We start from the raw sequence: 115,343 nt of genomic DNA, 5'->3' as shown, positions 1-115,343 counted from the left end.
TTAAATCTATGGTTGCAAAGTTTTGATATAATTTAACCGGATCAGATGAACTTAAAACCGAAACGGCACTGCTTAATTTAATGTTTTTGGTTACCGTGGCTGCAGCGGCCAGTATAATTTCAGGACTAGATACGGCGTAATCAGGGCGATGATGTTCGCCAATACCGTAGAAATCTAAACCAACTTCGTCCATTAGTTTTATTTCTGCTATGATTTCCTGAAGTCTTTGTTGTGCGGGTTGAATTTCTCCTTTTGCATTGATTTGCAAATCGCCAAACATTCCGATGCCTAATTCCATATTGCTAAATATTTTCACCAAAGTTAATGGATAAGGATGAAGTGCTTTTTGATGTATGATAAGAAATTTAAGAATCGGGGAGTTTACCCAGTGTTTTTAGAATTTCTATAAGTTCTTGGTTAGGGTAATCGAAATTTGTGGATTCGATCTTAAATTTTCTGCCATTGGCTAAAATGATCGTGATATAAGAATATCTTCTGCGGCCAAACGATTCATCAGATGCCTTCACAAGGCTAACTTCACTCCATTTAAACGATCCCAGATTTAATAAGGTGATTTCATTTTCGTCCGCAATAATGGCGTATTCATCCTGCCTGGCGATCAGGTTTTTAAAGTAGAAGATAAAGAATACGGTTAATACGGACATCGAAATTATGGCTGATTGAACATAACTCAGATCAAAGATAAATATTGGTGCCACAAAGAACAATGGGAACATGCAGAAGATATAAATCATGATTAATATGTTGCCATTATCTTTAACTTTTATTGATTTAGTCATATCCGGAATAATATCATTGTGGGTTCAGAGAATTCAATCCACTATAAACGCCATCAATTACCTTGCTCATTTTAAAGCTAATTAAGATTTAAAATTGTGATGAATGACCGAAGATAAGATTAACAATTTAGTTTGTAACCGCTTCAGCCAGAGTTTTTTATGCTTATGCATGTTAACTATAGTCAGGAATATAGAAACTGGTAAGCATTGTATTGCTTTCAAATAAGTTCGGAACGAGGATCTTAAGCAGATTTGAGCCATGTAAGGAAAATAAGATCATATCAGCTTATAGGTGAAAAGATTCTGAAACGAGTTCAGAATGACGTATTGGTAGTGAAACTACCAACTTAAAACTACCAATTAAAAACTGATAGCTGCCAACTGAAACTACTCTATCTTCTTGCCTTTCATCGCGGTAGAAATAGCAGCATCCATTACACGCTCGGCAAAAGGACGTGTAAATTCGTTCAGTTCATCTGCTTTTTTAAGGATCGTATCTTTATCCTGACTGGCCAAAGCTGTTTTAAGCGCTTCTATATGTGTTTTAGTTTCTGCTATTTCTGCATCAGTCAAATGCTCAGCATGTTTTTCGATGAAGCGCTCGGCGGTGTATTGCAATTGCTCACCCTCGCTTCTGGCTTCGATCAGCATTCTTTGTTTTACATCACTCTGTGCGTGCTCAATGCTGTCTAAAAGCATTTTCTCAACGGTATCGTCACTTAAGCCATAACTAGGCGTAATTTCGATCTCCTGTTTAACACCAGAACGCAATTCTATCGCCTGAACGGTTAAAATTCCATCGGCATTGAGTAAAAAGTTGATGTCAACCTTTGGTAAACCAGCAGGCATTGCAGGGATTCCTTTTAAATCGAATTCGGCAAGTTTCCTGTTTTCCTTAACTAAATCACGCTCACCCTGGTAAACAGATATTTTCATATTTACCTGGCCATCAACTGAAGTGGTGTACTGCCGTCCGGCTTTGGTTGGCACTTTGCTATTGCGGGCAATAATTACATCCATTAAACCACCCATGGTTTCGATACCTAAAGAAAGCGGGGTTACATCCAACAATAAAATATCGGAGCGGTTTCCGGCCAATACATCAGCCTGGATGGCTGCACCTAAAGCCACTACTTCGTCAGGATTAATATTGTCTTGTGGTTTTTTACCAAAGAAATTCTCTACAGCCTGCTTTACATATGGTGTACGGGTAGACCCCCCCACTAAAATTACCTCATCTATATCATTGGCAGATAAATCTGCATCTTTTAATGCGTTTTTACAGGCAGTAATGGTTTCCTCCACTTTTGCAGCAATTAATTGCTCAAAAGTTTGCTTATCAAGTGTGCACCAGATTTCGCCAATTTTTTCATTGTATAAATTTTGGCTCGATAATGCTTTTTTTGCTGCCTCAGCTTGTAGCCTTAGCGTTTGCATCAATATATTATTTTGGGCCAGGGCAGGTACGTCAAGTTTGTTCTGCGCAATCCAATATTCTAAAATTGCACGGTCAAAATCATCACCGCCTAAGTAGGTATTTCCATTGGTAGCCAACACTTCAAAAATCCCATTTTGAATCTGTAGGATAGAAACATCAAAGGTACCTCCACCTAAATCGTAAACGGCAATGGTTTTCTGTTGCGAAGGATCTAAACCAATTCCATAAGCCAAACTGGCGGCAGTAGGTTCGTTAACAATACGCATCACATCTAAACCTGCAAGCTTTCCGGCATCGCGGGTGGCTTGGCGCTGACTATCATTAAAATAAGCTGGGACGGTAATTACGGCCCTGTTAACTGGTGTTTTTAAGGCATGTTCGGCCCTGGCTTTTAGCTCTTTTAATATTTCTGCAGATAATTCGATCGGCGTGTAAAAACGGTTTCCAGCCTGGATTTTTACCAATGCATCGGTATCATCATCAATAATTTTATAAGAAAAAACAGCAGCATGATCGGCTACATCTTTATACGAACGACCTAATAATCTTTTAACTGAAAATATGGTGTTCGATGGGTCGGTGGTTAAAAACTCTTTAGCCTCATTACCTACAACGGCTTCGTTCTGGCCGTTGAAATAAACTACGGATGGTACCAATACGCCCTTGCCCGAATCGTTAATTACTTGTGGGTTTTTATCCGGATTGATAAACGCCACCAAACTATTGGTGGTACCTAAATCTATTCCTACGATAATTTCTTCCTTTTGAAACGAACCTGTAGCAAGGTTAATTGATATTTTTGCCATAGCGCAAAAATATGCTTTTTAAATAAAGGTTCTGTCATTCATTTGTTAGCAAGAAAATATAAACCTTTAGAAATCATAATTGAAAAAAGAATATCTCTCATTATTAGTAAGAAGATTTGATGTGCTAATATGGTGTGATTTTGTTGTTAAATGCTTAATTTTTTCTTAAATCTATAATTTATGTCTATTTAATAATATATTTTTCTGGATTTTGAGGCATGTTTTAACTTTTGTTCGGTTTTGGGTGTAAAATATCTTCATAATATTTATATTGCTTATATATTTATCTAAATACTTATGAAAAAACATCTATTTTATGTATTAATCGGGCTATTTTTGCTCCCGATAACCTCTTTTGCGCAAAATATTGTTAGGGGTAAAGTTGCAACATTAAAAGGAGAAGGAATTATTGCCGCTTCTGTTAAACAAAAAGGTACAGACAAGGGTACTGTTACCGATCAGAATGGAGATTTCCAGATTTCAGTTTCTGATAAAGCAACACTAATTGTCAGTGCCATTGGATATGAGACCCGGGAAATAGTAACAACTTCCGGACCTTTAACCATAATTTTATCGGAAAGTGAACAAAATTTGGGCGATTTTGTGGTGGTCGGAACCCGTGGTAAAGGCCGTTCTTCTATTCTTACCCCTGTTCCCGTTGATGTGATCAAGATCAACCAGGCGAATATGCCTACTGCCAAAATGGATTTAACTTCAATTTTAAATGCTGCTTCACCGTCTTTTAATTTTAATAAACAAAGTGGATCAGATGGTGCAGATCAAATTGATTTGGCTACGCTCAGGGGCTTGGGACCAGATCAGACTTTGGTTTTAGTTAATGGTAAACGACGTCATCAAACAGCTTTTGTGGCCGTATTCGGAACCAGGGGGCGGGGGAATTCGGGAACAGACTTAAATGCAATTCCAGAATCTTCAATAGATCGTGTAGAGATTTTGCGCGATGGTGCATCGGCTCAATACGGATCGGATGCAATTGCAGGGGTGATTAATTTAATATTGAAAAAGGATGTCGGCGTTTTAAATGTTAATGCTGGTTATTCAGGTTATTATGATCCAAGAAACAATACCTATTATGGTAAAGAATTGGGACAGTACCGCCACGGTGGGGCTATTGACGGGAACGCATTTTCTTTGGGTACAAATTATGGTGTTGCCTTAGGTAAACATGATGGTTTTATTAATTTCTCTGGAAACTTCTTTGCTAATGGTAAAACATTCAGGCAGAATCTAAACACAGATTTAAGTTCGAAAGATGGTTTGCCCATTAATACGGTGAGGAGATCTACCGGCGATGGATCGGTAACCTCTGGCGGTTTAATGTATAATATGGAACTGCCGATTGCCAATACCAAAACAGTGATTTATTCATTTGGTGGAGGTAATATAAAAGCTTCGGATGCGTATGCTTATACCAGAAATTTATCAGAACGGCCTGAGCGATTTCCTGATGGAGTGGCAGGGAATCCGATTTTACAAACCACCGCAGATGGGGAAACCTATTATGATCCGATCATCCAGACTAAAATCCAGGATTTATCTTTTGCAGCAGGCGTAAAAGGTATTTGGGGTAAAGATTGGAACTGGGATTTAAGCAATACACTTGGTCGTAATAATTTTCATTTTTATGGCGACCAAACATTTAACGCTTCTCTCGGTGCCGGTAAAACCCATTTTGATGATGGCGGTTTTTCATTTTTGCAAAATACAGTCAACTTTAATTTGAGTAAGGCCATTCCAACTGTTGCATCGGGATTGAATTTGGCTTTCGGCCTTGAACATAGATATGAAAACTATAAAATTTATGCTGGAGAAAAAGATTCTTATTCAAATTATAATCCAAATAAAGCTACAGGGGCTCAAGGTTTTCCGGGGTATCAGCCAGGCGATGAGGTTAACGCGGGCCGATCTAATGTAGCGGCTTATGTTGATGCAGAATTGGATGCTACAGATAAGTGGCTTATAGGTGTTGCTGTCAGGGCAGAAAATTACAATGATTTTGGCTTTACCAGCAATTACAAATTTGCAACACGCTATAAATTAACAAACAATTTTAATATACGTGGATCGATAAGTACGGGTTTTCGTGCGCCATCGCTACAACAGATTAATTTCAGCAATACGTTTACAAACGTACAGGGAGGCAATGTTTTCGAAGTTAAAATCGCGCCGAACTATAGTCCGATTACAAAAGCAGCCGGAATTCCAGACCTGAAACAGGAAAAATCTGTTAATGCCAGTTTAGGTTTTTCGTGGAAACCAGTTTCTGAAATTACGGTAACCTTAGATGGTTATCGCATTAATATTAAAGATAGGGTAGTATTATCTGGTCAGTTTGATGAAAGTATTCCCGCTTTAAAACCAATTTTGAATCAACTAAATGTTGCGCAGGCACAATTTTTTGCAAATGCAGTTAACACCACGAATTATGGATTGGATTTAGTTGTAGATTACACCAAGCGGTTTGATAACAAAAGCATTAAAGTTTTATTTACAGGAAATTTAAATCATTTAAATATTGATAAAATTAATATTCCAAATGCTTTAAATGGCTCTTATGAAAATCAGCAGGCATTTTTTAGTGACAGAGAGCAAGCGTATATCAAGGCATCTGCTCCTCCGGTAAAACTGGGTCTGAATTTAGATTATGGGTTTGGCAATTGGATGGTTGGAACGCGTTTTCTATATTATGGTAAAATTTCGATTTTAGGTTATGGTTATGCAAACACTTACCCACCACTAGTTGAGCTGGATAATGATCCAGGCAACACGGTTTTGGAACAATTTAATTACTCAGGTAAAATGGTTACCGACATTTACGGCTCTTATAAAATCTCGAAAAAAGTGACGGTGTTTTTTGGTGCAGATAATGTTTTTAATATTCACCCTGATTATGGCTATGTACCAGGTGCAAAGCTTTCTGCCTATGATGGTGAAACAGGTGGTGCATGGGATGCGGTTCAAATGGGTTTTAATGGACGAAGATTGTTCACTAAACTTGCTTTTAATTTCTAAAATATCTTACAAAAGAGGTTTGATTTATTCAATACCTCTTTTGTGTTTTTATTGGCTAAATCTTCGGATCCTGGATTCCAGAATAAAACGCTCAATTCTAAGACTTCTGACTGAATACTAAAGATTACTTTCTATTCTTCTCTTCAATCCAAAGGCTCATGTACTTTGTGCTCTGAGCAGTATGGTGATTTAAAATCTGTCCGAAAAAGTTATTCTGACGATGTTTAATTAAGCCAGACAACAATTCTTTTACCTTTTGCATAAAAGGATCAGCAAAAACAGCGGCGGCATAACGCTCGTTGATGATTTGAACGCCACGTTGCTGTGCCGCCTGCCATTCGGTTTCATGCTGGTATAGTTGAGCAGCCTGCTCGGCAAAAGCATTTAAATCATCTTCAATAATGCCATTCCATTCCAGATTGCCTTTCATGGCTTCGGCACCAATAGTTGTCGTTACAGATGGCGTACCAGTTAACATCGCATCAATTAATTTGCCTTTAACACCTGCGCCAAACTGGATTGGAGCAAGTAAAATTTTATGCTTGGTAATGGTTTCCTGTGCGTTTGCGGCTCTACCTTTAATGAAAAACCGTTCTGCTTTATTTTCGAGCTGCAATACCTTTTGCGAGGGATAGGCTCCATAAATATTCAAGCTGGCTTCTGGCAGTTTTTTGCGGAGCAAAGGCCACACTTTGGTTTTTAGGGTTTGTACAGTATGCCAGTTGGGCTCGTGCAGAAAATTACCAATGAAAACGAAATCGGCCCTTTCTGCAAAAGGAATCCATTTTTGAATGGTATCTGCAGTAATTTTCTGCTCTAAAAAGGGCAGGTAATACAGTAAATTAGGCTCGATTTTGAATTGCCCTTCCAGCAGCTTTACTTCTGCTTCGGAAATAATCAAAGACAGATCGCAACGAAGGATTGCTGCAATTTCGCGCTTGGCGGTATCAGAAAACAGATTTAGTTCCTCCTGCTTTTTAGTGCTTTGCTGGCGGGCCTGCCTTAAAAAATGTAAATCTTCTGTATCTAGAATTCTTAATGCATTTGGGCATTCCTGTTGAACCCGCCAACCATATTGTTCTTCGATCATAAAACGATCAAACAAAACGATATCAGGGTTTAACGTTTTTAAAAGAACATTGAAACTTTCGTCGTTTAACTTAATCTCTTGCTCAAAAACGGATTTATGGTTAAAATCATAACTAAAATCGCTTTTAGATGCTGCCGAAGTAAAAGTGACCTGATAACCTTTAGCCAGAAATAAATCAACTAATTGGACCATTCTTGTGCCTGCTGCCGACGATGTGGGTTCGGGCCAGACTAATCCAATAATTAATAATTTCTTTGGGCTCATGATTTAATTTTCTGCAAAATAAGTGGTTTTTAGCTCACAATTTTAAAACCGTGCCGATTATTTCTAATTTTGCAGCTCAATTACAGGCATCAGATGTTAGGATTAAAATTATTGACAGACCCGCGTTGGGCGAATATTGCGGAATCGAATTTAGAAGAAATTTTATCTGACCATGCCTGGTGCGAACAAAAAGCAGCCAGTAATGCCATTACCTTAATTACGCAAAATTCTGAACACCAGGATCTTGTTGATGAGTTAACGGCAATTGCCATTGAAGAAATGCAGCATTTCCAGATGGTGATTGACATTATTAAAGCGCGTGGCTATACTTTAAGCCGGGAACGTAAAGATGATTATGTAGGGCGGCTGGTAAAATTCAGCAAAAAAGATGGCAGCCGTAACCAGGCTTTTATCGACAGGCTTTTGTTTGCCGCAATGATTGAAGCCCGAAGTTGCGAACGTTTCCGTGTACTATCTTTAAATATCCAAGACAAAGAACTGGCCAAATTTTATCATGAATTAATGGTTTCTGAAGCCGGACACTATACTACGTTTTTAAATTTTGCCCGTAAATACAGTACTGATGTAGACGTAGATAAACGCTGGAAAGAATGGCTGGATTTTGAAGGAGAATTGATTCAAAGTTTTGGCACGAAAGAAGCGATACACGGTTAGATCAGTTTTCAGTTGGCAATTTTCAGTTGATATGCTCAAGAGGATTGACTATTAAATAAACTTCAAAAAAGGAATGCCTTTTAGCTCTTGGTGGCCGGACCTTCGGACCGCTGACTTTCGGATTTATAGATGTTCCACAGCCAGATGACGATATCCTGATAACTATCGATTCCTTTTTTCTGGTTGTTGAGTTTTAAGAAACGATCGAAAGCGGCATCCATGTAACCAAACATATCGCCATTGTATTTTCGCCAGAATTCTTTTTCCGTTTTAAAATCAGCTAAAACCTGTGGTAAAAGCTTGTTGTACAATAATTTATAGTCATCAGGTGATTTCATTCTGATCTCAAATAAGATATACCTGAGCATTTCGTAATTGGCCGAATACTGATAATTTAAATCAGGGCTATTGCTTGCTGTAAGGTAGCCTAGAAGATTAGCTTCATCCTCATAGGCAATACCTAATTGGTGCCCAATTTCATGGCAGCTAACGTAAGGCTTCACAAAGTCTGGCAAGTTCATGTTCATATTGGCTTCGCCAGAAAGTGGGGCATAATAACCCTCTATCCCAATTTTACTGATTATCCATGAATTTAAAACGGCCTTTAAACAAGGATTATCATATCTGAATGCCTTGTTTCTTTTAGCCATGAGTGAATACGCAGCTGCAGATTTAGATTTTAGCTCATTAATGGTGTAAGCAGGCACTTTAACTTGCTTCAATTTTAAGCCGTTGGTTTTATCAACGAAATAATTGCCCAGCACGACGAGTTCTTTAACGTTATACTTTTCGTTGCCAATTCCCAATTCCTCACTTATACTTGGTCGGCTGTAGTTTAAACCCCAAACTATTTTGAAAACGATATAGAGTATTAAAAAGAAGTTTAAAATCTGTAAGGGAACAAAAATTCTATCCTGCTTTTTTAGTGATTTACGCCTTTTGTAAAATCTAACGATTTTATAAAGTATAAAGCCAATCAATAAGGCATAAATGATGTCTCCGATAGCAAAAGGAAATAGAGCAGATATAAATCTTAAGGCTGAAGAGATGTAAGGATAAAAGCCTGTTGAATAATATTTTTGGACAAGGACAGGAAAGAAGCCGAAAACATAAATCAGTGTCGCTAGACCTAGAGGTATAGTTAATTTAACAATTACAGGTTTAGTCATTGCTTACTGAAATAGCCTGGTGAGATAAGTAGATAAAGACTTTTCTAGTTGGTATTATCACGATTAGTCAATTTTAGATTTTCAATATGTTCAAAATGCTTTTCGTTAAGCGTATCGAAATATAAATCGTGAGCAATAGCAGTTGCCGCAATGAATAGGTCAGCTTTATCAATACTTTTACGGTGTCTTTTAAGTTTGTTTTGAATTTCTACAGCCACCATAGCTGCTTCGCTATCGAATGGAAATATAATAAAGTTTGACAGCATGGCTTTCCAGAAATTTTCCTGTTCCCCTTTTGCACCTGTATAAATTTCAAATTCAGTTATGCTGGAGATACACAAGATTATGGAGTCCTGAGATAAAACATATAATCTAGTTTTTGATTTATCCTTTTTTCTGAAATAATCAATCAAAATGGATGTATCAACCATTATTATTTGGTCCGCCATTCATTTAATGATTTTCTTGTTTTTTTGATTTTTTGAATTTGCGCATCAGAAAAGACAGGGCCATTTAAAAGTATATCTGAAAATTTTTTGCCATATTTTGGAGTAGGCTCTTCAACTTTATTCTCAAAAACGATATTTTTATTTTTAGCTCTTTTTTTTAATTGAGTAACCAAGTCAAATACCTCCATCTTCAGGTTTGAAGGAAGGGCTAAAATTTCTGAAAATAACTGTGCATCTGTCATTGCAAATTGTTAATCTAAACAAATATAACAAATCTATCTCGCAAATGTTAAACGTTTTCCGATCTGATCGGTCGTGAATTTGCCATTTTGGTAAGCCAAATTGCCTGATACAAAGGTGTGTGTAATACTTGCCCGGAAAGTATCTCCATCAAAAGGGCTCCAGCCACATTTATAGAAATTGTTAAGCTTTGTTACTTTCCAGGAATCTTTTAAGTCTACCAAAACCAGATCAGCCCAATACCCCTCGCGGATGAAACCACGTTTTTCGATATCAAAACAGATCGCAAGGTTATGTGCCGTTTTTTCGACAATTTTCTCTAAAGAAATTTTTCCTTGTAAATGCATTTCTAATAATGCAGGTAATGCATGCTGAACTAATGGCCCGCCTGATGGGGCTTGTGAATAGGGCTGCTGCTTTTCTGCCAATGTATGTGGGGCGTGATCTGTTGCAATCACATCAATATAATCTTCCAGAACACCCTTTAATACGCCTTTTTGATCATCTTCGGTTTTTACTGCTGGGTTCCATTTGATGAAATTTCCTTTTGAAGCGTAATCTTTATCATTAAACCAAAGATGGTGTATGCAAGCCTCGGCCGTAATTTTTTTATCCTTTAAGGGCGTAATATTATCAAATAAGGCTATTTCTTTTGCCGTAGAAATATGCAGGATATGTAAACGAGTTTGATAAGTTTTTGCCAGTTCGACCGCTAATGAAGAAGATTTATAACAAGCCTCTGCACTACGGATCAAAGGATGCATCTCAATGGTTAAGTCATCACCATATTTTGCCTTAAATTTGGCTAAATTCTCGCGTATGGTTGCTTCATCTTCGCAATGTGTAGCCACTAATATTGGCGCTTTGCTGAAGATGTTTTCTAAAGTTTTTTCATTATCAACCAGCATATTTCCAGTTGATGAACCCATAAAAACCTTTATGCCGCAAACGTTTTTAGGATCGGTTTTTAAAACTTCTTCGATATTATCATTGCTTGCACCCATGTAAAATGAATAATTTGCTAATGAAGTTTGGGCAGCAATTTCATATTTATCAGCCAATAAATCCTGTGTTAAGGTGTTAGGTACGGTATTGGGCATTTCCATAAAAGAGGTAATGCCTCCTGCTACAGCGGCCATACTTTCGGTAAAAATATCAGCCTTGTGGGTTAAGCCCGGTTCGCGGAAATGGACCTGATCGTCAATCATCCCTGGTAAAAGGTATTGCCCTTCAGCATTAATTTCCTGTACATCAGGTGCTGATAGATTTTGACCGATTTTAGTGATCAATCCATCTTTTATCAATACATCAGCAACAATTTTTTGTCCTTCGTTTACAATTGTCGCGGCTTTTATCAGGTAAGAATTCATGGTTTCAAAGGTAAAAATAGATTTGAGAAGTTAGATATGAGATTTGAGAATTTCAGTGGTCTATTTCGGCGGATGAAAGGTACAGAACTGAATTTAACGTACTGTTTTAGGTTAAATAAACCTGATAGCAGTGGGCACGTAGTGTAACGGAGTAAAACGGATAGCAGGGCTGCTGCGATCGAAAAACTATTGAAATTGCTTTACTCCTGATGTTGAAAAAAAGGAGTTTGGATTCCACATCGGACTGAAAGCTTCTGCCTTATACCTTCAAACCCTCAACCTTAATCACTATCTTTGTGCGCTATGGCAAAATCGTTCGAAGAATTTAAGTTAAACAGGCAAATTTTAAATGCAGTTGCCGATGCAGGTTACACCGTGGCCACGCCTATACAGGAAAAAGCAATTGCGCCAGTATTATCCGGACAGGATATTTTTGGTATTGCAGAAACGGGAACCGGAAAAACCGCAGCCTTTGTTTTACCGATTTTAATGCAGTTGAAATATGCTCAGGGCGAAAATCCTAGGGCACTGATTTTATCTCCAACACGTGAATTGGCCATGCAGATTGAAGAGCAGGTAAAATTATTTTCTACTTACACCGATTTACGTTCTTTAGTGATTTTCGGCGGAATTGGTCCGAAAACACAGAAAGAGCAAATTGCAAAAGGTGTTGATATTTTGATTGCTACGCCAGGAAGATTCTTGGATTTATATTTAGCTGGCGATATTAATACCCAGAGCTTAAAGTTTTTGGTATTAGATGAAGCAGATAAAATGATGGACATGGGTTTTATAGGCTCAATCCACAGGATTTTGGAAATCGTTCCGCGTAAACGCCAGAATTTATTGTTCTCTGCCACCATGAGCGACTTAGTCCAGAAAATTGCAGGCGATTTCTTGAATAATCCGCTTGTAATTGAGGCATCTGCACAGGCAACCCCTGCTGCAAATGTAACGCAGGCTTTATATTATGTTCCTAATTTTAAAACGAAAATTAATTTACTGCAGCATTTGCTGAAGAATGATGAGGCTTTTAACCGCCTGATTATTTTCTGTAAAACCAAAACGGTTGCAGATAACATTTACAGTTTTATTGAACGTAGATACGGTGCCGAAAATGTTCGTGTAATACATGCCAATAAAGGGCAAAACACCAGGATTAACTCTATAAATAGTTTCAAAGAAGGTAATGTCAGGGTTTTAGTAGCTACAGATGTGGCCAGTAGGGGGATCGATGTGAGTGATGTAAGTCATGTGATCAATTTCGATGTACCCATCATTATCGAAGATTATGTACACCGTATTGGCCGTACAGGCAGGGCTTTTGCCAAAGGTGATGCGATTACCTTTGCAACTGATGCCGAAAAATATTATATCCGCAAGATCGAAAAATTAATTCGCCAATATATTCCGGTAGCTGAGATTCCAGAAGGCGTTTTTATTGATGAAACTCCTTACGAAGAGCGTCAGCATATTGCGAAAGAAATCGATATGCAGAAACGTAAGGAAGATCCTGATTTTAAGGGCGCTTTCCACGAGAAAAAGCATGCTGCAGCGATAGAGAAAAAGGTGAGAGAGAAAGCTAAAGCAAAGGCTGGCAAACAGGTAAAGAGTTTTAAAAAGGGCAAAAAATTCGATAAGAAAAAGTAATGAAGCTCAGGATTACGCCTTTAAATATTGTAAGCGCAGCAGGACTTGGCCTGGTGGTTGTAAATCTTGTTTCGGAGAAAAGTACAGCGCCACGACATGTAAATATGGATGGTTTCTATCTCCTTATATTGGGCTGTTTAATTGTGGTAACATTTATCACAGATATGATTTTCCGCTTTACTTTAAAGGATATTAAAAGAATTTGGATTGTTGAATTGGTTTTTATCGTTATTGCCGCCGTGTTAATGTTAATCTTGCAAAAGGTAGCGTAATTAAACCGTAAAAATATCTCGACAATGTTAATCAGTGTAATCTACTCATCTGTGGAATCAAATTAATTAATCATCTTTGCATCCGTAAAAATTAGTCGGTCTAAATCGGAGGAATCTGTTAAATCGGTGAAATCAATATTAATATGAAAAAAGCAGAAATAAAAATAACCGTTGAGTTAGATGAAGGCAATAACCCGGATAACATACTTTGGGAAAGCACAGATTCTGGTAACGCTGATAAAGTACCTGCGAAGGCGATGTTTTTGTCAGTTTGGGACCACAATTATAAGAATACCTTAAAGATAGATCTTTGGACAAAAGATATGCCTGTTGATGAGATGAAACGTTTTTTTTACGAAACTTTACAAACCATGGCCGATAGCTTTTTAAAAGCCACAAATGAAACTTTAATTGTTGAAGATTTACGCGATTACTGTGCCCACTTTGCAGATAAGATGGGGATTATTGAAGGGCAGTAGTTTTAGTCTTTAGTCTTTAGTCTTTAGTCTTTAGTCTTTAGTCTTTAGCCTTTAGCCTTTAGTCTTTAGTCTTTAGTCTTTAGTCTTTAGTCTTTAGTCTTTAAAAAATACCAGGTAAGTTAGCGATTAAACCATTAACTTCCATTACAAACAATTACCAATCAATGGAATCGTTAAAATCAGTGAAATCATTTTAAACTATGTTAGTATTAAACAAATTCAGGGCGTGGTTGGGCATTTTGTTATGTGTTATTGCAGGTTTTTGCCCAATGTTGAAAGTACCAATCAAGGGTAACTGGAACTTGTATCAATCTGATGCGCGTTTATTTTTAATCACATATGCCATTATCGCTATTTCTGTATTGTTCCTGTTCATCAGAAAGGTGGGAGCATTCAGGTTTATGAGTTTCATCATGGCTATCTGGTATATTTTAGCTGTTATTGCTGTTTATTTTACGGCAAATAATTATACTAAATATGGCTTCGCCAATAAACTGATCGGCAAAGTTGTTCATTTCCAATGGGGCTGGATTGTATTTTTGGTGGGTGTTATATTTATGCTTTTCAGCGTTAAACGTGGCGAAAAAATAACAGCTTAAGCTTTTTCATGCCACTGCGAGGTTAATTTAGCCACATCGTATCCTTTAGCTTTGCATCTGGCTACAATTTCATCATGGGTTTTCTTCGGCATTGTCTGGTTGCGGCTCATGATGAATAAAGATTTATGATCGGGATGGCCTACAACGACATAAGAATAATCATCTGCCAGTTCGATAATCCAGTAATCTACCTTTATCGGCCAGATAAATTGTGCCTGTAACTCTCCTTTATCGCCATCTTCTGACGGGAACATTTTCGAACTTCTGGAGTAAACCTGATCATCCCCGGGTTTTTTATAAGTGGTGATAACATTGTAATAGCCATCCTTATTCAAAGTATATTTGGTAGTGGTTTCGCGGCTCCCTTTATCAAAAATGGTTGGGATAGAATATAGTGAATACCAGGTTCCGGCATATTTTTTTAAATCCAATTTGGCTACCGGAACATTTTTTTCCACAGGCAAATAGGTGAAAAGAACAAAAAGGAGGGAGCAGATCGTTTTCATCATATCATAGGTTTGATATGATTTACGAAACTGACCTAATCTTGGTTTTGAGGATCTTAATCTGCTATAAAATAATCATCAGCACCTTCATCCAGCGGAATATAAATTCTTTCCCATTCATTGCCGTCTACAATTTCCCAGGTATGGCCCGCTCCGGCAGTATCATTTGCGATGAGTACAATCCCAGGCTCGATGATAAAAGTTTCGCCATTGCTTACGGTAAAACGAAGTTTACCTTTTAGTGCAATCACATATTGGCGGCGTGGGGCAGGGTGTGGGATGTTCTCTAAAGTTGATACATCAGTTTGAGCGAAAAAATAATTGGCATTGATATGTTGACGAATAGGAATTTTGCCAATTTCGAAAGCGCATTTATCTTCTTCGATGTTAATTAAACGAATTGCTTTCAGGTAATTATTAGGTGTTCCGGCTTTACTTGTATTCATCTTCAAAAAAAATATGGTTTTAAAATTTTAATTCAGTTTGTCCTTTTTGGGAAACTTCCCTTTCATGTTGCAACAGCCATTGTTTACGCCACAAACCACCTGCATAACCAACAAGTTTACCATTGCTGCCAATTACCCTATGGCATGGCACTACAATAGCCACATTGTTTTTTCCGTTTGCGGCGGCAATAGCCCTTATCGCTAATGGATTGTGCTCTGAAAATTTAGCGTAAGTGGTGGTTTCTCCAAACGGTATGTTCAATAAATTCTGCCAAACCTCCTGCTGAAATGTTGTACCGTTTTGTTTTATTGGAAAACTGAAATGCTGTAATTTGCCATTAAAATAATCATCTATTTGTTGGGTAACTTTTAGCGTGAGGGGATTTGCATTGAGTCCTGTAATAGCTGTTTCGGCAAAAGTTACGGCATGTACAAATTCATCATCGGCAAGGATGGTAATCTGGCCAATAGGCGATGCAATAACTGATGCGTATTTCATATTTCCTTTTTTATGCCACAAATTGCACTGATTTCATTCAATTTACTTGTCTTTGTTTCTGTGCCTCTGTGGTTAAATTAAGCTTGTTATATTTGTTTTTGCCACAGCTTGCACCGATTAACACGGCTTTATTCAATTTACTTCTCCGTGTTTCTGTATCTCCGTGGCTAAATTAAGCCTGTGGGTATTTGTTTTTGCCACAGCTTGCACCGATTAACACGGCTTTATTCAATTTACTTCTCCTTGTTTCTGTGTCTCTGTGGCTAAAATCTCCAGCCTGATCGCTAAACAAAATTACAACAATACAACAATTTAAGCGCGCAATATTTATCAATAAAAGTATCTTTGCGGTTATGCAATTGGCCAAAGAGGTTAAATATTTAATTCACAAGGAAGTATTGTTAGAGTGGCGTTCCAAATATACTATTAACGGTGTATTACTCTATGTAGTTTCTACCATTTTTACCTGTTACCTCTCGTTTGTTAGCCTGGGCGATAAATTGACATGGAATGCGTTGTTTTGGATCATCATGCTTTTTGCCTCCATTAATGGCGTATCAAAAAGTTTTCTGCAGGAAACCAAAGGTCAGCAATTGTACAGTTATGTTTTGGCAAGTCCGGCCGCGGTTTTAATTTCTAAAACAGTATATAATATACTGCTTATGTTGGTATTGACCACAATTGCTTTAGGTTTTTATACACTGGTTTTTGATTCTTTTACGCCACCCGATTTATGGCTGTATTATGTCGCTGTAGTACTGGGCAGTATCAGTTTCTCTACTGTGTTTACCATGGTTTCGGCTATTGCAAGTAAGGCAGGTAATGGTGGAATGTTAATGGCGATCTTAAGCTTTCCGATCATTATTCCGGTATTGATTTTATTAATTAAACTTGCTAAAAATGCAGTTGATGGCTTGCCATGGGAAAATAGCTACGATGAAATTGCAATGTTACTGGTGGTGAATGTACTCATGGTGGCCACGTCTTTATTGTTATTTCCTTACCTTTGGAGAGACTAAATATGGAAGATGGAAAACGGATAATAGAATCTACATTCAATGCTCAATTATTCAATAATTAAATATAAATATGCATAAAACCTGGTGGAAAATTTTAGGTTCAGTATTGGTAATTTATACCGCAATAGCAGGTTTATTGCTGGGCGTACCCCGTTTACCGATATTAAATGAAACAATTAGAAATCTTTATTTCCACGTTCCCATGTGGTTTGCGATGATTGTATTGTTTTCGATCTCTGTTTTTTACAGTGTAAGGTCATTGAGCACCAAAAGTGAAATTGATGATATGAAGGCTGTAGAAAGTGTAAATGCTGGTATTGTTTTTGGCCTTTTAGGTTTAGTAACTGGTGCCATCTGGGCAAAATTTACCTGGGGACAGTTTTGGAGTTTCGATCCTAAACAAAATTTTGCCGCCATTTCAATCTTGCTCTATTTTGCTTACTTAATTCTCAGGAATGCAATTGATGAAGAACAAAAAAGAGCGAAGATTTCGGCTATTTACAATATTTTTGCCTTCCCAATGATGGTGGTATTACTTTTTGTTTTGCCGCGCTTAAAAGATTCATTACACCCAGGCAATGGTGGTAATCCTGGTTTTAACAGTTACGATTTAGATAGCCGCATGCGTATGGTATTTTATCCTGCATGTTTAGGCTGGATTTTAGTTGGCTACTGGGTATATACCATTCGTTTCAGAATACGTACTATTGAGAATAAACAACAACAAAACTAAAATGAAGAAGATATTTTTCTCCCTGATATTAATGATGGCTACGCTACAGTTATTTGCACAGGATAATGGCGTAGAAATGGCCGATAACCTTCGTAGCAATGGAAAAATTTACGTTGTGGTCATCTGCATCGTAATTATTCTGGTAGGTTTACTGGCTTACCTTTTCTCCATAGATAAAAGATTGAAGAAAATCGAAAAAGAAAACCGCATCGATAGGTAAATAAAAGATCGTAATTGCGATAGTCCTGATTAATTTTTAAAGGAGATCAAAATGATATTGATCTCCTTTTTTATGTCTTATTTCTGATGCAAAATTTATGATATTCGTAATTATTGTAGTGTTTTTGTTCGTCGATTAATCAGTATCGTAATAAAATGGCTTTGTGGATATTTTTTTTATAATTTTTTTTTCATCATAATAAGCAATCATAAAACCTACAAAAATAGTCGTTTTATCAGGTTGAAGAGTCAACATATCCCTGTTTAAACCTGTTTAAATATTGTTTTTGAACAGTTTTGTATAAACGGTATAAAACCTGTTCCAAAGCCTGAATAGGGTGGTGTTAGCTGTACACTAAGTATTTTTGCATTTGGATATGTGCAGTTTTTTTAGGCAATTTTGCACTGAAAACTTATTCAATATAAAAAATAAATAATGGCTAATCTAGCAGACGAGAACAAGTTCTTTGCAGATGTTTGTAAAAACTTTGACAGTGCGGCTCAATTCACCAATCATCCAGAAGGTTTATTGAACCAGATTAAAACATGTAATAGTGTATATCGTTTCCAGTTCCCAATCCGCCGTGGAAATGGTTTTGAAGTAATTGATGCCTGGCGCGTGGAGCATTCTCACCACATGAGCCCTACAAAAGGTGGTATCCGTTACAGTGAAATGGTAAACGAAGATGAGGTTATGGCGCTTGCTGCCCTAATGACTTACAAATGTGCCATTGTTAATGTTCCGTTTGGTGGTGCAAAAGGTGGTATTAAAATCAACACTAAACAATATAGTGTTGCAGAGTTAGAAACCATTACCCGTCGTTATACTACAGAATTAATTAAGAAAAACTTTATTGGCCCTGGTATTGATGTTCCTGCCCCTGATTATGGATCTGGCGAACGCGAAATGAGCTGGATAGCCGATACTTATATGACCATGAACCCAGGTCAGCTTGATGCATTGGGTTGTGTTACCGGTAAGCCAATTGCTTTACACGGTATCCGTGGTCGTAAAGAGGCTACAGGCCGTGGGGTAGCTTATGCTGTACGTGAGTGCGTTGAAGTTGCAGAAGATATGGCTAAAATTGGCTTTAAAGCTGGTTTGGGCGATAAAAGAGTAATTGTTCAAGGTTTAGGTAATGTGGGTTATCACTCTGCTAAATTCCTGGCCGAATTTGGTGCAACTATTGTTGGTCTTTGTGAGTTTGAAGGTGCTATTTACAACCCTAACGGACTAAATGTTGATGAGGTTTTTGCACACCGTAAAAACACGGGTTCAATTTTAGATTTTCCTGGGGCTACCAGCTTTAAAAATTCAATGGAAGGTTTAGAGCAAGATTGCGATATCATTGTTCCCGCAGCTTTAGAAAACCAGTTTACAGAGCTTAATATCCGCAATATTAAAGCAAAAATTATTGCTGAAGGTGCCAACGGACCAACTACGCCAGAAGCTGAAGCCATTTTTACAGAAATGGGTGGTATCATTATTCCTGATATGTATTGTAATGCTGGTGGTGTTACGGTTTCTTATTTCGAATGGTTGAAAAACCTTTCGCACGTGGCTTTTGGTCGTATGGAGAACCGTTATGCAGCTAACTCAAATGCTAATCTGATCAACACTTTAGAAAACCTAACCGGTAAAACGATTCTTCCGGAGCACCGTTTAATGATTGTTAAAGGCGCATCTGAAATGGAACTGGTTAACTCTGGATTAGAAGATACCATGATCCATTCTTACCACGAAATCCGCGAAACTTTAATGACTAAACCGGGTACACAAACGTTAAGAACTGCTGCTTTTGTAAATTCAATCGATAAAATTGCGGTTTCTTACATGAACTTAGGCGTTTGGCCGTAATAAGGCCTGGGGTAGGAAGGCAGAAGGTTTAAGGCTTTCCCTCAACGGTAAATAAAAAAAAACCTTACAGATTTTAGAACTGTAAGGTTTTTTTGTTGACTAATTTCGTTACCGCGAAACCATCTTAATCTTGCAAATGTTAGCTTATGAGGGGCGTCATTCCCAACTTGATTGGGAATCGTAATGCAAGCGCTTTAAGATTCCAGCCTGCGCGGGAACGACGACCACTCTATTGAAATCTGTCAATCGTAGCCTATCGAACGACTTGTATGATTTATAAGAATAACATAAAAGATCACAATACTCTGCGTAAATCACCTTGAATCTGCAGGAAATACTTACTTGTTTGCCGGAATATCAACATTGAAATTAAAATTTAATGAATTATTGAATCCATTTTTAAACACTTTTAAAAGTTGGATCAAGGCGTTACTATCCTCATTTAAAAATAAAAGTTCCGATTCTAGTTTGATTTTGTCTTTTTCTATACTTTTTGCTTTGATCTCCAGCTGACTAAAAGTACCCAGTTTATCTGCAATTAAGGGTATGGATGTTTGATTGATCAATTTTTTAAAATCAACTTTAAAATAAAAGAAGTCGTCAGATGATGCCCTTTTCAAATCGGGTTTAGCGCTTTGAACTGTACTTAATTGAACATTACCATTACTGCCTTTAAAATAAAATTGGTATAAAGGAATCATTGCGCTGCTAATCTTTCCGGTAGATTGATCTAATGCACCTAGCGATTTAAGATAAGTACTCACTTCTTTATCGTCGGCATTTAGATTTATAGTAATTGAGGGAATCTTCCGGTTTTGAAGTATTTTTTTCTCCACCTGCTCAAAGTCATCATTGTATTCATAGCCAACAATGGTATCTACCTGCGTAATGGTGTTTGTCCATTCAAAATCCACGTAATCTTTGTAAAATCTGAAAAAACTATCTTTTGAAAGTAGAGAAAGACTTACAGCTGCATTTTTTTTAGACAAAGTAGGTTTAAACTTCCCGTTTAACCACATACTCACCGTACTTTCTGGATTTAAAATCCGGTGTTTAGGTTGATCAGTGGGTTCGAACCACTTGTTTACCAATTCACTATGCAAAGCAATTTTTCCATCGTTAAAATTAATCTTGCTTAAATTTTCTGCATTTTGAAAAGACAAGTGATCGGAAAGCCCTGCCATTTGCTCAAACTTGCTATCGCTAATTTTAACCATGTTTTTCTGAGCCAATATTTCTTCCAGCACCTTTTTTACCGGTTCCTTTTTAGGTGTAAATGCTAGCGCTACAGTTGTTTTATTCAACAACAGGCAAACTGTTGAGTCGGCTGATTGGAAGAAATTACTGTCTTTTTTTATTAGGGAGAGTTTTTTCAGTACAAAGCGGTTAAAGGCCAAACTATCTGCTATTTCGAAACGCGTAAAAAAAGTATTTTGAATCGTTCCTTTTAAAGCGTAGATATAAATGTTGGCAGGAATTTTTAAGCCTGTATTTAAATCATTAACCTTTTCCTTAATTCCTTTCCTGTCTGCTCCATCATATTGACCGGGGTGTTTAAGGTAACTAACCGCAATGGTTTTATATAACTCATCCACGTTTATTTTTAATAAAGTTTGAGTATTTGAAGGAATTAATATTTTATTGGCCTGGATTTGCCTGTATTTAAAAAAGCCAAAATAAAAAAGAAGCAGCAATACAAGTATCGCTGCTGTTATTTTTAAAAATTTCACCATAATAAGGTTAATCGGTTAATGGTTTAAATCGGTTAACTGTAAATTGGTTTATTCGTTCACCCGTCATTAGTATACTGGTAATTGAAACATTCAAACTTTGCAACATTTCAACCTTAGAGCGTTCAACCTTTAAAGCCTCTACCTAACTACTTCGCCGCATTTTCAATTAACGAGAACAAATATTTCAATGCATTTTCATGTCCGTTCGGAATTTCTGCGCTGATATCTGCTGAAACCAATCTGCCCTTAACCGGGTTAGATTTCATATATACATTACCCATTTTTTCTAAAGTGCTGTTGAATTTTTTAGCCGTTTCCTCGCCACCAATTTCAGAAGCGGGTACTTTGCCTACCAGGTTTTGGGCATTAAATAAAAAGCTGAAATTGTTTTGGCTCAATAGCTGCTTATGAATTTTACTTAATTTATTGCTGCTGTACTGATTGTTTTGAATGCCCTGCATTTCTGTTAACGAATTCCCAAAAAACACAATGCCATCTTTAATCTGGAAATAAATATCAATAGGGCTCTTCTTTTCCATTATTTTGTAAATGTTACCCTCTGCACTTACCAGTTTTTTGTTTACACCATATTTAATCAGTTTATTGATCAATCTGGTATCTTCAGAAGAAAACATGAAAAGGAAATCAGGTAAAGTTTCATTTTTTGTTTTTGTTACTTCTTTCTGATTGTAATCGTCGTCGTACTCATAAGAAGTGTACGTAACTTCTTTTGTATTTAACCCATTAATTACAAATAAGGCGTCTCCCTTAATTACTTTGCTAACTGCTTCTTCATCTAACAAAAGAGAAATCAGATCAGCGCCAAGGTTCATTTCTTCATCCATTTTAGCCCCCATAAAAGACCCATAAGTTTGTTTTAATAATTTAGGGAATTCTTCCAGATAAGCTTTGGTGTCGATAGAATAGCTCATAAAGCCAAGTGCTTTTTCGCTGTTCACATATTTCAAAAACTTTTTGTTTAACTTTCTGTTCAGGATTTTTTTATAGGAATCTGCTTGTTCCTGCGATAATTCCATTCCTGTTGAGATGCGGAAACTTTTGTCGTCCATAAAAAGTTTGGCGTTTAAGCTGCCATAACCTTTCATTAAGCCTGCTTTACCATAGGTGCCAAATTCTGGCGCAATTGAATTGTAAACATCCTGCAGACTCGATACCCAAAGCTCTGCAATGGCTTTGTTATCCAAACTTGAGGTATAAGATTTATTTGTCTCAATAGATTGGTAAGTGCCGTTGAAAATATGATCGGACTGAGCAGTCATCCAGGTAAAAGCTAGTCTTTTTTTCTTGGCGTCCTGTTCTGCACGTTCCTGCTGATAGGTATCGTATTGTTCGTCGATAATGCTGTCGGGGGGAGTCATATCACCCGTGGTATCGGTTACGGATGTCGTGGAATAATCAAAATCTGGATTGGTTTTAGCTGTATTTTTAGCTTTCTTGGTATTTTTCTTTTTGCCTGATTTTTTTCTGCTAACCGGCTTTTTGGTGTTTTTTTTAACTGCAGGTTTTTTCTGCACTTTTACTTTTTCAACAATTGGTGGTGCATCAACTGCCTCCACCATAGGCGCTTCTGTTGTTGCATAGGCAGAATCAACAGCTACACTATCCGTAGCCATGGCATCGTCACGCATAAACCTGATATCTTTAATTCCATAACGGGCAGATTTGGCAGAATCGGCAAAAAATGAACTTTTAATGCTTCCTGTTACAAAATAAAGCATGTTGTTGTTCCATTTGATGATACTTGTGCTATCAGGCAAAACCATTGTACGGATATCGCCCTGTTGGGTAAATTTTTTCTCTTTGTTTTCAATCAGGCTTTCAAATTTATTGGCGTCTTTTATCGGAATCAGAAAACAGTTGTACGTAATACTATCGCTCAACTGGTTAAAGTAATACATATTTTTCTCCAGGTTAATGCCGAAATCTTCGATACTGGTGAAATTTTTATCCAGAGATTTAGAGGTTTCCGTCAATAATTTCTTGCCTACAAAAGATTCGTTGAAATCTTTTACGAACATGAGTTTAAAAACATTATCGCCTTTTATGGTAGCGACTGTGAAAGCATTTGAAGGGATTTTCTTGACCAAATCCTGCGCCTTGATCAAATTGAAAGATAAAAATAGGGAAAGGGCAATTAGAATTTTTTTCATTTAGATAGATTTTTTAGAGATGAGCCCTGGGGGTTTGTCCGTGCGACAAAAGACCAGGATAATTTTATTTAGATAGTTGGATAGTATTAGATACGTTAATTTTGGCGTTGATTAAATCCGTGATGCTGCTTTTTAGCATTACTGCTTTTTTAGATTTTGATACATTTGATGCCGGATTGCTACTACTTGTTACAACAGATTCGAAACGGTAAATGCTGGTATAGGTTGCACCGTTAAAAACCGCTTTGTCTTTGGCTTTTAATTTATTGAATTCTGTTTTGGCAGTGCCTATTGCCTGATATTTCCGGCTAAAGGTTTTTGTGGCCTTATTATAGGTATAAGATGAAGTATTGGTCGCCTTTATTTTTTGCCGGGCAAGAATATTTTTGGTGATGTTATTGATATTTGAAACATCTTTAAAGGAAAAGCTAATGGTTGCAATGTAGTTATTGAAATCGCTTGTGCTTTTTACATTGGAAATACCTTCTGATTTTTTTAAATAAGACACAGCTTCGTTTAATTCTTGCTGTATTTTCTGTTTACTAGGTACTTTATAGCCTTGTACACTATCTAACAGCATTACAGAAGCTACTTTGGTTTTACTTTGACTTAGGTTTATAGTTAAAGTAACATCGCCTGTACCATCATTTTTCATTGAAATTTCTTCAATTACCTCAAAGCAGGAGCTTAAAACGGGTATTAAAAAGATAAATAGCAAAAGCTTATAAAACTGTTTCAAGTTCATGTTAATCCGGTTAATGTTTTACTGTAGACTGTAAAAGGAATGATTATCTGAAAGGCCAAACTTAATAATTTCAATATAAACTTTTAAATGATTTAAAAGTTTCATTAGATTAATTATAAATATGGGCTTTAGAAAAAATATTTCCCATCAAAAATCAGGTGATTGTCAATATAAAGACAAGAAAAATGTAAAAGAATGCTGGCTAAGCCTATTTTTCTATCTTTGTTGCCAGCTTTTACAACAAGTATAACCATGAAGAAAAGTGCAATCATTGGATTAATTACCATCGCAATTTCTGTAGGAATTTTATTTAGCTTAAACGCAAATACAGATACCTATTCTAATTTTAAACAGGCCACCCTTTCTGAGAAAGAGGAGCATGTTATGGGCTATTGGGTAAAATCAATGGGTACTTATTATGATGCGGAAAAAGATGCGAACCATTTTTCATTTCACATGAAAGATGAAAAAGGAGAAGTGAGAGAGGTCATTTATGCAGGTACTAAACCACAGGATTTCGAAAAATCAGAAAAATTAGTGCTTATTGGTAAAATGGATAAGGACAAATTCTACGCATCGAAAATTTTGATGAAATGCCCTTCTAAGTATAATGATAATCTGGTAGAGATTAATAAAGATGGCAAAGTAGACACCGTAGGTAAGTACGGCGAGAAAAAATATAACTAATTTTAATGGATATTCAATTTGTAGGCGAACACCTGTTGCCAGGTAAAATCGGACAGTTTTTTATTGTACTGGCTTTTAGTGCATCATTACTATCTACGATATCGTATTTTTTTGCCAGTCGCGATAAAAATTTAGAAGATAAATCTTGGCGTAACTTAGGCCGTATTGGCTACCTGGTTAATTTTGCCAGTATTATCGGTATTGGCGTCATTTTGTTCTACCTGGTATTGGGCCATTATTTTGAATATTATTATGTCCAGTCCCATTCTTCAAAGCAACTTCCCGTTTACTATATTATATCTTCCTTCTGGGAAGGACAGGAAGGTAGTTTTTGGCTTTGGGCTTTCTGGCAATCCTTTTTAGGTACCTTATTAATCTGGAAAGCTAAAACCTGGGAAAACCCTGTTATGACAGTTGTCGCTTTCTCTCAGGTATTTTTAACCTCCATGCTTTTGGGTGTAGAAATATTTGGCGAGCGTATCGGAAGTTCTCCATTTATCCTGTTAAGAGATGCAATGGATTTAAAAGCACAGGCACCAGTTGTTTTTGCAAATCCAGAAAATTACAAAAATTACCTAAAGTTCATAACCGATGGAAAAGGATTAAATCCATTGTTGCAAAACTATTGGATGGTAATTCACCCACCAACCTTATTTCTAGGTTTTGCCAGTATGATTGTGCCTTTTGCCTATGGAATTGCGGCTTTGTGGCAAAAAAGATATAAAGAATGGATTAAACCAGCTATGCCATGGACGCTTTTTGCAGTGATGGTTTTGGGTACGGGTATTATTATGGGTTCTTTCTGGGCTTACGAAGCGCTAAACTTTGGCGGTTTCTGGGCATGGGATCCTGTAGAAAATGCTTCTTTAATTCCATGGTTAACCTTAATTGGTGCCGTACACGTTATGATTGCTTATAAAAATACTGGTCATGCTTATTTTACTGCAATTGCCCTCGTATTTCTAAGCTTTTTATTGGTGCTTTATGCATCATTCTTAACCCGTAGTGGTATTCTGGGCGATACATCTGTACACTCATTCACCGATATGGGCATGTTTGGACATTTGATTTTATACAATGTGGTATTCGCGGTTTTGGCTGTTGCTTTGATTATCAAGCGGTGGAAAGAATTACCGATTACAACCAAAGATGAAGAAACCTATTCGCGCGAATTCTGGATGTTTATTGGCGCCTTAGTGGTAACCATTGCTTGTATCCAGGTGATCTTCTCCACTTCGGTCCCTGTATTTAACAAAGCCTTTGGAACTAACTTTTCTCCTCCAATTGATGCGGTAAAATACTATAATCAATGGCAGGCACCTTTCGCCGTATTAATCACCCTGATCTCGGGTTTCTCTCAATATTTAAAATACAAAAGAACAGATTCACGCAAATTTTATAGCAGCCTGATATCTGTAATTATCTTTTCAACCGTATTAACAGCAGGTGTGGTATATGTTACTCATATTTATACCAATACCATGTACATCCTGATTACTTTTAGTTGTTTGTTTGCAGTGCTTTCAAATGCTAGCGTATTGTACCAGGCTTTCGGTGGCAAGGTAAAACTGGCCGGATCGGCGATTGCACACATCGGTTTTGCTTTCCTGGTTTTGGGGGCGCTAATTTCTGCCGCTACTAACAAACCTTTATCTATTAATGCGAATAATTTTATTCCGGTAAAGGATTTTGAGAAAACAGAGAAACCTGGCGAAAACATTATGTTGTATAAGAATGAGCCTAAACAAATGGGCAAGTACACGGTAACTTATGTGAGCGATACCACTCAGGCCCCGAATACTTTTTATACGCTTAATTTTAAGGTTGTAGATAAAGACGGTATGGTTAAAGAAGATTTCAATTTGCACCCTCATACTCAGGATAATGAAAAAATGGGTTTAATTGCTTCTCCTGATACTAAACATTACCTTACTTACGATGTGTACACGCACATTACCAGTGCAGCAGTTAAACAAACTGCTCATGACGATCATGAAGGACATTCTGATGATGAAAATTATAAAGCACCGCGCATTGTTAAGGTTTCAGTAGGCGATACCATTCATACTTCGAGTGGTGTGGTTACAGTTAAAGATTTAGATAGAAAACCTACCGCCAAAGATTTAGCCTTGGCTCAAGGAGATTATGCTGTGGGGTTGCCACTAGAGGTAAATGCTGCTGGAAAAGTTTATAATACAGAGCCTATTTTCTTAATTAAAGGAAACAATACTTTCGATTTTGCTCGTAAAATAGATGAACTGGATCTAAAATTCCGTTTTTCAAGAGTATTACCAGAGGAGAAAAAAGTAGAACTTCAGATTTTTGAAAAACCTCAACAAGCTAAAGATTGGGTTGTTTTTAAAGCAATTGAATTTCCTTTCATCAATTTATACTGGGCTGGTACCATCGTAATGGTTGTGGGTTTCTTACTTTCAATTTTTAGAAGGAGAAAAGAGGCCAAAGGCGCATAAATCATGAAAATTGTTTTATTAGGTTCTGGAAATGTTGCCACACATTTAGCAAAAGCTTTAAAAAGCAAGGGCGAAGAGATCGTGCAGGTGTACAGTCAAAACCTGGATAATGCAACCTTATTGGCACAATCGATTGCAACTGAAGCCATCGGAGATTTAAATGAAATTAAGCAAAATGCTGATTTATATATTATCTCGGTAAAAGATGATGCGATTGAAAGCGTTGCCAAATCATTAAAACATGTAACCGGCCTGGTGGTACATACCTCTGGCACTACCGATATTAATATTTTATCATCACAAGTTAAGAAGGCTGGTGTTTTTTATCCTTTGCAAACTTTCTCAAAAGATAAAGAAGTTTCATTTGAAAACATTCCGCTGTGTATCGAAGCAAATGATGAAAATCAATTAACGATTTTAAAAAATCTCGCTGCTAAAATGAGCAGAGAGGTGCATGAGCTAAATGGCGAGAAGCGGAAAGTGCTACACCTTGCTGCAGTATTTGCCTGTAATTTTCCGAATCACCTGTACGCTTTGGCCAATAAAATTTTAAATCAGAATGGTTTGGATTTCGACATTATGAGGCCTTTAATTGCAGAGACAGCCGATAAGGTAATGAGTAACCTGCCCGAAAATGTGCAAACCGGTCCAGCAATAAGGGCTGATGAAAATACTTTAAATAAGCACTTGAGCATGTTAATCGATATGCCCGAATTGCAGAACATTTATCAAACACTGAGCAATAGCATAAAATTAACGCTGAAATAGCATAATTACGGCTTTTGCTTATTACTTTTGCAAAATAATTATGAGCATTTTTAAACTGAAAATAAATTTTGAAGAAGCAGATCACGAATCTATTGAATTGCCAATAGCAGCTGGTGAATCTGTTTTAGATGTTTGCCTGGATAATGGAATCGAATTACAACACAACTGTGGAGGTGTTTGTGGTTGCAGTACCTGCCATGTGTATGTAACCAAGGGAATGGATAATATCGAAGAGATTTCTGATAAAGAAGAAGATTTTATCGATAGGGCTGTTCGTCCGAAAATTACTTCGCGTTTAGGTTGCCAGTGTGTGGTAATCAACGGCGATATCGAAGTGACCATTCCAGATCAGTCTGGTTTTATGGGGCACTAGTAAGTCCGGAGTCTAGAGTCCTTAGTCGGGAGTCTGAACTTTACAGCATTAAACATTTCAACTTTACAACAACAAACGAACAAAACATGAATAACGATAAATTTGCTTTACCTTTTTACTGGAACGATTATGAAGATATCGCCATGTCTTTATATGAGAAATTTGGCGATGATTTTACAGAAGCCAAAATCTACCGCGTTCGCTTTACCGAACTTTTAGATTGGGTTTTATCATTGCCTAACTTTAAAGGAACCCGCGAAGAAAGTACCGAAGGCCATTTGGAGCAAATTCAATCTGCCTGGGTTTACGAATGGAGAGATAATCAGTAACTAGTCTTGAGTTCGGAGTCCTCAGTCCTGAGTCGGCACCGAGCGCTTAACCCTAATCGCCAAACGCGCCAATGTTTCTTCAGAAATTAAAAGAGATTACCACTTTCATTTTTGATGTAGATGGTGTGCTTACCGATGGATCTGTTCAGGTTACTGATAATGGCCAGTCGTTGCGCACTTTTAACATTAAAGATGGTTATGCCATGCAATTAGCTGTTAAAAAAGGCTATAACATCTGTATTATATCTGGTGGAGATGGTATTGCGATGGGCAAGCGTTTCTTTAATCTGGGTATAACCGATGTTTTCCTTGGAACAGGGGATAAGGTTGCCATTTTTAATCAATATCTTCGAGATAAGAATATCACTGCAGGAGAAGTGCTTTATATGGGCGACGATATCCCTGATTTAAAAGTAATGAAACTCGTAGGGCTTCCAACATGCCCAGCCGATGCTGTAGAAGAAATAAAAGCGATATCTACATTCATTTCTCCATATAACGGCGGCAAAACCGCTGTGCGTGATATTATCGAAAAAGTAATGAAAGTACAGGGTAGGTGGTTCGATGAAAATCCGAATGCTTCCGATTCGGGGAAATAGGTTATTGGTCACTTGTCATTAGTTCATTGGTAATTGCGAGTAGAGCATTGTTATTACTCCTTCCGCGCTTGTACATCCTGAGCGTAGTAGAAGGATCTCTCTACAAGTATTTTCAAGAAATAACTTAATAATAGATTTCTCCGTTCTGTTTCACTTCAGTCGAAATGACGATACCAAGAAACAGAATGACGTTCTCGTTATAAATCTTCAGTTCAAAAATTTGCAATACATCAGATAATATGCGAGATTTACATCTATAAATTAATCAATCGATTGATTAATTTATAGATGTAAAAACATAATTTTTAATCGTATGAGTACATACCTTGTACCTGTCGATTTTTCTAAAACAGCTGATCATGCTGCGAAATATGCGGCCAGGTTGAGTTTCGCTATGACGAACTCAAAAATTATACTGCTTAATGCTTATTACGTTTCCGAATACGAGAGCATTCTTCCTACCCCTGATATGATCATTACTACTGATGAAAATATCGCCGACGAAATTACCAAAAGGCTCGAAGCACTCGAAAAACTGAAGTCAAAAATGTTGGAAATCAATCCCATGGCCGAAATAGAGGTTGCTTTAAGTAGGGAAACCTTATTGAGATCAATAATCGATCGGGTGAATAGGGAAGAGATTGAAGTTATTATTATCGGTAGTAATGGTAAGAAAGCCAAAGACGAAAGTGATATTGGTTCTAATGCGATTAAAATTTCTAAATCAAGCCCGGTTCCTGTTTTGGTTGTACCACCTAAAGCTGACTATCAATCGATCCGTAAAGCTATTTTAGCATGCGATTTTAAAAAGGTAAAAGAGGTAGTACCTATGCAGGCGCTAAAAAATATCTTAAACAAACATGCCTTAACACTTTTGGTGCTCAATATCAATTCTGGTCATGCTGTTAGCCTACAGGAGGAACAGATTTTACACGAAATGCTCAAAGATTTTTCACCTTCATACCACTACGCTGATCATCCCGATACCATTAAAGGAATCGTAAAATTTGCTAAAAATGAAGAAGCCCAGTTAATTATCGCACTTCCAAAGAAATATAGTTTTTTTGAAGGCTTATTGCACGAAAGTGTATCCCAAAAGTTAACCATTAAATCGCATGTTCCGGTGTTATTGTTGAAAGATTGATCTATTTTATTCTGCAACAGCTAAGTTACATGGCGCCGTTAAACTTTCATTTTTTTTTGCACTCCAATAAGCTCAATTTGGACCAAAAACAACAAAAGAAAAACATGAAAAAGTTAATGATGATTTGCGGATTAATGCTGGGAATAGCTGGTTTCGCTAATGCACAACAAGGCGGCGGACCGGGCAGAATGATGATGAAACCTGATGAAAGAGTAAAACTGTTGGACGAAAAATTAAAGTTATCTGATGATCAGAAAACAAAACTGACCACCGTTTTTACCGAACAAGCCGAAACCATGAAAAAAATGCGTGAAGAGATGCAAGGTGGTGGCGATAGAGATGCGATGAGAGAGAAAATACAAAAAATGCGTGCTGATAATGATGCAAAAGTAACTGCAATATTAACAGACGATCAGAAAAAAGCTTACGAAACCTGGCAAAAAGAGCAACGTGCGGAGATGGAAAAACGTAGACAAGGTGGTGGAAATAACTAATCCTGGAAAAATAAAAAATAAGAAAGCGGCTTTATGTCGCTTTTCTTATTTTAGCAAAAAAATAAAATATGCCTGCCAATTTTCCTCCCATTATTTTAGCCTCTAAATCACCCCGTCGACAAGAACTTTTAAACCTTATGGGTTTAGCTTTTAAAGTCGAACTGAAGGATGTTGATGAAAGTTATCCATCAGATTTAAGTCCTGCAGAAATAGCCGTTTACATTTCAGAAAAAAAGGCCAGGGCCTTTACCGCTGATGGTGAAATAGTGATTACTGCAGATACCATTGTAGCATTAAACGGTGAAATTTTAGGTAAACCAACGGATAGGGAACACGCACAGGAAATGTTGAAAAAGCTATCTGGCAGTAAACACGAGGTTTTTACAGGGGTAACGCTTGCTAAGGAAGGTAAAATGCATTCATTCTATGACCGTACCGTTGTTTATTGTAGAGCTGTTACAGTAGAGGAGATTGATTTCTATATCGATAATTATAAACCTTTTGACAAGGCCGGAAGCTATGGTGTACAAGATTGGTGGGGTATAGTTGTGGTAGAGCGCATAGAAGGCTCTTATACAAACGTTATGGGCTTACCAACGGAAAAGCTTTATAATGAGTTATTAACGTTTATTTAAAACATCTTGTGGAATCCAGCTGAAAGTTTCATCATCTATGAAAATTAGCCTGATGAAAAACAAAATTAACGAAGTGACCATTGCTGAGCCTTGTTCACAGAACTGGGATGAAATGGAAAAAGGCGAAGGCTTTAATTTCTGTACAGCTTGCAGTAAAAATGTAATCGATTTTTCGGGTTATACGAATGCCGAAATTATTAATTTGCTGGCAAATGCAGGTTCTGTTGTATGCGGCCGTTTGGGTCAAAGCCAATTGAACCAACTCAACTATCATCTTACTGTTGTTCCAACAAAAAACAGAAACTGGATGAAGTATCTGGGTGTTTTGGCCATTGGTGCATGTATTTTAAGTCATAGCGCGCAGGCAGCAACGAAAATAAAACCTGTTGAACTTTTTGAAACAACTAAAAATACCCAGAAAGAAAAAGCCGACGAACCTGTAATTTTGAGAAAAGTCTACGGCTTTATGTTTTCGAGCCATAACAAAGTTCCGATGGTGGGTTTAAAACTTAGGTTAAAAGGCACTAACCTTACTGCAGTAACCGATAAAAACGGACGTTATGAATTTAAAATAGATGACAATTTATACTGGAAATATAATGAATTAATTGCTGAAGCTAGTGAATACGTTGTGGCATTTAATTTAGATTATAAAGTTGTTCAGCAAAAGGATTATTATGCATACAAAGCAGAATCTGTCGTCTTAGGAAAGATTGCTGTTTCCTATCATTAGCCTGAATTCATTTTTAATAAAATAGGATTAAAAAGTAATAAATATAAATTGCGCTCTATTTTTAATGATTGATAAGTATGTTATAGATCATTTTTTTATATCAGACTGGCCAGAACACCCATTTTTAAATCATAGGTAGAGAGCATTAGCCGGTTTATTTTTACTCTTCCTAATACGTAGTTTGTAATTAAGGCGGCCATTACAATCATATCAACGCGCAGGGGAATAATGCCTGGCATTTCTACGCGTTGCTGGTGTGTAGAGTTGATCAGTTTCAGTGCAATGTCGATATAATCATCATAGTTAAACTGGTAAGTTTTTAGTTGCTCAATGATTATATTTTGGTGATGCTTTCCGGTAACCAATTCGGCAAATGTTTCGAATGCACCGGCCGAGCCAATTAAGATTTGTGGTTTATATTTTTCGCAGGTTTCGAAAAGATCCGTCAATTGTTCCTGGATATGAAAAAGAATGTTCTGTTTGTCTGCATCAGAAAGCGGGTCTGATTTAAAGAATTGTTGCATTAACCTCGCCGCACCTATGTTATAACTCTTCTTCCAGATCAAATTTTGGGTGTCGCATAACATAAACTCTATACTACCGCCACCAATATCCATAATTAACGATTGTTCCTGTATAGCACCGCTCAGTTTTACGCCTTGATAAATTAATTCGGCTTCTTCGTCACCGCTAATCGTTTCGATGCTTATTCCGGTTCTTTCTTTTGCTACATTTACGAAATCTTTCCCATTTTCTGCACTCCTAACGGCTGAAGTTGCCGTTGCCCTAACCACATCTACCAGATGTTCAGCAATAGTTCGGCTAAAATCCTGAAGACAATTAATCCCTCTTTCAAACGCTGCCGGAATGATAACGTTATCGTTAATCCTCCCTTCTCCCAATTTAACGGGCACATTGGTTTTATATAAAATTTCTGGCTGGTTTCCTGCTATTTCAGCAATAAGTAAGTGGAAGGTATTGGTTCCAAGATCGATAACGGCAACACGCATATTTTTTTGTTTTATATTTTTTTGAAAAGCAGAAACAGTATTTATTTGGGAGTTGCAGTCCTGCTATCCATTAAATTTCGTTAATGTTAGTGCTAAATTAATTTAGTGCAACGAAATATCATTGCTATCAGGTTTATTTTTTTACGTTTGTAGGTTTTGGCAAGGTAGCGAAGGGTATAAAAATTTGGACTATTGTCAGGTTTCAAAAAAAATACCGTGGTGTAAGATGTTGCCATCTTACACTCATAAAACAAAATAACAATATTCACCCAAATTATTAGTATGATCGAAGGAGTCAGATGGTAACATTTAACTTTACAAATGAACCTATTTCACCAATTCCTGCAATTGTTTTGCATTGTGTAATGCGCCAACGCCCCATGTATTATTAAAGTACACAAAAACCTCTTTCTCCTTATCTCCAATCTGGTTTTTAAAATCATTTATCACTTTAATATCGTATTCAGATTTGTACAAAACAGGTTTTCCATGAAAACGGTAATAAATAGTTTCTGTATTCCGAATTGCATCATCAGGTAGAGCAGAAGGATAACTTTGTCCACTAAACGTAATGTTGTTTTTAGCTAACTTTTTATAAATCTCTTCATCAAACCAACTGATGTGGCGAAATTCTGCTACATTTTTAAAATCTGGGTTTAAATTTTCGATCAATAGATTTAACCGTTCTTTACTGTAATCAAACTTTGGTGGAAACTGAAAAAGTACACAACCTAACTTTTCCTTTAGTCCGATTTGAATAGCCTGGTAAAAAGCATCTATAAGTTGCTCACATCCGTGGAGCTGTTTGTAATGCGTAATTAGCCGTGGAGCCTTAATGGTAAATAAGAAATCATCCGTACTTTCATCATACCACTTATCGAACGATTTTTGAGTTGGCATTTTGTAGAATGTGGAATTAATTTCTATGGTGTTAAAATGTTCGCAATAATACTTAAACCAGCTTTTTTGCGCCAAACCTTTCGGATAAAAGACCTCTTTCCATTCCCGGTAATAAAAACCTGAACAACCAATTCTCCATTTCATATATAGGAAACAGGCATTAGGTAGAAAGGTTTATGAGCCGTTAGATATAGCTATAAAAATGATAAGAGAAATACCAATATAAGCGGATAGCTTTAAATAAATGGTGTCTTTTTTACTTATAAAGCCTAAAGTAAGATTAACCAGAAAATGAAGTTGTCAATTTAGTATCTTTTTTCCTATCCTTTCGTCATGCTGAACTTGTTTCAGCATCTTTCTTGCTTGACTAGACCCTGAAATAAATTCAGGGTGACGAACTTAAGTGAATACATTACTGAAAAAACTTCTGTAAAGGCGTTTTATTAATCGAATCAGGGTTTACAATTTTTGGTAACCGTAATTCTAATTAGTTTGTGTAATTGGTAAACATCTAAAAAGATGTCAATGTCATAAAATTCTTAACTGGTTACAGCTTTTTGGTTTAAAAATTGCTCTGATCGGAGATCAGATTTATGAAAACAATTATACTATGAAAACTATCTTAAAATTAACAGCACTTGCGCTTACACTATCTTTTACGGCCTGTAAAAACGATAAGAAAAAAGACGATAATGCTAAAACTGCTTATGCCGAAGCAGATGAAAAAGATGTAAATACCATTATTGAATATAATAATGTGATGGTCAGTTTTACAGATAAAAACAACGATTACATCAAACGTATTGAGGATAACATGATTAAAATTGAAAAAGGACTGCAAAATCCAAATGACCGCTTTGCCTTCATTGGTTTAATCCAACCATTTTCGATACCTACATTTAATAGAAGCGGGCTAAAGCCTGATACCCCACCTAACGCTTTAAACAATGATGATCAGAAATTTTTTAAGGAAAATGTGACCGCAATGACTGGTTTATTGGATAAAATCAAAGAAACGTATAAATCTTTAGATGAATATATCAAAGCAGAAGACTGGAAGGATGATAAGGGAACTAAAGGAAAAGCCTTGGTAGATTCTATTTATAGCATGGGTAAAAAATACTATAACCATGATGAATTGGTTTTGGCCAAATTAAACCTGATTGGAGATGATGCAGAACGTGTAATTTTGAAGACACATCCTTTAAAGGAATACATATTTGCGCTAAAAGATGACCGTAGTGCAACCGCTGCATTTACCAAATTAATGGCAAGTAATAAAAATTATAAATCTATAGAAGCTAAAGCTGCTTATCAGGCCCTTGAGGATCAGCATCATAAACATGAAGCTATGGCTGCACCAGATGCAACCAAATATCCTGGCAAAGACAGCTATTTTAAAAATTTTAACGATAGGTTAAATGACTATTTAATTGCTGCAAGAAAAATGATGCGCGATGCTTCTGCATCTGGTAAATTAACCGATTATAATATTGAAGAACTGGTTCGCCACCAAGACAGCATGCGTTCTGCCTACAACAATTTTGTAGATTAGTATTATAAACAAAAAAGCCGATGCTAAAAACATCGGCTTTTCAATTATATAAAATTACTTACTCGAAGTACTCTTTCATTCTTTCGAAAAAGCTCTTATCATTTTTACCTGGTTGAGGTTTAAAGTTTGGCGATTCGCGTAATTTCTCTAAAACATTTCGTTCTTCGCTACTTAAAGCTTTTGGTGTCCAGATATTGATGTGGATGATTTCATCACCTCTATGGTAAGAATTCACCTCTGGTAAACCTTTGCCTTTTAAACGCAATAATTTTCCACTTTGCGTACCTGGCTCAATTTTAATTTTAGCTTTGCCATCAATTGTTGGTACTTCGATGCTCATACCTAAAGCAGCATCAACAAAACTTAAATGCAAATCGTAAACTACGTTATTGCCTTCGCGTTTTAAGGTTTCGTGTGGAGTCTCTTCAATTAAAATAATTAAATCACCCGGAATGCCACCATTCGGTGCTGCATTTCCTTTGCCGCTCATGCTTAATTGCATGCCTTCACTTACACCTGCAGGGATATTGATGGTGATGGTTTCTTCGCCGCGTACAACACCATCGCCATGGCATACATTACATTTTGCAGTAATTTGCTGACCGCTTCCGTTACAGGTAGGGCAGGTAGATGCAGTTTGCATCTGGCCTAAAATGGTATTGGTTACCCGGCGTACCTGGCCGCTACCACCGCAGGTACCACAGGTACTTACTGATGATTTATCTTTTGCTCCAGAACCATCGCAGGTTTTACAAACAATTAGTTTATTAACCTTGATTTTCTTTTCAGCACCATGTGCAATTTCTTCAAGGGTTAATTTAACTTTTATACGGAGGTTGGTGCCTTTAGCTACACGACGGCCACCACGTTGCTGGCCACCACCACCGCCGCCAAAAAAGCTTTCGAATGGGTTGTGCCCGCCAAAAATATCTCCAAAATTACTGAAGATATCGTCCATGTTCATATTGCCACCACCATAGCCACCAGAAGCGCTACTACCTACACCGGCATGGCCGAACTGATCGTAACGCTGTTTCTTTTCGGGGCTGCTTAAAACTTCGTAAGCTTCTGCCGCTTCTTTAAATTTATCTTCAGCCGCTTTATCTCCCGGATTTTTATCGGGGTGATATTTGATCGCCATCTTACGGTAAGCTTTCTTGATCTCGTCAGCACCTGCGCTTTTGGTTACGCCCAATACGTCGTAATAATCTCTTTTACTCATCTTTTTTTATAAAATGATTGAATGATTGAGTGATGGAATGAAAGAATATCAATTCAATCATTCAAAATTCAATCATTCAATAATAATTTTTACGCTCCAACAACCACTTTAGCGAAGCGGATCACATTCTCATTTAAGGTATAACCTTTTTCAACCTCGTCTATAACCTTACCCTTTAAATCTTCGGTAGGGGCCGGAATATTGGTAATAGCCTCATGGAAATCCGTGTTAAAAGGCTGGTTGATGCTTTCTACATCTTTTAAACCTTTTTGTGCTAAAGTATTTTTCAATTTACTGCTTACCAATAAAATACCTTCTTTAACCGGTGCCACTTCAGTAGCGCTTTCCATGGCTTTTAACGCACGGTCAAAATCATCTAAAACAGGTAAAAGCGAAACAATCACATCTTTACCGGCAGTTTGTAATAACTCTACACGCTCTTTTTGCGTACGGCGTTTGTAATTGTCGAATTCTGCATATAATCGCAGGTATTTATCGTTAAGCTGTTGAACCTCTGCCTGCAATTTCTCTTCGGCAGTTAATTCCGGTGCTTGCTCAGTCTCATTTGCAGTGGCATCAGCATTTTCTACGTTTTCAGTAGTGTTTTCTGATGTGTTTTCAGGATTCATTATATTTTCTTCTTTATCGTGATTTTTCTTCTTATTAAACATAATATAAGGCTGAATTTTTTTGTGTTAATCTCAACTATTTTGCCATAAACGTAAATCAGCCAAGCTGTCAGATTTATGAATGATTATCTGAACAGATTGGCTGATTAGCTGACGGATGTCAGAATTTTTATGCTATTTGTGCATCTTCGTGAACGATGCCATTTTCACATTTGATAATGCGCGATGGAAAAGTACGGATGATCTGGTAATCATGTGTGGCCATTAAAACTGCCGTTCCAGCCTGACTGATCTGCTTCAGTAGGGTTACAATTTCTTCAGAAGTTTCGGGATCTAAGTTACCCGTTGGCTCATCTGCGAGGATAATTTCAGGATCGTTAAGCAAAGCCCTTGCAATTACAATACGCTGCTGCTCACCACCCGAAATTTCGTGCGGCATTTTTTTGATCTTGGAGCGCAAACCCACTTTATCTAAAACGTCTTTAATACGTTCGTTAATCAGCTTTTCGTCTTTCCAGCCCGTTGCTTTAAGCACAAACTCAAGATTTTTTTCTATCGTCCTATCGGTAAGCAATTGAAAATCCTGGAAAACCACCCCTAATTTACGGCGCAAAAACGGCACCTGACTTTCTTTTAGGTTTTTAAGGTCGAAGCCGGCAATATTGCCATCGCCATTGCCAATGTGTAAGTCGCCATATAATATTTTAAGCAAGCTACTCTTACCTGAACCAGTTTGGCCGATCAAGAATACAAATTCGTCTTTTTCGATGTGTAAATTTACATTGGAGAGGACTAAATGTTTCTGTTGAAAAACATCAACATTGCTTAAATGAATTACTGAATTGCCTGCCATATTATATTTCTAATTTTGCAATCTGCCCGAAAGGCAAATCTTTAACCATTTCCATAATGTATTCTTGCTTGTCGCCAAGTCCGAGTTTTTCCAGCGATTTATCGGGTCTATCTACCCTAAAATAAGCTAAAAGTGTAAACTTGTCATCTCTTAACTGTACGTAATCTGGAATTTTGGCTATGCCTTTAACTTTTACGATATACATTGTGTCCAAAAATAGCTATTTAAGCTGAAAGACCAAAGGAGAAAGCTGAAAGACTAAAGTGGAGGAATTTAATTCAGGCTGTTCAAGAAATCAATTGTGTTTACATTATCAGCATAATCCCAAAGTTTTGGATGCTGGCTTTGGCCAAAACTAAATGTGCTTAAAGGTAAAGGAGCTTTGGTAATGATACATTGGATATTCTCCGATTTATCCGCTAACTGATCTTCTACTTCCTGAAGATCATTGTATTCCTCATAAAAGAGGACAGCCAGTGGCGATGTAAAGCTTTCATCTTCTTTTAATAATAAAAAGCCGTTATCGAAATGTTTGGCAGCATTAACCAGGTAAATAGATTTGTTATAATCGTAGTTGTTATTGTATTTAAAATGGTTGATAATGGGTTGGAAACTTTCAATTCCTTCGTAGAAATTAGCAATATCATATCCTTTTGGAAAATATATTTTTGAAACATTTCTACAGCCTAAGCCAAAATAATCAAAAATATCGTTGCCCAGGCTTTGGATATCCTCAAAACTTTCGGAACCATCTAGGACTGCTACACTATTCCTGTTTTTGCGGATTATGTTAGGCACTTTACTGAAGTAGTAATCGAAATACCTGGATGAATTATTACTTCCTGTGGCGATTACAGCATCGAAGTCTTTTAAACGTTCTACATATTCAATTTTATCTGCAAAAGCTGGTTCAATATTCATCAATTCAGCAAGAACAGTTTTAATCAATTTGTCATCAGATGAAGAAAGCTTGATTAAGGCTATGTTTCCTGTTGCTAAAACGCATAAAACATCGTGTAAGCCTACCAAAGGAATATTTCCTGCGAGGATTAAACCAACTTTTTTAGGCGATGTACTAAGTTTTACCGATTGAAACCAAAGGGCCAAATCAGTTTGATTTAACATCTCGGCAAATGATAAGATAGATTTTTTAATATTTTCCTGAGTAAACCATGCATTGGCACTTTCTGCACTATAAAGTGTATTTCCCAGTATGTCAGTAGGGTTTATAAGCTTTCTGCCGAGTTCACTAAATGCGATTATTGCTTTTTCCTGAGTTAATGCTGACATATTTAGAATTATTATTAATGGATTATATCTTATATTTGCAGCGCAAAGGTAAACTAAGCAAAAGAATTAGACGAAAACATGGCAATTAAAATAACAGATGAGTGTATAAATTGTGGGGCATGTGAACCAGAATGTCCAAATAACGCAATTTACGATGCCGGAACTGCATGGCGTTTTTCTGATGGTACGAATTTAGAAGGTATCATTGATTTTGGTAATCAACAGATAGAAGCTGATTCCGCTCAGGAAGCCGTTTCAGATGAGGTATATTATATTGTATCCGATAAGTGTACAGAGTGTAAAGGCTTTCATGATGAGCCTCAGTGTGCTGCAGTTTGCCCGGTTGATTGTTGTGTAGATGACGAAGATATCCGTGAAACAGAAGAAGAATTATTGGCTAAGAAAGCTTGGTTACACCAGGAAGGATAGACTTGATCAGATATAAAAAGGAAAGTCTCGCGTTAAGTGAGACTTTTTTTGTTTAGGCGATTTCGGTTTGTGCGACAGACTCCACTGTTGTGGTCTTTATCTCGACCGGAGCAACGAGCAGTGGAGAGATCTTTGGACTAAGCTATTGAAAACATGTTTAAAAGATTTCTCCATTGCGGTCAAAATGACGATACTCAGATATCATTCAGCTTCTTCAACATCTGTCCATTTATATTGATTTTTATTTAATAAATTATCCCTAAAGGATGACGGCCGTGGTGAGTAATTATTCGTAGGATCTATGCCTGTTAGCAGTTTTTTCGTAATAAACAGTCACGAATTTTCTATAAATCATGCTAACTAATGAACAAATGACAAATGAACTAGTGAACCAACTAATCAACATCACATTTATTTGGGATAATCAAAACCGGACAAGCTGATTTTCTAGCCACATGTTCAGCAACGCTTCCCATTAAAAAATGGTACAAGCCCGTACGTCCATAAGTGCCTATAACAATTAGATCAGATCCCCATTCGTCTGATTGCTGGATAATACCATGTGCTGCGGTATCAACAACGCTCAAGTAAGTGGTGGATACGCCTTTTCCGTATTTAGTTTCTATTTCTTTTAGTAAAATGTGGCTGTTTTCTTCACTGTTATCATAAGTTTCTAAGAAAACCGGGGCCAGCGTTAAGTCAGGATTTACATTAGCAGGAATAGGTTCGATAATGTTAACCAAGGCAACTTCTGCCCCAAATTTTTCCGCCATATCGTAACCGGCTCTTGCCGCTTTTTCCGAGCAGGTGCTATTATCAACGGCAATTAATATTTTTTTAAAATTCATGGCAGGTTTATTTAAGAATGAACATCATAAAAATAACAAATTTGTGTTCAAAATGTTAGGCAATGGATGTATTTTATTAGTTTTACAATGGTTTAACGAGCAAGTTTAAATGGAAAATCAATACGGTATTTGTAGAGTCGCGGTAGCCCCGTTAAGAGCAGATGCATCAGATAAAGCAGAAATTGTTTCACAACTATTGTTTGGCGATCATGTTGAAGTTATTCAGAAAGAAGAACGTTGGTGGCTGATTCAGAATGGTTATGATGGTTATGAAGGCTGGATGGATTTTAGGCAGCTGGCGCCCATTAGCCAGGGTCAGTTTATCGAAATGCACGATTGCCATTTGCTGGCGCCTTTAAGTTTCAATAATGTGGTAACCGCTAATGATGGCAGTTTGTATCATTTAAGTCCGGCAAGTAATCTTCCCTTTTTAAAAGATGGGTATTGTTATGCCGGAGAAGAAAAGTTTAAACTGAATTTCGAAGCATACGATAATCATGCTGTGAATTTTATAGATGAAGTTACCGAAACAGCAAAATTTTTTCAAAATATTCCATATTTATGGGGTGGAAGGCATTTATTTGGTTTAGATTGCTCAGGCTTTACGCAAACGGTATTTAAAATGTTGGGCATCAAATTAAACCGTGATGCTGTTCAGCAGGCTGAACAAGGTGAACTCGTTGGTTTTCTGGCTGAATGCAGAGCTGGTGATGTAGCTTTTTTTGATAATGATGAAGGCAGAATTACCCATGTTGGCATAATGTTGAGCCCAAATGAAATCATCCATTCCTCCGCAAAAGTAAAAATCGATCCGATTGATGATCAAGGGATTTTTAATAAAGAACTGGGGAAATATTCACATAAATTGAGAATTATTAAGCGATTTGTTTGATAATTGTCTGAAATGGATCTTAATCAAAAAAGATGAGGTTTTGCTTTAATTGCGCTGAAATCGTCATGCTGAACTTGTTTCAGCATCTCTAATTAAAGACCTTGAAATGAATTACCTTCGGTGAGCTCGCTAAGGCTCGGTTCAGGGTGACGCCTGATACTAATTAAACTAAATTATTCCATCTCCCAAACCATTACCTGCCGGTCATCACCTGTAGAGATCAAATATTTACCATCACGGCTCCAGATAATTTTATTAATGGAATGGGTGTGGCCGATTCCGGCTTTCTCCAGATTTAGTATTTTATATAGTTTAAAATTTTCTGCATCCCAAAGTTTAATACTTTTATCCTGACTGCTGGTGGCAAAGTAGGGCAGGGTGGGGTGGAATGCAATATCATAAATGGTAAACATATGGGCCGGAACAGTTTGTAGCAACTCATAATCTGGCAGGCTCCAGATTTTCAACTGTGCGTCACGACTTCCAGATATTAAATACCTCTTTTCAGGGTGGTAAGCGAGGGATGTAACCGGATGTTTATGTCCTTCCAGGTTTTGTTTCAGGCTATAATCGCTTAGGTTGTAAATTTTAATCAGGTGGTCTTTACAACCAAAGGCAATCTCCGTTTCATCAGGAGAAAGGGCAATGGTACGAACGGTATCATAAGCTGCTTGAAAGCGGTAAATCTCTTTAAAATCACTTAACGACCAAACCGCAACTGATCCATCTTCGCCTGTGGTGATCAGCTCGTTTTTAGTTTGGACGGTTTTAATGTTGAAAATCGGCTTTAAGTGTGCGTTGGTACGTGTAATTACTTCCTGTTTCTTTAAATCATACACACTAAAAGCACCACTTCTTTCGCCCACAAACAATTGCTCATTGTAGTAATGCAGGCAATAAACAGAGCTTTGCACAGGCATTTTAACCTTCACAAAAGCCATGTTAAGTAGCGACCACTCTACCACACCCTTATCATTTCCAGCGCTAAAAAATATGCCGTCTTCATCAGCGTTGGCTAAAGCGTAAACAGGGTTTTGATGTCCGGGTAAGGTTTGTAGGTGTTTAATCATGTGGGGAAGGTTGGAAGGAGGGAAGCTTGGAGGCTTGAAGGATATTTAAACCCTCTACCTTTCGGCCTTTTACCTCATTTGTATCTTTTTTCTAAATCAGAATTAGGTCAATTTGCAAAAATCTTTGGGAAATTTATTTCTTCACCAAATTCATTAAATTTTATTTCGTTTAGTCGGTTAAAAATTCTTTCTGAATCTGAAATGGAAATTTCAATGGCTGTACTAAACACTTCAACTGGTAATTTCTCTTCGGTATAATTAATAAAAATCAAACTTATAGTTTCACTTGTTCTACCCTTAGCCTGATTAATGGAATAATATTTTGATGTTTTAAGTTTAGTTTTCCAAAAGCCATAATTATGTTGATATGAAATATGACTTGTACTAATGACATAAAACTCTTCTCCAAAAGTATTCCAGAGTAAATACCTACCTAAAGTGAAAAAATATGCAATTGGTAATAAAAACGGAAACACATTAGGTTTTTCATCTTGCAAGCTAATGGCAAACCAGAATAAGCCAAAGATCGCAACAGTATTAAAAACGAACAAAAATATCTTTAAGTAATAATTTGTAGGGATTATACTCCTTACAAATATATTTAGATCATCGAAATTAATATTTGTTTTCAATATAGATTTTATTTATCTGTTTCTTTTAGTTACAATATTAACTCAATTAATAGTTACTACTGAAAAATTTCAAATAGAAAGTCACCAATTTTAGTCCTGAACAAATATAATATAGAAATTATTACTGCGGTTAATAGATAAGATTTTGCGCTTGGAAAGTTTAACTTCTTTAAATTTATTAATGCGAAAATCGCGCAGATTAGAATAGTTAAGATTAATGCTACCCATTCTCCTATAAACATATTGAATGGTAAACTAGTAATTCTATCAGATTCTGTACTTTCTCCTAAAGCCATCCAAAATACAATTGGAATAATTAACACATAAATTAAAGCACAAATAAAAAAAGCTCCGATAAAGACCAATAAAAAATGCCAGATCAAAATTTTCGACTTTATAATCGCGTTAATTTTATCTAACATTCTTTAACTATTTGTGTCTTATTTTTAAAATTAAAGCGGAAGCTTTGGAATTTATAACCTTAAACCCTCAACCTTCCAGCCTTCTACCTCATTTGTGTCTTTTCTCTAAATTTTTCGCTATATCCTGGATAGATAGACCTTTTTCTTTCAATAAAAATAAAAGGTGGAAAATGAGATCCGAAGCTTCTCCGATAAGTTCTTCCTCCGATTCTGCCAATGCAGCAATTACAGTTTCTACACCTTCTTCGCCAACTTTTTGTGCAATTTTATTTAAACCTTTGTTGCGCATTTTGTTGATATAAGAACCCTCAACCGGATTTTCATATCGATCATTAATGATATTTTCGAGCTCGAAAATGAAATTCTGGTTGAAATCTGTTTTGAAACAGCTGCGACTACCGGTATGGCAGGTTGGACCAACGGCATCCGCTTTGATCAGAATGGTGTCGTTATCACAGTCTACAAAAATTTCTTTAACAAACAAAAAATTGTTGCTGGTTTCCCCTTTGGTCCAAAGGCGGCTTTTGGAGCGTGAAAAGAACGTAACTTTACCTTCAGCCTGGGTTTTTTCCAAAGCCTCAGCATTCATATAACCCAGCATCAAAACTTCTAATGTTTTATGATCCTGAATAATTACAGGGAGTAAGCCTGCGGTTTTATCCCAGTCTAGGGAATTCGTATCGATTGTCATTTTATTTTTTATTTTGGAAAAGCAGACTCATGACTATGGACTGCTGACTCCAGACTTATTATATTCTTACCGGAATCTGATTCCTTTTTAATTCCAGTTTTAAATCGGGAATGAGTATTTCGCCATAATGAAATACTGAAGCTGCCAGTGCGGCATCAACATTGGCTTTTTGAAAAACCTCAGTAAAATGCTCCATGCTGCCTGCTCCACCAGATGCGATAATCGGAATATTGATCATTTGGTTTATCTTACCTAGTAATCCACAATCAAAACCCGCTTTGGTGCCATCATGGTCCATAGAGGTTAACAAAATCTCTCCTGCACCTAAATCTTCTGCCTGTTTAATCCAGTTTTCGGTTTCCAGCTCGGTAATTAGCCTTCCTCCATTTAAATGAACCATGTTTTTGCCGTGTACATGTTTGGTATCGACTGCTAAAACCACAAATTGTACCCCGAAAGTTTTAGCAAGGTCTTCAATCAGCTTAGGGTTACGAACAGCTGCAGAATTGATACTGATTTTATCGGCACCTGCATTTAGAAGGGCCTCAGCATCGGCAATTTCTGTTATTCCTCCGCCAATGGTAAAAGGGATATTCAATTGGCGGGCAACTGATTTAACCATTTCAATCATCGTTTTACGACGCTCGTGCGTTGCTGTGATATCCAGAAAAACCAATTCGTCGGCACCTTGTTGTGCATATTGGGCAGCCAGTTCAACCGGGTCGCCTGCATCGCGTAAATCAACAAAGTTTACACCTTTTACCGTGCGACCATCTTTAACGTCTAAACAAGGGATTATTCTTTTTGAAAGCATATTTTGTTTGGTTGTCATGCTGAGGAACGAAGCATCCTTTTCATCGGGTGCAGATCCTTCATTCTTCAGGATGACATAAATATTTATGGAATTAAATCGAACTCAAAGCCTTCAAATTCCACTCTTTAATTTCTTCGATGGTAATCCGGTCTTCGTAAATCGCTTTTCCTACCACCACACTTCTGATTGGATATTTAGCCAGTTCGTAAATATCTTCCATTGAACTTACACCACCGGAAGCAATTAGTTTGATCATTGGTGAGTGTTCCAGTAGTTTTTGGTATAATTCAATCGCTGCGCCGCCTAATTTTCCATCCTTGCTGATATCGGTGCATAAGAAACGGAAAAATCCCAATGAAAGGCATTTGTCCACGTAATCCATCAGTTTAATCGGTGAACTTTCCATCCAGCCTGAGTACTTAATTACTTCATCCAAAACGTCGATGGCAATAACAATGCGGTTAGCATAATCTTCTTTTTTAGCAAAAGTCTCGCTTAATTGAGGTAAAAAATCAGGATTGGTAATCGCCTGTGTACCTACAATTACGCGTTGGATACCGGCATCAAGCAAATTGTTAACCTGCTCAATGGTTCTGATCCCACCGCCATACTGCACCTTCATGTCCGTTTTTTTAATGATCTCGAAGAGTGCTTTTTGGTTGCTAAAATCACCTTTAGCTCCATTTAAGTCGATAATATGGATAAAATCTGTACCATTTGAACGGTATTTTTCTATCATTTCGGGAATGGAAACATCATATTCCGTTTTCTGGTTGTAATCGCCTTCACGAAGACGGACAACTTTTCCATCCAAAATATCAATAGCAGGTATTATGTACATTTTATAAGCTTAAGTTTGAAAAATTTTTTAATACTAGTTCGCCGGCTTTTCCCGATTTTTCAGGATGAAATTGAACGCCGTAAAAATTATCTTTTTGTACCGCTGCCGAGAACTTTAAACCATAATCAGCAGATGCAATATCAAAAGTAGGGTTATATTCAATAAAGTACGAATGCACGAAGTAAAATTGTGTATTATCTTCAACACCTTCAAACAATGAATTGTTTTTTGGCATTATAGCATTCCAGCCCATGTGTGGTATTTTGATATTCAGTGACTTATCGAATTTTTTGGTTTTCACCGGAACGATATTCAACAGTGTGGCATCTCCCTCTTCAGAATGTTCAGTAATGAGCTGCATGCCCACACAGATACCTAGCACGGGTTTAGTTAATTTTTTTATCGCTTTAACAAGGCCTGTTCCCTTGAGTTTTTCCATGGCAGCACCCGCATGGCCAACACCCGGGATTATGATGTGACTATATTTTTCGAGGTCATTTTCTGTATTTACCATGCCATAGGTTACGTTTAAGCGGTCTAATGCTGCGGTAAGAGAGAAAATATTGCCTGCTCCGTAGTTTACTATTCCTATCATAGTATTGAGTATTTAGTATCGAGTATCAAGCCTTGATGTTTGTTTTCTTAAAATTTGAAAATGAAAGTCAGTTTTTCATGGGTGCTGTAGTCCCGCTATTGCTTATAGTCCTCTCCCGATGAAGAATCGGGATGCGGGCTATTCCGCTCTATCGGGTTTATTTAACAGCGGATAGGCGTCAAAACCTTCCGCCATAAACCTTTCAGCCTTCCACCTTTCTTACAACATTCCCTTTGTGCTCGGCAATACCATTTTCTCCGCATCACGTTTTATGGCCATTTTAATGGCTTTAGCAAATGCTTTAAAAATAGCTTCGATTTTGTGGTGCTCGTTATCGCCTTCAGCTTTAATGTTCAGGTTGCATTTTGCAGCATCGCTAAACGATTTAAAGAAATGGTAAAACATCTCTGTTGGCATATCGCCAACTTTTTCGCGTTTAAACTCAGCATCCCAAACAATCCAGTTTCTTCCTCCAAAATCAATGGCAACCTGTGCCAGGCAATCGTCCATTGGTAAGCAAAAACCATACCTTTCAATGCCTAATTTATTGCCTAATCCTTTAGCAAAGGCTTCTCCCAGTGCAATACCGGTATCTTCTATCGTGTGGTGCTCATCAATATGTAAATCACCTTTTGCAATCACCTCCAGATCGACACTTCCGTGTCTGGCGATCTGATCAAGCATGTGATCGAAAAAGTTTAAACCGGTTTCGATTTTTGCCTTACCTGTTCCATCCAGGTCAAGGTTAATGGTGATGTCGGTTTCATTGGTCTTGCGTTCATGATGAATTTTCCTGCTTCCTGCTTTAAGCAAGTTATAGATATCTTCCCATTTCTTGGTTTCCAGAATAATCACATCCAATAATGTTTCATGCTTATCTAGTGCTTCTGTTGAACCTAATGTATCATTCTGACGAAGAAAGATTGCTTTTGCGCCTAAATTTTTGGCCAATACCACATCATTCAGACGATCGCCGATGACAAAAGAGTTTTTCAGGTCATACTCTTCGCTAAAATATTTGGTTAATAAAGCGGTGCCTGGTTTACGCGTTGGGGCATTATCTTTGGCAAATGTTCTGTCGATCACGATCTCGCTAAAGTTTACACCTTCACCTGCAAAAGTATCCAGCATGAAATTATGGATGGGCCAGAAATTTTCTTCCGGATTTGAAAGTGTTCCCAATCCATCCTGATTGGTAACCATTACGAGTTCGTAATCCATTTCAGCTGCAATTTTCGATAAATAATATAACGAACGCGGATAAAATTTAAGCTTTGCAAAACTATCTACCTGTTCATCATCAGGCTCAATATTTAAAGTGCCATCCCGATCTATAAATAATACTTTTTTCATCTTAAAATTTCTCTAGAACATTTAACAGCTTATCGTTTTCTTCTTTTGTGCCTACGGTAATGCGTAAACAACCTTCGCACAAAGTTACTTTAGAACGGTCTCGTACAATGATGCCTTGCTCTACTAAAGTATCATAAATTTTTGGCGCATCTGTAACTTCTGTTAGAATAAAATTTGCATCAGAAGGATATACTTTTTTTACAATATTTATTTCATTTAGTGCCTTACTTAAACGGTCTCTTTCTGCAACAGATTCTTTGATCCAATCGTTCACCTGAGCAATGTTTTTTAGCGCTTCAAATGCTAAATCCTGAGTGGCCTGATTGATGTTATAAGGTGGCTTAATTTTGTTCAAAATATCGATCACTTTTGTTGAAGAAAAAGCCATGCCTAAACGTAAAGCGGCGAGTCCCCAGGCTTTCGAAAAAGTTTGCAAAACTACGAGGTTTGCGTACTCGGTTAGCTCCTGGATAAAGGTCTTCTGACGGGCGTAATTAATGTAAGCTTCATCGACTACAACGATGCCATTAAAGTTGGCTAAAATGGTTTCAATATCTTCCCTTTTTATTGAATTTCCGGTTGGATTATTTGGTGAGCAAATGAAGATTAATTTGGTGTTTTTGTCAATCGTTTCTGCGATCTTTTCCATGTCTAACTGGAAGTTGGGAAGCAGGCTCACTTTGCGTATTTCTACATCATTTATATTGGCCGAAACTTCATACATTCCATAGGTTGGCGGCAGTACAATTACATTGTCTTTTCCAGGGTTACAGAAAGCACGGAATAACAAATCTATTGCTTCATCACTACCATTTCCTAAAAAAGTATTCTCAATTGGTACACCTTTTATTTTACTGATGGCATCTTTCAAGTCCAGCTGTAAAGGATCTGGATAGCGGTTATAATTGGCAGGCAAAGGTGAGCCATAACTGTTCTCGTTAGCATCCAAAAAAACAGATGCCTGGCCTTTAAATTCGTCCCTTGCGGTAGAGTAGGGGCGAAGGTTTTTTATATTTTCTCTTACTAAATCGTTAATGTCCATTGTTGTGTTTTATTCGTCACCCTGAATTTATTTCAGGGTCTTTTACTGTTATAGATGCCTAAATAAATTCAGCATGACGTACAGCAAAGATGTTTATCTAATTAAATTTTTAAGTCTTATGCTTACTGCATTTTTATGCGCTTCTAAACCTTCGGCTGCTGCAAGTATTTCAACTGTGGCGCCAATATTATTCAAGCCTTCCTGAGATAAATGCTGAAAAGTGATTTTTTTCAAAAAAGCATCAGTTGATACCCCTGAATAAGCCTTTGCAAAGCCACTTGTTGGTAAGGTATGATTGGTTCCAGAGGCATAATCGCCTACACTTTCTGGTGTGAGGTTACCTAAAAATACCGATCCTGCATTGATAATCAATGGAATAATGCTTTCGAAGGTTTCGGTAGCCAATATTAAATGCTCTGGTGCATACTCATTTGAAAATTGCATGGCCTCTTCCAGATTTTTAGCCACTACAGCATATGAATTGGCTATGGCTTTAGCTGCAATGTCTTTTCTAGGAAGAATAGCAAGTTGATTATCAATTTCTTTTAGGGTTTCAGTTATGATCTGATTAGAGGTGGAAACTAAAATAGCCTGACTATCAGTTCCATGTTCTGCCTGCGCAAGTAGGTCGGCAGCAATAAATGACGGATTGGCAGTCTCATCTGCGATAACCAATACCTCTGATGGTCCGGCAGGCATATCTATTGCCACTTTATTTTGAACCATGGTTTTAGCTGTGGTTACATAACGGTTGCCAGGGCCAAAAATCTTATATACCTGTGGTACGCTTTCCGTTCCGAAAGCCATGGCAGCTACAGCCTGTGCGCCCCCAATCAGGAATACTTTTTCTATACCCAATAGCACTGCGCAATAAGCCAGGTAACAATTGGTTTTGCCATCACTTTGCGGAGGTGAGCATACTACAATCTCTGTACAGCCTGCAATACGTGCTGGTGTTGCCAGCATTAGAAAGGTACTTGGTAATACTGCGGTTCCTCCCGGGATATAAAGTCCAACCTTTTCAATTGCCCTGCTTTCGCGCCAGCAAACTACACCTGGCATCGTCTCTATTTTATCTTCTTTCTTTAGCTGCGACAGGTGAAAATTTTTGATGTTTTCGTACGCCGTATCAATTGCTTTTTTTGCTTCAGCCGGGATAGTTGCCGCAATAGCTTTTAACTCTTCGCCATCTAAAAAAAGTTTTTCCAGTTCAACTTTATCAAAGGTTTTGGCGAAATCAAAAAGGGCTTTGTCGCCATCCGTTTTTACCGATTTCACAATATCAGCAACACGACTTTCAACCAATTTATCGTCTTCAATCTGTCTCGAACAAAGTTCTTCAATTTTTGATTTAGATAAATCTGTATAATTGTAGATTTTCAATGTTTTATATTTTTAAATTAACTAATAGTTAATATGAGATTTTACGAATTTACTTGATTATTTTCTCAATTGGCATTACTAAAATACCTTCGGCACCAGCAACTTTCAAACTGTTTATTTTGTCCCAGAAATCTTCTTCAGCAATTACAGAATGGACGGCTACCCAATTCGGTTCGAAGAGTGGAACTACCGTAGGACTTTTAACGCCAGGCAATAAATCAACTACTTTTTGGAGGTTATCTTTCGATACATTCAGTACCACATATTTGTTCGATTTTGCACTAAGTACAGAGCGGATGCGCTGCAGTAATTCTGCTACTTCCGGGTTGTTGGCTATTGATTTATTTCCGATTAAAACCGCTTCCGATTGCATGACATCAGCGAAAGGTTTTAGTCCGTTGCTCTTTAATGTTCCACCTGTTGAAACGATATCAAAAATAGCATCACTTAATCCTAAACCCGGTCCAATTTCTACCGATCCTGAAATGGTTCTGATATCAGATTTTATACCTTTTTCCTGTAAGAATTTTTCGAGGATTACCGGATAAGAAGTTGCAATTGCTTTGCCGTTTAACTCTTCCAGTTCTTGGATGTTACTGGTGGCTTGAACAGCAATTTTTAAGGTGCATTTTCCAAAGCCCAATTTTTGTAGATAATCTACTTCGGCTTTGGTTTCTACAATTACATTTTCACCAACTATACCCAGGTCGGCGATGCCATCCTGTACATATTCGGGGATGTCATCGTCCCTCAGGAAAAGAATTTCTAAAGGAAAATTGGTAACGGTTGAGATCAGGGAACTTTTATAGTTTTCGAAAGATAAACCACAGTTTTTAAGTATTTCTACAGATTTTTCATTTAACCTACCCGACTTCTGGATAGCGATTTTAAGTGTTTTCAAAGTATTGAATATAGAGTGAACAAGAAATTATTTTACGGAAAAAAGTTTTGAAGTACAAAACAAACATATCATATCGCCTATCGGCGATGGTGTAAATGTAAGTGATGGTTCAAAGTTAAATTCATAAATTATTTCTGCCAGTATCAATACTTTAGCTGATAAGCGCTGGCAAATATAGTGTTTGATTTGGGAAAACAAAAAATAATGGCACTTAATTTGCCATTATGGTGTTTTTATTATCATTAACTATTATTTTATATTAATATTCTACGCTTTTGAAAAAGTTTCGCTTTCTTATCCTGCCCTTTATTTTATTCGTTTCTGCCTGTGGGTGGTTTAAAAGCCCACCCGAGATTGGAAAAGTGCTTTCTGAACATTTCAAGAATAAGATCTATAAAGATTTTGATACTGTAGCCTATGATAGTGTTTTTGTGAAAACAATGGACAGTCTTTCGGTTAAATTTGTTAATCCTAAAACCATAAAAGCATTTTATGCAAGTAATAATGCCCAACCTAAATTGGTTACCCAATTCTACATTAATGGCCAGTTAGATACGCTAGTGAGTTATTTAGATCAAAGCCAGGTGCACGGCTTTAATCCAAAGATTTTTAAGGGGGATGAGATTAAAAGCTTGTTGGCATTGTTAACAGCCAATAAGTTTAAGAAAGTAGGGGAAAGTTATCCTATAATCGCCAAATTAGAGTTGTTATCAGCAAATGCTTACCTGAATTACAATAATTATCTCAAATATGGGGTGGTAAATCCCAAGGCAATTTTTTCACGTTATTACATTAAAGTTAAACGTCCGGATAGTTTAGGCATGATTAATCTTTTAAATGGTAAAAGCCTTTCAGATACCTTAAGATCCGTTCAGCCAAAGTCTGCTCAATACAAAGCTTTGCAAGCGGCCTATTTGCATGCAAATTCGGAAAGTGAAAAGCGGATTTTATCATTAAACATGGAGCGTTTCCGTTGGAAAATGCCAGAGACAGGAGACAATTATGTGCAGGTAAATATTCCAGATTTTAGGTTAACCTGGTTCGATAAAAAAGATACCGTAATTGCGATGAAAGTTTGTGTAGGTGGTAAGCGCGAAAATGGATACGATGAGAAGCTTAAAACCTTCTCAAAATCGGGTAATTTAGATGACAAACCGAAGAATCACGAGACGCCATTATTGTTCAGTAAAATCAACTCAATTCAAGCCAATCCGGTATGGAATATTCCGGTAAGTATTGCCCAAAGTGAGATCTATTGGATGGCCAGAAAAGATCCCTTTTATTTGTCGAATAGTAACATTAAAGTATACTATAAAGATAAGCTGATTGGTGAACCTGATACCATCAATTGGAGCAGGTATTCTCGTGATAAATTACCCTTCAGATTTAAGCAGGGATCTGGTGGCGGAAATGCTTTGGGAAAGTTTAAATTTATCTTCGATAATAGCTCAAGTATTTACCTGCACGATACCAATAATAAGAACGGATTTAACTTAACAAACAGAGCCATCAGCCATGGCTGTGTGCGCATCGAAAAACCACTAGAATTTGCTGCACTTTTGGTGAAAGATTCTTACACGTATGATAAACTTAGGGCAGAGGTAGATCTGCCACCAATAGATAGCACACATATAAAATGGTATAAAAAACGCATGGCGCAAAAGGCAGATACGACCAAATCTTTTCAATTAAAACCGACCTGGTTCGGACCAAAGAAACCTGTTCCATTGATCATTACCTATATTACGGCCTGGTCTCAAAATGATAAGATCGAGTACCGGCCTGATATCTATGGAATGGATGAAAAACTTTGGGCTGCAATGAAGAAGTTTAGATAAGAAATAAAATTGTAACATTCGGTCTTTTATCATAAAAGCATTAATTTTGTGTTGTTTTTACACAAATTAAGGAATGATCGATCAAAACATTAAAATTGCCGTTGATGCCATTGTTTTTGGCTACGAAAAAGGAACACTCTATGTATTGGCCGTTCAGCAGCGCTTTGGTAAACTGGCCGATCGTTGGGTGTTGCCCGGTGGTTTTATTTTGGATGATGAACCATTAATAACCGCAGTAGAACGTGAGCTTAAGGAAGAGGCTGGGATAACTGTAAATTACCTCGAACAATTGGGAACTTTTGGTGATGATGTTAAACGCGACGAACGATTCAGGGTAATCTCTGTCGCTTATTTTGCTCTGGTAAATCCCAAAAATTTTGTGTTAAAGGCTGATACCGATGCAAAAGATGCCAAATGGTTTCCAGTAGCGCAGGTGCCGGCGTTGGGTTACGACCATAATGAAATGGTTAAACTTGCTCATCAACGTTTAAAAAGTAAACTTACCTATCAGCCTATTGGTTTCGATCTCTTGGACCATGAATTTCTCTTTTCAGATCTAGAAAATTTATACTGTTCTATTTTAGAACGGGATATTGACAGGAGAAATTTTAGAAAAAAAATATTAAGTTTTGGAATTGTTAAAGAAACGGATAAAGTGGTTAAAATAGGCGCTAGCGGACGGCCAGGGAAGCTTTTCGTATTCGATAAGCCAAAATATCACCAACTTTTAAAGGAAAATTTCCAGTTTGATATTAGGTTTGCGTAAAATAAACACAAATTATTTTTTGCATTTCAAAAATGATTTTTATATTTGTGTAAATAATACGCAAATATATGTTAAATCTTAATCCAAGTTTCACTCCGCTAGGCGAAAATAACTTAATCGAATACAAATCTTTCTTATTTGCAGGTGGCGAACCACACATTAAAATTTCAAATAATTTTGATGTCAGCCTTCCGGTTACCATTACACATCGAATAAACTCTTTTAATGATTTAGGCCTGATCTGCATTACCGTTGATGCTTTGAAAAGAATGGGCGTGAAGGAAATCAATCTTTTTATTCCGTATTTCCCAGCAGCCAGGCAAGATAGGGTAATGGTTCAGGGCGAGCCATTATCGGTAAAAGTATATGCAGATATGATTAATGCCATGACTTTGGCAAGTGTTGCCATTTTCGATCCGCATAGCGAAGTAACCCCGGCATTGCTGAATAACTGTGTTACCATTTCTAACCATGAATTTATAAAACAGGTTATCGCAAAAATTGGAAACGATGTAAAACTCATTTCTCCCGATGGAGGCGCTTTAAAGAAAATTTATAAAGTTTCCGAATTTTTAGGTGGAGCCGAAGTAGTAGAATGCTCTAAAAGCCGTGATGTAAAAACAGGAAAACTATCCGGATTTAAAGTGTATAGTGAAGATCTGGCTGGTGCCGATTGTTTAATTGTTGATGATATCTGTGATGGTGGGGGAACATTTATCGGTTTGGCCGAAGCATTAAAGGCCAAAAATGCGGGGAAATTATATCTGGCGATCAGTCATGGCATATTCAGCAAAGGCTTTGAAGTGTTTGATCAATATTTTGAGCAGATTTTTACAACCGATTCGATCAAAGAAATTTATCATGCTGGTGTAACGCAGATAAAATTAGTGGATATTTTATAGGATAATATGAGAACGATACTTCCGCCAGAGATTATTTTGCCATCTGATGTGTCGGTATTTCTTGCCGGAACCATCGATATGGGCCACTCTGTTGATTGGCAACAAACATTTATTCATCAGGCAAATAAGGAAAAAAAATTGGATGATGTAGTCGTTTTCAATCCGCGAAGAAAATCCTGGGATTATAACTGGACGCAGTCGATCGAAAATGTATGGTTCAGCGAGCAGGTGAACTGGGAACTGGATGCGATGGAAAGTGCCGATGTGATTTTATTGTTCCTTGAAGCAAATTCTAAGTCGCCAATTTCGATGATGGAATTGGGTTTATTCGCCGATTCAGGCAAGTTGATGGTTTGCTGTGAGGAAGGGTTTTGGCGGAAGGGCAATATCGATATCGTTTGTAAAAGAAAAGGAATCGATCAGTACCGCACATTCGATGAACTTAGTGCTGCCGTAATAGCAAAGCTTAAAGATTTGGTAGAAAGTAAATAAACGCGAAAAACATGAAAAACAGGATTATCCATAGCGCGATGTTCGGGCTGGTAGTTGGCGATGCTTTGGGTGTGCCGGTAGAATTTAAAAGCAGGGATTATTTAAGAAAGTTTCCGGTAAAGGATATGCTGGCCTATGGTGTTCATCATCAACCGTTAGGTACCTGGAGTGATGATAGTTCGCTAACGCTTTGTTTGGCCGAAAGTCTTTGCAATGGCTACGATTTAAATGATATCGCACAAAAATTTCTTCAATGGTTTAACGCTCAGGTCTGGACGCCTCACGGAAAAGTTTTCGATATCGGAATTGCTACAAGTGAGGCTATTAAGATGATAAAACATGGAGCAGACCCCGTTTTATGTGGCGGGGCATCAGAAATGGATAACGGAAATGGGTCTTTAATGAGGATTTTGCCTCTGTTGTTTTATTTACAGGATGAAAAGGATCTTAAAGTTATTTACCAACGGGTGAATGAGGTTTCATCGATTACACATGCACATTTCCGTTCTGTTTTTGCTTGTTTTATTTACATTGTTTATGGTTTGGAACTGTTAAAAGGGAACGATAAAAGAGAAGCTTATTTTAACGCACAGTTTAAACTTAAAAACTTTATTGCAAATAATGATTTCGAACAAAAGGAAATTGACTTGTTTAAAAGGGTTTTACTAAATGATATCTCAACAGTGCCGGAAAGCGAGATTTATTCTTCAGGTTATGTGCTGCATAGCCTGGAAGCCAGCTTGTGGTGTACCCTCAATACCGAATCATATGAGGATGCGGTTCTGAAAGCGGTTAACCTAGGTGACGATACAGACACAACTGGTGCAATTACCGGTGGTTTGGCCGGTTTAATCTATGGTTTTGAATCTATTCCTGAAAATTGGGTCAATTCAATTGTAAAGAAAATAGAAATTGATAATCTCTGTGAAGAAATGAATTCCGGATTGATGGATTAAGGGATGAAATAGCAAAGAAAGATGTTTAAAAATCTATGGTGGTCACCTTGAACCCAGCCTTAGCGAGCTCAACGAAGGTAATTTATTCAGGGTTTTACAGAAAAGATGCTGAAATGAATTCAGCATGACGTTTGTATTGAAACAATCTATAAATAAAAATTCAAAAAATGATTTTAGAACTAATCAAAGCCGATATAACAACAATTAAAGCCGATGCTATCGTCAACGCGGCGAATACTTCATTACTGGGTGGCGGCGGAGTAGATGGCGCCATCCACAGAAAAGGTGGCAAGGCAATTTTAGATGCTTGTGTAGCCATCAGGAATAAACAGGGACAATGCAAAACCGGAAATGCAGTAATTACAACGGCAGGCAGTTTACCTGCAAAATATGTAATCCATACCGTTGGGCCGGTTTGGAACGGTGAAAGTGAGAAAAATAACGCTTTGCTTGCAGATTGTTATCGCAATAGCTTAATCTTAGCAATAGAAAACAATGTTAAAACTATTGCTTTTCCCAATATCAGTACTGGGATTTATCATTTCCCGAAAGATAAAGCAGCAGAAATTGCCATTAAAACGGTAGATCATTTCGCCGATAAAGAAAAGATAGAAAAAGTAATCTTCGTTTGTTTCGACGATGAGAATTACGAGTTATACCTGCAAAAATTAGGTAAATAATAAGTTTAGCATTTAAATTATGGACATTAAAATAGCAAAAGGCATCAGCAAATTGCTCAGCTATATTTTGAGGCATTCGCCAGAAACCATAAAGCTTAAGCTTGATGAAAATGGTTGGGCGGATGTGAACGAGCTGATTGCCAAATTCGATCTTTATGAGCTAGAACTAGATTTTGAACTGCTTGAATACGTGGTTGAAAATAACGATAAAAAGAGATTTGCATTTAATGCAGATAAAACCAAAATAAGGGCAAATCAAGGACATTCCATTTCAATTGAACTAAACCTTGATGAGGCGGAACCGCCAGCATACCTGTATCATGGTACAGTTGAAAAATTCCTGCCCGACATTAAATTGCAGGGATTGCAAAAAATGAGCCGGCAGCATGTGCATTTAAGTGCCGATAAAGAAACGGCCAACAAAGTAGGTGGTAGGAGAGGTAAACCGGTTATCCTTACCGTTAATAGCGGGGAGATGCATAGGGCAGGCTATAAATTTTATTTATCAGCCAACAATGTATGGCTTGCAGCTGTTGTGCCTGCTGAGTTTATAACATTTTAACATGAGCAGAACATTGGTAATAGGTGATATTCATGGCGGATTAAAAGGCCTGATCCAGTTATTCGAACGTGCAGACATTTCAGCTGAAGATAAGCTCATCTTTCTTGGCGATTATGTAGATGGTTGGAGTGAATCGGCACAGGTAATTGATTACCTCATGCGCCTGGATGAAAGTCACCAGTGCATCTTTATTAAAGGCAATCATGATGCCTGGTGCATAGATTGGCTCGAAAAAGCCATTGTAAATGACGTTTGGTTTGTACATGGAGGTAAATCAACAATGGAGAGTTATCAAAGTTTATCTGATGAAGCAAAGAAAGAACACTTAAATTTCTTTAAACGAATGAAAGATTATGATGTGGACGGGCAGAACAATCTTTTTATCCACGCTGGTTTTTCTTCCATGCACGGTCCGGAAAAAGAGCGTTATTCAAGCAATTATTCGTGGGACCGCACGCTTTGGGAAATGGCGCTCACCATGGATAACCGGATTAAAAAAGATTCGGCCATTTATCCGAAACGTTTATTGTTGTACCATGAAATCTATATTGGGCATACGCCAACGCTCTACTATAATGTTAATGTACCAATGCAGGGCTGCAATGTCTGGAATATCGATACCGGTGCTGCATTTACAGGAAAATTAAGCTGTTTGGATATTGAAACCAAACAATTTTGGCAGAGTGATACGTTACAAAGCCTGTATCCAAACGAAAAGGGAAGAAATAAATAATATTTAAATACATCAAACCATGAATCCATTATTATTAACAGACGGTTATAAAGTTGACCACCGCAGACAGTATCCTGAAAATACCACTCTGGTTTATTCGAATTGGACGCCAAGAAAAAGCAGGCTCGAAAATGTAAATCATGTGGTTCTTTTTGGGCTACAGTACTTTATCAAAAAATATATCATCGACGATTTTAACCAGAATTTCTTTAAACAGCCAAAAGAGGAGATTTTAAGGAAATATGCCCGCAGGATCAATAATTACCTTGGCGAAAACCTGGTAGGCACACAGCACATTGCCGATTTACATGATCTGGGTTATATCCCCATGGTTTTCAAATCACTTCCCGAAGGAGCCGAAGTGCCTTTGCGTGTGCCGATGTTCACCATGTACAATACCAAACCGGAGTTTTTCTGGCTGACCAATTATTTCGAAACGTTGCTTTCTGCAGTGGTTTGGTTGCCATGTAATTCGGCTACTATTGCAAAACAGTACCGTACCATTTTGGATAAATATGCCGCAGAAACCTCATCGGTACCAGAATTTGTAGATTGGCAAGGTCACGATTTCTCCATGCGCGGTATGGGTGGGATAGAAGCTGCAGTAACTTCAGCAGCTGGACATTTATTGAGTTTCACTGGAACTGATACCATCCCGGCTATTGATTTTCTGGAAGAATATTATAACACAGATTCCGACAAAGAACTGATTGGTGGCTCGGTTGCCGCTACAGAACATTCGGTAATGTGCATGGGAACCAACACAGGAGAGCTCGAAACTTTTAAAAGATTGATTTTAGAAGTTTATCCAAAAGGGATTGTATCCATTGTTTCTGATACCTGGGATTTATGGAAAGTGTTAACTGAATATCTGCCTGTTTTGAAAAATGATATTATAGCCCGACCTGGTAAGGTGGTCATCAGGCCTGATTCCGGTGATCCTGTTGATATTATCTGCGGAAATCCGAACGGTAAAAATGAAAACGAACAAAAAGGCGTAATCGAACTGCTTTGGGATGTTTTTGGTGGAAAAACCAATGATAAAGGCTTTAAAGAACTCGTTCCTCAAATTGGGGCCATTTATGGCGACAGCATTACCACCGAGCGGGCTACACAAATCTGTGAGCGTTTAAAAGCAAAAGGTTTCGCTTCGACCAATGTAGTGTTCGGTATCGGATCTTTCACCTATCAATATAATACACGTGATACCTTCGGTTTTGCAATGAAAGCTACTTATGGAGAAGTGGATGGTGTTGGTCGTGAAATATTTAAGGATCCCATTACCGATGATGGTACCAAAAAATCGGCTAAAGGTTTATTGCAGATTTTTAAAAATGCCCAGGGAGAATATGAACTGAAAGATCAATGCACCTGGCAAGAAGAAGCACAAGGTGAACTAAAAGAAGTTTTCAGAGACGGCAAACTGTTAATTGATTATTCTCTTGCCGAAATTAGAGAAAGACTAAAGAATAGTTAACTTCGCCAAGTTTTTGAGACTGTATCATTATATCAAACTGTCATCCTGAGCCTGTCGAAGGACAATAATAAACGCATTTCGACAGGCTCAAAGTGACATTAGTTTTTAAGTACACCTCATCCAACGAAAGACATCAAAAAATGCAGGAAACACCTAATTTTAACCATCAGGCCGATATCGTAAATGGTGCTATCAGATTTATGAACGCATGGTTTAAACAATCGAAGGCAATTACAAGTGAACTGAATGATTTTTTTATATTGCCAGGCAATAAAATTATTGGCAAAGATGTTATCATTGGGCGATTGAAAGGCATTTTCGGTCAATCAGATGAGTATGTAGGCGGGCGTTATGATATCATAGATGTTAATTTTGAATTATTAGACGATGGTAAAGGAATGGGCTTTATAGAAGGTGTTGCTGGGTACCGGGATGTGATTCAAAAACAATCTAAAATTGTAAGCGGACCTTTTAAACTGTACTTTGCACTACACAATGGTAGCTGGAAAATTGTGAATATCGAGTTTCCGGGGTTTAGTTATTGATTTAATCTTATTTAAGACCAGTTAAATTTCGCTTTTCATCGTTAAGTGTCATTCTGAACGCAGTAAAGAATCTTAGACATGAAATTCAGTCGGGCATTTTCCTACCAGTTGGTGTCATCATCGACCAAACTAATCTCTTGGTATTCAAATCGATTAGGATAAAATGTAATAATATAAAATCGTATATTTGTACCAATATGGTACGCTAAAAATAGAATTATGTTAGTAGTAAGCAGCAGAGAATTTAGGGAAAAACAGGCTGAATATATGGATATGGCCGATAGTGGAGAACAGATTATTGTTCAAAGAGGCAAAAATAAAGCGTATTCAATAACACCAATCACCAATGATGATATCTACTTTTCAAAGGTGATGGTCGAAAAGATTGAAAAATCACTTTTGCAGGCAAAAAATGGAGAAGTTACTAAGGTTACAGGAAAAGATGCATTAGTAGAATTTCTTAAAGATTTATAATGTATAGTCTAGAGTTCACTTCCCAGGCAATAGAGGATCTTAAGTGGCTAAAGAAAACAGACACAATTGCTTATAAAAAGGTTCAAAAATTATTATTGGAACTTATCGAGCATCCAACCATAGGAACCGGGAAGCCAGAACTAAAGAAATATAATTTATCTGGCTTATATTCTAGAAGGATATCGCAAAAGCACAGATTAGTTTATCAAATAAATGGCGAAACGATAAGTGTATTGGTTTTGTCGGCTGCTGGCCATTATGGTGATAAATAAATCTGCCAATTTTCTATTGGCTAGCGTCGCCATCTACCAAAACTTTAAATAACATTGATAATAATAAATAAGGAATATTATCCCCAATTCCATAATTTTTCTATCTTTGGTTTTTAATGAATTTCCTTTATCCGGGCTTTCTTTTTGCACTAATATCGGTTGCCATCCCGGTTATCATTCATTTATTCAATTTCAGAAAATTTAAAAAGGTTTATTTCTCTAATGTTCAGCTTTTAAAGGAAGTAGAACAGCAAAATTCATCAAAAGAAAAAATTAAAAATCTGCTCATTCTCTTGTCGCGGATTTTGGCGATCATCTTTTTGGTGCTGGCATTTGCCCAACCTTATATCCCTGAACACAATCAAAAAACTACGGCTTTAAACAACATAGTAAGTATTTATATTGATAATTCTTACAGTATGGAGGCCGTTAATAAAGATGGCAGTTTGCTGGACGAGGCGAAACGTAGGGGAAAGGAACTGGTTAAAGGTTTCGGGATGAACGACCGTTTTCAGCTGTTAACCAACGATTTCGAAGGTAAACACCAACGTTTATTAAGTGAAGAGGCATTTTTAAAAGCACTGGATGATGTAAAAATTTCAGCAGCAAACCGAAATCTCCAGCAAATTTTAAACAGACAGGGAAATGTTTTATCTGGGGCAGAAAATAAATACAGCTTTCTCATCTCTGATTTTCAAAAAAATATTTCCTCCACAAAAAAACTCGAAACCAAAGCCGATATTCAATATTCATTTTTGAAATTGAATGCTAATACCTTACCCAATGTTGCGGTAGATAGCGTTTGGACACTTTCACCAAATCATCAGCCCGGTGCAAATGAACGTTTAGTGGTGCAGGTAAAAAATTATTCAGAAGAAGAAGCAAAAAATATTCCCATAAAACTAAGCATCAACAACCAGCAAAAAGGATTGGGTTCCGTAACCATTCCTGCAGGTAAAATCGTTAAAGATACCCTGAATTTCTCAGGACTTAATGTCGGATCGCAAAAAGGTATGGTGAGCATTAAAGATTTTCCCATAACCTTTGATGATTCCCTTTCGTTCAGTTTTAAAGTAGATAAAAGTTTCCCGGTTTTAAGTATTAATGGGCCGAATGCTGGTCATTACATTAAAGCCTTATTCGCGGCCGACGCATACTATCAATTAGCTGAAAATGCCGAAAGCAACGTAAACTATAATAATTTTACCAATTATGGCTTAATTGTATTGAACGGATTGAAAAGTCCTTCAAGCGGATTGGCACAACAGCTAAAAACCTATCTAAACGCAGGTGGAACGGTAGTGCTTTTTCCCGATTTAGATGCTGATATCCAGACTTATAATTCATTTTTGAGCGGATTGTCGCTTCCTGCTATCCAAGGTTTAAATACTACACCAAGCAAGGTTGACCAGATTGATCTGCAGAATCCGATTTTTAAAACTGTTTTTGAAGAAATCCCTAAAAATCTGGATTTGCCAACTGTTTCCCGTTATTATTCTTTTGTGGAGAAAAATATGTCCAACAAAGAAGATATCATGATGTTGCCGGGTAGAAAAGCTTTTTTTTCTAAATATGGGGTAGGTAACGGTCAGGTTTATTTATCAGCCACCGGCTTGAATGTTAATGATGGAAATCTGGCACGTCATCCGGTTTTCGTACCGTTAGTTTATCGCTTGGCCCTAAGTGGAGGAAACGAAGTACCGCTATATTATCATATTGGCAATGACAATACACTGGCCAGTAAAAAAATCGCTATCGGTAAAAACCAGAGTTTAAAAATTACAGCTGACCATTTTGAAGCGATCCCTGAAATAAGGCAGGCAGATGGAAAAACATTAATTTATATTGCCGATCAGATTAAAAATGCAGGTTTTTATAACCTAAAACTTGCAGATTCGCTGCTTGCGGTTTATAGCTTTAACGCTGGACGTGCCGAATCTGATCTACACTATTTAAGTAAAACAGAACTGGAGCAATTAGCCGATAAAAGTAACCTGAAAATATTCGATACCGATAAAGATGCCGTTAAATTAATTGCCGGTGGCAATAAAATCGGACAAACTTTATGGAAACTTTGTCTAATTTTGTCGCTGATTTTTATTGCAGCAGAAATTTTGCTCATCCGATTTTTTAACAACACAAAAAGAACAATATGAATCTCCTGGTTAAAAATGTAACCATTGCCGATCCGCAAAGTAAATTCAACAGTCAACAATGCGATGTCAGAGTAGAAAATGGTAAAATTATGAACATAGGTAAATTAACTGCCGATAAAAATGAAACCATTTTTGATGCTCATGGTGCTTTCTTAACACCGGGGTTTTTTGATTTAAACTGTGTAGCAGGCGATCCGGGCTTCGAAACGAAGGAAGATATTGAAACGTTAACTCAAACTGCAAAAGCTGGCGGTTTTACAGGATTGGCCTTATTACCGCAAACCAGTCCGGTTGTACAGTCAAAATCTCAGGTAGAGTATATTATTAACAGGGCTAAGAATAATCTGGTTGAAGTTTTGCCTGTTGGGGCCATTAGCCAGAACCGCGAGGCAAAAGAATTGGCTGAACTTTTCGATATGCAACAGGCAGGTGCTGTAGCTTTCTCTGATGGTGATAAAGCCCTACAGGATGATGGTTTTATGAGCCGGGCCTTGCAATATGCCAAAGGTTTTAATGCACTCTTAATGGTTTATCCCGAAAATAAATCAATTGCAGGTAAATCGCAGATTAATGAAAGTAAAAACTCAGTGCTTCTGGGAATGAAAGGTTTGCCGGCGCTGGCCGAAGAAATGCACATCGCCCGCGATATTTTCCTGGCTTCATATAACGAAACCAAGATCCACATCAGCAATATTTCAACTGCAGGTGCTGTCGCTTTAATCCGTAAGGCAAAGAAAGATGGTGTTCAGGTTTCATGCGATGTAACGGCTCATCACCTCGTGTTTACAGAAGAACTTTTAAGCGATTTTGATAGCAATTATAAGGTTAAGCCACCATTACGTGGAAAATCAGATGTAAAAGCATTAATTGCTGGTTTAAAAGACGGAACCATTGATGCGATTACTTCTCAGCACCGGCCTGAGGAAATCGAATTTAAAAATGTAGAGTTCGAAATTGCCCATTATGGTATTATTGCTTTACAAACGGTATTGCCATTGTTGTTAAAAGCCGGATTGGATATTACTTTAATTGCAGAGAAATTGGCCATTAACCCACGTATATTGTTAAATTTAACTGTTCCGGTAATTGAAGAAGGAGCAGCGGCTAACTTCACGGTAGTGAATACAAGCGAAAAATGGTTATATAATTCGGCAAGCAACCATTCAAAATCGGCAAATAGTCCGTTATTGGGTACCGAACTTACTGGTAAGGTAAAATTGGTATATAATAATAACCAATACTGGGAGAATTAAGGTTGAAAAGGTTGAAGGCATAAGGTTCTTAACCATGTCTTAAAAGATATTAGTTCAGAAAAAAAAATATTGATAATTAACAGGTTATAAGAACTTTAAGACTAAAGCAAGAAATTACAATTTGCTGTTCAGGTCGTACAATCTTATCATCCTAAAACACTAAAAATCTTAATGATGGATAATAGAGTAAAAAAGGCACTAGGTGTAGCCATTAACAAATATGCTGAAGTTTCGGCTACTAATGTAGAAGGTTTTGAAACAGAATTGTTGGCTGCTTTTGAGCTTGATGTTAACTTTTTAGATAAAGCTACGGCTTTTGATGCAGTTTTCGATTCTCATCCGAAATTTGAAGAATTGCGCGAAGTATTTTTCGATTTATTGATGGTAAATTTCTTCAGTAGCGACGTGCAAAAACTAGAAGATGACTATTTGGAGAGCGAAGAATGGGCGAATATTGAGGAGGAAACCATTGATAGGGGTACCGAACTTTTAAATCTTTTGCTATACATTAAAGAGTGCAAGGATGAAGATTTAGATCCTGAACTGGGCGATTTTCTAAAAGAATTTTTGTTGGTAGAAGACGATGAGTTTCAGGATGAGTTTGAGATTTATGAAGAACTGATCAGCAACCAGCAACTGGCCGAAAGTAGTGTAGAAGAGATCTGTAAAGCGGCTGCAAAATTAAATATCAGCGAAGAAATGCAGGAATTGTTCGTGCCGTTTATGGTTTTCTTCCTGGATGTAGAAGGTAGTAAGGAAACAGAAAAAGAATTAATTCAGTTTAGCCGTAACAAAGCTTTTGATGCTGCATCTTATACATTGATCACAACAATCAATAACTAAAAAAACTAAAAAAAATGGACAAGAGTGCTCTTATTACCAAGCTTGCTTTAAAAAATGGATTAATGCTGGCTGCGGTCTCAATCATTTTATCTTTAACCTTGCATTTTATCGATCCCGTATTAATTTACACCAGCTTTATGGCGCAAATATTAATATTTGTTTTATTTATCGCCCTGTTGGTGGTAGTAGGGATTAACATTCGTAAAGAAATCGGTGGTTTTTGGACATTTGGAGAAGCTTTCAAAGCGTTTTTAATTGTTTCCTTAATTTTGGCATTAACTGCTACACTTTACAACGTAGTATTAATGAAATTTATTGATCCTGATCTTCCGGCAAAAGCCGCAGACGCTATTGAAACTGCGCAAAGAGCGATGATGGAGAAATTCGGAATGGCTAGCGAACAGATCGATGAAGCCATGGCTAAAGCAGGAAATATGCAGGAGAAACTAGAACCAACTTTTAAAAATATTTTTACAAGCTTTGGTGTTTCACTTGCTTTATATGGTGTGCTATCTTTGATCCTTTCAGCAATCTTAAAGAAAAAGGAACCGGTAAGATTCGATTCGTTTCCCAAAGAAGCTTAATTCTTTTACAAATTTTGAACGTGCAGGTTTTATCATTATTTTGATGAAATCTGCACTTTTTATTTTAAATAGCGACTTGTGATGCATCATCTATATATTATTTCGGGTTGTAATGGAGCAGGTAAAACAACTGCATCATTTACTATTTTGCCTGAAATCCTTAATTGTAGAGAATTTGTAAATGCCGATGAGATTGCCCGTGGAATTTCTCCGTTTAAGCCTGAAAGTGTAGCCATTCAGGCAGGAAAAATTATGCTGAACCGGATTGATGAGCTGCTATTGCAAAAAGCGGATTTTGCTATTGAAACTACGCTCACTACTAAATCTTATTTAAATACAATTAAAAAAGCAAAAGCTTCAGGTTATCAGGTAACGCTTTTATTTTTTTGGCTAAATGATGTAGAACTTGCTGTTGAAAGGGTTAAAATGAGGGTATCTGAAGGGGGACACAATATTCCTGAAGATGTAATCAGAAGAAGGTATAAAAAAGGCATACAAAATTTACAGCAGTTTACTAACGTTGCTGATTATTGGATAATAATTAATAGTTCAGATAGTGAATTGCAATTTATAGCAGAAGGAAATTTGACGGATGAAATAACTATCTTTGAAAAAAATACTTGGTTGAAATTTAATTTTATACCTAATGGGAAATAAGAACAATATTGAATTGCGGGATAAAATACGTTTGGGTCTTAACTTAGCATTCAAAAAACTAGTTGCTTATAAGGCGAAAAATGATGGTGTTTTGGTTTTCTCCGATCAGGGGGAAATTATAAAAGTAAAAGCTAAAGACATTAAGTTATAATTAAATCAAAAATTTTGAACGTGCAGGTTTTATCATTTAATTTGATGAAATTTGCACGTTTTAATTTAAACAAACCTCGCAGGTTTTTAAAAACTGCGAGGTTTATGCTTAAAAAATGGATATATCAGTTGTAGTACCCTTATTTAATGAAGATGAATCCCTGCCGGAATTAACGGCCTGGATTGATAAAGTGATGACCGAAAATAATTTCAGCTATGAGATTATTTTGGTTGATGATGGTAGCACCGATAGATCATGGGAGATCATTGAAGAGTTAAGACTTCAAAACCTTGCCATAAAAGGCATTAAATTTAGACGTAACTACGGTAAATCAGCAGCTTTAAACGTTGGTTTCGAGGCTACGCAGGGCAATGTGGTCATTACCATGGATGCTGACCTTCAAGATAGCCCTGATGAAATTCCGGAGCTTTACCGCCGCATTAATGAAGAAAAACTTGATATCATTTCAGGCTGGAAAAAGAAACGTTACGATCCGATTACCAAAACGATACCTACTAAACTCTTTAACGCAGCTACCCGCAAAATGAGTGGCATAGAACTGAACGATTTTAACTGTGGCTTAAAGGCTTACCGGAGCGATGTAATCAAAACCATCGAGGTTTATGGCGAGATGCACCGTTACATCCCGGTAATTGCCAAATGGGCCGGATTTAGCAAAATAGCAGAGCAGGTGGTAGAACACCGGGCACGTAAGTATGGCACAACCAAATTCGGTTTCAGCAGGTTTATAAACGGCTTTTTAGATTTACTCTCTATTTTCTTTGTAGGTAAATTCGGCAAGCGCCCAATGCACTTTTTTGGTTCGTTAGGCGTGTTGAGTTTCTTTATCGGTATGATAATGGCAATGTATATTTTGCTCGAAAAGAAATATTTGATATGGCAAGGTTTAGCTTATCGCGATGTAACCGACCAGCCACTGTTTTATTTATCGCTGGTAGCCATCGTAGTGGGCTCACAAATGTTCCTGGCAGGTTTTATTGCCGAGCTTTTATCGCGTAATGCACCAGAAAGAAATCAATATTTAATCGAAAAAGAACTTAAATAAGTCCAAAGACTAAAGCTTAAAGCTTAAAGCGCTTTTATCTTTAGTTTTTCAGCTTTCAGCTTCAAGACATGTTTTTCTCCATTATCATTCCCCTTTACAATCGTCCACAAGAGATAGACGAATTACTAAATACACTAACTAAACAAACTTATTTACAGTTTGAGGTTTTGGTGATCGAAGATGGCTCTAAAAACGATGCGAAGGAAATTGTGGCTTCTTATGCAGATAAACTGGATGTCAAATATTATTTTAAGGAAAATGCCGGACAAGGTTTTGCCCGCAATTTCGGGTTCGAAAGAGCCAAAGGTGATTATTTTGTTATTTTTGATTCTGACATTCTCGTTCCGGCTAATTACTTAGAGATTGTTAAAAACTATCTGTACGAGCATCATTTAGATGCCTATGGTGGTCCGGATGCAGCGCATGATAGTTTTACGCCTGTGCAAAAAGCAATTAGTTATGCCATGACTTCACCTTTCACAACCGGAGGCATCCGTGGAAACAAACAACATGTGGGGCAGTTCCATCCCCGCAGCTTTAACATGGGCGTTTCTCGCCAGGCCTGGGAAAAGGTTGGTGGCTTTATTTTAACCCGTTTGGGCGAAGATATTGAATACAGTATCCGTATCCATGAAAATGGTTTCAAAATCGGCTTGATTCCCGATGCAAAGGTTTACCATAAACGTAGAACCAGTTTTAGCCAGTTTTATAAACAACTGCATTTTTTTGGCAGGGCCAGGATCAATATTTATAAACACTTTCCGAAAGAATTAAAACCTGTCCATTTTTTTCCTGCTTTGTTCACTTTGGGTTTTGGTTTCACTATTTTATGTAACTTTATCTATCCTCCATTGGCATATGTTTGTAACTTCTTCTTATTGATTTACTTTATGTTGATATTTTTTCATTCATGGTCTGTAAATAAATCTTTAAAAGTTGCATTTTTGAGCATTATATCTTCATTTATCCAATTAACCGCTTATGGTTTAGGATTTATACAGGATTTATTTAAACGTGTGGTATTCAAACAACAATGATCAATTATCTAAAAGAAAGTACTTTCGCCGTTAACGATGTCATGCAAAAAGCATGGGGCATTACCAAGAAACATTATTTCTCGATTGCTACATTATGTTTTTTAATGTTTATAACCGCTAGTGCATCGAGTTTAATGGCCTTTTTTATTAAAGACGTAAGCAAAGCTTTAAGTATTATCATGGTGATTATTTTCGTTTTACTCTATTTTACCATCAATCTTTCGCTTTTTAAATATATTTTTCATTTAATGGATGATGAAGAGAGCGATGTTAAAATTGTAGATACCCTTCCAACCAGACAACAGATTATCAGGTTCCTGGTAGCTACCCTTTATTTTGTAGGATGTATTCTGGGCGTTTATCTGGTCGTAATTTTGGTCGCTTTTCCTTTTATTTATACCGGAATTAATTTATCGATTGTTAAAAATGTTGCCATTTCTGTGGGTATTATTGCCATTTTTATCACCTGGTTAAGAATTTCATTTTTTCCATTTTTTATTATTGATAAAGGTGCAACACCGTTCGATTCGATCAAATTGAGTTTGGCTACTACCAAAGGAAATTTTACCAAAATTTTATTGTTATTGGTTGTTTTAGGTGGAGGGTATTTAATTTATCTGTTGTTAAACTACCTGCAATGGCCGTTAATCGCATTCATTGTAAATATTTTAAGTTCTTTTATCATTGTTCCGCTTTCCAGTGTAGCCTTAACCGTTGCATACCGCAAAATCTCGGGTGAATATAAAGGAGATGAACATCCGGATATTTTACATAATATCGTTTAACCCCCAGCCCCTGAAGGGGAGTTAAAAATCAAATTAAATTGATGGAAAAAGAAAAGAATGGTAGAAAGGAAAAGTTCTCTTCAGGGGGGTGGGGGCTTAAGGCAGCATTAAGTAAACCCTTTGCAGCATTTGCAGTTTGGCAGATCAACAAATGGAAAAATAATGCCGTTGATGCCCAAAATAAGATTCTGAAAAATCTTATTGACGAAGCCAGACATACGGTGTTCGGGAAAGACCATCATTTCTCCGAGATCAAAAACTATAATGATTTTAAAAAGCATATTCCTGTTCGGGATTATGAAGGTTTAAAGCCCTATGTAGACCGGGTTGTAGCCGGTGAAGCTGATGTACTTTGGAAAGGAAAACCGCTTTATTTTGCCAAAACATCGGGTACCACATCGGGTGTAAAATACATTCCCCTTTCTAAAGAATCAATGCCCGAGCACATCAAAGCTGCACGGAATGCCATTTTAACTTATATCAATGAAACCGGAAAGGCAGGGTTTGTAAACGGAAAGATGATCTTTTTGCAGGGAAGTCCGGTTTTAAGCGTTAAAAATGGAATCAATGTAGGGCGTTTATCGGGTATTGTGGCTCACCATGTGCCTGCTTATCTTCAAAAGAACCGACTGCCTTCTTACGAAACCAATACCATAGAAGATTGGGAACAAAAAGTAGATGCCATTGTAGCGGAAACCATTAATGAAAACATGACGTTGATTTCTGGTATTCCACCCTGGGTACAGATGTATTTCGATAAACTTTCAGAAAAATCAGGAGGAAAGAAGATTGCCGAAATATTCAGGAATTTTAGTCTTTTTATTTACGGTGGTGTAAATTTTGAACCTTATCGGGCAAAAATTGAACAAAGTATTGGGAGAAAAGTTGATGCTATTGAAACCTATCCTGCTTCGGAAGGATTTATTGCTTATCAGGATTCGCAAAAAGATAAAGGTTTATTGTTATTGGTTGATGCGGGAATTTTTTACGAATTTGTTCCTGCGGATGAATATTACAATGATAATCCAACAAGATTATCACTTAGCGAGGTTGAGCTGGATACCAATTATGCCTTGATTTTAAACACGAATGCGGGTTTATGGGGTTACAGCATTGGCGATACCATTAAGTTTGTTTCAAAAAATCCCTACAAAATTGTGGTAACAGGGCGCATAAAACATTTTATTTCTGCTTTTGGCGAACATGTAATAGGGGAAGAAGTAGAACAGGCTATTTTGAGTGTGGCAAATGAAGAACAGGTAGAAATTACAGAATTTACAGTGGCGCCACAGGTTAATCCCGAAGAAGGTCAACTGCCTTATCACGAATGGTTTGTGGAGTTTTCATCTCCTCCGAAAAATCTGGCTGCTTTTAGTAAAAAGGTGGATGAGGCTTTGCAAAAAAAAAATATTTATTACTTTGACCTGATTGAAGGAAATATCTTGCAGCCGTTGATTATACGTACTTTGCAAAAAGATGCCTTTGTAAATTATATGAAAAGTGAAGGAAAGTTAGGCGGACAGAATAAAGTACCAAGATTGAGCAATGATAGGAAACTGGCCGATGGGTTGGAGAAATATATTGGTTAATTAATTTCCCCCGGTTCGTGTCCTCACGAAACGAGAAGAAGTAGTTCTTGGAGACACGAACCACTGCGTTTGTGTTATATATTTTTTGACGACGAGTCGTCATTTCGAGCGAAGTGTAACGCAGTCGAGAAATCTGTCTAGATAGATCTCTCTATTCCGCTGCGCTCCAGTCGAGATGACGATTGCTCAACAGATGCTTTTCAGAATGACAAAAATGGTCGTGTGATGGTATGAATAAATAAAGCTTAATTGATTTGAGCAAACTATATTAAAGAATAATTAGCGCTTCAGTTCATGTTTTAATGAAACTAAATGCGAGAATGGTTCGTGAGGACACGAACCATGGCGACGGAAAAATTGAATTGCCTCGGTTCGTCTCTTCACGAAACGAAACTGGAATGGTTCGTGAAGAAACGAATCATGGCGACTGTAACGATATAAAAACGATTTGAAAAGAATAACCATATTAGGTTCAACAGGGAGCATAGGTACACAAGCACTAGAAGTTGTCAGGGACCATCCTGGGGTTTTTAAAGTAGCTGTGTTATCCGCACTGAAGAATTCTGTATTACTCATTCAACAAGCGAGGGAATTTAAGCCTGCAATTGTTGTGATTTGTGATGAAAGCAAATATAATGAAGTTAAAGAGGCATTGTTTGGCCTTGATATAAAAGTTTTAGCTGGTGAAGCTGCATTGTCAGAAGTGGCAGCATACACGGATAGCGATGTTGTACTTACTGCATTAATGGGGTCGGTTGGACTAAAACCGACCATTGCGGCAATAAAAGCAGGGAAAAACATTGCATTAGCAAACAAAGAAACTTTGGTGGTTGCCGGTGAGCTGATTACGCAACTGGCAAATGAACACCATGTTAAAATTTTACCGGTTGATTCGGAGCATTCGGCCATATTCCAATGTTTGGTTGGCGAGGAGCAAAATGAGATTGAGAAAATTTATTTAACTGCTTCCGGCGGACCATTTTTAGGCAAAACAAAAGATTTCTTATCAACGGTAAAAAAAGAGCAGGCCTTAAAACATCCCAACTGGGTAATGGGCGCAAAAATTACGATCGATTCTGCATCGTTAATGAATAAAGGTTTGGAGGTAATCGAGGCAAAATGGCTGTTTAACCTCGATGTAGATCAGATTGATGTAATTGTTCACCCTCAATCGATCATTCATTCTATCGTTCAGTTTACCGATGGTTCTATGAAAGCACAGATGGGTGTTCCCGACATGAAATTGCCCATTCAGTATGCATTAAATTATCCCGATAGGCTAAAAAACAATTTTAAGCGTTTTAACTTCTTAGATTATCCGAATTTCAGCTTTGAAAAGGCAGATCTGGGAACATTCAGGAATCTGGACCTGGCATTCACTTCTTTGAGAAAGGGTGGTAATATGCCCTGTATTTTAAATGCGGCGAACGAAATTGTGGTTGCAGCATTTTTGGAAGATAAAATTGGTTTCCTGCAAATGAGCGAGGTGATTGAACAGTGTATGGAAGAAATCGGTTTTATTGAAAACCCACAATTGAACGATTTTTTAGAAACTGACAAACATAGCCGTATCTTAGCCGGCAGATTAGTAACAAAAAGTAAAGTATAACATCTAACATAAAAATTTTATAAGCGAATATGAACGGATTGATTATGGCGGGGCAACTGCTGCTCGGATTGTCGTTATTGGTAATATTACACGAATTAGGACATTTCTTGGCAGCCAGAGCATTTGGTATTAAAGTAGAAAAGTTTTATTTATTTTTTGATGCATGGGGGTTTAAACTTTTCAGTTTTAAAAAAGGTGATGTTGAATATGGGGTTGGATGGTTGCCACTTGGCGGTTATGTGAAAATTGCAGGGATGATTGATGAGAGTATGGATACCGAGCAAATGGCGCAACCTGCACAACCTTGGGAATTCCGTTCTAAACCAGCCTGGCAACGTTTAATCGTAATGCTTGGCGGGATTATCGTAAACGTAATTGTAGGTATTTTCATCTTCTGGATGTTAACTTTCAACATCGGGCAAAATTATACCGTGAACAGTAAATTAAATGATGGTATTTCTGTAGGTACAATTGGGAAGGAAATCGGTTTGAAAAACGGAGATAAGATTTTGGCCATCAATGGTAATAAGTTGATCCGTTTTGAAGATGCTATATCCAGCAAAGTATTGTTTGATGGTGCACAATTAACTATTTTAAGAGAAAATAAAACCCTTTATATTTCTGTTCCTGATACCATTCTAAATAAAATATCGAAAAACGACAAAGAAAATTTCATCTCTCCACGATACATCATGGAGCGTGTGGAAAAGGTAAGTGCACCCGATGAAAAAGCTGATAAACCATCATTTTTTGATAATCTATTCGGCAGAAAGTTTGAGAAACCAGTATATCCGGCATATTCGGCAGGTATTAAACCAGGTGATAGTATTTTATCGGTTAATGGAAAACCGATCACTTTTTTCGATCAGTTTAAAGAAGAGGTTTCTACAAATAAGTTAAAACCCATTACCGTTAAAGCATTACGCAAAGGAAAAGAGGTTACATTCGATCTTAAAGTAAGTAAAGATGGTACGATCGGAATTATTCCTAACCTGAAAATGCCTGAAACTGCACATGTAGATTTTGGCTTTATAGAATCACTTCCGGTAGGCGCTAACATGGCCTGGAGTACCTTTGTAGATAATGCAAAAGGTATTGGGAAAATGATTACCGGTAAATTGAGTGCACGTAACATCAGTAGTCCGATTGGTATCGCAAAAGTATATGGAAGCACTTTCGATTGGGTTAAATTCTGGACATTGACGGGATTGATCTCCATGGCTTTGGCATTTATGAATTTATTGCCTATACCAGGCTTAGATGGTGGCCATGTTGTATTTCTTTTAATTGAGATGGTACAACGCAAACCTGTAAGCGAGAAAGTACTGGAAAGGGCGCAGATTGTAGGTTTTGTTATCCTGATCTGTTTAATGGTGTTTGCTTTTGGTAATGATATTTTAAAATCTTTCGGTAAGTAAAACCAAATTTATATTATTGCCGCAGATGCGCAGGTTCAACCAGTTGATCTGTACATCTGCGGCATTTTAATTTATTATACATCATGAGTGTAGCAGCATCAGATATTAATTATTTCGATTTTTATGAATTACCGGTTCAATTTTATCCAGATCAAAATGCGGTAAAAGCAAAGTTTTACACTTTAAGCAAACAGTTTCACCCCGATTTTTATGCCAATGAAAGCGCAGATAAACAGCAGGAAGTATTGGATCTATCTACATTGAACAATAAGGCTTACCAAACGTTGAGCAATGCTAAAAAACGTTTAAAATATGTATTGAAATTAAAAGGGATTGTAGAAACTGATGAAGCTTATCAATTGCCACAATCTTTTTTGATGGACATGATGGATATCAATGAGGCCTTAATGGACTTGGAATTTGATCCTGATGTGGAAAAGAGCACGCAAGTAAGACTCGATGTTGAAGCGATAGAAAAGGATTTGGGTAATGAACTAAATGAGCTGACGATGCAGTTTGATCGTAATCCAAAAGAATCGGATGCTTTATTACCATTGATAAAAGATAATTTTTACAGGCAAAAATATATTGACAGGATCAGGGAGAAATTGGCTTAATTATAATTGCATAAAAGGGGAGAAGTTAGGGGTGGGAGGGCTGAAGTCCGAAGATATGTTGCCATAGCTGAATGAGCAGCGCTGTGTTCATTGTGCCTTTACTCCTGAAAGCGCTGTGGTTGATGCAGAAAAGATACTTAACAGATTTCGAATTGCTATTGTTTAAACCCTAAACACTCTACCTCATAACACACTCCATTGTAAAATCATTTTTTAGTTTTTGTCAGGCAGAAGCTTTGTTTTACTTTAGGAGAAAACAATCAGATCAATGAATAGCTCCCTTTCTATTTTTCGTAAAGTAGCCGTTGCAGAAGGAATATCCTATCTGCTTTTATTATTTGTAGCCATGCCGATTAAATATCTTCTTCATTATAAAGAGGCAGTTAAATACACTGGTTGGCTGCACGGTATTTTATTTATCGCCTATATTGCCTGCCTAATTTTGGCCTGGCAAGAGCAAAAATGGAAGTTTGGTAAAGCAGTTCTCATCTTTTTAGCATCACTTTTACCATTTATGCCCTTTGTGGTTGATCGGAAATTAAAAGACGAAAGGCCAAAATAATTGTTTCTCAGTAAGTTAAAATTAATTGAAAATAATTTTGTGATTTAGGCTTTCGTTATCTACATTTGCAACCCCGTCCAATACGAATGCCCAGCTGGCGGAATTGGTAGACGCGCTGGTCTCAAACACCTGTGGGAAACCGTGCCGGTTCGACTCCGGCGCTGGGTACTAACCGGGCTCAAGCCCGAAACCTTAAAGGGTTGCTCGTTAAAAAGCAACCCTTTTTGCTTGAATATCAATATGTTATCGTTGAAGGTTAGGTCAATAAAAGCAGTTCTAAACATATCGTCACCCCATACCAGATTATCTTTGAACACCCCTCTCATTAGCGTATGCTTCTGTGTGATGTTACCTTTTTGATAAATCTCATACAGGTTAGTTAAGTTTGGTAAAATTCGTTCAATAAGCTCGTCCTCGTTTCGGATCTTAGATGGTTGGTTTCCGCTTAATGAATATTCAAGAGTTGCCTTTTTCTCTTTGTATTTTTGAAACCAGGTTTGATAGGTCGAGCTCTCTATCTCATTATTCATCAATCGTTCTTCGAGCTTGAAAATCTTTTCATTTAGCTCGTGAAGCTTTCTGACTTTATTTTGATGTTGTTCTTTCTTTAGTTTCTGAGGCTCTATCAATAATGCCTTCGCTGTTTCCTTTACAAACTGGACTTGATGGGTAGAGAAGCTTAGGCCTTTTAGCACAGCTTCAATAGCATCATGCAACTTGTTTCCGGCTAGGTTATAATTCTCGTGTGCTCCGTACAGCGATAATATAAGTAATAGCTTTTACGGCCCTTAGTATATCCAGCTGTTATTCCCTTTCCACACCAACATTTAAGGATACCCCTCAATGGAAAATCCTCCGCTGGTTAGCACGACAATTAACGATAAAATGAAATCTGGTTCCATCTAATTAAAATAGCTAGTTTAGAAAATATGCATCGCCTTAATTCTTCAAAAATCGGCGACCTTTTCAATCTAGATATAATTTGCCTTCGTTCTTTATGCTTACTGATTTAGTTTATAGACATTCCTGTGTTGCCTTATTTGCGTTTTGAAAGCCAAACAGGAAAACCAATGCCTATTTCCTATGCTGAGGACCCCGTATCTATAGGTGATCATATAAGAAAGAAAAGATTGCAACTAAAGTTATGTCAAATAGACGTGGCAGGGATTTGTGGAGTTAGTGAAGATCGTATTAGAAATTGGGAAAAAACAGGAGTACTCCTCAAATTCAATTTTTTCCGCGCGTTATAAATTTTTTGGGTTATATTTTGATAGCGCAATTCCTTTATTGAGTTCCTTTTGATAACTATTGAGACGATTCATTTACACTTATTAAATTGATTGTAACATTCCATATTGTGTCGTATCTAACCCGGCATAAAAACAAGGCAATTGTATCAGTCAGTTAGTATAACAATGTTTGAGGAAATATATAGTCGCTACGCTTCGCAAATATTCCGGGTGTGTCTTGGGTATACAAATGATGCTGATCAGGCTAAAGATTTGGTACAGGAGACTTTTATTTCCGTGTGGAAAAATCTACCTAGCTTCCGTTACGATTCAGAGATCAGTACCTGGATATTCAGAATCGCTACCAATAATTGCCTTCGTGCCATGGAAGTTTCGAAGCGGATGCCTACCGCTGAACTGCCTTATAACTTAGCAGAAACATTGGATGAGTCGCCAGAGGAAAAACTTAAACTGTTATACAGGTGTATTTCGGAACTGGAAGAAACAGACCGTATTATCATCTCTCTGGAATTGGAGGGTTTGCCACAGACAGGAATTGCTGCCGTTGTAGGCCTGAGCCACGGAAATGTAAGGGTAAAAATTCATAGGATAAAAGAAAAATTAACTCAAAAATTTCATGAATATGGACAATTTAAATGACTTGAAAACTGTGTGGCACACCGCAAAAACGGATAAATTACCTACTTCAAAGGAAATGCTAAAATTAATTGGCACTTTTCGGAATCAGAAGTTGAGGAATAAGTGGTTAATGATTATTTCATGTTTATTATTCTCAAGCTTAATAATTGCTGTACTATTTTTTGTCAGTTTTAAGGAGATTACGACTTATATTGGTGGTGGATTAATGGTTATCTCAGGACTTTTGGTAGCTGCCACGAATATAAGATCCATCAAACGGTTTAAACACCTTGATAACTGTAGTAATCTGGAATTTATTGAGTTCATTGAGCAAACCCGTCAGAACCAGATTTATTATTATAAGAAAACAATGGTTAGAGTAGTTTTGCTGTGCTCGGTTGGCTGGCTGATGTACTTATACGAGTTTATTTCAAAGTATCCTATTTGGCTTTTTGCTATATATAGCATAGCGATTATCTATCTGGCTTTTTTATGGTTTATAATACGCCCACGGTCGTTTAATAAAGATGCTGCTAAGTTAGCGGCCACTCGTGAAAAAATGGAAACTATATTACAACAACTTAAAAATAAATAAATATGAAACGTAACACTATTCCCAAATCTGCAATGGTTTATCTTATCATAGGTTTAATGTTCACAAGCCTTATTCCAGCGATAAGCCGATATTATCCAATACCTGATCTATATAAAGGATTTATCACGGGCTTAGGACTCATGATTGAGGTTATTGGAATAATTAAACTTCAGCGCTATAAGAAAGATCGTATTTGCTTAGCATCTAATACTAAAGATTCTTAATAAGATTTCTTTAAATAAATAGTGAGGTAGACTATATCAATATCGCCTCTTATTTAAGACCTTAAAGTTAGTCAACGATATTATTAGCTTTTGCTGAATAGGATGCCTTTAGAATTTATAGCTAAAAGAAAAATAACGATCTAGATTGATTCCTTCGTTTTGAGACAGTATATATAATTGCTATCCCAAATAGCCTATTATAAAACCACCGTGGCTATTGCATAAGGGGGATGTTTATTATACAACTTCTTAAAATATGTTTTCTTATGAATGATTATGATAAACTCATTCCATTGTTCAAATCAGATTTTTAGTTTTTGATAATTTGCGTTACGTATAAACGAAGGTATTCGTGTAAACTATTTTCATCATTCCACCGTTTTTTAATAATCACTTAATTTAAATCTGAAGTTAACATTACGACAAACTAGCTGGTATTGGATATATTTGCATTTTAAAGGTCTTAACGCATAAATTTAAATACCACATATTCTACAACATGAAATCATTCTACTGTTCTTTTATTTTTCTCTTATTTTCTTTTTATGTTCAGGGCCAAGAAGACAATCGCTTTACTACCGGATTTTCGGAAACAATATCTTCTAAAATATTAGGGGAAAATCGTGAAATCTTAATACACATTCCTAAAAGTAACGGAGGAAATAAAATAAAAGACAGAGGTAATTACCCCGTGATCTACTTGTTGGATGGAGCTGAAAATTTCAACAGTGTTGTAAGTATTACCGAGCACATGGAAGAATCAAGCCTCTGTCCTCCGATGATTGTAATTGGAATCGTGCATTCAAATAGAATGAGCGATTTAACAACTGGTACGGATAAAGATATGCCTAAGCAATTTCTTGGTAATGGTGAAAAGTTTATGTCTTTTGTCGAGAAAGAACTTATTCCCCATATCAATTCAAATTATCCAACTACAACATATAAAACATTTATTGGCCATTCGGTGGGAGGCTTAACAGTAATCAATACGTTACTTCATAACCCTGATCTATTTAATTCATATGTTTGCCTTGATGGAGCGTTGTGGTGGAATAATGCTAAAATTGTAAAAGAAGCGGCAACAAATTTAACCACTAATAATTACCAAGGAAAAACGTTGTTTATGGCTATGGCCAATCGTTTGGAAAGAGGGATTGATACGCTAAGTGTACAAAAAGACACAAGCGAGAATACGGATCTAATTCGTGCCAATTTAAAATTCATTAAAGAACTTCAAAAAGCTCAAAGGAACCAGTTGCGATACAGGTACAAATTTTATGAAGATGACAACCATCCTTCGGTCAGATTGATTGGAGAATATGATGCGCTTCGATTTATCTTTGACTTTTACAAGCTCAAGATTTACGACAGTGAATTAGAAAATCCAAATTTTAGATTAGATTCTTTATTAGTTACGCATTATAGCAAAGTTTCCAAGCAAATGGGTTATGTTGTGAAACCCGCTGAAAGCCAGGTCAATAATTTTGGATACCAGATGATGGCTGGTAAACAATTTAAGAAAGCGGAGTCTTTATTTAAACTCAATATTTTCAATAATCCTAATAGTGGCAATTGTTACGATTCTATTGGTGATTTCTATCTTGTAACCGGAAATAAAGCAAAAGCGATCGAATCTTTCAAAAAGGCTTTAACGCTAAAGGATATTCCGGAAAGCAAAGTGAAATTGGAAAAGCTATTGAATGAGAAATAATAATAATTAATAGAGCTCTACTAAAAGGTTGAGCTCTATTAATTTGATACAGCGATTATGGCACTTAAAGTAAAAAAATAGGGAAGCCAATATTGTCCAAATTGGTCTTATGAAGAGGCCGTATATCTATCACTATTCCATCATTATTTGATAATAATAGATGACTCTGAAAAATTGAGTCATTATATGAGACATAGCTATATAGAATTGAATCTTCAGTGAATGATTCTCATAAACTCATTCCATTAATCAAGTGAATTTTTTAGTTTTTGATATTGAGTTCTTGATAATATGAATTACAGAAAATTGGAGGATTCAATTCTATAAATTAAAATGTCAAGTTTTTTGGTTCAAAGTTGCCCGGTGAAGGTATTTTATAAATTACGATTAGCCAAAATTTGCTCATTATTTTATAAAACCTTTAACTTTCAAATCTTCCACTATAGGCTCTATTAGCAATAGAAAGGCTTTTAAATATTGAAAGTAATCCCGCTGATCGGTACAAATCCCTCTCTAAAGCATCTAGAGAGGGATTTTTGGTTTTTAAATATCTTGTAATGTGCTTATTTGGCTTGAAAACGCCATTTTTGGTTCGATCTCCGGCGGGGGAGACCCAGACATACTAAGGTCGAACCACTGGATTTCAAAGAATTAGAGCATAGAAATTCAAATTAGGCAGAGTGATAATACTTCTTTAAGATTTAAGGATGCCCGTTTAATTGCGGTTAATTATAGCCCAAAACTGCCGGGATGAATTACTTCAACTTAGATGTATAAAATCAATTTCTGAAATAGGTTGGCGTAAGGTTAGCTTGTCTGCGAAAAAAGTGGTTAAAGTGAGATGCATCCTTAAACCCTAGATTGTAAGCAATCTCTGATACACTCCAGGAAGTATGTTTCAACAGAATAATGGATTCCCTCAGGAGCCGATCATACAAAATTTCACTTGTAGATTTGCCTGTCATCTCCTTTAAGACGCGATTTAAATAATTTACATGAACATTAAGTGTCTCAGCAAAATCACTCGCCGTGCGAAGGTGTTTGTGGCGGGCGGCATCAACAGGAAACTGTCGTTCTAGCAGCTCGTTAAATATACGATGCAACCGCTCTTTTGACGAAAGCGCATGGTGCCTTTCCGTAGCTGGATGCAGCGTGTTCGCATAATGCATCAATTCGTTGAGGTGATTCCTAACCAGGTCATCTTTGAATGGGTAGTCAGATTGTTCCTGTCGTTCAATTCTTGAGAAGATAGCTTTTACTTCCTTCTCCTGATTATTATCAAGCAGAAAAATCGGCTTTGATTCCTTACTAAATAAGGGAGATTTCCTAATGGCCTGATTGAAATAAGTATTGTAGTAGAGCTCAGTAAAAATTATGTAACCAGCATTTTCTTCTTCCTTTAATTGCTCTATCGTATAAGGAACCCATGGGCTAAAAAAGGAGAGGGAACAACCTGATACTTTTATGCTCTCATCACCATAATGAACAATATATTGACCCCGCAATAAACTAACTTTAAAGTAATCTCTTCTCCGGTAAGTAATCGGATTTCCAGATAGGCAATCGGCAGAACTAAAGAAACGGAAAGGCTTGTGCGGCTGTGGTTCCAGGCTGGACTGGAGCCTTGAGGTTTCAAAGTCTTCCAGCTTTTCACTTTTATAGATCAATTTATTAGTTTTATGTTGTTTCATCATAACCCTGATGTTTTAAAATATAAAGCTGTTTAGGATCCTAAACAGCTTTAACACGTATAAATTTACAAAAAATTATGCTCCAGTTGCCTGGTTTACCATTAATAATGCCTCTGTGGGTGAGCGAAGATATGTCTGGTAAATCTCCTCAGAAAGTCCTGGGCGAATCTCATATTCCTGATTTTCTATCCCTATAATCAAACGCTCAATAACTGAGCTGGGTGATACCTTAATATCCGATAGAACAGCCTTTGAAAAAGGAGATCGACCAGTGGCGCCATCAGTTCGTACAGCTTAATTGATGATTTTTTTCTTTCTAGCACCAACCTCAACCCTAAGATGTAATTGTGCAGCGCCGCCTTTGTGGCACTATACGTTGGATGAGATAGATCTGGTGCTAACGCCACTCCTGAGGTGGTAATAATAAATGTGGCATCTTCTTTAAGCTCAAGAAGCGGTGCCAAGTGATGCGTTAAATATACCGCAGGGTGAAAATTGGTTAACATTTCATTCAAACTTGTTTCATATGCCTGGCTATTGTCAAGCAATGCATAATGTGTAGCTACACCAGCGTTCAGAAAAACAAGATTTAAATCTCGAAAGTTTAGCTTTATGTTCTCCACCAGAGAATGTAATTGATCCTGTTGTGAAAGATCACAAGCGATATAAGAGGCGTTTTTTAACTTCGCAGCTTCATCCTTTAGTCTTGATTCGTTTCGTGCAACCATCACCACCCGGCTGCCTTGTTCTGAAAACCATTTTGCAGCCTCCAGGCCCATTCCAGTGCCTGCTCCAGTAATAAGTATGGTGCTTTCTTTGAAATTCATATTATTTTTTTGTGTTTAAATATTCTGGAATGAATCGCTCACGCATATAATCTACGTAGGCCTGATCATCACTATTTTGCATTTTTCTGATATACAGTTCCGCATCTTTACCCGCCTGATATCTCAATTGATCAGTATCATCTGTTGCTGCAATAAAAATGGTTTCTGCTATCTCTTCGGGTTGGGAAGCCATCGTATCATGCTTAGCCCAATTTCCTAAACCAATATTTACAAATTGCTCGTATTCGGGAATTTCTCCCTCAGTTACTACTGCTGCGCCAACAAATTTTGTCACTGTTGATCCTGGCTCTACAATTTTTGTCCTTATTCCAAAGGGAAGCAGTTCATACGCAATGGCTTCTGTCAATCCTTCGAGTGAAAATTTTGTTGCGTGATAGATGCTGCAGGTCGGAAAGGTAACTCTTCCACCTTGCGAAGTAATGTTAATTATGGTTCCTGAACGTTGTGCCCTGAAGTACGGAAGAATTGCCCTCAAAACACGCATAGGGCCAAAAACGTTGGTGTCAAATATTTCATTCACCTGATCTTCAGTTGCCAGTTCAAAGACGCCGAATATTGCGGCTCCGGCATTGTTAACAACGGCATCAATCTGTCCGAATTTATTGATCCCAGCAACGACTGCTTCGGTGATGGTTTCAGGTTTCTGGACATCCAGGGCAACAACGAGGGTATTGTTCAATTGATTTAACTCTGTTTCTTTGGATGGATTACGCATTGTTGCGATCACATTCCAACCTTCGCTGTTGAATTTTAACACTGCGGCTCTTCCTATTCCTGAGGATGTACCAGTAATTAATACTGTTTTCATTTTTCTTAATTTAAAGTTCGAAGAATAATATTATTTAATTCATTTTTTAACAGACCTACTGCTGATGCTGCATATCCTTTTTTTTCCACCAGTTCAGCATGATTTTGCAAATCCCTTTCAGATGCCCATTTTTCAATAATGTAATAGGTACCAGGAGTAATTTTTGTACGTAGTACTTCGTAGGCGATGTAGCCAGCCTCCCCGGGAGTCTCCTCCATAAGTTTCTGGAAAATATCTTCCAATTCCATTTCTGAACGCTCGTCCTTTGGATCAAATTCTGTGATTACTGTAACCATATTATATTCTGATTATTATGATACAAAGATACCGTGGTATTGGACCTGAAAATTGTTCAACGCAAACCAAAGCTTGTCTGATTCAAACATTCATGGATGAAATGAATGTTTAATAAGCGTTGAAAAATTCTTGAAGGAGCATTGTGGTTGAAAACAATCTCAAAAGATACTTAGGTCCGATTGTTCTAATATATCCTGATTTTTTTATCAGGTTAAACAGACATATTAAGTGGTATAAGAGCGATTTGAAGTAGATCTTCTTTAAACCGGTTCGACCTTAGTATGTCCTGGGGTAAGATAAAAGGTCTTTAGCTTTGCTAAAGGCCTTTTTATTTTCGAGATACAATTAATTTAAATAAATTATGTTCTGCTTGGTTAGAACACCAACCGGAGGATAAAGGGCAAGGCGCTAACAATATGCTAACGCCTTTTAAACATTTGTATTGATCTATTTATAGAATTCGATCTTTTTCATCAATGGCCAGATCATTGATGCTTGCGAATCGTTTCTCCATTAGTCCGTATTGATCAAATTCCCAAAGCTCATTACCAAAGCTGCGGAACCATTGCCCTTGATGGTTATGCCATTCATATTCAAAGCGAACTGCGATACGGTTATCAGTAAATGCCCAAAGTTCTTTTTTAAGCTTGTAGCCAAGTTCGTTTTCCCATTTGTTTGCTAAAAATACTTTAACTTCTTCACGGCCCGAGATAAATTCCGACCGATTGCGCCATTCTGTATTAATGGTATAAGCCATGCATACTACTTCAGGATCGCGGCTATTCCATGCGCGCGCTGCAAGCATGACTTTCTTCATCGCGGAATCGTAGTTAAACGGTGGTACTGGGTTTTTAATTTCCATCAATCATTTGATTTATTTGTATTTCAAAAATTCCGGCTTATGCCGGGCTTGCTTTGATCAGTGTATTTTCGATTTTTCAAGACGCCCTACCGCCATGATTAAAATATACATAGCCATCCTCTTCAACCTGCCAACTCCAGGTATAAAGCCTTCACCTTTAAGCTGTATTATACTCGAAAATCTTATTTTGGAAGGTTGGAGAGAAACTTCAATATTTCATTTCCTATCTCCTGTACATGGGTTTCTAAGGCAAAGTGGCCAGTATCATAAAATTTTACCATTGCGTTAGGAATATCTTTTTTATAGGCCTCAGCTCCGGCTGGAAGAAAAAATGGATCTTTATTTCCCCACACAGCAAGCAATTTTGGTTTATTGGTTCTAAAATACTTTTGAAACGATGGATACAGATCAACATTTGTTTTATAGTCTTTCAACAGGTCAAGCTGAATTTCTGCAGATTCTGGCCTATCTAGAAAATACTGATCCATCATGTAAGTTTCTGGAGCTATGAGCGATGTATCGGTAACACCAGTAAAATACTGGAATCTTGTTCCCTCTTTGCTATAAAAAGACCTTAGTGCATCTCTATTTTCCTGGGTATTATTTTCCCAATATTTCTGAATCGGATTCCACCCCGTGCTCAATCCTTCTACATAGGCATTGCCATTCTGCGAAATAATCCCCGTAATTTTCTCTGGATTCGCAAGTGCCAGACGAAATCCAGTTGGCGCACCATAATCGAATACATAAATTGCAAACCTTTTTAAACCTAATTCATCTATAAAACCCTGCATTGTTTTGGCCAGATTTTCAAAAGTATAGGTATAAGTTGTACGATCCGGTAAATCAGTATTTCCGAATCCGGGAAGATCAGGGGCTATAATGTGATATTTTTTGTTCAATATCGGTATGAGGTTGCGGAACATATGTGATGATGTTGGGTAACCATGCAATAATAATATGGTGGGTGCTCCTGCCGGGCCTGACTCTCTATAAAATACGCCAAGTCCGTTTACATTTACCCTGCGGTGATGAACAACCCCAACTTCTAAAGCAGGACTTGTTTTAACTGTGGTTGATTGTGCCATAATTTTTGTTTCCCCTAATAAGCCAATCAGGATGATCGTGAAGGCTATTTTTAGTTTTTTCATTTTTTCTTTTTTTATTCAAAAGTAAACCTGATATTTAATCTTTAAAAATGATTTATAAAGATGTTATGCATCTTAATTTAAGATTTATGAACACAAATGACCTTAATTTATTTGAAGCCGTTGCGCATTATGGCAGTTTTACAAAGGCTGCTGAAGCAATGTTTACTGTTCAATCAAATGTAACTACCCGCATAAAAAATTTGGAAGAGGAGTTTGGTGCACTGCTTTTTACCAGAAACAACCGCAAGGTCGAATTAACTCCTGAAGGCGAAAAACTTATTCGCTATACCAAGCAAATCAACCATATTTTGGATGAGGCAAAAAGGTCGATTGGTAAAAGTGACGTCGTAAAGGGCAAGATCAAAATTGGATTTTTGGAAACCATGATGACCCTGAAAGGGCCTGAACTTGTTAATGAACTTGCCTCTAAATTTCCTTTTGTTGACTTGGATTTTAGATCCGCGATGAGAGCCAGCTTAATCAGTGATGTGTTGAATTATAAACTGGATGCAGCATTTATTCCTGCTCCTCTTGACATTCCTGAGCTTGAACAAATTAAAATAAAGGACGAACAGGTCGTAATTGTTGCTCCGGCAGACTGTGAAAACCTGGATATTCTACTTAAAAAAAGTCCACTTAAAACAATAGTTTTCGATCAAGGCTGCGTTTTTAGAGCTAAACTTGACGCTTGGCTTGTAAGTAAGGGTATTGCCGAATATCATAAAACAGTAATGAATTCTATTGAAGGTGTTGTAAATTTCATTGAATCCGGGATTGGATTTAGTGTGATGCCAGAAGAAATCATCAGTACCTTTTATGGTAATAGAAATATAAAAACATTCCATCTGCCAAAGGAGCAGGGACTTATGACAACGATTTTGGTCTACAGAAAAGATGTGCCACTTTCCCCTGCTTTAAAAGCCTTTATCAGCATCAGTAGCGGAACAAAAAGTAACAATGCCGATAAATAAAGATTTCACATTCGAGTTTCAAATTGTTATTAAATATTTTAACCTTGTAAGCGCTTAACTTAAATGCCTGACATATGAAAGATCTGGGACACGGCTTCACGCTTGTAGACAGGAGCATTTATCTGTATGATTCGGAAAAATTTACCAGCCTCAAAAAGACAATCGATTACGATTCGTTTGAGATGGTGGAAGCTTTTGAGGACAAAACTTTTTACTTCAGGGATAAAAACAGGGTGTATGTCACCAGCTATATGTGCAATGCTTCCGTTATTGAGGGCGCAAAGCCCGAAACATTTAAAGTTATACATGCCGAAGATGGCATTGGTTATGACGGGAACAATTATTATTGGTACAACACGTGCCTGCCATATGATTACAGCAAGGCAGAAAGATATAACGAGTATTATCTTCGGGCAGGTGATAAGGTTTATTTTCTTACATCTATTGTGGAAGGAGCTGATACAAAGACTTTCAGCATTATCTGGCAGAATATTGCCCGGGACAGGGAAAGCCTGTTTTTTAGGGGAAGGAATGTACCCGATGTGGATGTTGATACTTTTAAGACGGTGCCTGGCTGTTTTGATGCTTTTCATCTTCACCAAAGCCACACTTATTATGCAGCCGACCAGAACAATGTTTATTTTGTGAATACCATAGGCAAAGCCCTGAAGAAGCTAGCCGGAGTAAAGCCTTCGGACTTTTCGGTAAAGATTGTAGATAACAGGCTTTATGGGATAAGTGGTAAGGACATTTACTTTTTTGGCATTAAAAAGAAGGGCTTAGTGCTAGAATAAGGATGTTTAGGATGATTTAACATAACAAAGCATGTCGAGAAATTATGAGCGAATTACAAACAAAAAATTTTGCCTCATATTAAAGGGGGGGTAGGCTAGAGGACTCATCATTTTTTACCCTGGTTATATTGTTTAAAATAGCTAAGCTTTTCATAATTATCTTATTAATTCCGATATCATATTTCTGCATTATATAGTGTTATAACGGGCGATTTTCACCAGATTTCCCATGAACTGGTTCAATCTTGCTGCGTCCTAAGTTATTACCGTGCTCAAGTCTTGCTTTGCCATATTCATTTTTGGTACTACCTAATAGAACCTTGAATGAATAGAGAAGTCAATAAACTGTACCCGCAATAAATAATAGACGATCTCACCATATAATCATTTCGTAAATTCATAGCTTTTAACTAACTATGTCATTCATTAAATTATTAATGGAAGGAGAAGCTAGTAAAACACTTCATATCGACCAATTCGAAGCAATGTTTCGCAGAAACCATCAATTTCTGTGTGCTGTGGCTATGCAATATGTTCATGATCAGTTTGCAGCGGAAGATATGGTGCAGGACTTTTTCATAGATTTCTGGCAGAGGCGCCATACTATTCAACTAACCACAGGTTTCGAAGCCTATGCGCGCAGGGCAGTAAAATATAAATGCATTGACTTTCTGCGTAAAAGTGCAGTGACTGAAAAGAGGAATTCGATGCTGGCCGCTTTGGAAGAGGAACAAGAAGATAACGATGAGCAGGAATATAACGAAATCAGACATCAGCGCTATATCAAAATTGTAGAATTGATTCAGAAATTGCCTGAAAACAGGCAAAATATCTTTATTATGCATGCGGTTGATAAAATGAGCTATGCAGAAATCGCTAAAAAGCAAAATATTTCAATTAATACGGTTAAAACACAATTAAGCAGGGCTTATTCAGCGCTTCGTAATCATGCAATTCTTATTTTTATTGCCTTTTCTTCATTGCCAGGACGTTTTTAAATTTATTTTGAAAAAAAGGTAGCTATTTTATTGGTTTGCTGTCACCCATTTTTGATATAGCTACGACAGTGTATTGATATGGATAAAAATCTCAGTCCTTTTACTCCTGACTGGAACCAGCTTTTAGACAAACTGGAAGCAGATGAACAGTCGCCAAATTTCCTGAGTGCCGATGAACAGGTACTTTTAGCGGAACTTCGTGCCATCAGGGATGAATCTGCTGATGCATTGAAAACATACTCAACTTTTAATACCGATAAAAAGTGGGAGGAATTAAAAGCGCAGATTGCGGTAACCTCTGCTGTTCGGAACAGGGGCAAGCTGCGTAAACTTTGGATCAGCATCGCGGCTGCTGCGGTTTTGATCATTATAGGGGGCAGCCTTATTTATCACAGCAATCAGCCACAGCCACAAAAACTGGTGAATATCATCAGGAACGATATCGCTCCTGGCAAAAACACAGCAACACTTACCCTGGATAACGGCAAAAAAATAGTATTGTCCGCCGCCAATGAGGGTCAGCTGGCCAGCGAAGCGGGGATATTGATCAGTAAAACTGCTGATGGACAAGTTGTTTATACTGTAAAAGATGATCAAATGGCTGCAGGTACACACATCCATACCTTATCGACTGCCATGGGTGAAACTTACCGCCTCCGGCTGCCAGACCAAAGTGAAGTATGGCTGAATGCATCCTCTTCTATCAAATTTCCTGCATCATTTGCATCGGCGAAATTGCGTGAGGTTGAACTTACAGGTGAAGCCTATTTTGAAATTGCGAAAGACAAAACACACCCTTTTATCGTGAAAACCAACCTTCAGGAGGTACAGGTACTGGGCACACATTTCAATATCAACAGCTACGCTGATCATCAAAAAACAGTAACTACGCTGCTTGAAGGAAGCGTGCAGGTGTCAGATCATGCGGAACAGGGAAAAATCATCAAACCGGGAGAGCAATCGATAGTACAGGATGGGCAACCTATTACTGTTGCGCCTGCTGACATTAAAAATGTGATGGCCTGGAAAAATGGTTATTTCCGTTTCAGAAATGAGTCGATTGAGGATGTGATGGCAAAAATTATGCGCTGGTATGATATTGAGGTCGTATATATAGGGAAAGGATCTGGCGAGCTCTTCAATGGGAACATTTCGCTTCATAAAAATATAAGTGAAGTATTGAATATGCTCAGCTATTCTAATGATGTAAAATTTAAAGTTGAAGGAAGGAGGGTGACCGTTATACAATAAAAATCTACTTTATCTACTCTATAGGAAATTCAAAGTCCATCCCTGGAACCACAGGAGGATGTGCTCCAGAATAAAATACCAGTCCGACGTCAATCGAACTGGTAAAAAAAGGCTGGGAATTAACAAAAATTGTCAACTAACCGCTAAAAGCCGCGATCTCGAAAATACAAGGCTTGAAGCAACAACCTAACTTACCAAATGTACCAAATTTGCACTAAACCAGTGCGCTTTTTCAGCGCGCAAAATAACCTATGGAGAGTTATGAAGCTAACCACTCTACTCATGCTTGCTGTTTTCATGCAGGTAAGTGCGGGCACCTACGCACAGAAAATTACTTTGTCAGCCAGAAATGCTGAATTGTTTACCATTTTTGATCAGATCAGCGACCAGAGCGGTTACGATTTTGTGATTACGAATTCTGTATTAAAGAATTCTAAAAAAGTGACGATCGATGTTAAAAATGCGGAATTAAGCGACGTTCTGGATCAGATATTTAAAAACCAGTCGCTGGAGTTCACGATTACTAACAAATCTGTACTGGTTAGAAAGAAAGAGCCTGCATTCCTTGAAAAAATCATTAAAAGATTTCAATCAATCGATGTTACCGGAAAAGTGCTGGATGAAAAGAATCTGCCGCTTCCCGGCGCTATTGTCAGCATAAAGGGACTGAAAAAACAGACAGTGACCAATAACGATGGCGAGTTTACATTGAAGGATGTTGATGAAGATGCTGTGCTGATGATTACATTTTTAGGCTATCAGACCAGGGAAATCAAGGCTTCGGAAAATCTGGGCAATATCGTCCTGACCATTCAAACAGGTCAGCTGGATGAAGTGACTGTTTCCACAGGATATCAAACCCTGTCTAAAGAACGCGTAACAGGATCATTTTCTACTGTATCGTCCAAACAACTGGATCAACAGCGTTTGAGCAGTATGCAGTCGCTGCTGGAAGGCAGGATACCAGGTTACAATAATGGTCTGATCAGGGGAACAACTTCAATGAACAACGACTTGGTACAGCCTTTATACGTGATCGATGGCTTTCCGGTGGAAAACCTGAAACTGGATGCTAACAATGATGTAGCCCAAGGCATACCGGGACTAAACCTGGAAGATATTGAAAGCATTACGGTACTGAAAGATGCAGCAGCAGCTTCTATTTATGGTGCACGTGCCTCTAATGGTGTAATTGTTATTGTTACCAAGAAAGCAAAAAAAGGCAAGCCACAAATTTCTGCTTCCAGTACATTCACGCTTTCTCCTTACAGGCAATATACTGATAACCTGACCAATTCAGCAGATATTGTTGAACTGGAGAAGGAATGGGCTGCCAATAATCCGAATTTACGCGGTGCAAATGCCGGTGCCTACGCGGCCAACTTATTACAGAATGTGGCCTACCCGAGCCAGGGTATCAATGCCATTCTTAGAAATGCTGCAGGCACACTTTCACAGGCAGATCTCAATACAAAATTAGGCCAGCTGGCAGCCGGCGGATACCAGTATTATGATGATGTTGAAAAGTATAGCAAGCGCAGTCCTTTTTATCAGCAATATAACCTGAGTATTGGCAATGCGACAGAGAAAAATGCGTTGTACACTTCCGCAACCTACCGCAATAACAAAACGCAAGATAAATATGCGGGAGATGAATCGCTCGGCATCAACATCAACAATACTACTCAGATCAATAAATGGCTGACCATGGAACTGAGTACATTCCTATCTTATAATGAAGGTAAAACCCAACCTTACAACACCTTGTCGCCAGGTTATACATTTTTACCTTATGACAGGTTGGTAAACGCAGACGGAAGCAACTTTACCTCTACTGCTGCATCACGTTTATCAGCCAATAATATGGCATTGATTAATGATAACCAGCTGTACAATATGGACATTACGCCATTAGATGAACAGGCAATGAACATTGGTAAAACAAAGAACTTTACCAGCAGGTCGTTTGTCCGCCTGGGCGCAAAAATAACCGACTGGTTATCCTACAAATCAAGTTTTCAATATGAGTATGCAACCAGCAGGCTCGATCAACTGTATGATAAAAATTCCTATTTTGTTCGCGACAAGGTAAATAGTTTTGCTTCTTTCAATCCTGTGAGTGGCGGACAGGCAATCTTTAATCTGCCTTACGGAAATATCAATTACAAGGAAAATCAGTTCAATAATGCCTATAACTTCCGCCAGCAGTTAAACATTGACAAAACTTTTGGGGAGAAACATAGCTTAACCGCAATTTTAGGTTCTGAGATCAGGAACAGAAAAATTGAATATGATAATCAGTCGCTTTACAACTATAATCCAAATACATTAACCTACAGCCTGGTCAACCAGCCATTATTGGGCAGCTACCCCGGTGATATTCTGGGCGGAGGAAATTTCACAGACAGGGATGCGGCTGTTAACAGGATCAGTACAGAGCGTTTTGTCTCTTTCTATAGTAATGTTGGCTATGCCTATGATGAAAAGTATCTCTTTACAGGTAGTATCCGCTGGGACAAATCAAACCTTTGGGGTACAAGTTCGAAATATCAGAATACGCCAATTTGGTCATTGGGTGCCGGCTGGAATATCAACAAGGAATCATTCTTTAATGCAGACTGGGTAGACAGGTTGAAACTGCGCGCTTCGCATGGTATCGGCGGTAACGTTTATACAAATAGTGCACCATTCACCACTTTTAATTTCAATCCCAATAACAATGTAGGCGGTTTACAGGCTACCGTAGGCAGCAGACCAAACCCATTGTTATCATGGGAAAAAACTACGACCACCAATGCCGGTCTGGATTTCGCAATTTTCAAAAACCGTCTCTCTGGATCGGTTGACTATTACCATAAAAGTGGCAAGGATTTGCTGGCCAACACGCAGGGGGTTCCGACCGAAGGGTTCGGTTATTCAACCTACGTAATCAATAACGGAGAGATGCTGAACCAGGGAGTTGAACTGGCCTTGTCAGGTGATATCATCCGTGGCAAAGACCTGACCTGGAATTTGGGGATGCAATATGCCTTTAATAAAAATAAAGTTACTTATGTCAATGTAGAGGCACCGTTTTATGTTCTTCAGCTTGATTATCCGCAATCATTCCCACGTATCGGAAATCCATACAATGCCATTTACAGTTATCAATGGGCTGGTTTAAGTAATACAGGATTGCCACAGGTTTACAATGAAAAAGGAGAGAAGGTACAGGCTTCACCGGCTACGCTGCAATCTATTGTTTACAGCGGATCGACCGTTCCAAAATACAGCGGATCAGTAAACAGTACGCTTTCCTATCAAAACTTCAGCCTATCCTTCCTGCTGACTTTCGAGGGCGGTCATAAAATGAGGGATACATTTTTACCTGTGCTGGGAGCCGACTATAACGGTGCCCTGAACGGATATGTTACACAAATCTCCGCAGTAAATAAAGACATTGTAAACAGGTGGAGAAATCCGGGTGATGAGCTGAAGACCAATATTCCTAAAGTTGTTTTTGCTGAAGACCCTAACTATAATAGTCAAAGTGCTGACATCTACAGGTATGCTGACATCAATGTGTTGGATGCGACTAATATGCGCCTGAGAAATATTTCCCTGGCATATAAAGTACCACAACTGATCGCTAAAAAAGCAGGATTGAGCAATATACGTTTCCAGTTTAATGTGGAGAATGCGTTTACATTGGCCAAATCCAAAACTGCAAAATACCTGCTCAACGGATACCTTACTCCTAATTATGTATGGGGTGCTTATCTTAATTTCTAGGAAACCATTTTATACTGCATTTAGCAACAAACAATATTTAAAGACATAAGTGATGAAAAATATATTTTCAAACACCATAAAATTAGTTGCTCTCGCTTCAGTGCTGAGCTTTAGCGGCTGCAAAAAATTTATTGATATCCTTCCTGTAGGAAATGGCCAGATCCCTACTACACTATCAGACTATGAAGCCCTGATCCGCGATGAGTATAGTAATCACCGTTCAGATATCACCCAGGCAGTACTTTTGCTCAATGATAAATTTGAAACCAGCAGCAACCTGAATTACTATCCCCTGTACAAGGCGAACTACAACTGGAACGAATCGGCCAACAGGGTTGCCTTAAACAATGCTGATGAAGGCACTTACTATAACAATTACACCGGAATAAACACCAGCAACCTGATTATTGAAAAGGCAGCGGGAACAACAGAGGGGACGGAGGCACAAAAAGCGGAACTGATCGGACAGGCAAAAGTGCTGAGGGCAATGGATTATGATATCCTGGCCAATTATTATGCAGACACTTATGAAGAAGCAAACGCAGCCACCAAATTATCTGTGCCGCTGATCCTCAGTGCTGATATTGGCGCTGCTTATACCCAGGTATCGATCAAAGAATTGTATGATTTTATGCTAAAGGATATCAATGAAGCCATTCCGGCTTTGGGTGCTACCAGTGCAACAGTACTGCATCCCAACCTCGGATCCGCAAACGCGCTGAAAGCAAGAATACTGCTGCAAATGGGAAGATATGCTGATGCCCTGGCTGCAGCAAACGAAGCGCTGAAGTACAATGATAAACTGTTCGACTGGACAACATTTTATAATACCTACAAAACGCAGATAGAGGCAGTTAATGTATATAACAATGCGCCTTCGCCAATGGGTTTCAATTACGTTGAAAATTATTATTTCCGTCACGGAGCATCGAGCAATGCCGGACGGGAACAGGCGATCCGCGTTGACCGCGCAAGTCGCTTTGAACAGGGAGATGCAAGATTCGCTTCACGCTGGAAACTCCGGACCGTTGGCGCAGATACTTATTACACCAGCATCACTACTGGTTATTTTAATGTAGGTGGTTTAACAACTACTGAAGTGTATCTGATCAAAGCGGAATGTCAGGCACGCCTTAACGATATTCCTGGCGCAATGTCTACATTAAATGCGGTAAGGGTAAAAAGAATCTTTGCTGCAAATTATGCACCCTTAAGTGCATCTAACACTATAGATGCGGTAAAGCTCATTCAACGTACTAAAAGAAACGAACTTATTTTAGGGATTACGCCTTTTGCTGATACACGCCGTCTGAATAAAGATCCTAATTATGCTGTTACATTGAGCAAAACAGAAGGCGGACAGGCTTTAACGCTTGCCCCGAACGCTCATCTCTGGACGATGCCATTTCCTCTGGGTGCTTCTAAAAATCCGGGCAATGGTACCATCAAACAGAATGTAGACAAGTAGATCAAAACGCACCTATGAAACTAAAAATAGAAATTGCACTGCTCCTGATACTTTTTACCATCTTCTCCGGACAGGCGAAAGCAGCGTCTTTAACAGTCACCATCAACGGGACTGTTAAAGGGCTGCCGGATGGCGCAAATATCAATCTTGTTCCGGGTGCTACACATGCAAATGAGCAGCCTGTGGCAACGGCTGTGATTAGCAGTGGGCACTTTTTGCTCAAAGGAAAAATATCCGCAGAACCTAGGCTGTATTATTTACGGATTGCAGGCGTTGGCGGACAAACCTCATTGATGCTTCAACCCGGGAATGTTGTGGTAACAGCTACAGCTAAGCTTTTGGGCAATGGCGACCGTACATATTATGAGTTTACCAACGTAGTTGTGAAAGGGAGCGAATCACATATGCTGTATATGCAAAAAATTGCGCCAAAGAATGCACTTAATGCACTCTATCTAACTAACCAGGAAGCCAATAAAGAGGTAATAAACAAGCGAAATGAAGCAGTTGCAGCAAAAGATACCGCACTGGTGAAATCAATAACAGATGGCCCGGCCTGGAAAAAAGCAATGGCTGATGAATCACAATTCTTTAAGCAGGTGCAGACAAATCTGCGTAAAATTGTGACTGACAATAAGGATTCTTTCTGGGGGCCACTGCTGGCACTTGACATTTACAGTTATTTTACACCGGAAGACAAAAGTTTGTATGCGGAGCTGTCGCCTGCAGCCCAAAAAAGTTATTACGGTAAAATCATGGGTGATTTAGTTAACCCGTTAGGTTTTAAAGGCCAGAAGGCACCTTTGCTGGTTGCGAAAAATGAGGAAGGGCAGCCTGCAGAATTAGGAATATTAAAAAAAGGACATAAATACATACTGGTCGATTTTTGGGCTTCGTGGTGTGTTCCATGCCGTAAGTCGATTCCTAATTTGAAAAAAGTATATGCAGATTATAAGGATAAAGGCCTGCAGATCGTTAGTATTTCGATTGATAAAAAAGAGGGAGACTGGTTAAAGGCACAGCAGGAAGAAAAACTGCCATGGCCAAGTTTTCTGGATAGGGGAGCGACGGCCAATGCCTGGAAAGTACAGGCTATACCTGCTATGTTTCTTTTAGATGAGCAGGGAAAAGTTGTGTTGGAAAACATGAGCCTTGAAGAAGTAATCAACAAGTTAAAATCAATATAACATGAACATTTTATTTAAGCGCATATTAACCCTTGTACCTGCGGCACTTTTGTGTTGCGGAGGCCCGCTATTTGCCCAAAACGGGAAATATGTATTGACCGGTAAGTTACCTGCCGTTAACGACAAGGTTTATCTTGGTCACGAAGTTGGAGATAAATATGTCGTTACAGATTCAACTAAGGTTGTTAATGGCACCTTTATGTTTAAAGGAACGGTAAAACAACCGGGCTTTTATAAATTAGAAAGTAGGCGCCTGAAAAACCCAATACTATTTATATTGGAAAATGCTGCGATCAATATCTCTAAACCTGACAGTATATCTCCCGTAGTTATCAGCGGTTCTACTGCTCAGGATGTATATATGGGCTTTTACAACGGCCCATGGAAAGAAATTACTGTTAAAGCCGGAAGTATTTATGCAAGGCTTGATCAGGCAGAGAAAGCGGGTAAAAAGGATACCGCTACCCATGCAGGTTTCGATCGTGAATTCAGGACGCTTGATACCCTGAACATTGCAGCTGTAAAGCAATATATCCTAAAAAATGCCGCTTCGGCCGGATCTGCAGCAATCATTTATGACCGCTTTATCAGTTATCCGAATTTTCCGGTAGCCGAAGAATTATTTGGGCTGCTCACTAAAGATGCGCAGCAATCAGAAATTGGCGAACAAATCAGGACAGCGTTAAAAACCAATGCGAAAACCGCCAAAGGGAAAGTTGCCCCGGCTATTGCGATGCCCGATAAGGATGGTAAGATCGTAAAGTTGTCTGATTTTAAAGGTAAATATGTACTGGTTGATTTCTGGGCAAGCTGGTGCGGCCCCTGCCGGAGAGAAAATCCTAATGTAGTTGCAGCTTACAAAAAGTACCATGATAAAGGCTTTGAAATTTTGGGCGTATCTCTTGACTCTAAAAAGGACGCCTGGTTAAAAGCCATCGCAGCTGATGGCCTTACCTGGACGCATGTGTCTGATCTGCAGGCCTGGTCGAACTCCGCAGTTAAAGCTTATGGTGTAAAATCTGTGCCGGCAAGCTTTCTGCTTGATCCGGAAGGTAAGGTAGTAGGTAAAGATTTGAGAGGAGAGGAACTGAACAAAACCCTGGAAGGTATCTTCAAATAGTAGTTAAACAATAATATATGAATAGCTGCGGCCCTAGGCTTGCAGCTATTTTTGTTTTAAGTCAGGTTGGTTTTTGAATCCTTTGTGCAAAGCAGGGTTTGAGATAGCAAGTGGAAGTAGGAAGTAATACAGTTAATTCTTGTACCCCCGGATGCTTGTATTTTTGAGGAATGGGATTGCACCTGATGCAAATACCAACAATAACAGGTAATAACCTTTCATGAGCTTTTTACAGGTTATCTAAAGTATTATGTTGCTAATTAAACAATTCTCAACCCGAATAAGCTATCTAATGAATGGAACGATTTCTCCAAATGGGGTGCTGGTTAAACTTCCGTAAAGCGATAATAAAAATAATATACCGATTACCAAAAAGGAATAAGGGCTTATACCAAAATTCTGTACCTTTTTTTACTGTGTATCTGTAATAGAGATAGGTGCTTGTCAAATAAATTGTTGTGAAAGCCAACATCATGTAAGTAACGGTCATAATTGTATTTTAAGTTTAAATTTTATCTGTAGTAAGGATTATCTCTTGTATCTAAAGCTTTGTTTAATTGTGGTTTCCAGTCGCTAATTTCCAAAGAATTACTGCAAGGACAGTTATTATTAGCAGATTTTGATTGACCATAAGCTACAGACGACAACATTTTTTTAAATGTTTGATAACTTCTACAAGCATAAAAATTAGTCATATGAATAAAATTAAACCGCAAATAAAGCAATCGCACTTTAATTAATGCCAATTTTAGCTACACATACGCCGAACTGGTAGTCTAATCGTGCAAAATTATGATTCTAATTGTTAATCTTCTTTGGTTATTTTAACATCAGTAAAATGACCTAGTGTCCCAGGGCCAATCCATAATCCTACACTTCCGCGGATATTTTTACCCTGCTTCAGGTCATTTACGATCAAAGTAGGTTGATGCGCACCGTTTACATATAGTCTGGCCGTTTCATCTTGTACTACAATTTTTACTTTGACCCATTCTGCCGGCAATATATCTACATATGCCTCATACTTTCCCGGCGTTTCTTTTCTCAATTTTTCCCAGGGATATCCCGGAATAGAAATATACTGGCTGGAATGATTTCTGCGTAACTGATCATTTGCCCGACCATTGGTAGGACGTAAATAAAAAACCTCCATTTTTGAAGCGTCAGAAGCTGCTCTGAATGCTATCCCAACAAATCCACGGGCTGTTTCTCCGGCGCTTGCAAGCGGTTGCCCTGAAATTGTAGCCTCAATTATCCCGTTATGGAATTCAATATCCTTTAAGACCGCAAGCGTATTGTCTCCGTTTGCTTCACCTTTCATTTCCAGTTCTAAAGCATTTTTACCTTTAAAGGTAGATTCTTTAACTGTTACCTGAAATGGAACTACATCAGCGGTTTTTTTTGCGCTGTTTTGTGCATTTAAGTTCAAGCTGAACAAGATGTTTAGAACCAGGATATACAGTAGTTTATTGATCATAAGAGAAGCATATGGTTGTGTCTTAATTCATCTAAAATAGAAAAAAATGGTTTTTTATTTAGCATCTTATAATAATCTTTACCCTATCAAATCTAATTCCCCACTTGATCAAAAGCTTTCATCATGATTTCGCTTGGATCGCTATCTTTAAAGAGAACTGTTGGTATTTTGTATGTTTTCGTTTTAGTTGTGCTAGGCATAGCCTCTTTCATCGTATTAATATCGGTTTGGGTATAAGTGCCTTTTAGCAAATCGATTTTTTGATCAGTTTGTCCGCCAGCGCCCATGCTAAAAGCATTAATTTGCGTTAAAACTAAAGCTTTATCGATGTATTTGTAAATGCTTTCTATGCTGCCTGCCGGGCCAGTAGATTGCATCGAAATAACCAGTTTTCCACTATCAATACCAACATTTTCGTAATCGCAGACTGGATAACCATCTTCGCGATATTTAGGCCCAATCACGGAGAGAGATTTACTGTAAAGGTTATATTTTTCACCTTGTTTTAAGAGTACTAGTGTAGGGCGAAGTGCGGTGGTATCTCTTGTATTGATAAGTACAATAACTGCATCTTTTTCGCCATCATTGTTCAGATCTCCTGTTGCTTCTAAATCCATTTTGTAATTGGCCGGAACAAAATCTGTTATGGTATTACCGGTGCCAGGAAAAACAGGATCTGAATTTGTGGGTTGTACTTGCTGAGGGACTTCCGTTTGGTGAACCAAGGTGTCTACAGCAAGTGTTTCTTGTTTTTTCTGCTTGTTTTGACAAGCAGCAATTGTTAATGTTATACCAAAAAAGAGTATAAATTTTTGAAGCGATTTCATCATAGTGTTTTGATTAATAACTTAGTAGTGGCGGTTTTCTTTAAGCAAATTTTTATCTGCACGGTGTCTTTTTCAAAAAAATATTTATAGTAATTGCGCTATCTTTTTTCAATGAAGCACATGCGTCTTTATTTTACAAACCAATAGAAACAATACGCAAGGATTAAGTTAAGACAGATTTCCTTCTATCTGTTCCGTTTATTCACGTCTTAGCTATGGTAACTTATAATTCACTAAGCCTTCGTTTTTAAGCAACAAGCCTGAGCCACCAGGCTTGCCGTTTACATTTTGGTAGCCACTTGTTGCGCAATGGCATGGCCCAACCGGGCCAAACATACCGTAATTGTAAACCGCCATGTAGCTAAATCCCGAAAGTAAATAAGTTCTGTTTTTAATGACAAGGATAATCCGATCGTTAATGTTAAATTCTTTAAAAGGCATGATAAGTGTTTGAGTTTCCCGGTCATCTTTACCTACAAAATTTATAGTGGTATCTTTAACAATGCGTTTGTCGCGCTGCAAATAAAAGTTAATCTTTTTTAATTCTTTGTTTGTAAAACCATTAACCATAATTTCAAAGTTCCCTTGCACCGTTTTTATCGTGTCGCAAACTGCTTTCTGGTACCGAATGGCTTCTTTCTTTTTACTGTAGCGGTTCCATGCTATGCTCCCCCAAATGAAACCAAAAAACAAAAGAATAAGTGCGATGAATACTGTAATCAATATTCCAATGATTTTAAAGATCTTTTTAGCAGTCATTTGATTGTTTATTGTAAAAAGCGCAGAAGCTATGTTTAAAATGTTTAACTATACGCTCTGAAAATTAATTTAGCTTGTTTTTTAAAAATGCATCGGCCTCCACTTTTCCAAATTCTTTTTTATCCTCGTCCCATAAATAAGCTTTGTAATAGACTTTTTTATCATCCGCGTTTTCTTTACAAACTCCGGCAATAAAAAGCCTGCTTTTCAGGTTACCCATTGCACTATCTTCTGCGAAAAGACATGAATTCTCTTCACCTAATGGTAAATCGTAAATTTTACCGTCGCGAACATCAACCATAAAACCCATAATACAGCTTGCTCCACAACCAAACACGGAAACCACATAATATCCTGCAAAATCAACCTCAATAGTTGTATAGGCTTCGGTAATTCGTGTTTTAAAATCTTTAGCTTCGGGATAGCTTGTCCAATCTATAGGTGCATGTTTAGTTACTTTTTCAGCATCTACCTGGTACCGTTCAAAATCAATGCTATCCTGATAATTGATGCGGGCTTCTTCTTGCTGGTCTTTTGGCAGCTGACCTGATGGCGCTAAGTTGTTGGAGGTGTCAATGACGGCCGTTGCTGTGGTATCTGTACCAGCAACTTCAACTGCTTTTTTGGTAGTTTGCTGATTATTACAAGCATAAGTTAATACAGATAGAACTACCAGTAAATATTTACCGATTTTTGTCATGAGTTGAAAACATTAATTAAGATTTATTATTAACATATTTCCCCTTATTTGGTTTAACGAAAATTTAGCCTTTGCCGAAATTACACTTGCTAAAAAATGATAATCCCTTTGTTTTAAGATTCAATAAAAGCCATTTGTTAATTTAGTTTTTGATAATAAATTATCTTTTTGCCACATTAATAATCAAATAAATTGCCTTGGATATCATGCCATTTGAGAATGGGTTTTCATGATTTTGTTTTACCCGGCAATATCTATTCTCTTAAATTTTAGATATTTACCATCGATAACGGTGAAACTGTAAATAACATTGTATTCACCCTCACTTACGCGATTGCCTTCCTCGTCTGTTTCGTTGTTGGCATAAGCTAAGTTGAAACTTAATATCTTACTAGTCGGATTGTATTCTGCAATCAGTTTATATATATGATCAGCTGTTGTAACTTCTGGCGTTTCATTAAAGTGTGTTGCATACAGCTTGTCAGATTTAATTTTCAATAACATTTTAACAAAATCGGCATTGAAAATTCGGGTATGGTATTGTTCTAAATCTTGCTCATAAAATAGATCAGAATTTTTGAACTTGTTTTTTCTCACCTGTATTTCTGCTGCGGTTAAATTGCATAAGCTCCAAATTGAAGTGCCATCGTCAGAAACGGGGAAATCGAAATAAGTTTTCAATTTTTTGAGATCCTTTAAATGCAGGGCTTCCCTAAAATTTTTAAAATCATCTAACCAATTCTTTACTTCAACATCGTTTTCTTTTGGAGGGATAATATTGGTACTGTCAGAGACTTTGGTTTGCGAAACCAGATTGTTTTCTGCTTTTTTTTGATTGCTGTTACAGGCAGATAATAATAGGATGGAGGCGAAAATTAGATATACATGTTTCATACAATAGCGCTGTTAATCTTGTTTTATGATATGGAAACCTATGTATACGTTAACGCTAAAAACGCATAATGGTTTTGATAAAGATGTTGCTTTAGAAAAATCTGTTTTTAGATGTATTGCTTTGCTACCTGAACAGATTTGCCAGATTAACCCGGAATGAAGCGAGCCGCTTTGAGCCCATTACTTTAAGAATCCTAACTAAGGAACTCCGTTAACCTGGAGCAAAATAGCCTGATTATAGCTGTCCGCGGAAGCCAGGCGAAAAATGCGGTATGTTATACCCATTCTGAACACGGGAATAGTTTCGCGCCATTGATCTTGTAACTCCGCGAATGGACTATAAAACATCGGACAATTATGCTTGAGGTATTAAAATTTGACCAGTAATTTTAGGTTTGAAATTTATTCAGTTTTTAGAAGTAATTACTAAAAGACCTAATACTCCCAATTTTATAGCTCCATTGTCTCATCCAGAAAACTTTAAAACTTAAAAGAGAATGGCGGCAGATTTTCAAAACTATTTTACCACTGTCGCTTCAAGTTCAATTTTTAGTGTTTCAAAAAGGCTTTTTACCTCCAGTACAGTAGAAGCTTGCTTGATATTATTTTTATTGATCCAATTTTGAATGACGTCAAAATTTTCGAATAATTCTGAGCTTGAAGTGGTATAAATATTTAACCTGACCACGTTCTTCAATTCATAATCTGCTTTATGAATAACTTTCTCTAAATTTTGAATGGTATGGATGATTTGCGAACGCATATCTTCATCGCTTGATACGCCCTGATCACTTATCGCAGTTTGACCAGAAACATATAGCGTACCTTCTGCATTTTTTACTTCTACCGCTTGTGCATAACTTCTTGCATCTTGCCAAGTCCAGGGATTGATAATGTTTTTTTGCATAACAAAACTATCTGATAAATTTCTTACCTGCAAAATTCCAAGTACTTTTTGTAATTCGGGTGTGACCAGGATCACTTTTATCTTTTAGCTTTATACAGCCTGCTCAATGTCTCCCTCGAAACCCCAAGATATCGTGCGAGTATGGATTTTGGAACTCTTTGGCCAAGCGATGGATATACCTGCAGAAATTGTTCATAACGCTGTCTCGGATTTAGTGTGAGCAGCGACAAAATCCTTTTTTGACTGGCAATATGTCCCCTTATTGATTTGTCTAAAAAATAGTCTGAGAGTCTGTATTTATTCAAAATCAGAAAGTAATCATCAAAGCTCAAACTGTATACCTCTGTATTTTCAAGGCATTGTAGTGTTAACGTAGCTTTGGTTTGATGATAAAAGGCAGAAAAGTCTGTTTCCCACCAGTTTTCAAAAGCAAATGACAAAATGAATTCATTGGCATCATTATCGAAATAAGATAGTTTAACTAAGCCCGAAGAGATAAAATAAATGTGCTGAACTGCAGTATCTTCTTTTATAATAAATTCTTTTTTCAAATATTTCCGATAGAAAAAAACACTTTTAAGTTTATTGAATTCGGCTTCCGTCAGGTTTTTGAAAATGTCAATATCGTTTTTTAGAAAAGGCTTCATAAGCTGCTTAAAAGTTTCTAAAGATACCTAATAACTTATAACGGGATTGCATGAGCTATAAGTAGGTTTTAAAAGACAATTACTTTTGTATTTTAAATTTATTTATAGAACCTCTGGTATTAGATTTCACATCGATGCGTATGTGATATTTTTCTTCGGGTTAAATGATCAATCCGGTTGAAAAAGGGCTGTGCTTATGTTATTGAGGCATAGTTATTGATTTAATTACAAAAAAGGCAAGATATTATGAAATTGAATAGTACCCCTAACCTTAGTTATGTTTCTTTTTTCAGTCCTGCAATTTCGTGTAGTAAGGGCGATTTTAATGAAGGCAGATCGAATAAGGTAATTCTAAAGAAAATGGCCAATAGAGAGGACGTAAAACAGTCGTTAGGATCTTTTACAGAAGTATATGCAGGAACTTAAAAGTTTGATACGTTCCAGCGTTGGGTTGGAAGAAGAAGATCTTCAGAAGATTTTAGGGCATTTCACCTTAAAAACACTGCAAAAGAGTCAATTATTAATGAAACGCGGCCAGATCGCTTCACACTATTATTTTTTAAATAAAGGAGCACTTCGCTTTTTCTATAACGATGATCAGGAACTTACGGCCTGGATTGTCCAGCCAGGAGAGTTTTTCGCTGAAATTTCCAGCCTGAGTCCGGCGTTGCCTTCACGGTTCAATATTGAGGCGGTTGTAGACACGGAACTATACTGTATCCATAAAAGCGATATGGATTTGCTTTATAGACAAATTCCCGCATGGCAGGAGTTTGGCCGAAAACTCTGGGAGGGTATGGCGGTGCGCATGATCAGCGAGATCATCAGCTTCCAAACCATGACTGTAGAGGAACGTTACCTGGCATTTCTACAAAAGCCAGGCTTCATGCAATTTATTTCTGTAAAGCAACTGGCTTCTTACCTCGGCATCACACCAAATGCCCTGAGCCGTATCCGTAAAAATCTTCGCTAATTGTATTATCTACCAAATGGTAGTTCGATTGACTTTCAATGGGCATAGTTTTGTGATCTAAATAAGAAAGAACAATGAATAATATGATTTTAGTTGCAGGCGCTACTGGCGACCTTGGAGGCAGATTATGCAAACATTTAATCAAAAATGGCGCTAGTGTACGAGCCTTGGTGAGAGAAGAAAGTAATCAGGAGAAGATAAATGAACTGCTTAAATTAGGAGTAGAGGTTATAGCGGTTCGTTTTGAAGATGAAACTGGCTTGGTATCGGCTTGTAAAGGTGTTTCTTGTGTGGTATCGGTACTTGCAGGCTTACGCGAGGTGATTGTAACGGCACAAAGCCAATTGCTTCAGGCTGCCGTACAGGCGGGCGTTCCACGCTTTATCCCATCCGATTTTTGTACAGATTTTACCCAACTACAGCAGGGCGAAAACAGGAATTTTGACCTGCGTAAGGAGTTTCAGTCCGTACTGGAAACTAGCAACATCCGTGCTACTTCAGTATTTAACGGTGCTTTTGCCTATGTTTTGCAGTATGATATTCCACTCCTGGATACAAAAGCAAAGACCATTACCTACTATTCGGAGAAAGCAGATTGGCAGATCGACTTCACTACTATAGAAGATACAGCCGCTTTCACTGCATATGCTGCATTGGATGATGATGCGCCACGATTTCTCCGCATTGCAGGTTTCCAGATTAGCCCGAATGAACTGGCTGTGCTCGCCGGACGCATTTTTGGGGAACATTTCGAATTAAAAGAACAAGGTACGCTGGAACAATTCTCGGCTTACATTCAAAAGTTACGGACAGAAAATCCCGATGGGGAAAAGCAGTTGTATCCGCAATGGCAGCAGATGCAATATCTCTACAGCATGTTTGCTGCACATCATCATATACTTGACAACAACCGGTATACTGGCTTAAGCTGGCAAGCGGCAGAAACAACACTTCACGAAATAAACAACAACAAAATAGCACAAAATGGAACAGGTATATAGCGATGCGCAGCTTATAAAACATTGGCCCGGCTTTACCAGTCAGATAATGGAAGTGAATGGAACGCAGCTGCACTTTGTAGATAGTGGTGGCAAAGGTCCGGTATTGATCTGCCTGCCCGGCTGGCCGCAAACCTGGTATTCCTATCGTTCTGTCGCGCTGCCATTGGCTGATCATTTCAGGGTTATCGTAATAGATATTCGTGGTATGGGCAGCTCGGCAACACCAACATCAGGCTATGACAAAAAAACAATGGCTACTGATGTGTACAAGTTAATGGCGCTGTTGGGTATCAGTAAAGCGCACGTATTAGGCCATGATATCGGCGGTATGGTAGCAGCCAGCCTGGCGCATAATTATCCGGATATGGTGGAACGCCTGATCCTGGCGGATGGCCTGCATCCCAATGAAGGAATGATGCAAATGAAACTGATGCCGCCTCCGGGAGCTTTTGGAGAAAAAATAGATCACCAACAGACCTATACCTGGTGGATGAGTTTTAATCAAGTCAAAGAACTGCCTGAAAAATTACTGGAGAGACGTTATCGCTACCTACTCGACTGGCTTTTCGATTACGTGATGGTAGACAGTTCAAAGATGCCTGATTTTGAAAGGGATGTATATGCATCCGTTTACAATCAGCCAGAGCGTATCCGCGCTTCTAATGGCTGGTACCAGGCTTTTAACCAGGATATAGCCGATGCCAAAAATTATTCGAAGTTAAATATGCCTGTTTTAGGTATAGCCAGTAACGTATCTTCCGGTTTTTATCAGTATAGTTTACCAATGATAGCCGAAAATTATCAACTGGTGAATCTGGAAAATACCGGTCATTTTATGTTTGAAGAAAATTCGTCAGGCATATATGAAACAATCATGACGTATTTAAAAAAATAGCAACCAGGGTAATGACTGAATCACTCCAGTGGTAATTTAACTAATTATTCATCAGTAATTTATCAAAAAAAAAGGCTATATCATCTTTGTAACTTCACGTCTGATTCGTCACGTTGTACTTAGCGTGTACTGAGCTTCACGAAGTATCGAAAGAATTTCTGTGCATTTGAAGGAGGTTCTTCTACTACTTTTCCGAAATTTGGTAAACTACCATTGACAGAATCCACTAGTGAGGTCGTCATTCTCGCGTATGCGGGAATCTTAAAACGTTCGCATTAAGATTCCCAATCAAGTTGGGAATGACGATCTCTTAAGGGATATTACCTAATTAAAATTTATCTGTCAATCATATTAATTTTACGCAATAAATTATCCCTCAGTATGCAAATTTTAATTTTATGATACAGCCTCTTTTTACTCATTCATAAAATTAAGCCTAAGGCATTCTAAAAATTGCTTAAGGCATTATTGTTGCCTTACCAATCATCAAAAGGTTGGTTTTGTTCAGCTTAATTTAAGTATTAACCCGTAACTTTCAGCGATTGAATATATTCCCCGGATAATTTAAAGTGATATTTCAAAACGATCGGACTACCCGGAAAATTTCCTGAAGTTTTCGCCGATAGCATATCTTCCTTTTCGTCATAATCTACTGGCTCCATAATGGCATGATATTCTTTGTTGGCCTTATCAATCCAGTTTTCAATTTCTGCTTTTCCGTTATGGGTTTTGCCTTCATCAAATACTGCTGCATTTTCAGCAAAACAACTGGCATAGGCTGCACTATCAAAATCGTTTTGTGCTTTTACTAATTTTGAGATAATGTGTGGTAAATTCATCGGATTATATTTTTTATGATTAATTAAATGGTTGGCACTGTACCGCCATCGATTATAAATTCAGTTCCTGTTAAATAGCGGGCTCTTGGCGAAACAAGAAAGCCAACCAACTCGGCTATTTCTTCAGGTTCGGAAGGTCTTCCGAAAGGTATTCCACCCAAGGCATCCATTACACTTTGCTGCGCTTCTTCTACAGTACCGTTTGCGTTTCTAGCAATTTCGCCCAGCCAGGCTTCCGATGCTGTTGTGTTGATCCAGCCTGGAGAAACCGTGAGTACCCGAACGCCCTTAGGGGTAACTTCGTTCGATAAACTTTTACTGTAGTTTCTCAATGCGGCTTTTGAAGCGGCATAAGGCAAAGTAGAGTCGTAGAGCGGTAATTTACCCTGAATGGATGCGATGTGAATAATAACGCCGCTTTTTCTATCCACCATCTGTGGTAAAAATCCTCTGTCAAGTCTCACCGGAGCAAGCAAATTAGCTTGCAGGGTTGATTCCCAATCTTCATCTGATAACACAGAGAATCCACCGGCTGGTGTTGTTGAAGAACCAAGATTGTTCACCAGGATATCCAGCCTTCCATAAGTGGACATCAATTCGCTGATTAATTTTTCTGTTCCTTCTGCTTTACTTAAATCAGCTGATATAAAATGCAGGTTGCTGTTTTCATTTTCAGGTGCATTTCTTGCGCTAATTATAACGGTTGCCCCAGCTTGTAACAGTCTTTCTGCAATTGCTTTTCCGGCTCCTTTTGTTCCACCGGTTACCAAGGCAATTTTACCTTGAAGTTCATTGTTGTAATTAAATTGATTTTCCATTTGTCGAATTCTTTGATACAAATTTGAGAAGTATCACTTTTTCTGGCAATAACGGAAAACCGAATTGCATAGGGATAAATTTTTCACCTATTGTACAAATTGGTACATTGGATTAAATTTGTATATGCACGAAAGAAAAATACCTTTGAATTTAAACTGCGGCCTCGACCTGATTGGTGAAGTACTTTACGGCAAATGGAAAATTCGTTTGTTATGGTTTATCCATCAGGGGCATCTGCGTCCAAGTGAATTACAGCGTAAAATACCTGATGCCTCAAGACGTGTTTTGAACATGCAATTGAAAGAATTGGAAGATCATGAGCTAGTGACAAAGAAAATCTACGCTCAGGTTCCACCAAAAGTCGAATATTCCCTTACAGATTTTGGTAAAACCTTAGTGCCGGTAATTTCTACATTAGGATTTTGGGGCGATGAACATGAAAACAGGCTGAGAAAGGTAATTTTAAAAAGAATGGAAGCCTCACAGGATCTTGCAAGTGATACAAACGATGTGTCTACACTATAGCTTTTTAAGCTATATTTTACTATTGCCCAAAAGTTACATCTCCGCCTTGTTTATTTACCTTCAAAATGTATCCCAGCCCATATACATTTTCTATACTAACCTGATCGGAAGCCCTGAAAAGTCGCCGCAGTCTTGAAATGAACACTTCAAGACTTTTTCCATTGAAATAGTCGTCGTTTCCCCATAAAGATAAGAGTAGATCCTTTTTTTTAACCACCTGATTGATATTACCTGCCAGCAGATCCAATACTTCTGATTCTCTTACTGTGAGTGGAATTTCTTTACCATCGGGCATCAAAACAAACAACTGATCCTTTTGGTAACGAATATCGCCCATGGTGATGTAGCCTGGTTTGGCCGTAGCGGTTACTTTTGGATTAGGTGAAAACTTATTGATGATGTTTGCTATTCGCAATACCAGTTCTTCAATTTCAAACGGTTTGGATATATAATCTATAGCACCTATTTTAAGCCCTCTTAACCGGTCTTGTTTTTCGTTGTGTGCCGTAAGGAAGAAGAAGGGTTGGCTGGGATTAATTTTCACCAGTTTAGCTGCCAGGTCGAAACCGTTAAGGTCGGGTAATTGCACATCCACAATGATTAGCTTATTATCGAACGGGTTTGCAGAATAGTAATCTAATGTTTCTGTAGCATTTTGAAACCACAGTACGCTAAAACCACGCAACTTTAGGTATGCTGTGATTACATTGCCCAAATCAGTTTCATCCTCAATTATTATGATGTCATAAGGCATAGGTTGCAATTTAATTAATCATTTGTACTATTCGTAATCTGCCCCATAGGTATAAACACCAGAAATTCGGTTCCTTTTTCAATTGTTGTGTTTATACTGATTTTCCAACCATGAATATCAAGACACTGTTTAACATAATATAAGCCAAGGCCCAGGCCTGAAACTGTACTATCTTTACCGCCACGAAAGAATTTATCAAATATTTTTTCTTTCATACCATCTTCCATTCCTTTCCCGTTGTCCTTAATATGCAGGGTATAGCCATCCTTGTTTTTAGTGATAAAGAGCATGGTTATTTTAACCTCGCTATGGTTATGTTTAAAGGAATTGTCAATTATATTCTGCAGCATGGTGGTAAACACAAAAGGATCCATCATCACCAGTATTTCTGAATCATGAGGATCAAACGTTAGGTTGTTTGGCTCGTGTATTTTTATTTTATAGTCATTTACCAAGGTAAGAATAGCATAGTTAAGATCTGTTTCTTCTAAATTGATATTGTTGTTCAATTCCGAGACTTCCAGCATTTGGTTAATGTGGGATTGAAGCCTTCTTGCCTGTCTTTCTACGATATTTACAAGTGTATTTACACGATTCCTGTCGCTGAGTACCTCATTTTCATGCAGGCTCTTGCTTGCCACTAAAATGGTGGTAATAGGGGTGTTGAATTCGTGTTTAATGCTGTTCAGGAAATCGGATTTTACATCCGTTTCTTTTTTCTGCCGCATCCAGCTGATATAAGTATAATAATTGATGCCTACGATGATGATGATGCAAAGCGCAACCAGCAAAAATGTAGGCAACATCTGATACGCCACTTTGAGCGTACGGCCTGGGGGATCAACAAAAAGGTTAAAGGTTACCCTATAATTATAAACCAGCTTGCCACTAACAGAAAGATTGGTAACCTTGTTCTGCATAGTTGGGTAAGTTAATGTACCATCAATGATTACGCCGAAGGGTGTTATTTGATCTGCTTTAAAATCGGTACGGGTATGGCTGTCGAATATGGTGATGTCCCCGATTTCGTTATCGAAGTTGATATCTATCTGTTGAAAGGTAAGCAGGTATTGTAAGTTGCTGTCCAGGCCATTTCTTTTTACTATGGATTGGAAAACACTATCCATGGTGCTTTCTTTCCGAAGGGCTTTCAATAAGGTATTGTTAACGCTTTGCGAAAGTTTAACAAATTCTTGCCGGTTGCCGAGGTAGGCTTTTTTGAGTGCTGGCATATTTTTGGAGAGGATCGAATCGATAATTTTTCCACCGCCCTTGTAAACTTTATCTTCGGATATACTGCGCCCATATTCATCGTTAATCAGTGTTTTCTCTTTTAAGCTATAATCCCTGTCTCTAAGTACGTAAGAATTATAGGTTAATCTGAGTTGCACGAGCAGCAATATCAGAAAGCTGAGCAATACGACTGATTTATATATCCGATCTTTCATTTTATCCTTTAAAAATAGACGTATTATTCCATAAATAGCATAACGTTAAGCTTTTGTTAGGCTTCTGTTACGCTTTTGTTCGGCAAATTGTTGCGGTTTTGGAGGTAGCTTTGAATAATGGATATAGATAGTCATCAATCTTAGTCAGGTTATTGACTGCAGGCAAGTCTGGTATTCAAGAAATTCAAACCAATACTTAAATCAAAAAAAGCGAAATGACCTTTAAAAGGATTTTATCATTATTACTTATTGCTTCTGCTATAACATCCCTTTGCCCGGCACAGGCGCAGCAAAAATCTGCCAATAAACCCTTACCCGAACTGCAACAGGATTTTGTTGACCTCGGATTGGGCATGTTTATTCATTACGGTATGCCAACTTTTATGGATCAGGACTGGTCGGATCCGGATGCAGATCTGTCCCTGTTCCAATCTCCACAACTTGATGCCAATCAATGGGCTAAGGCTGCAAAATCGGCCAATATGACCTACGGTTGCTTAACCACCAAACACCACAGTGGTTTCCCGATCTGGAACACCAAAACAACAGCGTATAACGTAATGAATACGCCATTAAAACGCGATGTGGTAAAGGAGTATGCAGATGCTTTTCGCAAAAATGGCTTAAAGGTAATGCTATATTATTCTATATTGGATACCCACCATGGCATCCGTCCGAATCAGATTACACCTGCACATGTGCAAATGATTAAAGATCAGATTACCGAACTGCTCACGAATTATGGTGAGATCACTGCCCTGATTATTGACGGATGGGATGCGCCATGGTCGAGGATTTCTTATGATCAGGTACCTTTTGAAGATATTTATTACCTGATTAAATCTTTACAGCCAAACTGCCTGGTAATGGATCTGAATGCAGCTAAATACCCTACGCAAGCACTTTTTTATACCGATATTAAATCTTACGAACAAGGTGCAGGTCAGTTTATTTCAAAAGAAAACAACAAACTTCCAGCACTAGCCTGTCTTCCGCTCCAGACCAACTGGTTCTGGAAAACATCTTTCCCTACTACAGCGGTAAAAAATGTGCCCGAACTGGTAAACAAATTTATCGTTCCATATAATGGTGCATATTGCAATTTTATCCTAAATGTAGCACCTGGCAAAAATGGTTTGATAGATGACAATGCCTTAACAGCACTAAAAGAAATGGGCCAGCTTTATAAAAAACCTGTAGACCTGCCACGTATTCCACCGCATGCTACTCCGATTATTTCCAGTAACATTGCCAAACATGTAAAAAGCAATAGTAGCTGGAGTGATGATATGAATATTATGGATTTTGCTAACGATGATGATTTTGGCTCAAGCTGGTCATCCAATCATACCGTAAAATCGCCGTGGTACGAGTTGAATTTTGAAAAGGCCGTACCTTGTAACATGGTTGTACTTACAACAGGCAATAACCAAAAGGCTACCTATAGTTTACAATACTATGTAAATGGCAAGTGGAATGCATTGCCAGCGAGCAACGAAGGCGAAAAAAGGGTAAGCATTTTCCGGTTCAAACGAATCTGGTGCGAAAAAATAAAAGTTACCATTACCGATTTTGACAGTCCACCTGCTATTGCAGAACTAGGCGTATTTAATGAAAGGAAATAAGATAGTTTAGCCGGATCAATTTTGGTCCGGCCCATATTATTAATGCGCTTATCAACAAAATTTTAACATTAGGCTATCCTATACTGCTTCAAATATGTTTTCAGGATCTGCCTCGCCTGGTGGATATGCGTTTTTACTGTTCCTAACGGAATGCCCCGCTCTTCAGCAATTTCCTCATATTTATATCCCTCAAAATACCGCTGAAAAGGAACACGGTATTGTTCCGGCAAACTCTGCATGGCTTTCTGAATATCATCCATCACAAACTTTCCTTCAGAAGAAATTTTCGCTGAACTTTTTAGCAAGTTAGGACTTGATAAATCTTCATCTCTACTGATCACCGAATGCCTTTTCTGGGCTTTACGATAGTCATTTATAAAGGTATTTCGCATAATCACATAAAGCCAGCCACGTAAATTAGTGCCTTTGTCAAACTTTGCGCAAAATCTAATTCCTTTAATGAGTGTATCCTGCACAAGGTCTTTCGCGTCATCTTCATCATGGGTAAACCGCATCGCATGGGTGAGGAGGGCAATAGCATACCCATCAGCAGCCATGCTGAATTCATTTTGATTCATAGTTTTTCAATTAGGTAGATAGGTCATGTAACAACAGGTTGAATTAATTTATGTTTCAATTAATCTCACAACAGGAAATAAACACATGCTAAATCAGCGGGATATTAAAGGCAGAAAAGTAAGAGGTTTTTGTACAGAAAAATGGCTTAATAGCGTCTGACAGTACCCTAGAATGGTTGAAAATACGAAATTAAGCAATTTTAATTTCATTTAAAGTGTGTATGATTGTTACATTTAACCGTGAATTTGAAGAAAATCAACTTGCTTATATGGGAAACAATGACTCGTGTAGTTTGGCTTTTTTCTTCGTTACAGCTCCCATACACCTAAAAAAACATTTAAAATGAATGGTTGTTTAAAATATCTTGAATAGATTTGACGGGTCTTTTCAATGGATTTAATTCCTACTAATTATGATAAAATCAGCTCATCTGCCTGATCTCTTCACACTTCAATCCATTTTTGAAGGCATTCAGGATGCCATATATTGTCATGATCTTGAATTTAGAATAACCAATTGGAGTCCTGCTGCGGAGCGTATGTTTGGCTATACTGCAACAGAGATACTGGGGCAATCTGTTTTTCTGCTGATTCCTGATGACAAGTATTCGGAGAAAAAAGAGCTGATGCAGGAGGTTTTAAGCGATGGGCAGATCAGCCAGTACCGAACCGTCCGACTTACCCGTTCGGGAAAGAAAATACCTGTATCCTTAACCTTTTCGCCGATCAAAGATCAGGATGGAAAAATTATTGGTATATCTCAGATTGCCCATGATATTTCTTTTGAGCACCAGGCAGAAGAAAAACAAGCTATGCTTGCCGCTATTATAGAAAGTTCCGAAGATGCCATTATCAGTAAAACACTCGATGGAATTATTACGACATGGAATAAAGGAGCAGAGCATGTTTTTGGCTACAGGGAAGAGGAAGCAGTTGGGCAGCCGATCACCATACTGCTCCCTGCAGATCGTTTAAGTGAGGAAGAAGCCATCATTGCGAGCTTGCGTGGTGGCGAAAAGGTAGACCATATTCAAACCATCAGAAAAACAAAAGATGGACGTTTAATAAATATTTCACTTACTGTATCTCCGATTAAAAATCGCGATGGAGTTGTTATTGGTGCATCTAAAGTCGCACGTAATATTACTTCACAAAAGGAGTCTGAGCAATTAATTGCCAAGCACGTGGAGCGCCTGGAACTTTTAAATGTTGTAGGTAGGAGCATTAACGAATCGTTAGATCTTCAACAAATATTACAGCAGGTAACAGATTCGACTACAAAACTTACCGGCGCAGCGTTTGGTGCATTTTTTTATAATCAGGTTAATCAAGAAGGCGAAACCTACAGGTTATACACGCTCTCTGGCGTTCCGAGGGATGCTTTTGCGAATTTTCCAATGCCCCGTAATACCACTTTATTTCATCCAACCTTTAGCGGAACAAACGTAGTACGCTCAGATGATATCACCAAGGATTCCCGCTACGGCAAAAATGCACCCTTTTCTGGAAAACCTTCAGGGCATTTACCTGTAGTCAGTTATTTGGCAGTTCCGGTTAAAACCAAATCAGGCGAAGTAATTGGCGGGCTGTTTTTTGGTCATCAAGATAAGGCTGTTTTTAAAGAAGAGCATGAGGAACTGGTGTTCACAGTAGCTTCGCAAGCGGCTATTGCCATAGAAAATTCCAGGCTTTTTAAAGAGGTGAAGGAGCTCAGCGCTAAAAAAGATGAATTTATCGCCATGGCTTCTCATGAATTAAAAACACCTATGACCTCTCTTTTCGGCTTTTTGCAGTTGGCCAATCGTAAAATAGAGGATGGTATTGCAAAGAATTTGGTCGAAAAGTCGATCAGACATTTGCAAAAAATGATTGTTCTGGTTAGTGATCTATTTGATGTTTCCAAAATCCAGTCTGGAAAACTACAACTGAATATAGAATATCTAAATCTGGCCGTACTTATTCAGGAAATGAAAGAATCTTTTTTACAGGCACATTCAGGACATATCTTGACTGTTGAGATGCCTGAAGAAAGCTTTGTTAATGCTGACCGCACCCGGCTGGAACAGGTGCTTACAAATTTGCTGAACAATGCAGTTAAATATGCACCTCAACAAAAAACAATCGAATTAAAGGTTCAATATATAGATAAAGCGGTACTTATTTCGATT

118 protein-coding genes and 1 tRNA gene (2 of these 119 cut by a window edge) are annotated in these 115,343 nt (G+C 37.7%); 68 read left to right on the top strand and 51 right to left on the bottom strand.

Features of this window, described 5'->3' with window-relative positions; genetic code table 11:
• From OQX63_RS07570 to dnaK, 3 genes are all read right to left on the bottom strand, one after another.
• Positions 1-298, bottom strand: partial view of an Atu2307/SP_0267 family LLM class monooxygenase gene (locus OQX63_RS07570; protein ID WP_265850292.1) — the start only. The gene continues 734 nt to the left of window position 1, outside the view; 298 of the gene's 1,032 nt are visible here — the first part of the coding sequence; the start codon lies at positions 296-298; its stop codon lies off the left edge, out of view.
• 67 nt (positions 299-365) lie between these two features.
• Positions 366-800 (bottom strand): hypothetical protein, encoded by a 435-nt coding sequence (locus OQX63_RS07565; RefSeq protein WP_265850291.1) that lies wholly within the window; start codon positions 798-800, stop codon positions 366-368.
• A 387-nt stretch (positions 801-1,187) separates the two neighbouring features.
• Positions 1,188-3,044 (bottom strand): molecular chaperone DnaK, encoded by a 1,857-nt coding sequence (gene dnaK / locus OQX63_RS07560; RefSeq protein WP_265850290.1) that lies wholly within the window; start codon positions 3,042-3,044, stop codon positions 1,188-1,190.
• Positions 3,045-3,341: 297 nt separating this feature from the next.
• Here dnaK and OQX63_RS07555 point away from each other — a divergent pair, with 297 nt between their 5' ends.
• Positions 3,342-6,077, top strand: coding sequence for a TonB-dependent receptor (locus tag OQX63_RS07555; protein ID WP_265850289.1), 2,736 nt, complete (start codon positions 3,342-3,344; stop codon positions 6,075-6,077).
• 124 nt (positions 6,078-6,201) lie between these two features.
• On the opposite strand, the gene OQX63_RS07550 is transcribed toward OQX63_RS07555, so the two are convergent.
• A complete protein-coding gene (locus OQX63_RS07550) occupies positions 6,202-7,431 on the bottom strand; it encodes a glycosyltransferase (protein WP_265850288.1) in 1,230 nt (409 codons plus the stop codon).
• Between the two features lie 93 nt (positions 7,432-7,524).
• On the opposite strand from OQX63_RS07550, the gene OQX63_RS07545 reads away from it, so the two are divergent.
• A complete protein-coding gene (locus OQX63_RS07545) occupies positions 7,525-8,106 on the top strand; it encodes a tRNA-(ms[2]io[6]A)-hydroxylase (protein ID WP_265850287.1) in 582 nt (193 codons plus the stop codon).
• Between the two features lie 80 nt (positions 8,107-8,186).
• Here OQX63_RS07545 and OQX63_RS07540 read toward each other — a convergent pair whose 3' ends face one another.
• From OQX63_RS07540 to OQX63_RS07525, 4 genes are read right to left on the bottom strand one after another with little or no spacing between them, the layout of a single operon-like run.
• Complete coding sequence (locus OQX63_RS07540; protein ID WP_265850286.1) at positions 8,187-9,275, bottom strand: DUF3810 domain-containing protein; 1,089 nt, start codon at positions 9,273-9,275, stop codon at positions 8,187-8,189.
• A 44-nt stretch (positions 9,276-9,319) separates the two neighbouring features.
• Positions 9,320-9,706 (bottom strand): type II toxin-antitoxin system VapC family toxin, encoded by a 387-nt coding sequence (locus OQX63_RS07535; RefSeq protein WP_265850285.1) that lies wholly within the window; start codon positions 9,704-9,706, stop codon positions 9,320-9,322.
• Positions 9,707-9,708: 2 nt separating this feature from the next.
• The gene (locus OQX63_RS07530) at positions 9,709-9,966 is read right to left on the bottom strand and encodes a hypothetical protein (protein WP_265850284.1); all 258 of its coding nucleotides are present in this window, start codon (positions 9,964-9,966) and stop codon (positions 9,709-9,711) included.
• Positions 9,967-9,999: 33 nt separating this feature from the next.
• The gene (locus OQX63_RS07525) at positions 10,000-11,334 is read right to left on the bottom strand and encodes a dihydroorotase (RefSeq protein ID WP_265850283.1); all 1,335 of its coding nucleotides are present in this window, start codon (positions 11,332-11,334) and stop codon (positions 10,000-10,002) included.
• Positions 11,335-11,637: 303 nt separating this feature from the next.
• Between OQX63_RS07525 and OQX63_RS07520 the strand changes: the two genes are divergently transcribed.
• The 4 genes from OQX63_RS07520 to OQX63_RS07505 all read left to right on the top strand — a co-directional run bounded on the left by OQX63_RS07520 (position 11,638) and on the right by OQX63_RS07505 (position 14,334).
• Complete coding sequence (locus OQX63_RS07520; RefSeq protein ID WP_265850282.1) at positions 11,638-12,984, top strand: DEAD/DEAH box helicase; 1,347 nt, start codon at positions 11,638-11,640, stop codon at positions 12,982-12,984.
• Complete coding sequence (locus tag OQX63_RS07515) at positions 12,984-13,256, top strand: hypothetical protein (RefSeq protein ID WP_265850281.1); 273 nt, start codon at positions 12,984-12,986, stop codon at positions 13,254-13,256. The genes OQX63_RS07520 and OQX63_RS07515 overlap by 1 nt, the downstream gene beginning before the upstream one ends.
• A 143-nt stretch (positions 13,257-13,399) precedes the next feature.
• Entirely contained in the window at positions 13,400-13,735 is a 336-nt protein-coding gene (gldC, locus tag OQX63_RS07510; RefSeq protein ID WP_121282622.1) for a gliding motility protein GldC, read from the top strand.
• A gap of 200 nt (positions 13,736-13,935) precedes the next feature.
• Complete coding sequence (locus OQX63_RS07505; protein WP_265850280.1) at positions 13,936-14,334, top strand: hypothetical protein; 399 nt, start codon at positions 13,936-13,938, stop codon at positions 14,332-14,334.
• On the opposite strand, the gene OQX63_RS07500 is transcribed toward OQX63_RS07505, so the two are convergent.
• From OQX63_RS07500 to OQX63_RS07490, 3 genes are read right to left on the bottom strand one after another with little or no spacing between them, the layout of a single operon-like run.
• Positions 14,331-14,843 carry a lipocalin family protein gene (locus tag OQX63_RS07500; RefSeq protein ID WP_265850279.1) on the bottom strand — a complete coding sequence of 171 codons (513 nt, stop codon included), beginning with the start codon at positions 14,841-14,843 and terminating at the stop codon, positions 14,331-14,333. The two genes, OQX63_RS07505 and OQX63_RS07500, sit on opposite strands and share 4 nt — an antisense overlap.
• A 53-nt stretch (positions 14,844-14,896) precedes the next feature.
• Positions 14,897-15,286: a hypothetical protein gene (locus OQX63_RS07495; protein ID WP_265850278.1), complete on the bottom strand. Its 390-nt coding sequence runs from the start codon at positions 15,284-15,286 to the stop codon at positions 14,897-14,899.
• 19 nt (positions 15,287-15,305) lie between these two features.
• Positions 15,306-15,785 (bottom strand): methylated-DNA--[protein]-cysteine S-methyltransferase, encoded by a 480-nt coding sequence (locus tag OQX63_RS07490; RefSeq protein WP_265850277.1) that lies wholly within the window; start codon positions 15,783-15,785, stop codon positions 15,306-15,308.
• Between the two features lie 353 nt (positions 15,786-16,138).
• Here OQX63_RS07490 and OQX63_RS07485 point away from each other — a divergent pair, with 353 nt between their 5' ends.
• The 4 genes from OQX63_RS07485 (at position 16,139) to OQX63_RS07470 (ending at position 19,614) form a co-directional block, all read left to right on the top strand.
• Positions 16,139-16,804: a heme exporter protein CcmB gene (locus OQX63_RS07485; RefSeq protein WP_265850276.1), complete on the top strand. Its 666-nt coding sequence runs from the start codon at positions 16,139-16,141 to the stop codon at positions 16,802-16,804.
• Positions 16,805-16,874: 70 nt separating this feature from the next.
• Positions 16,875-17,537, top strand: coding sequence for a cytochrome c biogenesis protein CcsA (ccsA, locus tag OQX63_RS07480; protein WP_265850275.1), 663 nt, complete (start codon positions 16,875-16,877; stop codon positions 17,535-17,537).
• A gap of 1 nt (position 17,538) precedes the next feature.
• Positions 17,539-17,757, top strand: coding sequence for a CcmD family protein (locus OQX63_RS07475; protein WP_265850274.1), 219 nt, complete (start codon positions 17,539-17,541; stop codon positions 17,755-17,757).
• A gap of 435 nt (positions 17,758-18,192) precedes the next feature.
• Entirely contained in the window at positions 18,193-19,614 is a 1,422-nt protein-coding gene (locus OQX63_RS07470; protein ID WP_265850273.1) for a Glu/Leu/Phe/Val family dehydrogenase, read from the top strand.
• Between the two features lie 338 nt (positions 19,615-19,952).
• On the opposite strand, the gene OQX63_RS07465 is transcribed toward OQX63_RS07470, so the two are convergent.
• From OQX63_RS07465 to OQX63_RS07455, 3 genes are all read right to left on the bottom strand, one after another.
• Complete coding sequence (locus OQX63_RS07465; RefSeq protein ID WP_265850272.1) at positions 19,953-21,347, bottom strand: hypothetical protein; 1,395 nt, start codon at positions 21,345-21,347, stop codon at positions 19,953-19,955.
• A 146-nt stretch (positions 21,348-21,493) separates the two neighbouring features.
• On the bottom strand, positions 21,494-23,518 hold the full coding sequence (locus tag OQX63_RS07460) for a hypothetical protein (protein WP_265850271.1): 2,025 nt from the start codon (positions 23,516-23,518) through the stop codon (positions 21,494-21,496).
• Positions 23,519-23,582: 64 nt separating this feature from the next.
• Positions 23,583-24,263: a hypothetical protein gene (locus tag OQX63_RS07455; protein WP_265850270.1), complete on the bottom strand. Its 681-nt coding sequence runs from the start codon at positions 24,261-24,263 to the stop codon at positions 23,583-23,585.
• Positions 24,264-24,515: 252 nt separating this feature from the next.
• On the opposite strand from OQX63_RS07455, the gene OQX63_RS07450 reads away from it, so the two are divergent.
• From OQX63_RS07450 to OQX63_RS07405, 10 genes are all read left to right on the top strand, one after another.
• Positions 24,516-24,950 (top strand): cytochrome c maturation protein CcmE, encoded by a 435-nt coding sequence (locus OQX63_RS07450; RefSeq protein WP_265850269.1) that lies wholly within the window; start codon positions 24,516-24,518, stop codon positions 24,948-24,950.
• Positions 24,951-24,955: 5 nt separating this feature from the next.
• Entirely contained in the window at positions 24,956-27,421 is a 2,466-nt protein-coding gene (locus OQX63_RS07445; protein ID WP_265850268.1) for a heme lyase CcmF/NrfE family subunit, read from the top strand.
• A 3-nt stretch (positions 27,422-27,424) separates the two neighbouring features.
• Positions 27,425-28,189, top strand: a complete 765-nt coding sequence (locus tag OQX63_RS07440; protein WP_265850267.1) for a Rossmann-like and DUF2520 domain-containing protein — start codon at positions 27,425-27,427, stop codon at positions 28,187-28,189.
• 40 nt (positions 28,190-28,229) lie between these two features.
• Positions 28,230-28,562, top strand: a complete 333-nt coding sequence (locus OQX63_RS07435; protein WP_025143142.1) for a 2Fe-2S iron-sulfur cluster-binding protein — start codon at positions 28,230-28,232, stop codon at positions 28,560-28,562.
• Between the two features lie 86 nt (positions 28,563-28,648).
• Complete coding sequence (gene iscX / locus OQX63_RS07430; RefSeq protein ID WP_265850266.1) at positions 28,649-28,891, top strand: Fe-S cluster assembly protein IscX; 243 nt, start codon at positions 28,649-28,651, stop codon at positions 28,889-28,891.
• Between the two features lie 71 nt (positions 28,892-28,962).
• The gene (locus OQX63_RS07425) at positions 28,963-29,490 is read left to right on the top strand and encodes a KdsC family phosphatase (RefSeq protein ID WP_265850265.1); all 528 of its coding nucleotides are present in this window, start codon (positions 28,963-28,965) and stop codon (positions 29,488-29,490) included.
• 313 nt (positions 29,491-29,803) lie between these two features.
• Positions 29,804-30,634, top strand: a complete 831-nt coding sequence (locus OQX63_RS07420) for a universal stress protein (RefSeq protein WP_265850264.1) — start codon at positions 29,804-29,806, stop codon at positions 30,632-30,634.
• A 104-nt stretch (positions 30,635-30,738) separates the two neighbouring features.
• On the top strand, positions 30,739-31,128 hold the full coding sequence (locus OQX63_RS07415) for a Spy/CpxP family protein refolding chaperone (RefSeq protein WP_265850263.1): 390 nt from the start codon (positions 30,739-30,741) through the stop codon (positions 31,126-31,128).
• 68 nt (positions 31,129-31,196) lie between these two features.
• Complete coding sequence (locus OQX63_RS07410; protein ID WP_265850262.1) at positions 31,197-31,763, top strand: Maf family protein; 567 nt, start codon at positions 31,197-31,199, stop codon at positions 31,761-31,763.
• A 52-nt stretch (positions 31,764-31,815) separates the two neighbouring features.
• Positions 31,816-32,496 (top strand): hypothetical protein, encoded by a 681-nt coding sequence (locus OQX63_RS07405; RefSeq protein WP_265850261.1) that lies wholly within the window; start codon positions 31,816-31,818, stop codon positions 32,494-32,496.
• A 95-nt stretch (positions 32,497-32,591) separates the two neighbouring features.
• Here OQX63_RS07405 and OQX63_RS07400 read toward each other — a convergent pair whose 3' ends face one another.
• Positions 32,592-33,506 carry an exopolyphosphatase gene (locus OQX63_RS07400; RefSeq protein ID WP_265850260.1) on the bottom strand — a complete coding sequence of 305 codons (915 nt, stop codon included), beginning with the start codon at positions 33,504-33,506 and terminating at the stop codon, positions 32,592-32,594.
• 327 nt (positions 33,507-33,833) lie between these two features.
• Complete coding sequence (locus OQX63_RS07395) at positions 33,834-34,550, bottom strand: DUF72 domain-containing protein (protein WP_265850259.1); 717 nt, start codon at positions 34,548-34,550, stop codon at positions 33,834-33,836.
• Positions 34,551-35,016: 466 nt separating this feature from the next.
• Between OQX63_RS07395 and OQX63_RS07390 the strand changes: the two genes are divergently transcribed.
• Positions 35,017-35,961: a hypothetical protein gene (locus OQX63_RS07390; protein WP_265850258.1), complete on the top strand. Its 945-nt coding sequence runs from the start codon at positions 35,017-35,019 to the stop codon at positions 35,959-35,961.
• A 58-nt stretch (positions 35,962-36,019) separates the two neighbouring features.
• Here the strand turns inward: OQX63_RS07390 and dnaJ are convergent, their stop codons facing one another.
• From dnaJ to OQX63_RS07365, 5 genes are all read right to left on the bottom strand, one after another.
• A complete protein-coding gene (gene dnaJ, locus OQX63_RS07385; protein WP_265850257.1) occupies positions 36,020-37,183 on the bottom strand; it encodes a molecular chaperone DnaJ in 1,164 nt (387 codons plus the stop codon).
• 89 nt (positions 37,184-37,272) lie between these two features.
• The gene (locus OQX63_RS07380; protein ID WP_265850256.1) at positions 37,273-37,854 is read right to left on the bottom strand and encodes a nucleotide exchange factor GrpE; all 582 of its coding nucleotides are present in this window, start codon (positions 37,852-37,854) and stop codon (positions 37,273-37,275) included.
• 127 nt (positions 37,855-37,981) lie between these two features.
• Positions 37,982-38,665: a cell division ATP-binding protein FtsE gene (locus OQX63_RS07375; protein ID WP_265850255.1), complete on the bottom strand. Its 684-nt coding sequence runs from the start codon at positions 38,663-38,665 to the stop codon at positions 37,982-37,984.
• A gap of 1 nt (position 38,666) precedes the next feature.
• Entirely contained in the window at positions 38,667-38,870 is a 204-nt protein-coding gene (locus OQX63_RS07370) for a hypothetical protein (protein ID WP_057932355.1), read from the bottom strand.
• A 68-nt stretch (positions 38,871-38,938) separates the two neighbouring features.
• Positions 38,939-39,955 carry an acyl-CoA reductase gene (locus OQX63_RS07365; protein ID WP_265850254.1) on the bottom strand — a complete coding sequence of 339 codons (1,017 nt, stop codon included), beginning with the start codon at positions 39,953-39,955 and terminating at the stop codon, positions 38,939-38,941.
• Between the two features lie 78 nt (positions 39,956-40,033).
• On the opposite strand from OQX63_RS07365, the gene OQX63_RS07360 reads away from it, so the two are divergent.
• Positions 40,034-40,384 (top strand): 4Fe-4S dicluster domain-containing protein, encoded by a 351-nt coding sequence (locus OQX63_RS07360; protein WP_029283424.1) that lies wholly within the window; start codon positions 40,034-40,036, stop codon positions 40,382-40,384.
• A gap of 395 nt (positions 40,385-40,779) precedes the next feature.
• Here the strand turns inward: OQX63_RS07360 and OQX63_RS07355 are convergent, their stop codons facing one another.
• On the bottom strand, positions 40,780-41,232 hold the full coding sequence (locus OQX63_RS07355; protein ID WP_265850253.1) for a universal stress protein: 453 nt from the start codon (positions 41,230-41,232) through the stop codon (positions 40,780-40,782).
• Between the two features lie 109 nt (positions 41,233-41,341).
• Here OQX63_RS07355 and OQX63_RS07350 point away from each other — a divergent pair, with 109 nt between their 5' ends.
• Complete coding sequence (locus OQX63_RS07350) at positions 41,342-42,124, top strand: C40 family peptidase (protein ID WP_265850252.1); 783 nt, start codon at positions 41,342-41,344, stop codon at positions 42,122-42,124.
• A 173-nt stretch (positions 42,125-42,297) separates the two neighbouring features.
• On the opposite strand, the gene OQX63_RS07345 is transcribed toward OQX63_RS07350, so the two are convergent.
• The 11 genes from OQX63_RS07345 to hisG form a co-directional block, all read right to left on the bottom strand.
• Positions 42,298-43,194, bottom strand: a complete 897-nt coding sequence (locus OQX63_RS07345; RefSeq protein WP_265850251.1) for a WD40 repeat domain-containing protein — start codon at positions 43,192-43,194, stop codon at positions 42,298-42,300.
• A gap of 107 nt (positions 43,195-43,301) precedes the next feature.
• Positions 43,302-43,826 (bottom strand): hypothetical protein, encoded by a 525-nt coding sequence (locus OQX63_RS07340; protein ID WP_265850250.1) that lies wholly within the window; start codon positions 43,824-43,826, stop codon positions 43,302-43,304.
• A gap of 56 nt (positions 43,827-43,882) precedes the next feature.
• Positions 43,883-44,248, bottom strand: coding sequence for a hypothetical protein (locus OQX63_RS07335; protein ID WP_265850249.1), 366 nt, complete (start codon positions 44,246-44,248; stop codon positions 43,883-43,885).
• An 88-nt stretch (positions 44,249-44,336) separates the two neighbouring features.
• Positions 44,337-44,939 carry a bifunctional phosphoribosyl-AMP cyclohydrolase/phosphoribosyl-ATP diphosphatase HisIE gene (gene hisIE / locus OQX63_RS07330; protein ID WP_265850248.1) on the bottom strand — a complete coding sequence of 201 codons (603 nt, stop codon included), beginning with the start codon at positions 44,937-44,939 and terminating at the stop codon, positions 44,337-44,339.
• A 58-nt stretch (positions 44,940-44,997) separates the two neighbouring features.
• Positions 44,998-45,753, bottom strand: coding sequence for an imidazole glycerol phosphate synthase subunit HisF (gene hisF, locus OQX63_RS07325; protein WP_265850247.1), 756 nt, complete (start codon positions 45,751-45,753; stop codon positions 44,998-45,000).
• A 91-nt stretch (positions 45,754-45,844) separates the two neighbouring features.
• Positions 45,845-46,594, bottom strand: a complete 750-nt coding sequence (gene hisA / locus OQX63_RS07320; protein WP_265850246.1) for a 1-(5-phosphoribosyl)-5-[(5-phosphoribosylamino)methylideneamino]imidazole-4-carboxamide isomerase — start codon at positions 46,592-46,594, stop codon at positions 45,845-45,847.
• Between the two features lies 1 nt (position 46,595).
• A complete protein-coding gene (gene hisH, locus OQX63_RS07315; protein WP_265850245.1) occupies positions 46,596-47,189 on the bottom strand; it encodes an imidazole glycerol phosphate synthase subunit HisH in 594 nt (197 codons plus the stop codon).
• Between the two features lie 219 nt (positions 47,190-47,408).
• On the bottom strand, positions 47,409-48,542 hold the full coding sequence (hisB, locus tag OQX63_RS07310; protein ID WP_265850244.1) for a bifunctional histidinol-phosphatase/imidazoleglycerol-phosphate dehydratase HisB: 1,134 nt from the start codon (positions 48,540-48,542) through the stop codon (positions 47,409-47,411).
• 1 nt (position 48,543) lies between these two features.
• The gene (hisC, locus tag OQX63_RS07305) at positions 48,544-49,584 is read right to left on the bottom strand and encodes a histidinol-phosphate transaminase (RefSeq protein ID WP_265850243.1); all 1,041 of its coding nucleotides are present in this window, start codon (positions 49,582-49,584) and stop codon (positions 48,544-48,546) included.
• Between the two features lie 93 nt (positions 49,585-49,677).
• Positions 49,678-50,967, bottom strand: coding sequence for a histidinol dehydrogenase (gene hisD / locus OQX63_RS07300; protein ID WP_265850242.1), 1,290 nt, complete (start codon positions 50,965-50,967; stop codon positions 49,678-49,680).
• A gap of 49 nt (positions 50,968-51,016) precedes the next feature.
• Entirely contained in the window at positions 51,017-51,868 is an 852-nt protein-coding gene (hisG, locus tag OQX63_RS07295; RefSeq protein ID WP_265850241.1) for an ATP phosphoribosyltransferase, read from the bottom strand.
• 275 nt (positions 51,869-52,143) lie between these two features.
• Here hisG and OQX63_RS07290 point away from each other — a divergent pair, with 275 nt between their 5' ends.
• From OQX63_RS07290 to OQX63_RS07145, 30 genes are all read left to right on the top strand, one after another.
• Positions 52,144-53,706, top strand: coding sequence for a L,D-transpeptidase family protein (locus OQX63_RS07290; RefSeq protein ID WP_265850240.1), 1,563 nt, complete (start codon positions 52,144-52,146; stop codon positions 53,704-53,706).
• A gap of 73 nt (positions 53,707-53,779) precedes the next feature.
• Positions 53,780-54,472 (top strand): NUDIX hydrolase, encoded by a 693-nt coding sequence (locus OQX63_RS07285; protein WP_265850239.1) that lies wholly within the window; start codon positions 53,780-53,782, stop codon positions 54,470-54,472.
• A gap of 68 nt (positions 54,473-54,540) precedes the next feature.
• Positions 54,541-55,374 (top strand): ribose-phosphate diphosphokinase, encoded by an 834-nt coding sequence (gene prs / locus OQX63_RS07280; protein ID WP_265850238.1) that lies wholly within the window; start codon positions 54,541-54,543, stop codon positions 55,372-55,374.
• A 6-nt stretch (positions 55,375-55,380) separates the two neighbouring features.
• Positions 55,381-55,866 carry a nucleoside 2-deoxyribosyltransferase domain-containing protein gene (locus OQX63_RS07275; protein WP_265850237.1) on the top strand — a complete coding sequence of 162 codons (486 nt, stop codon included), beginning with the start codon at positions 55,381-55,383 and terminating at the stop codon, positions 55,864-55,866.
• Positions 55,867-55,877: 11 nt separating this feature from the next.
• Positions 55,878-56,822 (top strand): ADP-ribosylglycohydrolase family protein, encoded by a 945-nt coding sequence (locus tag OQX63_RS07270; RefSeq protein WP_265850236.1) that lies wholly within the window; start codon positions 55,878-55,880, stop codon positions 56,820-56,822.
• A 167-nt stretch (positions 56,823-56,989) separates the two neighbouring features.
• Complete coding sequence (locus OQX63_RS07265; protein ID WP_265850235.1) at positions 56,990-57,502, top strand: O-acetyl-ADP-ribose deacetylase; 513 nt, start codon at positions 56,990-56,992, stop codon at positions 57,500-57,502.
• Positions 57,503-57,521: 19 nt separating this feature from the next.
• On the top strand, positions 57,522-58,064 hold the full coding sequence (locus OQX63_RS07260) for an RNA 2'-phosphotransferase (protein WP_265850234.1): 543 nt from the start codon (positions 57,522-57,524) through the stop codon (positions 58,062-58,064).
• 1 nt (position 58,065) lies between these two features.
• Positions 58,066-58,797, top strand: a complete 732-nt coding sequence (locus OQX63_RS07255; protein ID WP_265850233.1) for a metallophosphoesterase family protein — start codon at positions 58,066-58,068, stop codon at positions 58,795-58,797.
• Between the two features lie 19 nt (positions 58,798-58,816).
• Positions 58,817-60,274, top strand: coding sequence for a nicotinate phosphoribosyltransferase (locus OQX63_RS07250; protein WP_265850232.1), 1,458 nt, complete (start codon positions 58,817-58,819; stop codon positions 60,272-60,274).
• A 140-nt stretch (positions 60,275-60,414) separates the two neighbouring features.
• The gene (locus OQX63_RS07245; RefSeq protein WP_265850231.1) at positions 60,415-60,819 is read left to right on the top strand and encodes a hypothetical protein; all 405 of its coding nucleotides are present in this window, start codon (positions 60,415-60,417) and stop codon (positions 60,817-60,819) included.
• Positions 60,820-61,038: 219 nt separating this feature from the next.
• Positions 61,039-61,293 (top strand): type II toxin-antitoxin system prevent-host-death family antitoxin, encoded by a 255-nt coding sequence (locus tag OQX63_RS07240; protein WP_265850230.1) that lies wholly within the window; start codon positions 61,039-61,041, stop codon positions 61,291-61,293.
• Positions 61,293-61,565 carry a Txe/YoeB family addiction module toxin gene (locus OQX63_RS07235; protein WP_265850229.1) on the top strand — a complete coding sequence of 91 codons (273 nt, stop codon included), beginning with the start codon at positions 61,293-61,295 and terminating at the stop codon, positions 61,563-61,565. The genes OQX63_RS07240 and OQX63_RS07235 overlap by 1 nt, the downstream gene beginning before the upstream one ends.
• A gap of 116 nt (positions 61,566-61,681) precedes the next feature.
• Positions 61,682-63,721 carry a BatA domain-containing protein gene (locus OQX63_RS07230; RefSeq protein ID WP_265850228.1) on the top strand — a complete coding sequence of 680 codons (2,040 nt, stop codon included), beginning with the start codon at positions 61,682-61,684 and terminating at the stop codon, positions 63,719-63,721.
• Positions 63,718-64,974: a dihydroorotase gene (locus OQX63_RS07225; protein ID WP_265850227.1), complete on the top strand. Its 1,257-nt coding sequence runs from the start codon at positions 63,718-63,720 to the stop codon at positions 64,972-64,974. Before OQX63_RS07230 ends, OQX63_RS07225 begins: the two co-directional genes overlap by 4 nt.
• A gap of 171 nt (positions 64,975-65,145) precedes the next feature.
• Positions 65,146-65,817 carry a hypothetical protein gene (locus tag OQX63_RS07220; protein WP_322974298.1) on the top strand — a complete coding sequence of 224 codons (672 nt, stop codon included), beginning with the start codon at positions 65,146-65,148 and terminating at the stop codon, positions 65,815-65,817.
• A 14-nt stretch (positions 65,818-65,831) separates the two neighbouring features.
• Positions 65,832-66,401, top strand: coding sequence for a DUF4199 domain-containing protein (locus OQX63_RS07215; RefSeq protein WP_265850226.1), 570 nt, complete (start codon positions 65,832-65,834; stop codon positions 66,399-66,401).
• 81 nt (positions 66,402-66,482) lie between these two features.
• Entirely contained in the window at positions 66,483-67,058 is a 576-nt protein-coding gene (locus tag OQX63_RS07210) for a zeta toxin family protein (RefSeq protein WP_265850225.1), read from the top strand.
• Positions 67,048-67,209, top strand: coding sequence for a hypothetical protein (locus OQX63_RS07205; protein ID WP_265850224.1), 162 nt, complete (start codon positions 67,048-67,050; stop codon positions 67,207-67,209). Before OQX63_RS07210 ends, OQX63_RS07205 begins: the two co-directional genes overlap by 11 nt.
• 115 nt (positions 67,210-67,324) lie before the next feature.
• A complete protein-coding gene (locus OQX63_RS07200; protein WP_265850223.1) occupies positions 67,325-68,275 on the top strand; it encodes a glycosyltransferase family 2 protein in 951 nt (316 codons plus the stop codon).
• 68 nt (positions 68,276-68,343) lie between these two features.
• Positions 68,344-69,312, top strand: coding sequence for a glycosyltransferase (locus tag OQX63_RS07195; protein WP_265850222.1), 969 nt, complete (start codon positions 68,344-68,346; stop codon positions 69,310-69,312).
• Entirely contained in the window at positions 69,309-70,097 is a 789-nt protein-coding gene (locus tag OQX63_RS07190; RefSeq protein WP_265850221.1) for a hypothetical protein, read from the top strand. The genes OQX63_RS07195 and OQX63_RS07190 overlap by 4 nt, the downstream gene beginning before the upstream one ends.
• 41 nt (positions 70,098-70,138) lie before the next feature.
• Positions 70,139-71,686, top strand: coding sequence for a GH3 auxin-responsive promoter family protein (locus OQX63_RS07185; protein ID WP_265850220.1), 1,548 nt, complete (start codon positions 70,139-70,141; stop codon positions 71,684-71,686).
• Positions 71,687-72,134: 448 nt separating this feature from the next.
• Positions 72,135-73,295, top strand: a complete 1,161-nt coding sequence (locus OQX63_RS07180) for a 1-deoxy-D-xylulose-5-phosphate reductoisomerase (protein ID WP_265850219.1) — start codon at positions 72,135-72,137, stop codon at positions 73,293-73,295.
• Positions 73,296-73,324: 29 nt separating this feature from the next.
• Positions 73,325-74,713 carry an RIP metalloprotease RseP gene (rseP, locus tag OQX63_RS07175; RefSeq protein WP_265850218.1) on the top strand — a complete coding sequence of 463 codons (1,389 nt, stop codon included), beginning with the start codon at positions 73,325-73,327 and terminating at the stop codon, positions 74,711-74,713.
• A gap of 83 nt (positions 74,714-74,796) precedes the next feature.
• Positions 74,797-75,330 (top strand): Fe-S protein assembly co-chaperone HscB, encoded by a 534-nt coding sequence (gene hscB, locus OQX63_RS07170; RefSeq protein ID WP_265850217.1) that lies wholly within the window; start codon positions 74,797-74,799, stop codon positions 75,328-75,330.
• Between the two features lie 268 nt (positions 75,331-75,598).
• Positions 75,599-75,892, top strand: a complete 294-nt coding sequence (locus OQX63_RS07165; protein ID WP_147225442.1) for a DUF3817 domain-containing protein — start codon at positions 75,599-75,601, stop codon at positions 75,890-75,892.
• Between the two features lie 88 nt (positions 75,893-75,980).
• Positions 75,981-76,060 (top strand) — tRNA-Leu (locus OQX63_RS07160).
• Positions 76,061-77,307: 1,247 nt separating this feature from the next.
• The gene (locus OQX63_RS07155; protein ID WP_265850216.1) at positions 77,308-77,781 is read left to right on the top strand and encodes an RNA polymerase sigma factor; all 474 of its coding nucleotides are present in this window, start codon (positions 77,308-77,310) and stop codon (positions 77,779-77,781) included.
• The gene (locus tag OQX63_RS07150) at positions 77,765-78,355 is read left to right on the top strand and encodes a hypothetical protein (protein WP_265850215.1); all 591 of its coding nucleotides are present in this window, start codon (positions 77,765-77,767) and stop codon (positions 78,353-78,355) included. The genes OQX63_RS07155 and OQX63_RS07150 overlap by 17 nt, the downstream gene beginning before the upstream one ends.
• A 723-nt stretch (positions 78,356-79,078) precedes the next feature.
• Positions 79,079-80,290: an alpha/beta hydrolase-fold protein gene (locus OQX63_RS07145; protein ID WP_265850214.1), complete on the top strand. Its 1,212-nt coding sequence runs from the start codon at positions 79,079-79,081 to the stop codon at positions 80,288-80,290.
• Between the two features lie 779 nt (positions 80,291-81,069).
• Here OQX63_RS07145 and OQX63_RS07140 read toward each other — a convergent pair.
• The 6 genes from OQX63_RS07140 to OQX63_RS07115 all read right to left on the bottom strand — a co-directional run bounded on the left by OQX63_RS07140 (position 81,070) and on the right by OQX63_RS07115 (position 85,947).
• A complete protein-coding gene (locus OQX63_RS07140) occupies positions 81,070-81,984 on the bottom strand; it encodes a helix-turn-helix domain-containing protein (RefSeq protein WP_265850213.1) in 915 nt (304 codons plus the stop codon).
• Positions 81,985-82,178: 194 nt separating this feature from the next.
• Entirely contained in the window at positions 82,179-82,808 is a 630-nt protein-coding gene (locus OQX63_RS07135; RefSeq protein ID WP_265850212.1) for an SDR family NAD(P)-dependent oxidoreductase, read from the bottom strand.
• 1 nt (position 82,809) lies between these two features.
• On the bottom strand, positions 82,810-83,637 hold the full coding sequence (locus OQX63_RS07130; protein WP_265850211.1) for an SDR family oxidoreductase: 828 nt from the start codon (positions 83,635-83,637) through the stop codon (positions 82,810-82,812).
• 5 nt (positions 83,638-83,642) lie between these two features.
• Positions 83,643-83,933 (bottom strand): putative quinol monooxygenase, encoded by a 291-nt coding sequence (locus tag OQX63_RS07125; RefSeq protein WP_265850210.1) that lies wholly within the window; start codon positions 83,931-83,933, stop codon positions 83,643-83,645.
• A 452-nt stretch (positions 83,934-84,385) separates the two neighbouring features.
• On the bottom strand, positions 84,386-84,796 hold the full coding sequence (locus OQX63_RS07120; RefSeq protein ID WP_265850209.1) for a nuclear transport factor 2 family protein: 411 nt from the start codon (positions 84,794-84,796) through the stop codon (positions 84,386-84,388).
• Positions 84,797-84,978: 182 nt separating this feature from the next.
• Entirely contained in the window at positions 84,979-85,947 is a 969-nt protein-coding gene (locus tag OQX63_RS07115; protein WP_265850208.1) for an alpha/beta fold hydrolase, read from the bottom strand.
• An 86-nt stretch (positions 85,948-86,033) separates the two neighbouring features.
• Between OQX63_RS07115 and OQX63_RS07110 the strand changes: the two genes are divergently transcribed.
• The 8 genes from OQX63_RS07110 to OQX63_RS07075 all read left to right on the top strand — a co-directional run bounded on the left by OQX63_RS07110 (position 86,034) and on the right by OQX63_RS07075 (position 97,507).
• Positions 86,034-86,918: a LysR family transcriptional regulator gene (locus OQX63_RS07110; RefSeq protein ID WP_265850207.1), complete on the top strand. Its 885-nt coding sequence runs from the start codon at positions 86,034-86,036 to the stop codon at positions 86,916-86,918.
• Between the two features lie 74 nt (positions 86,919-86,992).
• A complete protein-coding gene (locus OQX63_RS07105; protein ID WP_265850206.1) occupies positions 86,993-87,712 on the top strand; it encodes a DKNYY domain-containing protein in 720 nt (239 codons plus the stop codon).
• A gap of 416 nt (positions 87,713-88,128) precedes the next feature.
• A complete protein-coding gene (locus OQX63_RS07100) occupies positions 88,129-88,710 on the top strand; it encodes an RNA polymerase sigma-70 factor (RefSeq protein ID WP_265850205.1) in 582 nt (193 codons plus the stop codon).
• 78 nt (positions 88,711-88,788) lie between these two features.
• Positions 88,789-89,961 carry a FecR family protein gene (locus OQX63_RS07095; RefSeq protein WP_265850204.1) on the top strand — a complete coding sequence of 391 codons (1,173 nt, stop codon included), beginning with the start codon at positions 88,789-88,791 and terminating at the stop codon, positions 89,959-89,961.
• A 261-nt stretch (positions 89,962-90,222) separates the two neighbouring features.
• Positions 90,223-93,732, top strand: a complete 3,510-nt coding sequence (locus OQX63_RS07090) for a SusC/RagA family TonB-linked outer membrane protein (protein WP_265850203.1) — start codon at positions 90,223-90,225, stop codon at positions 93,730-93,732.
• A 52-nt stretch (positions 93,733-93,784) separates the two neighbouring features.
• Positions 93,785-95,200: a RagB/SusD family nutrient uptake outer membrane protein gene (locus OQX63_RS07085; protein WP_265850202.1), complete on the top strand. Its 1,416-nt coding sequence runs from the start codon at positions 93,785-93,787 to the stop codon at positions 95,198-95,200.
• Between the two features lie 14 nt (positions 95,201-95,214).
• A complete protein-coding gene (locus tag OQX63_RS07080; protein ID WP_265850201.1) occupies positions 95,215-96,387 on the top strand; it encodes a TlpA disulfide reductase family protein in 1,173 nt (390 codons plus the stop codon).
• 1 nt (position 96,388) lies between these two features.
• On the top strand, positions 96,389-97,507 hold the full coding sequence (locus OQX63_RS07075) for a TlpA disulfide reductase family protein (RefSeq protein WP_265850200.1): 1,119 nt from the start codon (positions 96,389-96,391) through the stop codon (positions 97,505-97,507).
• Positions 97,508-98,312: 805 nt separating this feature from the next.
• Here OQX63_RS07075 and OQX63_RS07070 read toward each other — a convergent pair.
• The 7 genes from OQX63_RS07070 to OQX63_RS07040 form a co-directional block, all read right to left on the bottom strand.
• A complete protein-coding gene (locus tag OQX63_RS07070) occupies positions 98,313-98,984 on the bottom strand; it encodes a hypothetical protein (protein WP_265850199.1) in 672 nt (223 codons plus the stop codon).
• A gap of 92 nt (positions 98,985-99,076) precedes the next feature.
• On the bottom strand, positions 99,077-99,814 hold the full coding sequence (locus OQX63_RS07065) for a hypothetical protein (protein WP_265850198.1): 738 nt from the start codon (positions 99,812-99,814) through the stop codon (positions 99,077-99,079).
• Positions 99,815-100,024: 210 nt separating this feature from the next.
• The gene (locus tag OQX63_RS07060; protein ID WP_265850197.1) at positions 100,025-100,570 is read right to left on the bottom strand and encodes a hypothetical protein; all 546 of its coding nucleotides are present in this window, start codon (positions 100,568-100,570) and stop codon (positions 100,025-100,027) included.
• 64 nt (positions 100,571-100,634) lie between these two features.
• Positions 100,635-101,270, bottom strand: coding sequence for a hypothetical protein (locus tag OQX63_RS07055; protein WP_265850196.1), 636 nt, complete (start codon positions 101,268-101,270; stop codon positions 100,635-100,637).
• A gap of 240 nt (positions 101,271-101,510) precedes the next feature.
• Positions 101,511-102,164, bottom strand: a complete 654-nt coding sequence (locus OQX63_RS07050) for a hypothetical protein (protein WP_265850195.1) — start codon at positions 102,162-102,164, stop codon at positions 101,511-101,513.
• Positions 102,165-102,681: 517 nt separating this feature from the next.
• Positions 102,682-103,071 (bottom strand): RidA family protein, encoded by a 390-nt coding sequence (locus tag OQX63_RS07045; RefSeq protein WP_265850194.1) that lies wholly within the window; start codon positions 103,069-103,071, stop codon positions 102,682-102,684.
• Between the two features lie 77 nt (positions 103,072-103,148).
• Complete coding sequence (locus tag OQX63_RS07040; RefSeq protein WP_265850193.1) at positions 103,149-103,718, bottom strand: Crp/Fnr family transcriptional regulator; 570 nt, start codon at positions 103,716-103,718, stop codon at positions 103,149-103,151.
• 246 nt (positions 103,719-103,964) lie between these two features.
• Here OQX63_RS07040 and OQX63_RS07035 point away from each other — a divergent pair, with 246 nt between their 5' ends.
• The 4 genes from OQX63_RS07035 (at position 103,965) to OQX63_RS07020 (ending at position 106,587) form a co-directional block, all read left to right on the top strand.
• Positions 103,965-104,144 carry a hypothetical protein gene (locus OQX63_RS07035; protein WP_265850192.1) on the top strand — a complete coding sequence of 60 codons (180 nt, stop codon included), beginning with the start codon at positions 103,965-103,967 and terminating at the stop codon, positions 104,142-104,144.
• Positions 104,131-104,691: a Crp/Fnr family transcriptional regulator gene (locus tag OQX63_RS07030; RefSeq protein ID WP_265850191.1), complete on the top strand. Its 561-nt coding sequence runs from the start codon at positions 104,131-104,133 to the stop codon at positions 104,689-104,691. Before OQX63_RS07035 ends, OQX63_RS07030 begins: the two co-directional genes overlap by 14 nt.
• Positions 104,692-104,765: 74 nt before the next feature.
• The gene (locus OQX63_RS07025; RefSeq protein ID WP_265850190.1) at positions 104,766-105,692 is read left to right on the top strand and encodes an NmrA family NAD(P)-binding protein; all 927 of its coding nucleotides are present in this window, start codon (positions 104,766-104,768) and stop codon (positions 105,690-105,692) included.
• Entirely contained in the window at positions 105,676-106,587 is a 912-nt protein-coding gene (locus tag OQX63_RS07020; RefSeq protein ID WP_265850189.1) for an alpha/beta hydrolase, read from the top strand. The genes OQX63_RS07025 and OQX63_RS07020 overlap by 17 nt, the downstream gene beginning before the upstream one ends.
• A gap of 521 nt (positions 106,588-107,108) precedes the next feature.
• Here OQX63_RS07020 and OQX63_RS07015 read toward each other — a convergent pair.
• Positions 107,109-107,426 (bottom strand): nuclear transport factor 2 family protein, encoded by a 318-nt coding sequence (locus OQX63_RS07015; RefSeq protein ID WP_265850188.1) that lies wholly within the window; start codon positions 107,424-107,426, stop codon positions 107,109-107,111.
• Between the two features lie 23 nt (positions 107,427-107,449).
• On the bottom strand, positions 107,450-108,244 hold the full coding sequence (locus tag OQX63_RS07010) for an SDR family oxidoreductase (RefSeq protein ID WP_265850187.1): 795 nt from the start codon (positions 108,242-108,244) through the stop codon (positions 107,450-107,452).
• Between the two features lie 124 nt (positions 108,245-108,368).
• Between OQX63_RS07010 and OQX63_RS07005 the strand changes: the two genes are divergently transcribed.
• Positions 108,369-108,770: a winged helix-turn-helix transcriptional regulator gene (locus tag OQX63_RS07005; RefSeq protein WP_265850186.1), complete on the top strand. Its 402-nt coding sequence runs from the start codon at positions 108,369-108,371 to the stop codon at positions 108,768-108,770.
• Positions 108,771-108,789: 19 nt separating this feature from the next.
• Here the strand turns inward: OQX63_RS07005 and OQX63_RS07000 are convergent, their stop codons facing one another.
• Together OQX63_RS07000 and OQX63_RS06995 are read right to left on the bottom strand one after the other, a co-directional pair.
• Positions 108,790-109,524: a response regulator transcription factor gene (locus OQX63_RS07000; protein ID WP_265850185.1), complete on the bottom strand. Its 735-nt coding sequence runs from the start codon at positions 109,522-109,524 to the stop codon at positions 108,790-108,792.
• Between the two features lie 14 nt (positions 109,525-109,538).
• Positions 109,539-110,972, bottom strand: coding sequence for a sensor histidine kinase (locus tag OQX63_RS06995; protein ID WP_265850184.1), 1,434 nt, complete (start codon positions 110,970-110,972; stop codon positions 109,539-109,541).
• Between the two features lie 215 nt (positions 110,973-111,187).
• Here OQX63_RS06995 and OQX63_RS06990 point away from each other — a divergent pair, with 215 nt between their 5' ends.
• On the top strand, positions 111,188-112,597 hold the full coding sequence (locus OQX63_RS06990; protein ID WP_265850183.1) for an alpha-L-fucosidase: 1,410 nt from the start codon (positions 111,188-111,190) through the stop codon (positions 112,595-112,597).
• A 68-nt stretch (positions 112,598-112,665) separates the two neighbouring features.
• Here the strand turns inward: OQX63_RS06990 and OQX63_RS06985 are convergent, their stop codons facing one another.
• Complete coding sequence (locus OQX63_RS06985; RefSeq protein WP_265850182.1) at positions 112,666-113,175, bottom strand: sigma-70 family RNA polymerase sigma factor; 510 nt, start codon at positions 113,173-113,175, stop codon at positions 112,666-112,668.
• 413 nt (positions 113,176-113,588) lie between these two features.
• Here OQX63_RS06985 and OQX63_RS06980 point away from each other — a divergent pair, with 413 nt between their 5' ends.
• Positions 113,589-115,343 carry the 5' portion of a PAS domain S-box protein gene (locus OQX63_RS06980; protein ID WP_265850181.1) on the top strand. It continues 210 nt past the right edge of the window, so 1,755 of the gene's 1,965 nt are visible here — the first part of the coding sequence; the start codon lies at positions 113,589-113,591; its stop codon lies beyond the right edge, outside the window.

This window comes from Pedobacter sp. PF22-3 (assembly GCF_026239555.1).
GTDB lineage: Bacteria > Bacteroidota > Bacteroidia > Sphingobacteriales > Sphingobacteriaceae > Pedobacter.
Note: the sequence above shows the minus strand (reverse complement) of the source record. Positions and strands in the feature narration are given on the sequence as shown.

What these genes read in the sequence shown, in the direction of transcription:
- OQX63_RS07565 (WP_265850291.1), bottom strand. Translation starts at nt 800, where the DNA reads ATGACTAAATCAATAAAAGTTAAAGATAATGGCAACATATTAATCATG.
- dnaK (WP_265850290.1), bottom strand. Translation starts at nt 3,044, where the DNA reads ATGGCAAAAATATCAATTAACCTTGCTACAGGTTCGTTTCAAAAGGAA.
- OQX63_RS07555 (WP_265850289.1), top strand. Translation starts at nt 3,342, where the DNA reads ATGAAAAAACATCTATTTTATGTATTAATCGGGCTATTTTTGCTCCCG.
- OQX63_RS07550 (WP_265850288.1), bottom strand. Translation starts at nt 7,431, where the DNA reads ATGAGCCCAAAGAAATTATTAATTATTGGATTAGTCTGGCCCGAACCC.
- OQX63_RS07545 (WP_265850287.1), top strand. Translation starts at nt 7,525, where the DNA reads ATGTTAGGATTAAAATTATTGACAGACCCGCGTTGGGCGAATATTGCG.
- OQX63_RS07540 (WP_265850286.1), bottom strand. Translation starts at nt 9,275, where the DNA reads ATGACTAAACCTGTAATTGTTAAATTAACTATACCTCTAGGTCTAGCG.
- OQX63_RS07535 (WP_265850285.1), bottom strand. Translation starts at nt 9,706, where the DNA reads ATGGTTGATACATCCATTTTGATTGATTATTTCAGAAAAAAGGATAAA.
- OQX63_RS07530 (WP_265850284.1), bottom strand. Translation starts at nt 9,966, where the DNA reads ATGACAGATGCACAGTTATTTTCAGAAATTTTAGCCCTTCCTTCAAAC.
- OQX63_RS07525 (WP_265850283.1), bottom strand. Translation starts at nt 11,334, where the DNA reads ATGAATTCTTACCTGATAAAAGCCGCGACAATTGTAAACGAAGGACAA.
- OQX63_RS07520 (WP_265850282.1), top strand. Translation starts at nt 11,638, where the DNA reads ATGGCAAAATCGTTCGAAGAATTTAAGTTAAACAGGCAAATTTTAAAT.
- OQX63_RS07515 (WP_265850281.1), top strand. Translation starts at nt 12,984, where the DNA reads ATGAAGCTCAGGATTACGCCTTTAAATATTGTAAGCGCAGCAGGACTT.
- gldC (WP_121282622.1), top strand. Translation starts at nt 13,400, where the DNA reads ATGAAAAAAGCAGAAATAAAAATAACCGTTGAGTTAGATGAAGGCAAT.
- OQX63_RS07505 (WP_265850280.1), top strand. Translation starts at nt 13,936, where the DNA reads ATGTTAGTATTAAACAAATTCAGGGCGTGGTTGGGCATTTTGTTATGT.
- OQX63_RS07500 (WP_265850279.1), bottom strand. Translation starts at nt 14,843, where the DNA reads ATGATGAAAACGATCTGCTCCCTCCTTTTTGTTCTTTTCACCTATTTG.
- OQX63_RS07495 (WP_265850278.1), bottom strand. Translation starts at nt 15,286, where the DNA reads ATGAATACAAGTAAAGCCGGAACACCTAATAATTACCTGAAAGCAATT.
- OQX63_RS07490 (WP_265850277.1), bottom strand. Translation starts at nt 15,785, where the DNA reads ATGAAATACGCATCAGTTATTGCATCGCCTATTGGCCAGATTACCATC.
- OQX63_RS07485 (WP_265850276.1), top strand. Translation starts at nt 16,139, where the DNA reads ATGCAATTGGCCAAAGAGGTTAAATATTTAATTCACAAGGAAGTATTG.
- ccsA (WP_265850275.1), top strand. Translation starts at nt 16,875, where the DNA reads ATGCATAAAACCTGGTGGAAAATTTTAGGTTCAGTATTGGTAATTTAT.
- OQX63_RS07475 (WP_265850274.1), top strand. Translation starts at nt 17,539, where the DNA reads ATGAAGAAGATATTTTTCTCCCTGATATTAATGATGGCTACGCTACAG.
- OQX63_RS07470 (WP_265850273.1), top strand. Translation starts at nt 18,193, where the DNA reads ATGGCTAATCTAGCAGACGAGAACAAGTTCTTTGCAGATGTTTGTAAA.
- OQX63_RS07465 (WP_265850272.1), bottom strand. Translation starts at nt 21,347, where the DNA reads ATGGTGAAATTTTTAAAAATAACAGCAGCGATACTTGTATTGCTGCTT.
- OQX63_RS07460 (WP_265850271.1), bottom strand. Translation starts at nt 23,518, where the DNA reads ATGAAAAAAATTCTAATTGCCCTTTCCCTATTTTTATCTTTCAATTTG.
- OQX63_RS07455 (WP_265850270.1), bottom strand. Translation starts at nt 24,263, where the DNA reads ATGAACTTGAAACAGTTTTATAAGCTTTTGCTATTTATCTTTTTAATA.
- OQX63_RS07450 (WP_265850269.1), top strand. Translation starts at nt 24,516, where the DNA reads ATGAAGAAAAGTGCAATCATTGGATTAATTACCATCGCAATTTCTGTA.
- OQX63_RS07445 (WP_265850268.1), top strand. Translation starts at nt 24,956, where the DNA reads ATGGATATTCAATTTGTAGGCGAACACCTGTTGCCAGGTAAAATCGGA.
- OQX63_RS07440 (WP_265850267.1), top strand. Translation starts at nt 27,425, where the DNA reads ATGAAAATTGTTTTATTAGGTTCTGGAAATGTTGCCACACATTTAGCA.
- OQX63_RS07435 (WP_025143142.1), top strand. Translation starts at nt 28,230, where the DNA reads ATGAGCATTTTTAAACTGAAAATAAATTTTGAAGAAGCAGATCACGAA.
- iscX (WP_265850266.1), top strand. Translation starts at nt 28,649, where the DNA reads ATGAATAACGATAAATTTGCTTTACCTTTTTACTGGAACGATTATGAA.
- OQX63_RS07425 (WP_265850265.1), top strand. Translation starts at nt 28,963, where the DNA reads ATGTTTCTTCAGAAATTAAAAGAGATTACCACTTTCATTTTTGATGTA.
- OQX63_RS07420 (WP_265850264.1), top strand. Translation starts at nt 29,804, where the DNA reads ATGAGTACATACCTTGTACCTGTCGATTTTTCTAAAACAGCTGATCAT.
- OQX63_RS07415 (WP_265850263.1), top strand. Translation starts at nt 30,739, where the DNA reads ATGAAAAAGTTAATGATGATTTGCGGATTAATGCTGGGAATAGCTGGT.
- OQX63_RS07410 (WP_265850262.1), top strand. Translation starts at nt 31,197, where the DNA reads ATGCCTGCCAATTTTCCTCCCATTATTTTAGCCTCTAAATCACCCCGT.
- OQX63_RS07405 (WP_265850261.1), top strand. Translation starts at nt 31,816, where the DNA reads ATGAAAAACAAAATTAACGAAGTGACCATTGCTGAGCCTTGTTCACAG.
- OQX63_RS07400 (WP_265850260.1), bottom strand. Translation starts at nt 33,506, where the DNA reads ATGCGTGTTGCCGTTATCGATCTTGGAACCAATACCTTCCACTTACTT.
- OQX63_RS07395 (WP_265850259.1), bottom strand. Translation starts at nt 34,550, where the DNA reads ATGAAATGGAGAATTGGTTGTTCAGGTTTTTATTACCGGGAATGGAAA.
- OQX63_RS07390 (WP_265850258.1), top strand. Translation starts at nt 35,017, where the DNA reads ATGAAAACTATCTTAAAATTAACAGCACTTGCGCTTACACTATCTTTT.
- dnaJ (WP_265850257.1), bottom strand. Translation starts at nt 37,183, where the DNA reads ATGAGTAAAAGAGATTATTACGACGTATTGGGCGTAACCAAAAGCGCA.
- OQX63_RS07380 (WP_265850256.1), bottom strand. Translation starts at nt 37,854, where the DNA reads ATGTTTAATAAGAAGAAAAATCACGATAAAGAAGAAAATATAATGAAT.
- OQX63_RS07375 (WP_265850255.1), bottom strand. Translation starts at nt 38,665, where the DNA reads ATGGCAGGCAATTCAGTAATTCATTTAAGCAATGTTGATGTTTTTCAA.
- OQX63_RS07370 (WP_057932355.1), bottom strand. Translation starts at nt 38,870, where the DNA reads ATGTATATCGTAAAAGTTAAAGGCATAGCCAAAATTCCAGATTACGTA.
- OQX63_RS07365 (WP_265850254.1), bottom strand. Translation starts at nt 39,955, where the DNA reads ATGTCAGCATTAACTCAGGAAAAAGCAATAATCGCATTTAGTGAACTC.
- OQX63_RS07360 (WP_029283424.1), top strand. Translation starts at nt 40,034, where the DNA reads ATGGCAATTAAAATAACAGATGAGTGTATAAATTGTGGGGCATGTGAA.
- OQX63_RS07355 (WP_265850253.1), bottom strand. Translation starts at nt 41,232, where the DNA reads ATGAATTTTAAAAAAATATTAATTGCCGTTGATAATAGCACCTGCTCG.
- OQX63_RS07350 (WP_265850252.1), top strand. Translation starts at nt 41,342, where the DNA reads ATGGAAAATCAATACGGTATTTGTAGAGTCGCGGTAGCCCCGTTAAGA.
- OQX63_RS07345 (WP_265850251.1), bottom strand. Translation starts at nt 43,194, where the DNA reads ATGATTAAACACCTACAAACCTTACCCGGACATCAAAACCCTGTTTAC.
- OQX63_RS07335 (WP_265850249.1), bottom strand. Translation starts at nt 44,248, where the DNA reads ATGTTAGATAAAATTAACGCGATTATAAAGTCGAAAATTTTGATCTGG.
- hisIE (WP_265850248.1), bottom strand. Translation starts at nt 44,939, where the DNA reads ATGACAATCGATACGAATTCCCTAGACTGGGATAAAACCGCAGGCTTA.
- hisF (WP_265850247.1), bottom strand. Translation starts at nt 45,753, where the DNA reads ATGCTTTCAAAAAGAATAATCCCTTGTTTAGACGTTAAAGATGGTCGC.
- hisA (WP_265850246.1), bottom strand. Translation starts at nt 46,594, where the DNA reads ATGTACATAATACCTGCTATTGATATTTTGGATGGAAAAGTTGTCCGT.
- hisH (WP_265850245.1), bottom strand. Translation starts at nt 47,189, where the DNA reads ATGATAGGAATAGTAAACTACGGAGCAGGCAATATTTTCTCTCTTACC.
- hisB (WP_265850244.1), bottom strand. Translation starts at nt 48,542, where the DNA reads ATGAAAAAAGTATTATTTATAGATCGGGATGGCACTTTAAATATTGAG.
- hisC (WP_265850243.1), bottom strand. Translation starts at nt 49,584, where the DNA reads ATGGACATTAACGATTTAGTAAGAGAAAATATAAAAAACCTTCGCCCC.
- OQX63_RS07285 (WP_265850239.1), top strand. Translation starts at nt 53,780, where the DNA reads ATGATCGATCAAAACATTAAAATTGCCGTTGATGCCATTGTTTTTGGC.
- prs (WP_265850238.1), top strand. Translation starts at nt 54,541, where the DNA reads ATGTTAAATCTTAATCCAAGTTTCACTCCGCTAGGCGAAAATAACTTA.
- OQX63_RS07275 (WP_265850237.1), top strand. Translation starts at nt 55,381, where the DNA reads ATGAGAACGATACTTCCGCCAGAGATTATTTTGCCATCTGATGTGTCG.
- OQX63_RS07270 (WP_265850236.1), top strand. Translation starts at nt 55,878, where the DNA reads ATGAAAAACAGGATTATCCATAGCGCGATGTTCGGGCTGGTAGTTGGC.
- OQX63_RS07265 (WP_265850235.1), top strand. Translation starts at nt 56,990, where the DNA reads ATGATTTTAGAACTAATCAAAGCCGATATAACAACAATTAAAGCCGAT.
- OQX63_RS07260 (WP_265850234.1), top strand. Translation starts at nt 57,522, where the DNA reads ATGGACATTAAAATAGCAAAAGGCATCAGCAAATTGCTCAGCTATATT.
- OQX63_RS07255 (WP_265850233.1), top strand. Translation starts at nt 58,066, where the DNA reads ATGAGCAGAACATTGGTAATAGGTGATATTCATGGCGGATTAAAAGGC.
- OQX63_RS07250 (WP_265850232.1), top strand. Translation starts at nt 58,817, where the DNA reads ATGAATCCATTATTATTAACAGACGGTTATAAAGTTGACCACCGCAGA.
- OQX63_RS07245 (WP_265850231.1), top strand. Translation starts at nt 60,415, where the DNA reads ATGCAGGAAACACCTAATTTTAACCATCAGGCCGATATCGTAAATGGT.
- OQX63_RS07240 (WP_265850230.1), top strand. Translation starts at nt 61,039, where the DNA reads ATGTTAGTAGTAAGCAGCAGAGAATTTAGGGAAAAACAGGCTGAATAT.
- OQX63_RS07235 (WP_265850229.1), top strand. Translation starts at nt 61,293, where the DNA reads ATGTATAGTCTAGAGTTCACTTCCCAGGCAATAGAGGATCTTAAGTGG.
- OQX63_RS07230 (WP_265850228.1), top strand. Translation starts at nt 61,682, where the DNA reads ATGAATTTCCTTTATCCGGGCTTTCTTTTTGCACTAATATCGGTTGCC.
- OQX63_RS07225 (WP_265850227.1), top strand. Translation starts at nt 63,718, where the DNA reads ATGAATCTCCTGGTTAAAAATGTAACCATTGCCGATCCGCAAAGTAAA.
- OQX63_RS07220 (WP_322974298.1), top strand. Translation starts at nt 65,146, where the DNA reads ATGATGGATAATAGAGTAAAAAAGGCACTAGGTGTAGCCATTAACAAA.
- OQX63_RS07215 (WP_265850226.1), top strand. Translation starts at nt 65,832, where the DNA reads ATGGACAAGAGTGCTCTTATTACCAAGCTTGCTTTAAAAAATGGATTA.
- OQX63_RS07210 (WP_265850225.1), top strand. Translation starts at nt 66,483, where the DNA reads ATGCATCATCTATATATTATTTCGGGTTGTAATGGAGCAGGTAAAACA.
- OQX63_RS07205 (WP_265850224.1), top strand. Translation starts at nt 67,048, where the DNA reads ATGGGAAATAAGAACAATATTGAATTGCGGGATAAAATACGTTTGGGT.
- OQX63_RS07200 (WP_265850223.1), top strand. Translation starts at nt 67,325, where the DNA reads ATGGATATATCAGTTGTAGTACCCTTATTTAATGAAGATGAATCCCTG.
- OQX63_RS07195 (WP_265850222.1), top strand. Translation starts at nt 68,344, where the DNA reads ATGTTTTTCTCCATTATCATTCCCCTTTACAATCGTCCACAAGAGATA.
- OQX63_RS07190 (WP_265850221.1), top strand. Translation starts at nt 69,309, where the DNA reads ATGATCAATTATCTAAAAGAAAGTACTTTCGCCGTTAACGATGTCATG.
- OQX63_RS07185 (WP_265850220.1), top strand. Translation starts at nt 70,139, where the DNA reads ATGGAAAAAGAAAAGAATGGTAGAAAGGAAAAGTTCTCTTCAGGGGGG.
- rseP (WP_265850218.1), top strand. Translation starts at nt 73,325, where the DNA reads ATGAACGGATTGATTATGGCGGGGCAACTGCTGCTCGGATTGTCGTTA.
- hscB (WP_265850217.1), top strand. Translation starts at nt 74,797, where the DNA reads ATGAGTGTAGCAGCATCAGATATTAATTATTTCGATTTTTATGAATTA.
- OQX63_RS07165 (WP_147225442.1), top strand. Translation starts at nt 75,599, where the DNA reads ATGAATAGCTCCCTTTCTATTTTTCGTAAAGTAGCCGTTGCAGAAGGA.
- OQX63_RS07155 (WP_265850216.1), top strand. Translation starts at nt 77,308, where the DNA reads ATGTTTGAGGAAATATATAGTCGCTACGCTTCGCAAATATTCCGGGTG.
- OQX63_RS07150 (WP_265850215.1), top strand. Translation starts at nt 77,765, where the DNA reads ATGGACAATTTAAATGACTTGAAAACTGTGTGGCACACCGCAAAAACG.
- OQX63_RS07145 (WP_265850214.1), top strand. Translation starts at nt 79,079, where the DNA reads ATGAAATCATTCTACTGTTCTTTTATTTTTCTCTTATTTTCTTTTTAT.
- OQX63_RS07140 (WP_265850213.1), bottom strand. Translation starts at nt 81,984, where the DNA reads ATGATGAAACAACATAAAACTAATAAATTGATCTATAAAAGTGAAAAG.
- OQX63_RS07135 (WP_265850212.1), bottom strand. Translation starts at nt 82,808, where the DNA reads ATGAATTTCAAAGAAAGCACCATACTTATTACTGGAGCAGGCACTGGA.
- OQX63_RS07130 (WP_265850211.1), bottom strand. Translation starts at nt 83,637, where the DNA reads ATGAAAACAGTATTAATTACTGGTACATCCTCAGGAATAGGAAGAGCC.
- OQX63_RS07125 (WP_265850210.1), bottom strand. Translation starts at nt 83,933, where the DNA reads ATGGTTACAGTAATCACAGAATTTGATCCAAAGGACGAGCGTTCAGAA.
- OQX63_RS07120 (WP_265850209.1), bottom strand. Translation starts at nt 84,796, where the DNA reads ATGGAAATTAAAAACCCAGTACCACCGTTTAACTACGATTCCGCGATG.
- OQX63_RS07115 (WP_265850208.1), bottom strand. Translation starts at nt 85,947, where the DNA reads ATGAAAAAACTAAAAATAGCCTTCACGATCATCCTGATTGGCTTATTA.
- OQX63_RS07110 (WP_265850207.1), top strand. Translation starts at nt 86,034, where the DNA reads ATGAACACAAATGACCTTAATTTATTTGAAGCCGTTGCGCATTATGGC.
- OQX63_RS07105 (WP_265850206.1), top strand. Translation starts at nt 86,993, where the DNA reads ATGAAAGATCTGGGACACGGCTTCACGCTTGTAGACAGGAGCATTTAT.
- OQX63_RS07100 (WP_265850205.1), top strand. Translation starts at nt 88,129, where the DNA reads ATGTCATTCATTAAATTATTAATGGAAGGAGAAGCTAGTAAAACACTT.
- OQX63_RS07095 (WP_265850204.1), top strand. Translation starts at nt 88,789, where the DNA reads ATGGATAAAAATCTCAGTCCTTTTACTCCTGACTGGAACCAGCTTTTA.
- OQX63_RS07090 (WP_265850203.1), top strand. Translation starts at nt 90,223, where the DNA reads ATGAAGCTAACCACTCTACTCATGCTTGCTGTTTTCATGCAGGTAAGT.
- OQX63_RS07085 (WP_265850202.1), top strand. Translation starts at nt 93,785, where the DNA reads ATGAAAAATATATTTTCAAACACCATAAAATTAGTTGCTCTCGCTTCA.
- OQX63_RS07080 (WP_265850201.1), top strand. Translation starts at nt 95,215, where the DNA reads ATGAAACTAAAAATAGAAATTGCACTGCTCCTGATACTTTTTACCATC.
- OQX63_RS07075 (WP_265850200.1), top strand. Translation starts at nt 96,389, where the DNA reads ATGAACATTTTATTTAAGCGCATATTAACCCTTGTACCTGCGGCACTT.
- OQX63_RS07070 (WP_265850199.1), bottom strand. Translation starts at nt 98,984, where the DNA reads ATGATCAATAAACTACTGTATATCCTGGTTCTAAACATCTTGTTCAGC.
- OQX63_RS07065 (WP_265850198.1), bottom strand. Translation starts at nt 99,814, where the DNA reads ATGATGAAATCGCTTCAAAAATTTATACTCTTTTTTGGTATAACATTA.
- OQX63_RS07060 (WP_265850197.1), bottom strand. Translation starts at nt 100,570, where the DNA reads ATGACTGCTAAAAAGATCTTTAAAATCATTGGAATATTGATTACAGTA.
- OQX63_RS07055 (WP_265850196.1), bottom strand. Translation starts at nt 101,270, where the DNA reads ATGACAAAAATCGGTAAATATTTACTGGTAGTTCTATCTGTATTAACT.
- OQX63_RS07050 (WP_265850195.1), bottom strand. Translation starts at nt 102,164, where the DNA reads ATGAAACATGTATATCTAATTTTCGCCTCCATCCTATTATTATCTGCC.
- OQX63_RS07045 (WP_265850194.1), bottom strand. Translation starts at nt 103,071, where the DNA reads ATGCAAAAAAACATTATCAATCCCTGGACTTGGCAAGATGCAAGAAGT.
- OQX63_RS07040 (WP_265850193.1), bottom strand. Translation starts at nt 103,718, where the DNA reads ATGAAGCCTTTTCTAAAAAACGATATTGACATTTTCAAAAACCTGACG.
- OQX63_RS07035 (WP_265850192.1), top strand. Translation starts at nt 103,965, where the DNA reads ATGAAATTGAATAGTACCCCTAACCTTAGTTATGTTTCTTTTTTCAGT.
- OQX63_RS07030 (WP_265850191.1), top strand. Translation starts at nt 104,131, where the DNA reads ATGCAGGAACTTAAAAGTTTGATACGTTCCAGCGTTGGGTTGGAAGAA.
- OQX63_RS07025 (WP_265850190.1), top strand. Translation starts at nt 104,766, where the DNA reads ATGAATAATATGATTTTAGTTGCAGGCGCTACTGGCGACCTTGGAGGC.
- OQX63_RS07020 (WP_265850189.1), top strand. Translation starts at nt 105,676, where the DNA reads ATGGAACAGGTATATAGCGATGCGCAGCTTATAAAACATTGGCCCGGC.
- OQX63_RS07015 (WP_265850188.1), bottom strand. Translation starts at nt 107,426, where the DNA reads ATGAATTTACCACACATTATCTCAAAATTAGTAAAAGCACAAAACGAT.
- OQX63_RS07010 (WP_265850187.1), bottom strand. Translation starts at nt 108,244, where the DNA reads ATGGAAAATCAATTTAATTACAACAATGAACTTCAAGGTAAAATTGCC.
- OQX63_RS07005 (WP_265850186.1), top strand. Translation starts at nt 108,369, where the DNA reads ATGCACGAAAGAAAAATACCTTTGAATTTAAACTGCGGCCTCGACCTG.
- OQX63_RS07000 (WP_265850185.1), bottom strand. Translation starts at nt 109,524, where the DNA reads ATGCCTTATGACATCATAATAATTGAGGATGAAACTGATTTGGGCAAT.
- OQX63_RS06995 (WP_265850184.1), bottom strand. Translation starts at nt 110,972, where the DNA reads ATGAAAGATCGGATATATAAATCAGTCGTATTGCTCAGCTTTCTGATA.
- OQX63_RS06990 (WP_265850183.1), top strand. Translation starts at nt 111,188, where the DNA reads ATGACCTTTAAAAGGATTTTATCATTATTACTTATTGCTTCTGCTATA.
- OQX63_RS06985 (WP_265850182.1), bottom strand. Translation starts at nt 113,175, where the DNA reads ATGAATCAAAATGAATTCAGCATGGCTGCTGATGGGTATGCTATTGCC.